The organism is Sinomonas mesophila, assembly GCF_001999765.1.
Classification (GTDB): domain Bacteria; phylum Actinomycetota; class Actinomycetes; order Actinomycetales; family Micrococcaceae; genus Sinomonas; species Sinomonas mesophila.
Genome location: NZ_KV908325.1, coordinates 173,730 through 261,266, shown reverse-complemented (window position 1 = coordinate 261,266; position 87,537 = coordinate 173,730). Strand labels below are relative to the sequence as shown.

General features: G+C 71.3%; 88 protein-coding genes and 3 pseudogenes (1 of these 91 cut by a window edge). 53 read left to right on the top strand and 38 right to left on the bottom strand.

All coding sequences use genetic code 11. The features are described from left to right. From BV907_RS06420 to BV907_RS06375, 10 genes and pseudogenes are all read left to right on the top strand, one after another. Positions 1-360: pseudogene (locus BV907_RS06420) on the top strand (alanine racemase); the annotation flags it as partial. A 61-nt stretch (positions 361-421) separates the two neighbouring features. Beyond that, on the top strand, positions 422-1,156 hold the full coding sequence (locus BV907_RS06415; RefSeq protein WP_077488888.1) for an SDR family NAD(P)-dependent oxidoreductase: 735 nt from the start codon (positions 422-424) through the stop codon (positions 1,154-1,156). Between the two features lie 38 nt (positions 1,157-1,194). Further along, positions 1,195-2,601 (top strand): NAD(P)/FAD-dependent oxidoreductase, encoded by a 1,407-nt coding sequence (locus BV907_RS06410; RefSeq protein ID WP_217697889.1) that lies wholly within the window; start codon positions 1,195-1,197, stop codon positions 2,599-2,601. A 15-nt stretch (positions 2,602-2,616) separates the two neighbouring features. Then, on the top strand, positions 2,617-3,780 hold the full coding sequence (locus BV907_RS06405) for an FAD-dependent oxidoreductase (RefSeq protein WP_077488887.1): 1,164 nt from the start codon (positions 2,617-2,619) through the stop codon (positions 3,778-3,780). A 113-nt stretch (positions 3,781-3,893) separates the two neighbouring features. Next, the gene (locus BV907_RS06400) at positions 3,894-4,448 is read left to right on the top strand and encodes a hypothetical protein (protein WP_077488886.1); all 555 of its coding nucleotides are present in this window, start codon (positions 3,894-3,896) and stop codon (positions 4,446-4,448) included. Further along, a complete protein-coding gene (locus BV907_RS06395; protein WP_077488885.1) occupies positions 4,448-5,011 on the top strand; it encodes a TerD family protein in 564 nt (187 codons plus the stop codon). The genes BV907_RS06400 and BV907_RS06395 overlap by 1 nt, the downstream gene beginning before the upstream one ends. A gap of 32 nt (positions 5,012-5,043) precedes the next feature. Continuing rightward, complete coding sequence (locus BV907_RS06390) at positions 5,044-5,778, top strand: hypothetical protein (RefSeq protein ID WP_077488884.1); 735 nt, start codon at positions 5,044-5,046, stop codon at positions 5,776-5,778. Between the two features lie 78 nt (positions 5,779-5,856). Then, positions 5,857-7,101, top strand: a complete 1,245-nt coding sequence (locus tag BV907_RS06385) for an HpcH/HpaI aldolase/citrate lyase family protein (RefSeq protein WP_077488883.1) — start codon at positions 5,857-5,859, stop codon at positions 7,099-7,101. Further along, positions 7,098-9,992, top strand: coding sequence for a phosphoribosyltransferase domain-containing protein (locus BV907_RS06380; protein WP_245827821.1), 2,895 nt, complete (start codon positions 7,098-7,100; stop codon positions 9,990-9,992). Before BV907_RS06385 ends, BV907_RS06380 begins: the two co-directional genes overlap by 4 nt. Before the next feature lie 22 nt (positions 9,993-10,014). Beyond that, positions 10,015-10,863: an HAD family hydrolase gene (locus BV907_RS06375; protein WP_245827820.1), complete on the top strand. Its 849-nt coding sequence runs from the start codon at positions 10,015-10,017 to the stop codon at positions 10,861-10,863. A 65-nt stretch (positions 10,864-10,928) separates the two neighbouring features. Here BV907_RS06375 and BV907_RS06370 read toward each other — a convergent pair whose 3' ends face one another. After that, positions 10,929-12,008 carry an LLM class flavin-dependent oxidoreductase gene (locus BV907_RS06370; protein ID WP_245827819.1) on the bottom strand — a complete coding sequence of 360 codons (1,080 nt, stop codon included), beginning with the start codon at positions 12,006-12,008 and terminating at the stop codon, positions 10,929-10,931. 186 nt (positions 12,009-12,194) lie between these two features. On the opposite strand from BV907_RS06370, the gene BV907_RS06365 reads away from it, so the two are divergent. The 3 genes from BV907_RS06365 to BV907_RS06355 all read left to right on the top strand — a co-directional run bounded on the left by BV907_RS06365 (position 12,195) and on the right by BV907_RS06355 (position 13,974). Further along, the gene (locus tag BV907_RS06365; RefSeq protein ID WP_077488881.1) at positions 12,195-12,686 is read left to right on the top strand and encodes a hypothetical protein; all 492 of its coding nucleotides are present in this window, start codon (positions 12,195-12,197) and stop codon (positions 12,684-12,686) included. Between the two features lie 127 nt (positions 12,687-12,813). After that, complete coding sequence (locus BV907_RS06360; RefSeq protein WP_077488880.1) at positions 12,814-13,098, top strand: WXG100 family type VII secretion target; 285 nt, start codon at positions 12,814-12,816, stop codon at positions 13,096-13,098. A gap of 408 nt (positions 13,099-13,506) precedes the next feature. Beyond that, on the top strand, positions 13,507-13,974 hold the full coding sequence (locus BV907_RS06355; protein WP_077488879.1) for an Lrp/AsnC family transcriptional regulator: 468 nt from the start codon (positions 13,507-13,509) through the stop codon (positions 13,972-13,974). A 10-nt stretch (positions 13,975-13,984) separates the two neighbouring features. Here BV907_RS06355 and BV907_RS06350 read toward each other — a convergent pair whose 3' ends face one another. The 5 genes from BV907_RS06350 to BV907_RS06330 all read right to left on the bottom strand — a co-directional run bounded on the left by BV907_RS06350 (position 13,985) and on the right by BV907_RS06330 (position 19,299). Beyond that, a complete protein-coding gene (locus BV907_RS06350) occupies positions 13,985-14,917 on the bottom strand; it encodes a hypothetical protein (RefSeq protein ID WP_077488878.1) in 933 nt (310 codons plus the stop codon). Positions 14,918-15,027: 110 nt separating this feature from the next. Beyond that, positions 15,028-15,531: a DUF456 domain-containing protein gene (locus BV907_RS06345; protein WP_077488877.1), complete on the bottom strand. Its 504-nt coding sequence runs from the start codon at positions 15,529-15,531 to the stop codon at positions 15,028-15,030. 99 nt (positions 15,532-15,630) lie between these two features. Continuing rightward, positions 15,631-16,848 carry an NAD(P)-dependent malic enzyme gene (locus BV907_RS06340; protein ID WP_245827825.1) on the bottom strand — a complete coding sequence of 406 codons (1,218 nt, stop codon included), beginning with the start codon at positions 16,846-16,848 and terminating at the stop codon, positions 15,631-15,633. A gap of 376 nt (positions 16,849-17,224) precedes the next feature. Beyond that, positions 17,225-17,845, bottom strand: coding sequence for a TetR family transcriptional regulator (locus BV907_RS06335; protein WP_175637392.1), 621 nt, complete (start codon positions 17,843-17,845; stop codon positions 17,225-17,227). Positions 17,846-18,012: 167 nt separating this feature from the next. Then, a complete protein-coding gene (locus BV907_RS06330; RefSeq protein WP_077488874.1) occupies positions 18,013-19,299 on the bottom strand; it encodes an MFS transporter in 1,287 nt (428 codons plus the stop codon). A gap of 271 nt (positions 19,300-19,570) precedes the next feature. Here BV907_RS06330 and BV907_RS06325 point away from each other — a divergent pair, with 271 nt between their 5' ends. After that, positions 19,571-20,242 carry a GntR family transcriptional regulator gene (locus BV907_RS06325; protein ID WP_175637391.1) on the top strand — a complete coding sequence of 224 codons (672 nt, stop codon included), beginning with the start codon at positions 19,571-19,573 and terminating at the stop codon, positions 20,240-20,242. A gap of 137 nt (positions 20,243-20,379) precedes the next feature. Here BV907_RS06325 and BV907_RS06320 read toward each other — a convergent pair whose 3' ends face one another. The 4 genes from BV907_RS06320 to BV907_RS06305 all read right to left on the bottom strand — a co-directional run bounded on the left by BV907_RS06320 (position 20,380) and on the right by BV907_RS06305 (position 24,545). Beyond that, positions 20,380-21,015, bottom strand: a complete 636-nt coding sequence (locus BV907_RS06320) for a DUF305 domain-containing protein (protein ID WP_077488872.1) — start codon at positions 21,013-21,015, stop codon at positions 20,380-20,382. Between the two features lie 46 nt (positions 21,016-21,061). After that, positions 21,062-21,457 carry a hypothetical protein gene (locus tag BV907_RS06315; RefSeq protein ID WP_139346638.1) on the bottom strand — a complete coding sequence of 132 codons (396 nt, stop codon included), beginning with the start codon at positions 21,455-21,457 and terminating at the stop codon, positions 21,062-21,064. A gap of 127 nt (positions 21,458-21,584) precedes the next feature. Next, positions 21,585-23,819 (bottom strand): heavy metal translocating P-type ATPase, encoded by a 2,235-nt coding sequence (locus tag BV907_RS06310; RefSeq protein WP_245827818.1) that lies wholly within the window; start codon positions 23,817-23,819, stop codon positions 21,585-21,587. Between the two features lie 507 nt (positions 23,820-24,326). Further along, positions 24,327-24,545, bottom strand: a complete 219-nt coding sequence (locus BV907_RS06305) for a hypothetical protein (protein ID WP_077488870.1) — start codon at positions 24,543-24,545, stop codon at positions 24,327-24,329. Between the two features lie 229 nt (positions 24,546-24,774). On the opposite strand from BV907_RS06305, the gene BV907_RS06300 reads away from it, so the two are divergent. Beyond that, the gene (locus BV907_RS06300) at positions 24,775-26,244 is read left to right on the top strand and encodes an amino acid permease (protein WP_077488869.1); all 1,470 of its coding nucleotides are present in this window, start codon (positions 24,775-24,777) and stop codon (positions 26,242-26,244) included. Between the two features lie 333 nt (positions 26,245-26,577). Further along, a complete protein-coding gene (locus BV907_RS06295; protein ID WP_077488868.1) occupies positions 26,578-26,973 on the top strand; it encodes a helix-turn-helix domain-containing protein in 396 nt (131 codons plus the stop codon). A gap of 2 nt (positions 26,974-26,975) precedes the next feature. Here BV907_RS06295 and BV907_RS06290 read toward each other — a convergent pair whose 3' ends face one another. Continuing rightward, on the bottom strand, positions 26,976-28,172 hold the full coding sequence (locus tag BV907_RS06290) for a PucR family transcriptional regulator (RefSeq protein ID WP_077488907.1): 1,197 nt from the start codon (positions 28,170-28,172) through the stop codon (positions 26,976-26,978). A 248-nt stretch (positions 28,173-28,420) separates the two neighbouring features. Between BV907_RS06290 and ald the strand changes: the two genes are divergently transcribed. From ald to BV907_RS06270, 5 genes are all read left to right on the top strand, one after another. After that, positions 28,421-29,539, top strand: coding sequence for an alanine dehydrogenase (ald, locus tag BV907_RS06285; RefSeq protein ID WP_077488867.1), 1,119 nt, complete (start codon positions 28,421-28,423; stop codon positions 29,537-29,539). A 270-nt stretch (positions 29,540-29,809) separates the two neighbouring features. Next, on the top strand, positions 29,810-30,397 hold the full coding sequence (locus tag BV907_RS06280) for an NAD(P)H-dependent oxidoreductase (protein WP_077488866.1): 588 nt from the start codon (positions 29,810-29,812) through the stop codon (positions 30,395-30,397). A 257-nt stretch (positions 30,398-30,654) separates the two neighbouring features. After that, on the top strand, positions 30,655-31,287 hold the full coding sequence (locus BV907_RS19310; RefSeq protein WP_245827817.1) for a hypothetical protein: 633 nt from the start codon (positions 30,655-30,657) through the stop codon (positions 31,285-31,287). Positions 31,288-31,373: 86 nt separating this feature from the next. Further along, entirely contained in the window at positions 31,374-31,505 is a 132-nt protein-coding gene (locus BV907_RS19575; protein ID WP_281250848.1) for a hypothetical protein, read from the top strand. A gap of 129 nt (positions 31,506-31,634) precedes the next feature. Beyond that, positions 31,635-32,249, top strand: coding sequence for an MOSC domain-containing protein (locus BV907_RS06270; protein WP_077488865.1), 615 nt, complete (start codon positions 31,635-31,637; stop codon positions 32,247-32,249). Here BV907_RS06270 and BV907_RS06265 read toward each other — a convergent pair. The 3 genes from BV907_RS06265 to BV907_RS06260 form a co-directional block, all read right to left on the bottom strand. Beyond that, positions 32,246-32,710 carry an SRPBCC family protein gene (locus BV907_RS06265; protein WP_077488864.1) on the bottom strand — a complete coding sequence of 155 codons (465 nt, stop codon included), beginning with the start codon at positions 32,708-32,710 and terminating at the stop codon, positions 32,246-32,248. The genes BV907_RS06270 and BV907_RS06265 overlap by 4 nt on opposite strands. Before the next feature lie 93 nt (positions 32,711-32,803). Further along, positions 32,804-32,965, bottom strand: coding sequence for a DUF2207 domain-containing protein (locus BV907_RS18245; RefSeq protein WP_139346637.1), 162 nt, complete (start codon positions 32,963-32,965; stop codon positions 32,804-32,806). Positions 32,966-33,088: 123 nt separating this feature from the next. Beyond that, on the bottom strand, positions 33,089-33,502 hold the full coding sequence (locus BV907_RS06260) for a CBS domain-containing protein (RefSeq protein ID WP_077488863.1): 414 nt from the start codon (positions 33,500-33,502) through the stop codon (positions 33,089-33,091). A gap of 587 nt (positions 33,503-34,089) precedes the next feature. Between BV907_RS06260 and BV907_RS06255 the strand changes: the two genes are divergently transcribed. Next, positions 34,090-34,827: an HAD family hydrolase gene (locus tag BV907_RS06255; protein WP_077488862.1), complete on the top strand. Its 738-nt coding sequence runs from the start codon at positions 34,090-34,092 to the stop codon at positions 34,825-34,827. A 136-nt stretch (positions 34,828-34,963) separates the two neighbouring features. After that, a complete protein-coding gene (locus BV907_RS06250; protein ID WP_077488861.1) occupies positions 34,964-37,411 on the top strand; it encodes a glycoside hydrolase family 65 protein in 2,448 nt (815 codons plus the stop codon). A gap of 108 nt (positions 37,412-37,519) precedes the next feature. Here the strand turns inward: BV907_RS06250 and BV907_RS06245 are convergent, their stop codons facing one another. The 3 genes from BV907_RS06245 to BV907_RS06240 form a co-directional block, all read right to left on the bottom strand. After that, positions 37,520-38,887: an FAD-binding oxidoreductase gene (locus BV907_RS06245; protein ID WP_077488860.1), complete on the bottom strand. Its 1,368-nt coding sequence runs from the start codon at positions 38,885-38,887 to the stop codon at positions 37,520-37,522. 359 nt (positions 38,888-39,246) lie between these two features. Then, positions 39,247-39,834, bottom strand: coding sequence for a hypothetical protein (locus BV907_RS18240; RefSeq protein WP_139346636.1), 588 nt, complete (start codon positions 39,832-39,834; stop codon positions 39,247-39,249). A gap of 70 nt (positions 39,835-39,904) precedes the next feature. Beyond that, positions 39,905-40,672: a sigma-70 family RNA polymerase sigma factor gene (locus tag BV907_RS06240; protein WP_175637390.1), complete on the bottom strand. Its 768-nt coding sequence runs from the start codon at positions 40,670-40,672 to the stop codon at positions 39,905-39,907. 176 nt (positions 40,673-40,848) lie between these two features. Here BV907_RS06240 and BV907_RS06235 point away from each other — a divergent pair, with 176 nt between their 5' ends. The 5 genes from BV907_RS06235 (at position 40,849) to BV907_RS06215 (ending at position 44,816) form a co-directional block, all read left to right on the top strand. After that, entirely contained in the window at positions 40,849-41,538 is a 690-nt protein-coding gene (locus BV907_RS06235; RefSeq protein WP_077488858.1) for a TetR/AcrR family transcriptional regulator, read from the top strand. A gap of 162 nt (positions 41,539-41,700) precedes the next feature. Further along, entirely contained in the window at positions 41,701-41,886 is a 186-nt protein-coding gene (locus tag BV907_RS06230; RefSeq protein WP_139346635.1) for a CsbD family protein, read from the top strand. A gap of 93 nt (positions 41,887-41,979) precedes the next feature. Beyond that, complete coding sequence (locus BV907_RS06225; RefSeq protein ID WP_077488857.1) at positions 41,980-42,246, top strand: GlsB/YeaQ/YmgE family stress response membrane protein; 267 nt, start codon at positions 41,980-41,982, stop codon at positions 42,244-42,246. Positions 42,247-42,438: 192 nt separating this feature from the next. Next, positions 42,439-43,746 carry an aminotransferase-like domain-containing protein gene (locus tag BV907_RS06220; RefSeq protein ID WP_077488856.1) on the top strand — a complete coding sequence of 436 codons (1,308 nt, stop codon included), beginning with the start codon at positions 42,439-42,441 and terminating at the stop codon, positions 43,744-43,746. A gap of 122 nt (positions 43,747-43,868) precedes the next feature. Beyond that, positions 43,869-44,816: a flavin reductase gene (locus BV907_RS06215; protein ID WP_077488855.1), complete on the top strand. Its 948-nt coding sequence runs from the start codon at positions 43,869-43,871 to the stop codon at positions 44,814-44,816. Between the two features lie 95 nt (positions 44,817-44,911). Here the strand turns inward: BV907_RS06215 and BV907_RS06210 are convergent, their stop codons facing one another. From BV907_RS06210 to BV907_RS06195, 4 genes are all read right to left on the bottom strand, one after another. After that, positions 44,912-46,099: an MFS transporter gene (locus tag BV907_RS06210; RefSeq protein WP_077488854.1), complete on the bottom strand. Its 1,188-nt coding sequence runs from the start codon at positions 46,097-46,099 to the stop codon at positions 44,912-44,914. Between the two features lie 307 nt (positions 46,100-46,406). Beyond that, positions 46,407-47,189, bottom strand: coding sequence for an NUDIX hydrolase (locus BV907_RS06205; RefSeq protein ID WP_077488853.1), 783 nt, complete (start codon positions 47,187-47,189; stop codon positions 46,407-46,409). Positions 47,190-47,226: 37 nt separating this feature from the next. Beyond that, on the bottom strand, positions 47,227-47,724 hold the full coding sequence (locus BV907_RS06200; protein WP_245827816.1) for a DUF3817 domain-containing protein: 498 nt from the start codon (positions 47,722-47,724) through the stop codon (positions 47,227-47,229). A 102-nt stretch (positions 47,725-47,826) separates the two neighbouring features. Then, a complete protein-coding gene (locus BV907_RS06195; protein ID WP_077488852.1) occupies positions 47,827-48,759 on the bottom strand; it encodes an NAD(P)-dependent oxidoreductase in 933 nt (310 codons plus the stop codon). 86 nt (positions 48,760-48,845) lie between these two features. Between BV907_RS06195 and BV907_RS19570 the strand changes: the two genes are divergently transcribed. Then, on the top strand, positions 48,846-48,974 hold the full coding sequence (locus tag BV907_RS19570) for a hypothetical protein (RefSeq protein ID WP_281250847.1): 129 nt from the start codon (positions 48,846-48,848) through the stop codon (positions 48,972-48,974). Position 48,975: 1 nt separating this feature from the next. After that, positions 48,976-49,491 carry a 2'-5' RNA ligase family protein gene (locus BV907_RS06190; protein ID WP_077488851.1) on the top strand — a complete coding sequence of 172 codons (516 nt, stop codon included), beginning with the start codon at positions 48,976-48,978 and terminating at the stop codon, positions 49,489-49,491. Between the two features lie 20 nt (positions 49,492-49,511). Here BV907_RS06190 and BV907_RS06185 read toward each other — a convergent pair whose 3' ends face one another. After that, the gene (locus BV907_RS06185; protein ID WP_245827824.1) at positions 49,512-50,294 is read right to left on the bottom strand and encodes an alpha/beta fold hydrolase; all 783 of its coding nucleotides are present in this window, start codon (positions 50,292-50,294) and stop codon (positions 49,512-49,514) included. Between the two features lie 44 nt (positions 50,295-50,338). Next, positions 50,339-51,358 (bottom strand): annotated as a pseudogene (locus tag BV907_RS06180) (quinone oxidoreductase family protein). A gap of 157 nt (positions 51,359-51,515) precedes the next feature. Here BV907_RS06180 and BV907_RS06175 point away from each other — a divergent pair. The 5 genes from BV907_RS06175 (at position 51,516) to BV907_RS06155 (ending at position 57,084) form a co-directional block, all read left to right on the top strand. Then, the gene (locus BV907_RS06175) at positions 51,516-52,283 is read left to right on the top strand and encodes a FadR/GntR family transcriptional regulator (protein WP_077488849.1); all 768 of its coding nucleotides are present in this window, start codon (positions 51,516-51,518) and stop codon (positions 52,281-52,283) included. A gap of 4 nt (positions 52,284-52,287) precedes the next feature. Next, a complete protein-coding gene (locus tag BV907_RS06170; RefSeq protein ID WP_139346634.1) occupies positions 52,288-53,007 on the top strand; it encodes a cache domain-containing protein in 720 nt (239 codons plus the stop codon). 215 nt (positions 53,008-53,222) lie between these two features. Then, a complete protein-coding gene (locus BV907_RS06165) occupies positions 53,223-54,611 on the top strand; it encodes a protoporphyrinogen/coproporphyrinogen oxidase (protein ID WP_077488847.1) in 1,389 nt (462 codons plus the stop codon). Positions 54,612-54,668: 57 nt separating this feature from the next. Beyond that, complete coding sequence (dapA, locus tag BV907_RS06160) at positions 54,669-55,562, top strand: 4-hydroxy-tetrahydrodipicolinate synthase (RefSeq protein ID WP_077488846.1); 894 nt, start codon at positions 54,669-54,671, stop codon at positions 55,560-55,562. A 13-nt stretch (positions 55,563-55,575) separates the two neighbouring features. Next, on the top strand, positions 55,576-57,084 hold the full coding sequence (locus tag BV907_RS06155; protein WP_175637389.1) for an aminobutyraldehyde dehydrogenase: 1,509 nt from the start codon (positions 55,576-55,578) through the stop codon (positions 57,082-57,084). A gap of 65 nt (positions 57,085-57,149) precedes the next feature. Here the strand turns inward: BV907_RS06155 and BV907_RS06150 are convergent, their stop codons facing one another. After that, positions 57,150-57,533, bottom strand: coding sequence for a PAS domain-containing protein (locus BV907_RS06150; protein WP_077488845.1), 384 nt, complete (start codon positions 57,531-57,533; stop codon positions 57,150-57,152). 155 nt (positions 57,534-57,688) lie between these two features. On the opposite strand from BV907_RS06150, the gene BV907_RS18765 reads away from it, so the two are divergent. From BV907_RS18765 to BV907_RS06130, 6 genes are all read left to right on the top strand, one after another. Next, on the top strand, positions 57,689-57,826 hold the full coding sequence (locus BV907_RS18765) for a hypothetical protein (protein ID WP_175637388.1): 138 nt from the start codon (positions 57,689-57,691) through the stop codon (positions 57,824-57,826). A 723-nt stretch (positions 57,827-58,549) separates the two neighbouring features. After that, on the top strand, positions 58,550-59,932 hold the full coding sequence (locus BV907_RS06145) for an LLM class flavin-dependent oxidoreductase (RefSeq protein ID WP_175637387.1): 1,383 nt from the start codon (positions 58,550-58,552) through the stop codon (positions 59,930-59,932). Positions 59,933-59,943: 11 nt separating this feature from the next. Then, positions 59,944-60,537 carry a flavin reductase family protein gene (locus BV907_RS19095; RefSeq protein WP_217697888.1) on the top strand — a complete coding sequence of 198 codons (594 nt, stop codon included), beginning with the start codon at positions 59,944-59,946 and terminating at the stop codon, positions 60,535-60,537. Next, positions 60,534-60,962 carry an ester cyclase gene (locus BV907_RS19090; protein ID WP_217697887.1) on the top strand — a complete coding sequence of 143 codons (429 nt, stop codon included), beginning with the start codon at positions 60,534-60,536 and terminating at the stop codon, positions 60,960-60,962. The genes BV907_RS19095 and BV907_RS19090 overlap by 4 nt, the downstream gene beginning before the upstream one ends. Before the next feature lie 119 nt (positions 60,963-61,081). Next, positions 61,082-61,423, top strand: a complete 342-nt coding sequence (locus tag BV907_RS06135) for a CBU_0592 family membrane protein (RefSeq protein WP_077488844.1) — start codon at positions 61,082-61,084, stop codon at positions 61,421-61,423. 121 nt (positions 61,424-61,544) lie between these two features. Next, complete coding sequence (locus BV907_RS06130) at positions 61,545-61,907, top strand: cupin domain-containing protein (protein ID WP_077488843.1); 363 nt, start codon at positions 61,545-61,547, stop codon at positions 61,905-61,907. Between the two features lie 186 nt (positions 61,908-62,093). Here BV907_RS06130 and BV907_RS19305 read toward each other — a convergent pair. The 9 genes and pseudogenes from BV907_RS19305 to BV907_RS06085 form a co-directional block, all read right to left on the bottom strand. Next, a pseudogene (locus BV907_RS19305) lies at positions 62,094-62,246 on the bottom strand (hypothetical protein); the annotation flags it as partial. Between the two features lie 224 nt (positions 62,247-62,470). Further along, on the bottom strand, positions 62,471-63,595 hold the full coding sequence (locus BV907_RS06120) for a mandelate racemase/muconate lactonizing enzyme family protein (protein ID WP_077488842.1): 1,125 nt from the start codon (positions 63,593-63,595) through the stop codon (positions 62,471-62,473). Continuing rightward, positions 63,592-64,731 (bottom strand): alcohol dehydrogenase family protein, encoded by a 1,140-nt coding sequence (locus tag BV907_RS06115; protein WP_077488841.1) that lies wholly within the window; start codon positions 64,729-64,731, stop codon positions 63,592-63,594. The genes BV907_RS06120 and BV907_RS06115 overlap by 4 nt, the downstream gene beginning before the upstream one ends. 30 nt (positions 64,732-64,761) lie before the next feature. Further along, complete coding sequence (locus BV907_RS06110; RefSeq protein WP_077488840.1) at positions 64,762-66,069, bottom strand: flavin monoamine oxidase family protein; 1,308 nt, start codon at positions 66,067-66,069, stop codon at positions 64,762-64,764. A gap of 63 nt (positions 66,070-66,132) precedes the next feature. Beyond that, positions 66,133-66,978 (bottom strand): fumarylacetoacetate hydrolase family protein, encoded by an 846-nt coding sequence (locus tag BV907_RS06105; RefSeq protein ID WP_077488839.1) that lies wholly within the window; start codon positions 66,976-66,978, stop codon positions 66,133-66,135. 32 nt (positions 66,979-67,010) lie between these two features. After that, positions 67,011-67,796: a 2-keto-4-pentenoate hydratase gene (locus tag BV907_RS06100; RefSeq protein ID WP_077488838.1), complete on the bottom strand. Its 786-nt coding sequence runs from the start codon at positions 67,794-67,796 to the stop codon at positions 67,011-67,013. 24 nt (positions 67,797-67,820) lie between these two features. Then, positions 67,821-69,404 carry an aldehyde dehydrogenase (NADP(+)) gene (locus BV907_RS06095; protein WP_077488837.1) on the bottom strand — a complete coding sequence of 528 codons (1,584 nt, stop codon included), beginning with the start codon at positions 69,402-69,404 and terminating at the stop codon, positions 67,821-67,823. 92 nt (positions 69,405-69,496) lie between these two features. Continuing rightward, a complete protein-coding gene (locus tag BV907_RS06090; RefSeq protein ID WP_077488836.1) occupies positions 69,497-69,682 on the bottom strand; it encodes a hypothetical protein in 186 nt (61 codons plus the stop codon). Next, positions 69,679-69,807, bottom strand: coding sequence for a riboflavin kinase (locus tag BV907_RS06085; protein WP_077488835.1), 129 nt, complete (start codon positions 69,805-69,807; stop codon positions 69,679-69,681). Before BV907_RS06085 ends, BV907_RS06090 begins: the two co-directional genes overlap by 4 nt. A gap of 217 nt (positions 69,808-70,024) precedes the next feature. Between BV907_RS06085 and BV907_RS18760 the strand changes: the two genes are divergently transcribed. From BV907_RS18760 to BV907_RS06075, 3 genes are all read left to right on the top strand, one after another. Then, positions 70,025-70,183, top strand: a complete 159-nt coding sequence (locus BV907_RS18760; protein ID WP_175637386.1) for a hypothetical protein — start codon at positions 70,025-70,027, stop codon at positions 70,181-70,183. Positions 70,184-70,285: 102 nt separating this feature from the next. Next, a complete protein-coding gene (locus tag BV907_RS06080; protein WP_077488901.1) occupies positions 70,286-71,656 on the top strand; it encodes an MFS transporter in 1,371 nt (456 codons plus the stop codon). A 162-nt stretch (positions 71,657-71,818) separates the two neighbouring features. Beyond that, positions 71,819-72,631, top strand: a complete 813-nt coding sequence (locus tag BV907_RS06075; RefSeq protein ID WP_077488834.1) for an IclR family transcriptional regulator — start codon at positions 71,819-71,821, stop codon at positions 72,629-72,631. Between the two features lie 4 nt (positions 72,632-72,635). Here the strand turns inward: BV907_RS06075 and BV907_RS06070 are convergent, their stop codons facing one another. Continuing rightward, entirely contained in the window at positions 72,636-73,583 is a 948-nt protein-coding gene (locus BV907_RS06070; protein WP_077488833.1) for a helix-turn-helix transcriptional regulator, read from the bottom strand. A gap of 178 nt (positions 73,584-73,761) precedes the next feature. Here BV907_RS06070 and BV907_RS06065 point away from each other — a divergent pair, with 178 nt between their 5' ends. Continuing rightward, a complete protein-coding gene (locus BV907_RS06065) occupies positions 73,762-74,013 on the top strand; it encodes a hypothetical protein (protein ID WP_077488832.1) in 252 nt (83 codons plus the stop codon). A 3-nt stretch (positions 74,014-74,016) separates the two neighbouring features. Here BV907_RS06065 and BV907_RS06060 read toward each other — a convergent pair whose 3' ends face one another. Continuing rightward, the gene (locus tag BV907_RS06060; RefSeq protein ID WP_245827815.1) at positions 74,017-75,267 is read right to left on the bottom strand and encodes a beta-ketoacyl-[acyl-carrier-protein] synthase family protein; all 1,251 of its coding nucleotides are present in this window, start codon (positions 75,265-75,267) and stop codon (positions 74,017-74,019) included. Between the two features lie 112 nt (positions 75,268-75,379). Between BV907_RS06060 and BV907_RS06055 the strand changes: the two genes are divergently transcribed. The 3 genes from BV907_RS06055 (at position 75,380) to BV907_RS06045 (ending at position 77,179) form a co-directional block, all read left to right on the top strand. Continuing rightward, positions 75,380-75,970 carry a TetR/AcrR family transcriptional regulator gene (locus BV907_RS06055; protein WP_077488831.1) on the top strand — a complete coding sequence of 197 codons (591 nt, stop codon included), beginning with the start codon at positions 75,380-75,382 and terminating at the stop codon, positions 75,968-75,970. 69 nt (positions 75,971-76,039) lie between these two features. Continuing rightward, on the top strand, positions 76,040-76,600 hold the full coding sequence (locus BV907_RS06050; RefSeq protein WP_077488830.1) for an IS1096 element passenger TnpR family protein: 561 nt from the start codon (positions 76,040-76,042) through the stop codon (positions 76,598-76,600). Between the two features lie 87 nt (positions 76,601-76,687). Next, positions 76,688-77,179: a hypothetical protein gene (locus BV907_RS06045; protein ID WP_139346633.1), complete on the top strand. Its 492-nt coding sequence runs from the start codon at positions 76,688-76,690 to the stop codon at positions 77,177-77,179. A gap of 93 nt (positions 77,180-77,272) precedes the next feature. Here the strand turns inward: BV907_RS06045 and BV907_RS18755 are convergent, their stop codons facing one another. Then, positions 77,273-77,416, bottom strand: a complete 144-nt coding sequence (locus tag BV907_RS18755; RefSeq protein ID WP_175637384.1) for a hypothetical protein — start codon at positions 77,414-77,416, stop codon at positions 77,273-77,275. A 195-nt stretch (positions 77,417-77,611) separates the two neighbouring features. On the opposite strand from BV907_RS18755, the gene BV907_RS06040 reads away from it, so the two are divergent. The 4 genes from BV907_RS06040 (at position 77,612) to BV907_RS06025 (ending at position 84,894) form a co-directional block, all read left to right on the top strand. Then, a complete protein-coding gene (locus tag BV907_RS06040; RefSeq protein WP_077488828.1) occupies positions 77,612-79,342 on the top strand; it encodes a glycoside hydrolase family 32 protein in 1,731 nt (576 codons plus the stop codon). A 304-nt stretch (positions 79,343-79,646) separates the two neighbouring features. Continuing rightward, on the top strand, positions 79,647-81,248 hold the full coding sequence (locus tag BV907_RS06035) for a glycoside hydrolase family 68 protein (protein WP_077488827.1): 1,602 nt from the start codon (positions 79,647-79,649) through the stop codon (positions 81,246-81,248). Between the two features lie 515 nt (positions 81,249-81,763). Continuing rightward, complete coding sequence (locus BV907_RS06030) at positions 81,764-84,340, top strand: GH32 C-terminal domain-containing protein (RefSeq protein WP_139346632.1); 2,577 nt, start codon at positions 81,764-81,766, stop codon at positions 84,338-84,340. Positions 84,341-84,672: 332 nt separating this feature from the next. Next, positions 84,673-84,894, top strand: coding sequence for a hypothetical protein (locus tag BV907_RS06025; RefSeq protein ID WP_077488825.1), 222 nt, complete (start codon positions 84,673-84,675; stop codon positions 84,892-84,894). 288 nt (positions 84,895-85,182) lie between these two features. Here BV907_RS06025 and BV907_RS06020 read toward each other — a convergent pair whose 3' ends face one another. After that, the gene (locus tag BV907_RS06020) at positions 85,183-85,407 is read right to left on the bottom strand and encodes a hypothetical protein (protein WP_077488824.1); all 225 of its coding nucleotides are present in this window, start codon (positions 85,405-85,407) and stop codon (positions 85,183-85,185) included. Positions 85,408-85,463: 56 nt separating this feature from the next. Then, positions 85,464-86,456, bottom strand: coding sequence for a LacI family DNA-binding transcriptional regulator (locus BV907_RS06015; RefSeq protein ID WP_077488823.1), 993 nt, complete (start codon positions 86,454-86,456; stop codon positions 85,464-85,466). A gap of 161 nt (positions 86,457-86,617) precedes the next feature. Between BV907_RS06015 and BV907_RS06010 the strand changes: the two genes are divergently transcribed. After that, positions 86,618-87,537, top strand: partial view of a substrate-binding domain-containing protein gene (locus tag BV907_RS06010; protein WP_077488822.1) — the 5' portion only. The gene runs 193 nt beyond the window's last position; 920 of the gene's 1,113 nt are visible here — the first part of the coding sequence; its start codon is at positions 86,618-86,620; its stop codon lies off the right edge, out of view.

Here is an 87,537-nt window from a genome sequence, read left to right as displayed (position 1 = left end):
AGGCTCGGCGCCTGCACCCAGGACCAGATCGCGCTGTTCGTCGCCGGCACCGTGGTCAGCGACTGGGTTCCGGACCAGGTCATCCTCGACATCGGCACCAAGGTGCTCGGCCGCGAGGGCAGCCCTGAGCGCGGGTTCGGCGGTATTGCCGGCACCAGCGCCGTGCTGTCCAAGCTCAACGAATACCACGGCTTCCTCCCGCTCCCCGAGGGCTTCCGCCCGGGTGTGGGCACCGTGCTCCCCGTCGTGCCCAACCACGTCTGCCCGGTCGTGGTCAATTTCGAGGAGTACATCGTCACCGACAGCACCGGCACCGCGCTCGAGCGCTGGCCCGTCGACGCCCGCGGATTCCTCAACTGAGAAGGCCGGGGCGGGTTTCCCCCGCCCCGGCCGCCGTTCCACCCCTGAAGAAAGGGTCGTCATGAGACTCGAGAAGGTCACCGCCCTGGTCACGGGCGCCAACAGCGGCATCGGCCAGGCCGTGTGCTCCCACTTCCGCCGCGAAGGCGCACGCCTGCTGCTCACCGGGCGCAAGGAGCAGATCGACAGCGCCCAGCCCGAGGACGTCTACGTCCCCGGAGACCTCAACGACGAGGCCTTCGTCGAGCGCCTGGCCCGCGAGGCCGCCGAGACCTTCGGCACGATCGACACCGTCGTGCTCAACCACGGCCTGCAGGTCAGCAGCCCGCTGACCGAGATGTCCTACGAGGACGCGAAGAACACGCTGCACAGCAACCTGCTCAGCTCGTTCCTCGTGATGAAGCACTTCGCGCCCCTCATGCCCGCCACGGGCGGCTCCTTCGTCCTCGTCAGCTCCCGCCTCGGCATGGTCGGCAAGCCCCATGAGGTCCTGTACTCCGCGGCCAAGGGTGGGCTCATCATGCTCGCCAAGGGCGCGGCGATCGAGTGGGCGCCCCGGAACATCCGCGTCAACGTCGTCGCCCCCGGCCTGACCGCGACCCCGATCATCGAGGCCTCCTTCCAGCGCAAGGCCGACCCCGAGGCCACCCGCCGCGAGCGCGAGGGGCAGATCCCGCTCCAGCGCCTGGCCACCCCGGAGGAGGTCGCCGACGCCGTGCTCTTCCTCGCCTCCTCGGAGTCCTCCTACATCACCGGGGCAACCCTCCCCGTCGACGGCGGCTACACCGCCTTCTAGCTCCCACCCACCACGCCTTAGACAGAGAAAGACACATCATGACAGCCCTCGCGGCAACCCCCCGCAATGGAGAGCTCGGCTTCTGGATGACCGGGCAGGCGGACAAGCGGCCGTCGTTCCCCCGCTTCACCGGCCAGGACTCCGTCGACGTCGCCATCGTCGGCGGCGGCTACACCGGCCTGTGGGCGGCATACTTCGCCAAGAAGCTCGAGCCGTCGCTCTCGGTCGCCGTCTTCGAGGCCGAGCAGGTCGGCTACGGCGCCTCAGGCCGCAACGGTGGCTGGCTCTCGGCCATGCCTGCGGGAAACCGCGCCAGGTTCGCCCGTGCCTCCGAGGGGGGGATCGAAGCAAGCCGGGCACTGCAGCGGGAATTCGTCCACGGCGTCGACGCTGTTCTGGACATCCTCAAGGCCGAGGGCATCGACGCCGACCAGGACAAGGGTGGGGCGCTCGTCGCGGCCCACACTGAGGCAGGGCTGGGCCGGCTTGTCGCGAGGCGTGAGGCTGATCTCAAGTACGGCCTGACCGAGGACGAGAGCCAGCTGATCGGCCGGAACGAGTTCCAGAGCCAGATCAACATCTCCACGGTCCATGGTGGGCTCTTCTACAAGCACTGCGCCCGCATTCACCCCGCGAAGCTCGTGTACGGCCTCGCCGACACCCTGACGTCCATGGGTGTCCAGATCTACGAGGGCAGCCGAGTGGACAGCGTCGAGGGCAAGACCCTGACCCTGGCCAACGGACGCGTCTCCGCGGCCAAGACGTTCATCTGCACCGAGGGCTACTCGGGACCGCTGCTGGGCAAGCGGACCCTGATCCCGATCAACTCATCGATGATCATCACCAAGCCCCTCTCGGACGAGGCCTGGGAGCAGATCGGCTGGAACGGTGCCAAGTGCCTCAACGACTCGGCGCACACGTTCATCTACTCGCAGCGGACGGCGGACGGCCGCATCGCCATGGGGGGCCGCGGTGTCCCCTACCGCTTTGGCTCAGGCACGGGTGGGGACGGCGCAACCGCCCAGTCCACCATCGACCTCATCCTGCACAAGCTCAGCACCTTCTTCCCGGGCATCCCCTTCGAGGCTGAGCACGCCTGGTCGGGCGTCCTGGGCGTCACGCGTGACTGGAACGGCGGCGTGCACTGGGATCCGGCCTCCGGGGTCGGTTCGTCCACCGGCTACGCGGGCCACGGCGTCACGGCCGCCTACGTCGGCGCCAGGACCCTCGTGGAGCTGGCCTTCGAGAAGGAGACCGAGCGGACCAGCCTTCCCTGGGTCGGCTACCGCTCGAAGAAGTGGGAGCCGGAGCCCCTCCGCTTCCTGGGCGTCCACGCCATGTACCGGCTCTTCGGCATCGCGGACCAGTGGGAAGAGCGCCGGGGGTCGAGCCAGACGTCTCTCCTGGCCAAGTTCGGCAGCCGACTCGCCGGCCTTCACGAGTAAAGGGACACTGGCATCATGGACGCGAAACTCGCAGTCATCGGCCTGGGCAGCATCGGAAGCATGGCCCTGTGGCAGGCCTCCAAGCTGACCGACTCCGTCGTCGGCTTCGAAGCCGCCACCCCCGCCCACGGCCGCAGTGCTGTGGGCGGGGACACCCGCCTGTTCCGCATGATCTACACCGGGAACCCCGGCTTCTACCCCATCATGGAGCGCTCGCGGAGCCTCTGGGCGGAGCTCGAGGCGGATACCGGGCAGGAGATCCTCACGCCCACGGGCGGCCTGTCCATCGGGACGGAGAACGGCAGCTACATCACGAGCGTCCTCGAGACGACGCGCGTGACGGGGGCCGACTTCGAGCTCCTCAGCCACGACGACCTGGCGGAACGCTACCCCCAGCACAACCTCCACCCCGACGACGTCGCCGTCTACGATCCCCGGGCGGGCGTCCTGCGCACCGACCGCGCGGTCTGCGCTGCCATTGCGGCGGCCAAGGCCAACGGCGCCACCGTGCATCAGAACACCCCCGTGGACAGCATCACGGAGACGGAGGACGGCGTGGTGGTCACCTCGGGCGACAGGACGTGGACGTTCGAGAAGGTCATCGTCGCCGCGGGCGGCTGGGCTCAGAGGCTCATGCCCGATTACCTCAAGGCTGCGGTGGAGACCAAGCGGCTCATCCTGACCTGGTTCGTCGCCGAGGACGGCGCGCAGTTCTCGCCGGAGAACTTCACCACTTTCAGCCGGGTGTACGACAACCGCTCCATGTACGGCGCACCTGCCGTCGATGGGGTGACGGTCAAGGCAACGCTGGACGGCCGCGGACGGCCGACCCCGAACCCCGACTCCGTGCCCAGAGACCTCACCCCGGAGGAAATCGCGGAGACCACGGAGACCGTCACGGAGTTCCTCCCGGGACTCATCCCTACCATTGTCCGCTCGGACGCCTTCCCTGAGCTCTACACCCAGGACAAGAGTCCGCTCATCGGCTGGATGGAGGAGAACAGCCGGGTCTACTGTGCCGCCGGATTCAACGGGGGCGGCTTCAAAATGGCCACCGGCTACGGCCACATCGCCGCGCACGAGGCGCTCGGCACGCAGACCTTCGAGGGCCTGGATTTCGTGCGTCCGGGACGGTTCACGACCACGCAGCCAACGCCCTCCGCCGCCGCGGCGCAGTAGCCTCGGGACCGCCCTTCGGCTGACGGCCGTTGCGGGACTCTTTCTCGGGTCCGGCAACGGCCGTCTGTCGTCACCCGCATTACGCTGTCGGCGCCAGCCGCTAGGCTGAAGCCATGGTGGCGAAGATCTTCGGTTCACTGTTCGGGGGCGGTGCGGAGCGCGAGCCGCAGCGCATCCTCGACGAGCGACTGCCCGTGACCCAGGAGCAGGAGCTCGAGCAGACGCGCGCCGCCCTCGGCGATCTCCGCAGCGCCATCCGGCGCGCCGGCGCCGTCCTGCCCACCCTCGCCTCATCGCGCCTGCGCCAGACCGACGACCTCCTGAGGGCCCTCATCGACTACATCGCCGAGCACACAGCGTCGACCGAGCAGCGCGTGCTGCTGAACGCGATGATCACCGACTACCTCCCCACGTCTCTCCGGGTCTACCGCGCGCTGCCGCCGTCCGCACACCAGGACGCGAGCCCGGAGACGGACAAGCTGCTCGAGCAGCTCGACATCCTGCACTCGACCGCCCTCGACCTCGACCACCAGGTCCGCTCCGGCGCCATCGCGGAGCTGAGCGTGCACGGCCGGTTCCTCCAGGACAAGTTCGACGTGGGCGGCATCCGCCTCACGCCCGGCGGGGGCGGGCAGCTCCCCGACTCGCATGAAGGAGACACCCGCTGATGGCCACGATGGTCGCAGGCAGCAACGCCCCGCTCACGGCCGAGAACCCCGGGCTCGCGGGCGTCATGGTCGCCATGGGCTGGCAGACCACCCCGAGCAACGGGCCGCAGTCCGAGCTGACGGCCATGGCCATCGTGTGCGGCGCCGACGGGCGCGCCGTCACCCCCGAGCACCTCGTGTTCTTCAACCAGCTCACGACGGCGGGCGGCGGGGTGCGGTTCTCCGAGGCGCCGCAGGCGCGCGCGGATGTCGAGCAGATCGACGTCGAGTTCTCGCGCGTCCCGGCCGAGGTCGCCAAGATCGCGTTCCTGGCCTACGTCGACCCGGAGCTGCGGGGGCCCGGAACGTTCGGGGCGGTGCGCAGCGCCTACATCCGCGTGGCCCGGCCGGACGGGTCCGAGCTCCTGCGCTTCGACGTGCCTCAGGCGCACGGCGAGAGGATCAAGGCCATGATGTTCGGCGAGCTCTACAGGCACCGCGAGGACTGGAAGTTCCGCGCCCTCGGCCAGGGGTACGAGAATGGCCTCGCTGGGGTGGCCCAGGACTTCGGGCTGGCCCTCTGATGCGGGATCGCCGAGGTCTCAGCGGTTCCGATGTGCCGTTCCTGACCCGGCGCGTCCGGGAGCAGCCTGCCGCGGCCCATCCGTCCTCCCCCGCCTCCGCGCACGGCCGGAGCCCTCTCGACCTGTCAGCGCCGGCATCCACCCCCGCGGTCGCGACAGGGCAGAGCCGCAACCCCCTTGACCTCTCCGCTCCCTCTGCCGGGCGCGGCGCCACCGCCGCGGCACAGCGGACCCCGACCCGCCCGGCCTCCCCCGAGGAGCGCCTCTACCCAGCCCCCGCCCTCGGCGAGCTCCGCCAGCTCACGGCGCGGGACGCCGTCGTCCGCCTCAACCCGCGGCAGGCGGGCGTCGGCTCGCTCGTCGTCACGGGCGCCCGTGGCGTCGCCTGGGAAGGTGCCGACCGGACGACCGGAGCGCAGAGCGTGCACCGCGAGGAGATCGGCACGCCGATCCAGACGGCGGGGAACCGCCCGCTGCTGAGCTTCGTGAGCCGGGACGCGGTGCTGGTCCTGAGGCATGCGCGCGAGCTGAGGCGCGCCCTGTTCATCGCCGCGGAGGGGCCGATGACGGCCGTCGCGTTCGCGGGCGCCGGCGTCGCCGTGCACGGCTCGCTCGGCGCAGGGCAGCGGACCGTGCTGACGGCCACGCGGATCGGCTCCGTGCTCGAGCTGCGCGCGGAGTCCGTTCCGGCCGACTGGGACGACGGGCAGATCTGGCGGGAGTTCGCCTTCACCATGACCGTGGGACTGGGGGCCCCGCTGCGCTAGGCCGGCTGAGGCCGGAGATCCGTCGAGACCGGAAGACGTCCGGGTCAAGCATGCACCGACAACATCCTGGGGGACCCCGTGCTGCACTTCTCCTTCCTCAACGACAGCACCCGCGACCGGCTCTTCCACCGGCCGCCGCGGGAGCTGACCCCTGAATCCGACCCGACGACCCTCGCCGTCGGGCTCGGCGCGACCCTCTACACCCCGGGGACCCGCCCCGGCCTGGCCGAGGGCCTGCTCAAGCGCGCGCGCTCGGGCTGCACGAGCACCGTGCTGTGCCTCGAGGACTCCGTCGCCGATTCGGCCGTGGCTGGGGCCGAGGACAACGTCGTGGCCGCGCTCGAGGAGCTTGGCCGCCGCCGCCTCGCCGGGGTGGACGGGATCGCCCCGGCCGAGGGCGGCAACCCCGCCGCCGGGGTGTGGACAAGTAGCGGGAGCCGGCCCGAGCGGCTGCCCCTCCTGTTCGTCCGGCCCCGCACGCCCCAGCAGCTGCTCGCCGTCGGGCGCCGGCTCGGGCCGGCCGCGGAGCTGCTCACGGGCTTCGTTCTGCCCAAGTTCGAAAACGCCTCCGGCCGCGGCGAGCGGTTCCTGTCCGCCCTCGACCGGCTCAACACCGAGCTCGCCCCGAGGGTGCCCCTGCGCGCCATGCCGATCATCGAGCACCCTGTCACGACGCACCGCGAGTCCCGGGTCAAGGCCCTGCTGGCGGTGCGGGAGCTCCTGCGGGCGCACCGCGGGCAGATCCTCTCGATCCGCCTCGGCGCGACCGACATCGCGTCGGCGTACGGCCTGCGCCGCTCGCGCGACCTGACCATCTACCACGTCGGAGTCGTCGCCGACGTGATCTCCGACGTCGTGGGCATCCTCGGGCGGGCGGACGACGGCTGGGTCATCTCGGGAACGGTGTGGGAGCACTACTCCAACACCGAGCGGATCCTCCGGCCCCTCCTGCGCGCGACGCCGTTCGAGGTCGCCAACTCGGCGATGCTCCGGCAGCACCTCCTCGGGGCGAACCTCGACGGGCTCATCCGCGAGATCGAGCTGGATCAGGCGAACGGGCTCACCGGCAAGACGGTCATCCACCCCACGCACGTGCCGGTCGTGCACGCGCTGCACGTCGTGAACCACGACGAGTACCAGGATGCCCTCGACATCATCGGCTCGGAGGGCGGCGGCGCGAGCGCATCCAAGTCCGGCACGCGCATGAACGAATCCAAGCCGCACCGCGCGTGGGCCCGGCGCACGCTCCAGCGCGCCGAGGCCTACGGGGTCGCGCGGCCGCGCGTGAACTTCGTCGACTTCCTGGAAGCGAGCATGAAGTGAGCGGACCCGCCATCGCCGGTGCGTGGACCGGCGCCCTCGTGGGCGAGCGGCTCCGGATCAGGCTCACGACGGCGCCCGGCAGCCTCCTGCCCGTCGACGCCCTCGTGGGACTCGCACTCCGGCGCAACCCGCGGCGGGCGCAGCTGCTCGTCTCGCGGGCGCTCGCAAAGCACGTGCCGACCCCGCCGGGACTCGCGATCGGCGCCGGGCGCCTGCTCGGGGCCGCGGTCGCCGTCCGCCTCGGCCTGCCGTGGGATCCGGGGACGACGGCGTGCGGCACCGCGGGCGCGGCCGGCGCCGAGGGCCTCGCCGCGGGTGCGCGAGCGCTCGAGGGATGGCTGGCCGGGACGCCCGCCGCGTGCCGCGAGGTCGTGCCGCTCCCCGCGCGGCCGCCCGCGGCCGGCGTGGCCCTCGCGACGATCGGGTACGCCGAGACCGCGACGGGCCTCGGGCACCTCGTGGCCGAGTTCCTCGGCTCGTACTACGTGCACTCGACCCGGGCCGCCGTCGCCGTGCGCCCCTACGGCGCCTTCGAGGAGGAGCACTCGCACGCCACGAGCCACCAGCTCACGCCCACGGATCCCGGGCGCCTCGCCGGGGCGGACGCCGTCGTGCTCGTCGACGACGAGCTCAGCACGGGGCAGACGGTGCTGAACACCGTCCGCGAGCTGCACGGGTCCTGGCGGCCGGAGGGCGAGGCGGCTGGTTCCGAGGGCGCCCAGGCGCGGCGGTATGTCGTCGCGACCCTCGTGGACCTGCGCTCCGACGCCGACCGCGCGCGCTTCGACGATCTCGCCGTCGAGCTCGGCTGCGAACTCTCGGTCGTGGCCCTCGCCGAAGGCCGGATCTCCCTGCCGGAGGACCTGCACGAACGGTCCGCGACATGGCTGGCGGAGGTCGACGGGAGACCCGAGCTCGGGGGCACGTCCCCCCATCTCACGGTCACACCCCCCAACGTCGGCGGCACGTCCCCCCATCTCGGCGACCCAGACCCCCATCTCGGCGTGGCCGGGAGGGTGGCCTTCGTGCCGGCTCCGGGGGCCGCCGGAGTGTCCCCTTCCGCGATCCGCAGCGCCCGGTACGGCGTCGACACGGCCCAGCCGGCGACGCCCGCCGGCGCTGACGCCCCCGACGACGCCCCGGCGGCGGGCGAGCCGCCGCTCGACCTCCAAGCGCTCGAGGCCGTGGACCTCCTGCGCGAGCTCCTGTCCGCGGTGCCGCGGTCGGGCCGGATCCTCGTGCTGGGCTCCGAGGAGCACCTCGCGCTGCCCCTCGCCATCGCGGACGGCCTCGCGTTCGGGCGCGACCGGCCCGATTCCGCCACCGTCCTCTTCTCCTCGACGACCCGCTCCCCCGTCCTCGCCCAGGACGACCCTGGGTACGCGATCCGCTCCGCCGTCCGCTTCGCCTCGCACGACCACGCCGTCGACGGCGGCCCCGGCACGGGCCTGCGGTTCGCCTACAACCTGGCCACGCCCGGCGAGGAGTTCGACGTCGTCGTCTACGTCCCGGAGCCGGGCACGCCGCGCGCCGCGCTCGAGACCCCCGGGGTCCCGGGGACGGCCGCAGCGGGCGAGCCGAGCGCCGTCGAGGCCCTCGCGCGCGTGGCGCGCCACGTCGTCGTGCTCCAGTTCCCGGCCGCGGCGCCGTTCCCCGAGCCGCTGCGCGGTCCGGGAACTGGGGTCGCCGCACACGGCCAGGGCACCTTCGGCTCGTACCCGGCGGAGGACGTCGGCTGGCTCCTGACGGACCTCAGCGGCGCGCCGCTCGAAGCGCCGACCCACGTGCGCGAGGCCGCGATCCAGTCGGGCCGGGCCAGCTACGCCGAGTCGCTCCCGCACGAATACGAGCCCAGCCCCGAGTACCGGGCGCTCTTCCGCGAGGCCCTCGCCGAGAGCGCGGGGCGGATCGCGGAGGCGGTCGGGTCGGTCACCGAGCAGGTCCTCGAGCTACGGGCCGGGGAGCCCGTGCTCGTCTCGCTCGCGCGCGCCGGAACGCCCGTCGGAATCCTCATGCGCCGCTGGGCGCGGGAGGTCCGCGGGATCGACGTGCCGCACTACACGATGAGCATCGTGCGCGGGCTCGGGATCGACGCCAACGCCCTGCGCTTCCTGCTCACGCGGCATCGGCCCGAGCAGATCATGTTCGTCGACGGGTGGACGGGCAAGGGCGCGATCGCGCGCGAGCTCGCGGCCGCCGTCGAGGCGTTCGCTCAGTCCGACGGCGTGCGGCTGTCCCCGGAGCTCGCGGTCCTCGCCGACCCCGGCCACTGCGTGCGCGTCTTCGGCACCCGGGACGACTTCCTCATCCCGTCGGCGTGCCTCAACTCGACCGTGTCCGGCCTCGTCTCGCGGACCGTCTACAACCGCGCGCTCATCGGCCCCCACGATTACCACGGCGCCAAGTTCTACCGCGAGCTCGCGGACGGGGACGTCTCGAGCGAGTTCGTCGAGGCGGTCGCGGCGCACTTCCCGGGGGCGCGGGGCGGCCCCGTCTCCCGCGCGGGCGCGAGCCCCGCCGCCAGCAAGCCCCGGCCGGACACCGAGCCGACCTGGGCGGGCTGGGCCGCCGTCGAGCGCATTGCCGAGCAGCACGGCCTGGGCCCTGCCCACCACACGGTCAACCTCGTCAAGCCCGGCGTCGGCGAGACGACCCGCGTGCTCCTGCGCCGCGTGCCCTGGAAGGTCCTGGCCCGCCCCGAGCTGCTGGCGCGCGACGCCGGCGGCCGGCTCGTGCGGGGCGAGCTCGCCCACGTGCTCCTGCTCGCCGAGCAACGGGGGGTCCCGGTTGAGCCGGTCGAGGGCCTGCCCTACAGCTGCGTCGGGCTCATCCATCCGAAGTACACCCCCGGGGCGACCGGGGCCGACGGGAAGACGGTGCTCGATGTCTGACAGGGCGACACTGGGCGGGACGGTGAGCCCCCTCATTCCGCGGGCGCCCCTGCCCGCCCACCTCGCGGGGCTGCCGGTCGTCGCGTGCGACCTGGACAGGACGCTCATCTACTCCGCCAAGGCCCTCTACCTCGAGGGCCCCGACCACGAGGCCCCGCGGCTCGTCGTGAGCGAGGTCCACGAGCAGCTTCCCCTGAGCTACATGACGCGCGAGGCCGAGGACCTCCTCCTCGAGCTCCTCGACCACTCGTTCCTCGTGCCCGTCACGACCCGCACGCGCGCCCAGTTCCGCCGCGTCCAGCTCCCGCGCACGCGGTACGCGATCACGACCAACGGCGGCGTGCTCCTGCACCACGGGCAGCCCGACGGCGACTGGGCCGCCCAGGTGCGCGACGCCGTCGACCGCGGGTCCGCGCCGCTCGCCGAGGTCCTCGCGCACCTGGGCGCGAAGCCGGCGCCCGGTGTGCAGCGGGTCCGCACGGCGGAGGACCTGTTCGCGTACGCCATCGTCGAGCGGGCGGAGCTGCCCGAGGGGTACGTCGCACGGCTCACGGCCTGGTGCGCGGAGCTCGGGTGGGTCGTCTCGCTCCAGGGCCGCAAGCTCTACTGCGTCCCAGCGCCCGTGACGAAGGAGGCCGCGATCGCCGAGGTCATGGACCGGGTCGGGGCCACGACCCTCGTCGCGGCCGGGGACTCGCTCCTGGACCGGGGGATGCTCGAGATGGCCAGCCTCCCCCTGCGGCCCTGCCACGGCGAGCTCGAGGCTGTCGGGTACCTGCGGGACGGGCTCGTCGTGACCTCCACGCCCGGCGTCCGCTCGGGGCAGGAGATCCTCGAGGCCGCCCTCGCCGCGGTGCGGGTCCGGACCTAGCGGGTCCCCCCGCGCCTCCAATTGTTGGGCAGAGCAGGGTGCCGGCGTCCCGCACCCTGCTCAACTCAACAATTCGCGCGGCCTGTGGGAGCCGGATCCTCCTCGACCGCCGGGACCCGGTCCCACTCCTCGGCCATGAGCCGGAAGGAGCGCTCGCGCAGGGACGGGTCGTGGGCGTAGCCGGTGAGGATGAGCTCGTCGATCCCGTAGGAAGCGGCGAACGTCCTGAGGAACTCCGCGCACTCCTCCGGCGTGCCAACCGCGGAGACGCGCAGGGCCGAGGACGCCATCTGCTCCTCGTGCGGGGCCCAGTCGAGCTCTCGCACGGGCGGGCGCAGCGGCCCGCGGGTGCCCCGGCGGATGCCGAGGAACATCTGCTGGTGCGTCGTGAAGAGGTGCTCGGCTTCCTCCCGCGTCGGGGCGGCCATGAGGTTCGCCCCCGCCATGACGTAGGGCTCGGGGATCTGGGCGGTCGGCGCCGCGGGGTTGAACATCTGCCGATAGGTCCAGATGGCCTCGGAGAGCTGGAACGGGGCGAATTGGCTCGCGGCCGCGAAGGGCAGGCCGAGCTGCCCGGCGAGGGCGGCACCCGCCGTCGAGCTCCCGAGGATCCACAGCGGCACGTTCGTCCCCCGGGCCACCCCGGCGTGGACGCCGTGCGAGAGCTGGGTGGACTCGGTACCGCCACCCTGTACTGATTCGTCGACCTGCTCCCCGAAGTACCACGCGAGGAGCCGGATGTTCGCCGCGAAGGCGGCCTCGCCGTCGTCGTGCGAGCCGCGGCGCAGGAGCGCTGCGGTGCGCGGATCCGTGCCGGGCGCGCGGCCGAGGCCAAGGTCGATCCGGTCGCCGTAGAGGTTGGCGAGCGTGCCGAACGCCTCCGCGACCGCGAGCGGAGCGTGGTTCGGCAGCATGATGCCGCCGGAGCCGACGCGCAGCGTGGACGTGTTCGCGGCGGCGTTGGCGATGAGCAGGGCGGTCGCGCTCGACGCCAGGGCGTCCGTGTTGTGGTGCTCGGCGTACCATAGACGCCGGTACCCGGACTCCTCCGCGAGGCGCGCGAGGCGCGTCGCGTCGGCGAGGGCGTCGGCCACGGTGGAGCCCTCCACGACGGGGGCAAGGTCCAGGATGCTCAGGGCGGTCACGTCTGCGGCAACCCCGCCCCGGCGCGGGATGTTCCCGAGACACGGGGTGACGACTTTGTCACGTTCGATAACGGGTCCGTTGCTTTTCTGCAACAGGATGCGCGGAGGCTTGTTAGGGCGAGTCAACCCCGGGAAACATGGGAGGGCACGCATACCTTGTGACGTGACCTGTCGGGAGGAACGGCTGTGGACGACGCCTTGCTCGTGGCCAATCTGGTCTATCTCGGAACCCTCGTCATCGGGGGCGTCCTCTTCCTGTGCTTTTCGATGGCATTCGTCATCGTGCTCTTCCTCGCGGGGGCCGGCCAGGGCGTCGCGTCCCTCCTCGGGATCGTCCTCCGGCCGTTCCAGCGCCTGTTCGCGCGCGGGCAGGCACAGGAGCGGACGACGGCGGCACCCGCGGGCGCGGACTCGGTGCGCGCCGCCGTGGTCGCCAAGGCGGATGCGATCCTCGCCTCACACAGCGCCGCGACCTACGCGTCCGCGGCCCAGTCCCGGGAGGCACAGTCCCCGGCCGGACGGCTCCGGCCCGAGCCCGCGGACGTGCCCGCACCGGCCCCGACGCCCGCCGCCCTCCCCGCCGCGGCGCCACGGCTCGCCATCACGGGGAAGTCCACCGGCGCCGTCGTGCGCCCGCACACGGGCACCCAGCCGATCCTCGTTGTGAAGGCCAGCTGACCCCTCCCCCAGCGGGAGGCTCTGACCGTGGAGTTCTCCCCATCGCGTCCCCACCAGCGGTACCGATAGCGTGGACCCAGAGTTCACGGGGAGGTCCCGGGGGCACGTTCCAGAGAGGGGATACAGGATGGCTATTAGGCAGGGTGCCAACGTCGAGCAGCTGCGCGACGTTGCCAAGCAGTTCAACTCCAAGGCCGAGGAGATCGCGAGCATCAAGAACAACCTCAACGGCCTGATCAGCAACAACATCCCGGAGAACTGGTCCGGCCGGGACGCCGAGCAGTTCAGGAGCAACTGGCACGCCGAGGGCCTGAAGTCCCTGAACAAGCTCATCGACGAGCTGCGCGAGGCGGCCAAGACGATGGACACGAACGCCAGGGTCCAGGAGCAGACCTCCAACTCGCTCAGCTGAGCCCGCTCACCGGGCAGTGCCCGCGGGCCGACATCTCCTGCTCTGGGCCGCTTCTCCTTGCGTGGTCCGGCAAGGAGAAGCGGTCCAGGGCAGCAGAAGCAGCTCAGGCGAGGAGACGAACCTCGGGAGAGGGCTCGCCGTCGTCCTCGGGGGAAGGGTCCTTCCCGGCGACGCCGAGGGCCCCGCAGCAATGCTGCGGGGCCCTCGTTGCATCTCGTGCGGCGGGCTGGCGTGCCCCCTCGGGTCCCGGGCGCTGGGTGTTCCGCCGCGGGCCGCTGCCGCGCCGCGCCGGCCGGTGGACCGGTGCGACTGACTGCCACCATGTGACCATCCAACTATCGGCATCGACAACTGGACCGGAGTAGAGTGGTCAATCTGACCAGCGCGCCCCCCTAAAAGCAGTGGGAAGTGATCAGAACGCAGCAGCTCGACGCCACCGACCGGCGCATCCTCCTCGCGCTCGACGAGGATCCGCGGGCCCCGATCATGGTCCTCGCCCAGCGCCTCGGCCTGGCCCGCGGGACGGTCCAGTCCCGGCTCGAGCGCATGGCGGCGTCCGGCGTGCTCCGCGGGCACTCGACCAGGGTCCAGCCCGAGTCGCTCGGCCGCGGCGTCACCGCTGAGGTCAGCGCCGAGCTCGACCAGAGCCGGATCGACGACGCCGTCGCCGCCCTGCGCGGCATCCCCGAGGTCCTCGAGTGCCTCGCCCCCGCGGGCGACACGGACCTGCTCATCCGCGTCGTCGCCACGAGCCCCGACGACCTCTACCGCGTGTCCGAGGAGATCCGACTCTGCCCGGGCATCCGGCGCACCTCGACCCGCATGATCCTGCGCACCGTCATCCCGTACCGGACGACGGCGCTTCTGGCCGAGTGAGCGCGCCCAGCTATCCCCGGTCGCCCGTAAGCCGCTCGAAGTCCCTCAGCCAGGCCTCGCGCGCTTCGGAGTCGTCGGCGCGCCGCAGCTCGCCCGGCGTGGGGCCGCCCTGCGCCGCCTTCCACGGCCTCACCGTCCGGCGTCCGACGCCGAGCATGAGCAGGGCGCGCTCGGTCGCCGCGGCGTTCTTCACGGCGAAGGACGTCCGACGCCGGCGCAGCGCCTCACGGAGCGCGGTGCCGGCATCGCCGCGGCGGCCCAGGGAGCGCAGCGCCCGGGCGCGCAGGACCAACAGGGCAGCGGCGAGGTCGTCCCGGTTCGTGAGCCCCGCGGTCCACGCGACGACGTCCAGCGGCCGGCCAAGGACCTCGGCGAGGCGGCATGAGGCGAGGGCCGCCGGGAGGGAGGGTGGGAGCGGGGCGAGGGCAGTGAGGGCGTCCTCCGGCCGGCCGATCTCGCGCAGGCTGTGCGCGAGGGCCAGGCAGACCGACTCCTCGCTGAAGCGGACCTCGACCTCGACGCCCTCGGCGACCTCGATCCAGTGGCTCAGCCCGCGGAGGTACTCGGCAGCGAAGGCCGCCGCGGCCGGCTCGCTCGTGCCGTTGAGCCCTCGGGCCAGCAGCTCTGCGGCCTGGGCGTGCTGGTGCGCCCGGTAGGCGTGCAGGCCTGCGAGAACGTAGCAGAGCCCTGACCATCCGGGATAGGCGCGCGCGGCGAGGATGAGCCGCTCGGGCTCGTCGGTGCCGAAGACGGCGGCGTGGACGAGCCGCTCGGGCCTACCCGCGGCGCGCCGCAGCTTCGGAGCCCGGACCCGCCCGGAGACGCGGCGGGCGAGCCGGCGGCCGAATCCGCGCACGGGCGCATAGACCTGCGCGCCGCGGAAGGGCGTGAGGTCGCGGGGGTCGTGGAACGAGGGCTGGCGGCCCAGCTCGCCGGAAGCCATGCCCACCATGCTAACGACTCGCCCCGGGCAGGACCGCAGGGAGAGCGCCCGGCGAAGACCGCGGGCCGGGCGACCGGTGACGCACGACGGCGACCACCCGCCGTCGTCCGTCACCGCACCGCGAAGTGCGTCCACATCCCGACGACCCACACGGTCACGGCGGCGCAGGCGAAGCCGAACTCGACGAGGATGCCCAGGCCCGTGGCCTTGAGCGCGGCCAACGCGGAGGAGGCGGCGCCGCGCAGGTGCCGCGTGCGCCGCCACTCGCTCAGGAGGAGGCCCGCGGCGAAGCCGAGGATGAGGCCCACCACGGGGATGAGGAACATGCCCACGACGGCGAGCACGGCTCCGGCGAGGACCGAGCGGTTGGGGATCTCCCGCTGGCGGAGCCGGCGGCCGGTCAGGATGGCCGAGGCCCCCATGCCCGCGCCGAACAGGACGCCGCCGACGCCGAAGACGAGCCAGCCGCCCCAGCCCGCCCCGCCGAAGAGCGCCCACCCGAGGAGCGCGACGAGGCCGAGGACGCTGCCCGGGAGGACCGGGATGACCGTCCCGGCGACGGAGACGGCGAGGGCGAGGCCGCACAGGACGGCGGCGAGCATGGAGGGGTCCACGCGGCCATCCTAGGGGCCGCTCCCCCGCCAAACGCCGCATCGCAACACGCTGCTATCCCCGCGGGATAACGGCGTGTTGCGATGCGGCGTTGCGGGAGGCTACTCCCCGGGGACGATGGCGGTTGCCGCGGCTCGCATGACAGCCTCAGTGACGGCCGGGCCGACGCGCGGGTCGAGCGGGCTCGGGACGATGTAGTCCGCGGAGAGGCCATCGGCGCTGGACTCGGCGAGCTCGGCGATCGCGCGGGCCGCGGCGAGCTTCATCGCGGGGGTGATGCGGCGGGCGCCGGCGTCGAGCGCGCCGCGGAAGATGCCCGGGAACGCGAGGACGTTGTTGATCTGGTTCGGGAAGTCGCTGCGACCGGTGGCGACGACGGCGGCGTGCCGGCGCGCGACGTCGGGCGCGACCTCGGGGTCCGGGTTGGAGAGGGCGAACACGATCGAGCCCTCGGCCATGCGCGCGATGTCCTCCTCAGGCACGGTCGAGGACGAGACGCCGATGAACACGTCCGCGCCCTCGAGCGCGTGCGCGATCCCGCCGGCCACGGCGCGCGGGTTGGTGCGCTCGGCGAACTCGGCCTTCATGCCCTCGAGGTCCTCGCGCCCGGTGTGCAGGGTGCCCTTGGAGTCGATGAGCACGACGTCGCTCACCCCCGCCGTCAGGAGGATCTCCGCGACGGCGATGCCCGCAGCCCCGGCCCCGGCGATGACGACCTTGAGCGAGGCGAGGTCCTTGCCCACGACCTTCGCGGCGTTCGTCAGCGCGGCGAGGGCCACGACGGCGGTGCCGTGCTGGTCGTCGTGCATGACCGGCATGTCGAGGGCCTCGATGAGGCGCCGCTCGAGCTCGAAGCAGCGCGGGGCCGAGATGTCCTCGAGGTTCACCGCGCCGAAGCTCGGGGCGATCCGGACGAGGGTCTCGACGATCTCGTCCACGTCCGTCGTGTTGAGCACGATCGGGATCGAGTCCAGGTCCGCGAAGGTCTTGAACAGGGCGCTCTTGCCCTCCATCACGGGCAGCGACGCGCTCGGGCCGATGTTGCCCAGGCCGAGGACGGCGGTGCCGTCCGAGACGACCGCGACGAGCCGCGACGCCCACGTGTGCGTGCGGGCCAGGGCCGGGTCCGCGGCGATCGCGCGGGAGACCTGGGCGACCCCGGGCGTGTACGCGATCGAGAGGTCGCGCTTGGTCGCCAGCGGGCGGTCCACGCCGACGGAGAGCTTCCCGCCCTCGTGCGCGGCGAAGATCTCGGCCTCGGTGATCGGGGTCTGGTCGCCCTGCGGCTGGGCGTTCTCAGGCTGCGCGGGCGAATCGATCGTGGAAGAGGACACGGTACTGTCTCCTGGGGTCGTGCCGACGCGCGGGCGCACGACGGCGTGGCGGGCCGTGCGCTGAGTCCTCGCCTGCGCGACGTCGCGCAGGGTTGAACAGGGCACAGCCTGTGGATAGGATCCGGGGCGCCGCCGGGGTGCGGCGCGTCCGGGGCCGTGACGGCGCGGGGATGTGCGCGGCTGCAGGCCTCGGTGGGACGTATGGCCATCTTACTCGGGCGGCACCGGGCTTCCGCAACGTGGAAGTGAGAGACGTCAGCAGGATTCTCGCGGTGTCACCTCCCTGCGACGCGGGGTCAGTTGGCTCTGGAGGCCAGGGAGTTGCGGGTCGCCAGGGCGCGGGTCGCCGGGGCGCGGGCGGCTAGACGCGGGCCGGGGCCGTGCGCACGGCGCCCCGGCGGGCGAGCATCTCGCACGCGGCCTTGAGCTGCCGCTCGGCCTGGAGCGGCATGAGCCGGCCCGTGCGCACCGCGGAGACGAGGCCCGAGACGATGTGCAGGATGCTGCGGCCGCGCTCCTCGTCCCCAGCGAGCATCGCGAGGAGGGACCAGGCGAGCTCGTCGACCTCGCCGACGAGACCCGTGAGCTCGTGGTCGGCCGGGACGACGAGCTCGGCGAGGCACGCATTCACGGCCGGCTGGGCGAGGCGCATGTGGAGGAGTTCGACGGCGGCGCCGGCCAGGTGCCGGATGCGCTGCTGCCGGTCACGGACAGTGTTCGCCCGGTTCTCGACCCGGCGCTTGAGCTCGGCGAGCTGGCGGCGGTGGAGGGCCAGGAGCAGGTGGGCCGAGGACGGGAAGTAGCGGTGGGCCGTGCTCGAGGCGACGCCGGCCTCCTCGGCGACTTCTACGACGTCCACCTCCGCGTACTCGCGCGTGGCGAAGGTGCCGGCCGTGGAGAGAAGCTGCTCGTAGCGCGCGGCAAGGCGCGGGGTCGCAGGGGGAGGGGCTGGGATGACCAGATCCTGCGGCAGTTCGAGCACAGCGCGGCAACCTCTCTCCGGACGCTTCTGCACAGCGACCGCACGCCGGGGGTGGGGCGTGCCGGGGACTGTCCAACTATACGCCAGCCGCCTCCCCGCTCCCGGTGGTCCCGGGGCGCCCCGCATTGTTGGGCCCCGCGGGGGTGACCCGGGGCCGCGGGAGCGGGTCAGGCGACCGAGCGGATCCTGGTGACGAAGACCGCGCCGAGCAGGCCGATCACCGCGGCGGCGACGTACAGCGAGACGTACCCGCCGAGGAACGCCACGAAGGGATAGGCGATGAGCGGGGCGATGACCTGCGGGAGCGAGTTGGCGATGTTGATGACGCCGAGGTCCTTGCCGCGGTCGGCGGCCCGCGGGAGGACCTGGGTGATGAGGGCGAAGTCGACGGCGAGGTAGGCGCCGAAGCCGATCCCGAGCACGAGGGCGCCGACGATCGCGCCCACCCAGGTCGGGAAGAAGGCGAGGATGAGCGAGGCCCCGGCGATCACGGCCGAGGACGCGATGACGAGGGGCTTCCGCTTCCCCATGCGGTCGCTGAGCTTGCCGCCGAGGACACTCGTGACGATGACCATGACCGCGTAGAGGCCCGTGAGGATGAGCACGCCGGTCGCGGAGGGGATGCCCGTCGTCCGCTCGAGGTGGACGGCGTCGGCGAGGAAGAACAGCAGGTACAGCGTGACCATGTGGTTGCCGATGTTCACGAGCAGGCGCGTGAGCCAGGCCCAGCCGAAGTCGGGGTAGGCCCTCGGGCTCACCCAGAACGAGGCGAGGAACGCGCCCAGCGAGAAGGGCACGACCGACGAGCGGGTGAGCGGGGCGTCGTCGGCCCTCACGAGGTAGAGCACGACGCTGGCGATCAGCACCACGGCGCACACGATGTATCCCAGGCCGAAGGAGCCCGCGACCGCCGCGGCGATCACCGCGCCGAGGAGGATACCGACCGTCTGCCCCATCGCCGCGAGCCCCCCTACGGTCCCGCGCTGCAGGACGGGCACGCGGTCCGGGATGGCGGCGGTGATCGCGGCATAGGCGGCGTTGCACCCGGCCTGCACGAGGCACCAGAGGACCGTCATGACGGCGACGCCGGGCGCGCCGGCGAGCGCGACGAGCGCGACGGTGCCGAGCAGCGCCCCGGCCAGGACCCACGGGCGGCGGCGGCCGAAGCGCCCGGCCGTGCGGTCCGAGAAGGCGCCCGAGAGCGGGTTGCCGACCATCGACACCGCTGCCCCGGCGCCCGTCACGAGGGCGAGGATCGCCTCCTTCTGGCCCGGGTCGAAGTGCGCGGCCTGCTGGCCGAGGAGCACCTGGATCGGGCCGAAGAAGGCCGCGTTGATGCCGAGGTTGACGAGGACGACGCCGAAGGTCCACGGGGCGCGGACGGGCACCTCAGGCTCGGCGAACGCGAGCGCTGGGCCAATGTCCCGGGGCGTCTCGGGGGTCTGGTTGGTCATGGTCGGCTCCGCTGCTGACGTCCGCCCCACCCGGAGTGGGTCGGTGGCTCTCAGATTACGTCAGCCGGGGCTCAGTGGCGCCTGATGCGGCGATGTGTCCCGGGAAGGTGACCCTCACGCCCGAGGACATGACCCCTCAACGTGAGGGGTTATGTCCCCTTACTTGCGGGCCAGTGGCCCGCCGCACGACAGCGCCGCCCCGCCGAGGGTGATCCCGGCTGTGGGTGAGCCGGAGGCCCTGCTTGGCCGGCCGACGTCGTACTCTCATACCGTGGAAAATCAGGCAGCAGCGGCGCCCGACGAGGCGATGGCCGGTCAGGTGTACCAGCAGATCCTCGAGGCGATCGTCGAGGGGCGGCTCACCCCGGGCCAGAGGCTGCGCGAGCGCGAGCTCTCGGACCAGTACGGCGTCTCCCGCATCCCGGTGCGCGAGGCGATCCACCGGCTCGAGCAGGACGGCTTCCTCGTCACGGCACCCCGGCGCGGCGCCGTCGTGCGGCGCCTCACCCTGGCCGACGTCGAGGAGCTCTTCGACCTGCGCGTGCTGCTCGAGTCCTTCGCGGCCCGCCGCGCAGCCGAGCGCGTGGCCGCGGGGGCCGACGGCGCGCACCTGACCGAGACGCTCCGACTCGCCCGCGACGCGATGGCCGCAGGCGATGCCGTGCGCACGTCGGACCTCAACAGCGCGTTCCACGACCAGATCGTGGCCCTGGCGAACAACGCCCTCCTCGAGCGCTCGATCCGGCCTCTGCGCGGCCTGACCCGGTGGATCTTCGGCCTCTCGGTGAACCGGCCGCTGGAGATCAACGCCCTCGAGCACGACGAGCTCGCCGACGCGATCCTCACCGGCCAGGCCCAGCTCGCCGAGGCCGTGGCCGCTGCCCACGTCGAGTCCGGCCGGAAGCCCGTCATCGACGGGCTCGCGGGACTCCTCTCGGCCTGACTGCAGAGGGAATCCGGGGTCACCTCGCAAGGATGCGAGGTCACCTCCCAACGATCCGGGGTCACCTCCCAACGATCCAAGGTCAATGTCTCGTCATTGACCCCGCAACGCAGGGAGGTGACCCCTCAACGGAAGGGCTAGCTGGCCAGCAGGGCCTTCATATCCTCGATCTCCTTGGTCTGGGAGGCGATGATCGACTCCGCCATGGACTTGGCGCCCGCGTGCTGGCCCGAGGACTTCTCGGTCTGGGCCATCGACACGGCGCCCTCGTGGTGGGCGATCATCTGGGTCAGGAACAGCTTCGCGGCCTCGGCCGCGCCGGCGGCCCGGAGCTTCTCGAGGTCGTCGGCGCTCATCATGCCGTCCATGCCGTGGCCGGCGCCTCCGGGCATCATGCTCGGCTGGCCCCACTCGCCGAGCCAGCCGCGCAGGGTCGCGATCTCGGGCGCCTGGGCGCCCTTGATCTGCTCGGCGAGCTGCGCGACGCGCGGGTCAAGGCCGGGCTTGGCCAGGACGATGTCGCTCATCTCGACCGCCTGCTCGTGGTGCGGGACCATCATCTGCGCGAACATCACGTCGCCGGCGTTGAAGCCAGCATTCGGCGTGCCCATGGGCATCTCGTGGTTTCCGTGGGCGCCGCCCGTGCTGCTGGGCGCAGCGCTGCTCGTGGGCGCGGTCGAGGGGCCGGGGGCCCCGCATCCGGCGAGGGCGAGAGCGGCGGCGAGGGCCGTGGCGGGCAGCGCGAAGCGCAGGGTGTTGCTCTTGAGGTTCATGGTCTTCTCTCGTGTCAGTCCAATGGTGTGGGTGGGGCGGGCCCCGTCACGTCCGGCTGACCGAGAGGTCCACGAGGTCCGGCGTCGGGGCACGGGCCAGAACGGAACGCGGCGGGGCGGCGGCGGGCGGCGGCGGAAGGGCATCGGAGCGGTCAAGCACGACGACGGCGGGCGGCACCGGGGCCAGCGCACCGGGCGCGGGGACGCAGTGGGCGCCGCTGTGCTCCCCGGGGTCCGAGGGCACGCAGGTGGCGTCTGGGCCAGCGTCGCGGAGGCGCTTGTCGTGCGCCATGAGCCGCGCATCGCCGGAGTGGCCAGCGCCATGGGTGGCGTGCGTGGCGGCGTGCCCTCCGGCGGCATGCCCTCCGGCGGCGTGCCCGACGCCCTGCGTCGCGACCGCGGCCGCCTCATGGGCCGCCTGGCCCGAGCCGAGCGTATGCATGCCCAGGAGTCCTAGGGCCAAGGCCAGGACGGCGACGACGCGCACGAAACTGCACAACTCACGGGCCGACAAGGGCCCGAACGGCCCCATCGGCCTCTGAGTTGTGTCGTTCCGCACGCTCCCCATGCTAGGAGACATGCCTCGGATCCACGTCGAGGCGCCGCAGGAGCTGGGCGTTGAGCGCCACCAGAATCGTTGAGGCGGACATCAGGACGGCGCCCGCGGCCGGGGACAGCGTGATCCCGGCGAAGGCGAGGACGCCTGCGGCGAGCGGCACGGCGACGACGTTGTAGCCCGTGGCCCACGCGAGGTTCTCCCACATCTTGCGGTAGCTCGCCCGGGAGAGCTCGACGACGGACACGACCGAGCGCGGGTCGCTGCCCGCGAGGACGACACCGGCGGACTCGATGGCGACGTCTGTTCCCGCGCCGATCGCGATGCCGACGTCGGCCCGGGCGAGTGCCGGGGCGTCGTTGACGCCATCGCCGACCATCGCGACGGTGAGCCCGCGGCCCTGCAGCTCTGCGACCTTGCGGTCCTTGTCCTGCGGCAGGACCTGGGCGAAGACCTCGTCGATGCCGAGGTCTGCCGCGACGGCATCGGCGACCTCCTGCGCGTCGCCGGTGATCATCGCGACCCGGATCCCCAGGCGCTGGAGCGTCGTGACGGCGACACGCGACTCCTCGCGGATCGAGTCCTCGAGGGCGATCGCGCCGGCCACCCGGCCGTCGCGGACCACATGGAGCACCGAGGCGCCGCGGGACTCCCAGCCGCCGACGGCGTCGCGCAGCTCCGCAGGCGACTCAAGCCCCAGCTCGGCCAGGAGCGCGGGGCCGCCGACGTGGACGGTCTCGCCCCCGATCCGGGCGCGGACCCCCCGGCCCGAGCTGGCCTCGAAGCCCGTCGCGGCCGGCACGTCGAGCCCCCGGTCTTGGGCTGCCCGGACGATGGCCCGGGCCACGGGATGCTCCGAGTCGGATTCGACAGCCGCCGCGAGGGTGAGCAGCCCGCCGTCGCCCGCGTCGCCCGCGTCGCCGTCGTGCAGGTCACCGCCCGCGCCGCCGTCGTGCGCGCCGCCCCGGCCGCCGCCCTCATGCCGGCCCGCGGCGACACCCGCCGCCGCGACGCCGACGACCTCCGGCTCGCCCTTGGTCAGCGTCCCGGTCTTGTCGAAGAGGACGGCGTCGACGGTGCGCATGCGCTCGAGGGCGAGGCGGTCCTTGACGAGGACGCCGCCCCGGGCCGCGTTCTCGGTCGAGATGGCGATGACGAGCGGGATCGCGAGGCCGAGGGCGTGCGGGCACGCGATGACGAGGACGGTGACGCTGCTCGTCACGGCGTCGGGGAGGCTCCCGAGAAGGGTCCACGCGGCGAACGTGATCGCGCCCGCGGCGGTCGCGAAGTAGAAGAGGAAGGCCGCGGCCCGGTCGGCGAGGGCCTGGGCGCGGGACGAGGAGGCCTGCGCGTCGGCGACCATGCGCTGGATGCCTGCGAGCGCCGTCGCTTCCCCCACGGCCTCGACGCGGACGCGCAGGCTCGTGTCCGTCGCGACGGTGCCGGCCACGACGGCGTCGCCCGGGCCACGCGTGACGGTCTTGGATTCGCCGGTGATCATCGACTCGTCGAGCTCGGCGGTGCCCTCCTCGATGCGTCCGTCCGCGGGGAGGCGGCCGCCGGCGCGGACGAGGACGAGGTCGCCGGGGGCGAGGTCGGCCGCGGGAACGGTCTCGGTCCCCGCGGAGGTGATCCGCTCGGCCTCGTCCGGCAGGAGCGCGGCGAGGGCCTCGAGCGCGCCGCGCGAGGCGCCGAGGGCGCGCATCTCGAGCCAGTGCCCCAGGAGCATGACGGTCACGAGGAGCGCGAGCTCCCACCAGAAGTCGAGGGCGAAGCCGCCGATCCCGAGGCTCGTGGCCCACGAGGCGACGAACGCGACCGTGATGGCCATCGAGATGAGGAGCATCATGCCGGGCTGGCGCTCGCGCAGCTCCCGCAGGCCGCCGGTCAGGAAGGGGGCGCCGCCGTAGACGAAGACGGCCGTGCCGAGCACCGGAGGGATCCACTCGCTGCCGGGGAACATGGGCGGCATCGCGCCGAAGAGGTGCCACACCATGGGGCTGAAGAGGACGACGACGGCGGTGAGGCCGAGCGTGAGCCAGAACCTGTCGCGGAACATCGCCACGGAATGGCCCGCGTGCTCGCCGTGGGTGTGGACGGCGTGGGCGTCGGCGCGCGTCTCGTGGAGGTGGGCCGAGAGGTCCGGCGCGGGCCCGGCGTCGTGCTGGTGCCCCGCCTCGGCGTGGTGTTCGGCCACGCGGCTGTGCTGTTCGTGTTCGCTGTGCTGGTGTTCGCTGTGCTCGTTCACGATGACCCCTTCTTTCCCTGGGGATGCGTACGGGCTGTGGTCGATCGGCGGTGAATGGGATGCCCCGGGACCGCCTCCATCGCTGACAGCACGTCCAATATACCCCCAGGGGGTATACCACCGCAAGAGTGGGCGCCGGGGTCGGGGTATGGAACCTCAGCACATCCTCTGGGACGTCGGGGCGAAGGGTGGCCGGGTACGCATCTCGACGGGGAATCCCCGTTTCGGGTGCAGATCTCGACGCACTTTCCGCATTCCGGGTACGCACGATGGCGGGCGTGCGGCGCCCCAGGCGACCGCACGCCGTCGTCCGGCACCGCCAGCATCGCAGTGTTCCCGAGATGCCCGTTGGGCGTCGAGATCCGTACCAGGAACGCTGAATCCCCGTCGAGATGCGTACCCGACAGAGTGCCACCCGACACGGTGCCACCAGACCCCGAGACGGAGCGCGGCACGGAACGCAAGAGGCCCCCGGCTGTAGCCGGGGGCCTCTTGCCTACGTTGGGCTCACGTGCAGCGCTGGTGCGTGACGCCGAACGGGACGCTTTCGTCGAAGGCAACCGTGTACTGCCCGGGCTCCTCACGGGTGACGAGGATGCCGCAGCAGGGGTTGGCGAGGGCGCGCTCTTGGAGGGTGCCGATGGCCGAATCCAGCGCGGAGTCCAGCTCGCGCGCGGAGTCGACGACGACGGTCAGCGCGTCATGGCGGTGTCGGCCGTGGATCATGACTTTCTCCTTGCTACAACTTTCAACCGTCAACCTTACTTGCACAAGAATTTGTCCGACAACTTAATTTATGCGCGCCACGCCGATTCGGTGCGACATCTGTCGCGCAATCGCCGCGACCATCAAGACACTCTGTATGGTCAAGACCACATCCGACGGGCTGTAGCCTAGGTGAGGCCCTGTTAGGGGCATCACATTTTGAAGAAACCACTGTGAAGGTCTGTGCACTATGACTACGCCCAACACCCCCAGGGTCCCGTCTGACGGCTCAGCGTCGAGCCACCTCGACGAGCCCCATCTCTCCCGCGGCCTGTCCAACCGGCACATCCAGCTGTTGGCGATCGGCGGCGCCATCGGCACCGGACTGTTCATGGGCTCCGGCAAGACCATCTCGGTGGCCGGGCCGTCGGTGATCTTCGTCTACATGGTCATCGGCTTCATGCTCTTCTTCGTCATGCGGGCCATGGGCGAGCTGCTTCTGAGCAACCTCAACTACAAGTCCTTCAGCGACTTCGCGGGCGACCTCCTCGGCCCGTGGGCGAGCTTCTTCACCGGCTGGACGTACTGGTTCTGCTGGGTGGTCACGGGCGTCGCGGATGTCATCGCGATCGCTGGCTACGCCAACGAGCTGTGGCCTGGCATCCCCCTGTGGATCCCCGGCGTCGCCACGATCCTCATCCTCCTGGCCCTCAACCTGCCCACTGTCAAGGCGTTCGGCGAGGTCGAGTTCTGGTTCGCGCTCATCAAGATCGTCGCGATCCTGGCCCTCATCGGCACCGGCCTGTACATGATCTTCTCGGGCTTCACGTCGTCGGCGGGCACGGCGTCGTTCTCCAACCTGTGGCAGCACGGTGGCTTCTTCCCCAAGGAGTTCATGGGCTTCGTGGCCGGCTTCCAGATCGCGGTGTTCGCGTTCGTGGGCATCGAGCTCGTGGGCACCGCCGCGGCCGAGACGAAGAACCCCGAGCACAACCTGCCCAAGGCCATCAACGCCATCCCCGTCCGCGTGGGCCTGTTCTACATCGGCGCGCTCATCATCCTCATGTCCGTCACGCCGTGGACCGAGTTCATGGCCGGGCACTCGCCGTTCATCGGCATGTTCTCGCTCGCGGGCCTCGGCGCGGCCGCGACGATCGTCAACCTCGTAGTCCTGACCTCGGCGATGTCGAGCGCGAACTCGGGCATCTACTCGACCTCGCGCATGGTGTTCGGCCTCGCGATGGAGGGCGACGCGCCGTCGGTCTTCGGCAGGCTCTCCTCGCGCAAGGTCCCGCAGAACGCCCTGTTCCTGTCCTGCGTCCTGCTGCTCTCCGGCGTCGTGCTCCTCTATGCGGGCAAGAGCATCGGCGCGGCGTTCGACATGGTCACGACCGTCTCGGCCGTGTGCTTCATGTTCGTGTGGTCGATCATCCTCGCGAGCTACCTCGTCTACCTCAAGCGCCGCCCCGAGCTCCACGCCGCCTCGACGTACAAGATGCCCGGCGGCCGGGCGATGGTCTGGGCCGTGTTCGCGTTCTTCAGCTTCCTCGTCTGGGCCCTGACCACGCAGCCGGACACGCTCACGGCGCTGCTCGTGACGCCGATCTGGTTCGCCGTGCTCTTCGTCGCGTGGCAGATCGTCAAGCGCTCCCCGCTGCATCAGGCGCGCATCGCCAACCACCGCGAGGTTCTCGAGGAGGAGGCCAAGGTCACCGCCTAGCCCCCCACATCCGTTTCGGGTACGCATCTCGACGCGGTTTCCCCGTTTCGGGTGCAGATCTCGCCCCGGATTTGGCATCGCGGGTACGACGGCGCGTGGCCGGCTCTCAGGGCCGGCCGCGCGCCGTCGGCGTTACCTCCGGGGATGACGACGGCGATGGGCGGCGGCCCGCCGTCGGCCATCCGAACCCCAGTGCACCCGGAATGCCGGATCGGCGTCGAGATCCGTACCAGGAACGGCAGGAGGGCGTCGAGATGCGTACCCGAGACCTGAGCGGCGGGGCGACCACGCGCCGTCGTCCGTACCGACCTGACCTGTGGTTACTCTGGGCGCATGAGCAGATTCGCCCCGCGCACGACTCCCGCCCTGGCCCCCGAGGAGGCCGCCGCGCTCGGGCGGGCGCTGACCGCGCAGGACGTCTCGGTGTTCGCCAACGGAACGGCGCACCGCCTCGCCCCAGAGGCGGACGCCGCGGTGAAGGACCTGCTAGCGCGGCTCGCGCGCGGGGAGTCCGTCACGGTGAGCAGCGCCGAGCCGCTCCTGACCGTCGCGCAGGCCGCCGAGCTCGCCGGCGTGAGCCACACCTACGTGCGCAAGCTGACCGACCTCGGCACGTGGCCCGTCGAGTACCGCGGCTCGCACCGGCGGATCCGGCGCGAGGATGTGCTCGCGTGGCTCGCGGGCCAGAAGGGCTCGCGCAAGGGCGGGCCTGCCGTCGGGGAGGACTGAGCTCAGATCCGGGGGCGGCCCGCCCAGCGGCGGGCCTTGAGCGCGAGGTGCAGCTCCTGCCGCACGCGGCCCGAGAGCGGCTCGGCGCGGATCACCTTCCGCACGCGCGCGAGCCGATGGTACACGGTCGAGCGGTGCACGTGCAGCCGGTCCGCGACGGTCTGCACGGCGCCGTCGCTGTCGTAGAGCATCTCGAGCACCGGCAGCAGTTCGCCGTTGCGGTCCTCGGCCTCGAGCAGCGAGAAGTACACGCTCGTCGGCTCGGCAGCGAACGCTCCCATGAGCTGGTAGGCGCCGATGCTGCGCACGTCCACGAGCTCGCCGAGCTCGGGATCCACCGCCGCGGCCTGCGCCGCGAGCCTGGCCTGCGCCGCGGCCTCGGGCAGCCCTTTGAGGGCAGAGAATGGCTCGCTGATCCCCACGAGGATGCGCCCGGCGGGCCGCCCCGACCGCTTCGCGAGCTCCCGCTCGTAGTGCGTCAGGACGGCGGCGTGGCTCGCCCGGGCGCTCGTCGCAGTGAAGAGCACGACGGCGTGCGTCTCGGTCCCAGCGGTGAACAGCGCTGGGTCAATCCCGGCGGTGGCCTGCATCGCGGCGGTGCTCGTCGCGACGGTCGCGGCCTGCGGGTCCTCGGGGGTGACGCCCTCGGGGTCGAGGAGCACGGCGACCTGCCACGGGGCGCGGCCCTGGACCTCGCGCCAGCCCGAGATGGCAGCCTGCGCATTCCGGTCTCCTGCGGCGGCGGCGAGGAACTCCGCCTCGCGCCCGCGCCGGTGCGCCGACTCCGCGGTGTTGGACTCCAGGAGCAGCCCCGCGAGCAGCTCGAGCTCGAGCCGCACGGTCGGCAGGGCCGCGAGGATCGCCGCCGAGCCGTCCTCCTCGGGCCCCTGCAGGATCCAGAGGTAGCCGACCCGGAAGCCGCGCACGAGCAGCGGCACGCACACGCGCCCGTACATCCCGAGGGTCGGGTTCGCCGGGACGGTCACGGGCCGCACGGCGGTCGCGATGCCGTGCGAGAGCTGCCACGCCTGGATGTCCGGCGGGAGCCGCTTCGACAGGAGGAACCGCACGCGCGCCGGGTCCGCCTGGGGCTGGTTGGACGAGTACGCGATGAGCACACCGTCGAGGTCCTCGACGCTCAGCCCCCGCCCCAGCTTGGCCGCCGCCTCTTCCACCAGTTCCTCGACGCCGTGCCGCATGCCGTTCAGCATACGTCCGCGGAGGCCCCCTCGCGTCAACACGAGGCGACATTTGCCGCTGCACGCTCAGACACTTGTCTGACGCACGACGACGGGATCCCCGGATTTCCGGGCCTCGCGCCGTCGGCGGTCGGCTGCGCCCGTATGGCACGCCTCACACCGGATCTACGCTGGAGGCACGGGCTGATGCCCCTCGCGCAGGCCGGCCGGACGACGGCCGTAACCCCACGGAAGCAACGGAGACCGCAGTGATCATTGGAGTCCCCAAAGAGATCAAGAACAACGAGTTCCGCGTAGCCATCACGGCCGCGGGGGTCCACGAGTTCGACGCGCACGGCCACACCGTGCTGGTCGAGCGCGGAGCCGGCCTCGGCTCGGGCATCAGCGACGACGAGTACATGATCGCGGGCGCCGAGCTTGTCGAGGACGCCGCGGACGTGTGGGCCCGGGCGGACATGATCATGAAGGTCAAGGAGCCGATCGCCGCCGAGTACGGCCATTTCCGCAAGGGCCTCATTCTCTTCACGTACCTGCACCTGGCCGCCGAACCGGCGCTCACCCGTGCCCTGCTCAAGTCCGGCGTGACCGCGATCGCCTACGAGACGGTCCAGTCCGGCCGCAGCCTGCCCCTGCTTGCCCCCATGTCCGAGGTCGCCGGCCGACTCTCGGTCCAGGTCGGAGCGCAGGCGCTGACGGCCCCGGCCGGCGGCAAGGGCGTGCTCCTGGGCGGCGTGCCCGGCGTCCGCCCGGCCAAGGTCGTGGTGCTCGGCGCGGGGGTGGCCGGGACCAACGCCGCCGTCGTCGCGATGGGCCTCGGGGCGGACGTGACGATCCTGGACATCAATATCGGACGGCTCCAGGAGCTCGATGCGCTGTACGGCAGCAGGCTCAAGACGGTCGCCTCGAACAAGTACGAGATCGAGAAGTCGGTCGTCGAGGCGGACCTCGTGGTCGGCTCGGTCCTCATCCCGGGGGCCAAGGCGCCCAAGCTGGTGTCCAATGAGCTGGTGGCCCGGATGAAGCCCGGCAGCGTGCTCGTGGACATCGCAGTGGATCAGGGCGGCTGCTTCGAGGACTCGCATCCGACGACGCATCAGGACCCGACATTCCGGGTGCACAACTCGATCTTCTACTGCGTCGCGAACATGCCCGGGGCGGTCCCCAACACGTCGACCTATGCCCTGACGAACGTCACGCTGCGCTACGGCGTCCTGCTTGCGGACCTCGGCGTCGCCGCGGCCTTCGAGAAGGACCCGGCGCTCGCCGCGGGCCTCAACATCGCGGCCGGCCGCGTGACCCATCATTCCGTCTCCGAAGCCCACGGACTCCCGCTCGCTCCGGACTGGCGGGGCCTCGTCTCCGCCTGACCCTCCTATCCGGGGTCACCTCCCAGCGATCCGGGGTCACCTCCCTGCCACCCGGGGTCATTGAGCTGACATTGACCCCGCGTCCCTGAGACGTGACCCCGCATCCTTGGGAGGTGACCCCGGAACGTAGGGAGGTGACCCCGCGTCGGGGGCGGCGGTGTGATCAAGGCCACTCCCCGGCGCGGAATGGCCCGCCCCCTCCAGATGGTTGACACATCACAGAAGCGCCGGGCGGCCCGCCCGGGGCCACTGACCATCGAGGAGAACACCATGGCCGAGACCACGATTCTGACCCTTGTCGGCAGCCTCCGCGCCGAGTCCGTCAACAGCAAGTTCGCCGAGGTCGCGGCAGCAGCCGCCCCCGAGGGCACCGCCGTGACGACGTTCGCCGGCCTCGAGGAGATCCCGTTCTACAACGAGGACCTCGACGTCGAGGGAAAGGTTCCGGCCAAGGCCGCGGAGCTCCGCGCCGCCGTCGCCGCCGCAGACGGCATCCTCCTCATCACGCCCGAGTACAACGGCACGACGCCGGCCGTGCTCAACAACGCGATCGACTGGATCTCCCGCCCGTTCGGCCAGGGCTCGGCGACCGGCACGAAGGCCGCCGTGATCGGCACGTCCGCCGGCCAGTTCGGCGGCGTGTGGGCGCACGATGACGCCCGCAAGTCCCTCAAGATCGCCGGCGCCGAGGTCCTCGAGGACGCCAAGCTCGCCGTGGGCGCGTCGTACTCGCGATTCGCCGAGATCGCCCCTCAGGACGACGCCGAGGTGGTCGAGGGCATCAAGAGCGTCCTCGCCGCTCTCGCCGCCCCCGCCGTGGCCACCGGCGCCGTGGCCGAGGCCGCCGCAGCCAACTGACACGATCGTCAGGACGCCGAACGACCGCGTCACCGATCCATCGAGCGCCGCCGCGCCCGGGGGCTGCCCCTGGGCGCGGCGGCGCTTTGCGCATGAGGGCGGGCGTGTCCGGCCTGTGATGACAGCCGCCGCCCCGGCCCCGCGCCGTTGCCGCGCCGTGTCCCAAGTGCCGCGGAAGCGTGAACCGAACGGCATGCTCGGCGGCTCGCCCCGGCCCTACCGTTGAGAGACGGAGGGTGGCGAGCGAGGGAGCCGACATGGCCAGGCGGACGACGACGGCGCGGACGGCCGCTGCCATCGCCCTTGCGCTCGCCCTCGCCGCGTGCGCGCCCTCCCCCGGACCCGATCAGAGCCTGAGCCCGTCCCCGTCAGCCGCGCCGACCACCGGCGCGCCCGCGCCGACGATGCCGCCAGGCGGCACGCCGTCGTCCGCCGCGCCGCTGCCCCCGACCACTGCCCCCACCGCTGCCCAGCTCCCCGAGCAGGTCGCGCCGCTGACGATCTTCTACATCGCGATGGACGACGACGGCGCATCCGGCCCGCGGATCGGCTGCGGCGACAGCGTGGTCGCCACCTTCACCGCGCCCGAGCGCTTCCGGGACCAGGTCGGCCCCACCCTGCGCCGGCTGTTCGCCGACCACCGGGCGCTCGTCGGCCAGTCCGGCCTGTACAACGCGCTCTACCAGTCGGAGCTGAAGTACGTCGCGGGCTCCTACGACGGCAGCACGATCACGGTCTGGCTCACCGGGACATTCATGCTCGCCGGGACGTGCGACGTCCCCCGGGCCAAGGCCCAGATCGAGTACAGCGCGATGGCGGCCGCGGGCGCCGAGCGCGCCGTGGTCTACGTCAACGGCGTGCCGCTCGACGACGTCCTGAGCCTCGCGTAGGCCCGGCGCGTTCCATGGCCCGACGCCCGGGGCGGGTCTACGCTGGAATCGGGGGAGGAAGCCACTCAACGCACGAGGGGATTGCCATGACAGGGTTCGAGCCCGACACCGAGGACAGGGTCCACAGCGAGGCCCCGGCCGAGGGCGACCAGGAATTGGACGCGACCGAGATCCGGGCGCACTCGGAGGATCCCGCCGAGGGGCCCGACGAGGACTGATCAGCAGGACCCCGCGAGACGCCGCGGACGCGGGAGCCCGAATCGGACGCGGCCACGGTCAGGGCCGTGAGCACGCGCCCTGCTCTGGGACGTGTACTGCCCATCACGACGCGGGCGTAGCGTGGTGGCATGAGCCAGCCTGACCAGGAGTCCCCCGAACCCTCGTTCCGCTACGGCAATGCGTTCCGCTACGACATCGAGATCCTGCACCTCGTCGTCTCGGCCGGCCACGCCTACTTTGGCCGGGCCAAGGACGGCGCCGCGGACGTCCCGACCGAGGACGCAGAGCGCGTCGAGATCGTGGCCGGCAAGGGGATCGTGGGCGACAGGTTCTTCGGCAAGGCCGCGCACATGGATGCCGCGTTGACGCTGTTAGCGGCCGAGGGACTGGAGGCCGTCGCGGCCGAGCTGGGCACGGGACCGCTCGATCCGGCGCTGACCCGGCGCAACGTGATCCTGCGCGGCGCGCAGCTGGGGCCGCTTGTCGGCGTCGAGTTCGTCCTCGAGTCGGACGGCTCGAGCGTCCGGCTGCGCGGCGGGCGGCCCGCGCACCCCTGCGCGTGGATGGACCGCATGCTCGCACCGGGCGCGCACGCGGCGATGCGCGGGCGGGGCGGGCTGCGGTGCCAGCCGCTGACGGACGGGACGCTGCGGCGGGGGCCGGCGGTGCTCGTGAGCCCCGTGCCCCTGGACCCGGCGCGCGCCGGCGAGGCCTCCGCGCTCCGGCCCGGGAGGCTCCCCTAGCGGTTCTGCTCGACGGCCTTCGCGAGGTTCGCGAGACCCTTCTCGAAGTCCTTGCCCACGAGCTTGTCCATGTCCATGACCATGGCGAACAGCTTCGCGAGCCCCTTGTTCTCGCCCCTCATGGCCCAGGTGACCCGGGTCCCGCCGCGCTCCGGCTCGAAGGTGAAGCCCGTGGGATTCACGGCGCGGAACGGCTTCAGGAAGATGAGCCGGATGCGGACGCTGGTGGGCTCATGCGCGTCGAGGATCTGCATGCTCCCCGCACCGGCCTTGCGGTTGCCCGACCACGCGTACGTGGCACCCACCCCGGACTCAGGTCCGGAGTAGGTGCGCTGAAGATCTGGATCGACCCCCTCCCAGGGCGACCATTTCCTCCATTCGCGGAAGCTGTTCACGAGCGGGAACACGGCCTCGGGAGGGGCAGGGATGAAGGCGCTGCGCGTGATCGTGTACCCAGACATGGGCCCATGCTACGCACGCGCGCGCCCGCCACGGGAGGGGGCGGGCGCGCGCAATGCCGGGGCGCTGCAGCACCGAGACAGCGCCCCGTGCCTCTACCTCACGCCGCCGCGGGCACGGCCCATGACCCAGCCGATGAGGGCCAGGACGAGCAGGATGATGCCTACCCAGAGCAGGAAGTTGAGCGCCTGGTTGAACCCGCCCACGAGGAGCAGGATGATCGCGATGACGCCGGCGATGATGAGAAGAGTGTTCATGCCGGTTTCATTGCCCCGGACGCGGCGTTCGAAACAATCTCCCGTGGCTCCCGCCGCGCCACGCGGCCCCAGCCGAAAGGAGGCAGGCGCCGTATGGCGCCTGCCTCGAGGTTGTCGACAGGCCTATTCCGAGATGCCCTCGACCAGCTCGCCAACGCGTTCCTCGGCATAGTGCCGGGCCACGTCGGCCTGGCTGAGGATCCCGACGAGCCGGTGGTCGTGGATCACCGGCAGGCGCCGGACTTGGTGCTCCTTCATGACGGAGATGGCATCCTCGATCGTGGCCTCGGAGTCGACGTAGTACAGCCGGCCTTGGGCGAGGTCGCCCGCGATGACCATGTCGGGGTCGCCGCCCTCGGCGATGCACTTCACGACGATGTCCCTGTCGGTCAGCATGCCGTGGATCTTGCCGTCTTCGCCGCAGATGGGCATCGAGCCGACGTCGAGCGTGCGCAGCCTCTCGGCGGCGCGGCGCAGGGTGTCCTTCTCGCCGATGCACTCGGCGTGGTCGGTCATGAGGTCCTTGACCTTGGGCATGGGCTCCTCCTTCGCGACTGCGGCGCGCCGGCCCGGCCCGGATTGACCGCATCAGCCTTCGCCGTCCAGTCGATTCCATCCTGATACCGGTCCGCGGCGGGGGTCAACAGGCCTGAAGGGCCTCTTTCGGGACTACGCGCCCGCGCGCCACGGTGTTGCGCAGCCGATGTGCAAGCGCTTACAGTTTCTCGTCGGCACCACGCGGAGCACCGTGATTCGCGCCCGGCACCCGCCTGGTTCCCCGTCGAAAGGGTTGAGGCCGTGATCCCATGGCTGACGCCGGATGGCGTGCCGCCCGCGCACGCAATCGAGGCTTGTCCGGCTCCCGCCCCGATGTGGACGCGACGTCATAGCGCGCCCTCGGTTCGCGGTCCCACGCCTGCCCGGCGTACCGTGGAATGATTGCCCGCGGGCGACGCGCGCGCAGGACGCGCCCGCTCCGCGGCTGCCCGGACGCCCCGCTCCGCCGCCGGAACCAGCGGCCCGGGACTTCGCTTCCCATCGCAGCTGCACACACGCCACCGATCCCCCGGGCGCGCCCGCATGCGCGCCCCACGACCCCGGACGCCCCGACCGAGGAGAGGACCATGACGACACAGCAGGACCAGCACACCGACCTGTGGACCGGCACGCAGGCCGTCCTCTTCGACCTCGACGGCGTCCTGACCCCCACCGCGACCGTGCACGAGCTCGCGTGGCGCCGCCTCTTCGAGGGCTACCTCGACGAGGCCGGCACGGGCCCCGCCTACGCGGACTCGGACTACTTCGACCACATCGACGGCAAGCCGCGCTTCGACGGCGTCCGGGACTTCCTGGCCTCCCGCGGCATCGTGCTGCCCGAGGGGCCCGAGGACGACAGCCCCGAGAGCATGACCGTCCACGGCCTCGGCAACCGCAAGAACCGCATCTTCACGCAGATCGTCGAGACTGAGGGGGTCGAGCCCTTCGCCGGCTCTGTCCGCTTCATCGCCGAGGCCCAGGCCCGCGGGCTGCGGCTCGCCGTCGTCTCCTCCTCGCGCAATGCCCCCGCGGTCCTGCGGGCGGCCGGGCTCGCGGGCGAGTTCCCAGTCGTGGTCGACGGCGCGACGGCGGCCGCGGAGGGCCTGCCCGGCAAGCCGCACCCGGCCACGTACGCGCGGGCGGCCGAGCTCCTCGGCACGCCGGCCGCGGCATGCCTCGTGATCGAGGACGCAGTCTCCGGCGTCCAGGCGGGGGCCGCCGGCGGCTTCCGCGCCGTCGTCGGGATCGACCGCGGCGCCGGCCACGAGGCCCTGCTGGGGGCCGGGGCGACACTCGTCGTCCGCGACCTCGACGAACTGCTCTGACCTGTCCCCCTCCCCCTCCCCTCCCCCCTCCCCTCCGTCTGGCCTGACCCCCCACGGACCGGGCCGTACCCCCAGCACTACCCCCGCAACCCCCTCGCTCCGTTCACACACCCTTCTCCCCCTGAAGGACGCACCCATGACGCTCGTCTCCGCTGACCGCCGCCGCTTCCCCGCCGAGCCGTGGTCCCTCGTCGAGGCCGCGCACGTGCCCGGCGACGCCGGCACGCTCGAGACCCTCTTCACGCTCGGCAACGGCCACCTCGGCCTGCGCGGCGCGCACGCCTCCGCCCAGGACGCCCAGCTGCCCGGGACGTTCATCAACGGCTTCCACGAGACCTTCGACATCCGGCACGCCGAGAACGCGTACGGCTTCGCGAAGCAGGGCCAGCGCATCCTCTACGTCCCGGACGGCCAGGAGGCCACCGTGCGGATCAACGGCGAGGAGCTGACCCTCGCCGCGACGCCCGTGCTCGACTACCGCCGGACGCTCGACTTCGCCGCCGGCGTCTACGAGTGCACCGTCGTGTGGCAGACCTCGTCGGGAGCGGTCGTCACGACGCGCGAGCGCCGCGCCGTCGGCGCCGCGTCGCGCGCGAGCCTCACGATCGAGCTGGTCGTGACGGCGGACCGCCGCGTCGTCGCGGACGTCGCCTCCGCCGTCGTCAACCGCCAGGACCAGCCCGCCGAGGACGGCTCCGCGCACGACCCGCGCCGGGCCGGTCGGCACGCCGGCCGCGTCCTGTCCCCGCTGCGCGCCGAGGGCGGCCCCACCGGCTCCCTGCGGCTCGCGTGGGCGACGGCGGAGTCGCGCCAGCGGATCGCCCTCGCCGTCGAGCACGAGACGAACGCGACCGTCCCGCCCTTCTCGACCGAGGCCGACTGCGACCGCAGCACGGTCCGCTACGTCCTGCCGCTCGACCCGGGCGAGGAGTTCCGGCTCGAGAAGCGGCTCGCGTACGCCGTCGAGCCTGCCCCCGAGCCCGAGTGGGAGGAATTCGACTCCTATGCCGGGACGGCGGCGAGCCATGCCGATGCAGGAATCTCCGTCGACGCGCTGCTCGCCTCCGCGGAGGCGTCGCTGCGCGGGATCGAGGACCTCGCCGCCGAAAGCGCGGCCCACTACGCGCGGTACTGGGCGACGGCCGACGTCGAGATCGGCGGCCAGCCCGAGCTCCAGCAGGCCGTGCGCTGGAACCTGTTCCAGCTTGCCCAGGCCACAGCACAGGCCGGCGTCGCGGGCATCCCCGCCAAGGGCGTGAGCGGCTCGGGCTACGAGGGGCACTACTTCTGGGACCAGGAGGTGTACCTCATGCCGTACCTGACGTACACCGCGCCCGATTCCGCGCGGCAGGTCCTCGAGTTCCGGCACCGCATGCTGCCCGCGGCCAAGGCCCGCGCCGCCGAGCTCAACGTGGACGGCGCGCTGTTCCCCTGGCGCACGATCAACGGCCAGGAGGCGAGCGCCTACTACGCCGCCGGGACCGCCCAGTTCCACATCAACGCGGCCATCGCGTTCGCCGCGTCGCGCTACGCGTGGGCCACGGGCGACGAGGCGTTCCGCACGGGAGAGGGCGCCGAGCTGCTCTCCGAGACCGCGCGCATGTGGGCATCGCTCGGATTCTTCGGCAAGGACGGGAAGTTCCACCTGCACGGCGTGACCGGGCCGGACGAGTACACCGCAGTCGTGAACGACAACCTCTACACGAACGTCATGGCGCGGTTCAACCTGCGCGCCGCCGCGTCGCTCGAGCACCACTCCGTCAGCGAGACCGACCGCCTCCTCTGGACCGAGGCTGCCGCGCGCATGGCCCTGCCCTACGACGTGGAGCAGCGCGTCCACGCCCAGGACAACGACTTCATGACGCTCCAGCAGTGGGACTGGGACACGCCCCGGGACAAGTACCCGCTCCTTCTGCACTTCCACCCGCTCGTGATCTACCGCCACCAGGTGCTCAAGCAGGCGGACACCGTGCTCGCGATGTTCCTCCAGTGGGAGGACTTCACGGACGAGGAGAAGCAGCGCGCGTTCGACTTCTACGACCCGATCACGACCGGCGACTCGACGCTGTCCCCGTGCGTCCAGGGGATCATGGCAGCCGAGGTCGGGTACACCGCGACGGCGCTGGCGCACTTCACGACCGCGGCATTCATCGACCTTGACGACCTGCACGGCAACACGGTCGACGGCGTGCACACGGCCTCGGCGGGCGGGGTCTGGGCCGCGCTCGCGAACGGCTTCGCGGGCTTCCGCGACCAGGGCCGGGCGCCGCGCTTCGACCCCCGCCTGCCCGAGGGCTGGGAGAGCCTCGCGTTCCGGCTCCGGCTGCGGGGGCGGACCCTTGCCGTGCGGGTCACGCCGGCGGCGATCACCCTCGGGCTCGAACCCGGCCCGGATTCAGGGGCACTGGGCGGCGTGGCGCTGAACGGCACGGGCCGGCTCGACGTCGAGGTGCGCGGGCGCGTCTACGCCGTCGGCGCGGAGCCCATCTCCATCCCCCTCGAGCCGGTCGCCGAGCCCGAGCCGAGCGTGTTCCCGGACCCGACGCCGACGGCGGGTCTCGCCGCCGTCGCGGCGATGCGCTAGGCCGCCCACCGATCCGGGGTCACGTCCCAACGATGCGGGGTCAGCTCTCAACGATGCGGGGTCACGTCCCAACGATGCGGGGTCACCTCCCAACGATGCGGGGTCAGGTCAGAACGCCTTGCCGGGGTTGAGGATCCCGTCGGGGTCGAAGACGGCCTTGATGCCGGCCTGGAGATCGTGGACGCGCTCGGCCTGCTCGAGCGGGAGCCAGCGGAGCTTGAAGGAGCCGATCCCGTGCTCGCCGGTGATGGTGCCGCCCATCGCGAGGGCCACGTCGATCGATTCGTCGAGGGCGTCGTCGAGGCGCGCGGCGGCCTCGGCGCAGTCGGGGGCGAGCGGGTCGACCCAGAAGGTCGGGTGCAGGTTGCCGTCGCCCGCGTGCGCGACGATCTTGAGGTTCACGCGATGCCTGGCCGCCATCAGCCCGAGCTCGTGGGCGTAGTCGACGAGCCGCGAGCGTGGGACGGCGACGTCCTCGCCCACCCGGAACGCGTCGTCGGCCTCGGCGCCGCGGGAGTTGCGCCGGAGGAAGACGAGGCGCTCGGCCTCCTCCGGGTCCTCGGTCGAGACGGCGGCGCCGGTCTCCGCGAGGACCCGCCGGACGACGTCGGCCTCGGCGGCAGCGCCGAAGCCGTCCGTCTGGATGAGCAGGAGAGCCGCGCCGCGCGAGGCGAGGTCCGAGGCGTGGAGGCGGTCGACGTCGGCGATCGAGCCGGCGTCCATGAGCTCCATGATGGCCGGCTGCACCCGGGCCCGGCCGACGGCGAGGACGCCCGCCGCGGCGGAGGCAAAGTCGGGGTAGAACGCGGCGATCGTCTGGACCTCCGCGGGGAGGTAGCGCAGGCGCACGGTGGCCCCGACGACGATCCCGAGCGTTCCCTCGGAGCCGACGATGAGGCCCGTGAGGTCGTAGCCCGCCACGCCCTTGAAGGTGTTCCTGCCGGTCCGGATGAGCGTGCCGTCGGCGAGCACGACGTCGAGGCCCAGGACGGCCTCGCGCGTCACCCCGTACTTCGCGCACCGCAGGCCGCCTGCGTTCGTGCCGATGTTTCCGCCGATCGTGGCGAACGTGTAGCTCGCGGGGTCCGGGGCATACATGAGCCCGTAGGGTGCGGCGGCGGCGTTGAGGTCCGCGTTGATCACGCCGGGCTCGACGACGGCGACCTCGTCCTCGGCGCGGATCTCGAGGATGCGGTTCATCCGCTCGAGGCTCAGCACGATCGAGTTCTCGAGGGCCGCCGCGCCGCCCGAGAGCCCGGACCCGGCGCCGCGGGGGACGATCCGCACGCCGGCCGCGGCGCACGCACGGACCGTGGCCTGCACGTCCTCGACATCCTCGGCGAAGACGACCGCGATCGCCTGCGTCCCCGACGGGTGCGGCCCCCCGTCGCGCGAGTAGACGGCGAGCGTCTCGGGGGCGGTCGAGACCTTCTGCGCGCCGAGGGCCTCCTCGAGGCGGGGCAGGACGGACGGCATGGGGCTCCTTTCGCACCGGGTGGACTTCCTGCGCACCGGATGCCCTTCGACTCTGCCCCACGGCGAGCCCGTGTTCAATGTGGGCCTGCCCTCGTCGGGGGCGCGTGCGGGGCAATCCCGGCGTGCAGGCTTCCCCAGCTTTGGGCTTCAACCGCCGGCGTGTCGCCTGCTTTCACGGCGTGTCGGGCGCCCCAAGGCCTCAATTCTGGGGAACTCTGCGCGCACGAGCACACACGCGACGAGGACCCCGTGGCCGGTCCTGCCGTGCTCACCGAGGTCCTCGAACGGCTCGCGGCGGGGGAACTCGCCGCGAGGTGACGGGCTTGCCGTCAGGGCGTCAGGCCCTCATCGGCCCCGCCCTATCCCCCGCCGTCGTCCTCCGCCGGCTCCTGTGGTTCCGTCTTGAGCGGATCCTGCGACTCCGGCGGGATGGTCACGGGGGCGTAGGGATCGTCCGGCGGGCCGGGGCGGGGCGCATCGGGATCGCGCCCTGGCCGGTCGGGGCCGGGCTCAGCGGGGAAGGGTTCCCCCGGCTCGGGTTCCCCGGGCACCGGCTCGGCCGGCCCGGGCGGCTCGCGGTCAGGCGCGGGCTCGCGCCCGACGGGCCTGTGTCCCTGTGGGTGGCGCCCCCACGGATCGCGGCCCAAAGGGTTGTGCCCGAAGGGACCGGGCTCGCCCGGTTCCTTGCCCGGCGGCACGGGGCCGTCCGGCGGGATCGGGGGTTCCGGCACCGGGCCGCCCGGCGAGGGCCGCCCCGGCTGCGGGAACGGTTCCGCATCGGGGTCGACGGGCGGGAACGTGCTCGGCCCACGCTCGGGGCCCCCCGGCTCCGGCCCGGGCTCTGGCGGGACATGCGGTGGCTGCGGCTCGGGTGGGATCGTGCCGACGACGACGGCGCTCACGCCCGCCCCCGCTGCCGACATGCCTTCGGTTGTGACGGTGCGCATGGTGGACTCCTCTCTGTCAGGCTCCGGTCACCCGGCTATTTCCCCCTGCCCACGTCCCTACACATGGCCCTCAGGCGGCCACCTTGCGGCGCATGCGCGCAAGCAGCCGACTCAGGAGGCGCGAGACCTGCATCTGGCTCACGCCGAGCTCGGTCGCGATCTCGCTCTGGCTCATCTGCTCCACGAAGCGCATCCGGAGGAGCCGCCTGTCGGCGTCGGACGCTCCCTCGAGCGCTGCGGCCAGGAGCTGGCGCTCCTCGACGCGCTCGTAACCGGCGTCGACGACGCCGATGAGGCGTAAGGAAGAATCCGGCGGCGAGTCTGGGGTTCCGTCGAGGGACTCGAGGGAGACGGGGGACATGGCCGCGCACGCGACCCGCACCTCCGCGACCGCCTCCTCGGAGGCACCGAGCTCCCGGCTCAGCTCCCCGACGGTCGGCTCCCGGCCGAGGTCCTGGGCGAGCCGCGTGCGCGCCGCGTTGACCCGCAGCCGGAGCTCCTGGATGGAACGAGGGGGCCTGACGACCCAGGACTGGTCCCGGATGTAGCGCTTCACTGTCCCCGTGATCGTGGGGACGGCGTAGGGCACGAATCCGTGGCCGCGCCCTTCTCGGTACCGCGCTGCGGCCGTCACCAGCCCCAGCCGCGCGACCTGCCGCAGGTCCTCAATGTCGTGGCCGGGCACCCGCATCCTGCGTGCGAGCGCATCGGCGACGCCGAGGTGGTCTTCCACCAGCGCGGCGGCCCTCTCATCCGCGCACAGGTCGTCCTCCGCTCCGGCGTGGGCCGGTCTCTTGGCGTGGGCCGATGTCTCCTCGAGCCCGCTGACTTCACTCACAGTGGCCTCCTCATCCGCACCGCTGCACCGGTGCGGTCGTGTGGACGGCCGCGCGTCGTCACTGCTCAGACGACGGCGGACCGCTACTGCCCAGTGATGAGACAGACCGGTCTGTCTCACTGCGAGGATTATTGCACACAGACAGACAGGTCTGTCTAGCGGCTATGATGGGAGACATGAATGGTCGAGAAGACGGCCTCTCTCGTGGGGTGACCGCGCGCTCGAGCGCGCGGGAGAGGATCCTGGACACCTCCTATCAGCTCTTCGCGCGGCGCGGGATCCGGGACGTCGGAGTGGACGAACTGATTGCGCGCTCGGGGGTTGCCAAGGCGACGTTCTATCGTCATTTCCCCTCGAAGGAATCGCTCGTCATGGCCTACATGGAGCGCTGGTTCCGGGAGCGCCGGGCTGCGATCGCGAAGGCCTCCGAAGGGCGCAGCACGCCCGAAGAGGCGCTCCTCGCCGCCTTCGAGGTCCTCGACGACTGGTTCCGGCGTGATGTCGCGGAGGTCGGAACATTCCTCCAGGTCATGATCGAGATGGGGCCGAACCATCCCCTCGGCCGGGCAAGCATCGAGTATCTCGGCCGCGTCCGCGCCCAGCTCGCCGACCTCGCCAAGGCCAGCGGCCTTCGCGACCCGGAGGGCTTCGCGTGGTCGTTCCACATCCTGACGAAGGGCGCCATCATCGCCTCGCTCGAGGGGGACGGCCAGGCCGCAACACGGGCGAGAGACATGGCGAGGGCGCTCATCGAGCTGCACCGCCCGCAGGCCGGGCCCGTCAAGGATGGCCGCTCGGATGGAACGCCGCGCTCGAAGCGCGAGCAGAATGGCTCCCGCCGGCGCGACACCGCGCACAGCTCCTAGGTGGTTCCCGCAGGGCCTCATGGCCGGATGTTTCAATCGGCGCCTGCGGGGCACTTATTCCGTGTGCGCCCCCAACGGACCGGCCATGCCGGACGACGGACGGAGCGCACGCCCACAGGGTGGGCACACGGACCCACCCACGACGGGAGGAAGAAGCCGCACATGGGCATGGACGACAAGATCCGGAACAAGGCCGAGGAACTCAGCGGCAAGGCCAAGGAGCGCCTCGGAGAGGCCACGGACGATGAGCGACTCGAGGCCGAAGGCCAGGCCGAGCAGACGAAGGCCGGGCTCAAGCAGGCCGGCGAGCACTTGAAGGACGCCGTCAAGGACGTCACCGACCGCTGACGGCCAACGGGCCGCAGCGACCCAACAAGCGACTCATCACAGCAACCGACACCAACCGGCCCAGATCCGTGGCCGGACGAGAAGGAGTTGACTATGAGCATCCTCGCATTCCTCATCCTCGGACTCATCGCCGGCGCCATCGCCAAGGCCATCCTGCCCGGCCGCCAGGGCGGCGGCTGGATCATCACGATGCTGCTCGGCGTCGTGGGCGCCCTGCTGGGCGGCTGGATCGGCAGCGCCGTCTTCGGCGTGGGCCTGAACGAGTTCTGGAGCCTGCAGACCTGGATCGTCGCGATCCTCGGCTCGCTCGTGACACTGGGCATCTACGGCGCGGTCACGAGCCGCCACCACCACGCCTGAGCTCAGGAACACTGACGTGAGCACGCGCACCGACGCGGGCTCACGCCCTGGGAAATGACGACGGCGGCGCCGCACCCAGCCGGGTGCGGCGCCGCCGTCGTGCGAGCCACGGCGCACGAAGGCGCGGGGGAGAAACAAAAAGTGCATATCCAGCAACTTCCGCGCTAGGATGTGTGAGTGACTTCACAGGACATGACCGCCGGAACGCTGACCGGCACCGAGCTCACCGCCGAGACCCAGACGGCCCTCGAGCGCGCCGAGGCCAGCCACCGCCACGAATCCCTGTTTTCGGCCCGCGCGCACAACATCAAGCAGTCCGCCGTCCGGGACGTCTTCGACATCTCGATCCGCCCGGGGCTCGTCTCCCTCGCCGGCGGCGCGCCGAGCCTGAGTGGGCTGCCGCTCGATACCGTCGCCGAGGCCGCGCGGCGCGTCATCGCCGAGCACGGCATGACGGCGCTGCAGTATGGCAACGGCAAGGGCACCGAGGAGCTGCGGCGGCTCATCTGCGAGATCATGGGCGAGGAGGGGATCGCCGGAGCCTCGCCCGAGGACGTCGTCGTGACCACCGGCTCGCAGTCCGCGCAGGACATCGCGGCGAAGGTCTTCTGCAACCCGGGCGATGTGGTGCTCGTCGAGGACCCGACCTACGTGGGCGCCCTCAACACCTTCGAGGCCTACCAGGTGCAGGTCGAGCCGGTCCGCATGGACGCCGACGGGCTCGTCCCCGAGGAGCTCGAGGCCCGCATCGCCGAGCTCGAGGCCGCCGGGAAGACCATCAAGATCCTCTACACGATCCCGAGCTTCAACAACCCGTCCGGGATCACGCTCACCGCCGAGCGGCGCCAGCGGATCGTGGACATCTGCCGCGAGCACAACATCCTCCTGCTCGAGGACAACCCATATGGCATGCTGCGCTTCGACGGGAAGCCGCTGCCGCCCCTCCGCGCGGACAACCCCGACGACGTCATCTACTGCGGATCGTTCTCGAAGATCTTCTCCCCCGGCGTGCGGCTCGGCTGGGCGCTCGTGCCGCGGCACCTCTACCGGCGCTTCTACCTCGCGGCCGAGGCCGTCGTGCTGTGCCCGTCCACGCTGAACCAGCTCATCGTGACCGAGTTCTTCCGGAGCTTCGACTGGCGCGGCTACCTCGCCGCGGCCCGCGCCGTGTACGCGGAGCGGTGCTCGGCGATGCTCGAGGCCCTCGCCGAGCACTTCCCCGCCGAGGCGGAGTGGACGACGCCGGACGGCGGCTTCTTCGTCTGGGTCACCCTGCCCGAGGGGATCGACACGTACCCGCTCCTGCACGAGGCGATCGACGCCGGCGTCGTGTTCATCCCCGGCGCCGCGTTCACGCCCGCGGACGGGCCGAGCAGCAGGCTGCGGCTCGCGTTCAGCGGCGTCTCCCCCGAGCAGATCCGCGAGGGCGTGCGGCGGCTCGCGCCCGTGGTCCGCGCGGCGGTCGAGAGGCACCGGGCGAAGGCGGCCACGGCGGGCTGACCCGCGCCGCCCGCTGCGGCGCAATTGGTGGGTTGAGCAGGGTCGGAGCGCCTCTGACCCTGCTCAACCCACCATGTCGCGCCTCCTCGCGCACGACGCGCATCGAGTCCTACGGTTGTGGCATGCAACCGACGATCACCGACACTGTGACAGCAGCCTGGAAGGCAGCGTGGGACGAGGGCGACGTCGATGCCCTCGACGCGATCGTCACCGCCGACTACCAGCGCGAGAGCACCGGAACGAAGAAGGTCACGGGCCTTGCCGAGCTCAAGCAGGAGGTCCTCGACGTCCGGGCAGCATTCCCCGATCTCACAACGCGCATCGACAAGGTCATCGCGAGCGGCGACGACGTCGCGATCTTCTGGACGACGACCGGCACGTTCACGCAGCCGCTCCGCGGGGTCCCGCCCACGGGCGGCGTCGTCGAGACCCGGGGCTCGAACGCGCTCACGCTGCGCGATGGCCGCATCGCCTACGAGCGCGTCACGTGGGACTCCGCCGAGCTCCTGGCCGACCTCGGCGTCCCGTCCCTCGGCTCGGCGTTCGAGGAGGCCCCGGACGTCGTCGTGGACAACCTCTCCGGCAATCTCCCCTCCGACGTCATGAAGGGGTTCAACCGGCAGTTCATCACGGGCGTCACCGTCGTGACGACGGTCGACGACGAGGGGCGACCGCGCGGCCTCGCCGCCAACTCCTACGCCTCGATCTCGCTGGACCCGCCGCTCGTGCTCGTCTGCGTCCAGAAGACGTCCTCGACCTACCCGGCGCTGTTCCAGTCCTCGCATCTGGGGATCAACATCCTCAGCAACGACCAACTGGGCACCGTGCGCACCTTCGCGTCCAAGGCCCCGGACAAGTTTGCCGACCTCGAGTGGCACGCCGGCCCCCACGGCACCCCGCTCATCGACGGCTCGGCCGCCTCGCTCGAGGCGGAGATCAAGGAGCGCTTCCAGGCGAAGACCCACACGATCTTCGTCGGCCGCGTCCGCCACGCCGAGGTGGGAGAGGCCCATCCCATGGTCTACAAGGCCGGCCACTTCTTCGACGGCGCCCGCCTCGAGGAGCTCTGACCCGGGTCTCGTCGCAGCGGCACCACGTGAGCGGACGACGGCGGGTTCCCACCCGCCGTCGTCCGCTCACTCGCGTGGTCAGGGCCTGCGCATGATCAGTGCGAGTACCCCGCTGCGGCCTCGGTCAGGGTCTTGCCCTTCGTCTCGGGAGCCAGCCACTGGGACAGGGCGGCACCGACGAGGGCGACTCCGGCGGCGATCAGCATGGTCGGACCGGCCCCGAGGCTCTCCATCGACATCGGCAGGAGGAAGATGCCGATGCCGGCCCCCACGCGGCTGACGGCGGCCGAGAACCCCGTTCCGATCCCTCGGATCTCGGTCGGGAGGACCTCGCCGGGGTAGACGTTCGTCAGCGTGTTGTACCCCGCGTTGAAGAAGGAGAAGACCAGGAAGAGGATGAGCACCACGATGGCCGGCGCCCCGGCCCAGAGGCCGATGATCGCGAGGACGATCGCGCACAGCCACTGCGGCGGGACGGTCAGCGTGCGTCGGCCGATCCTTTCGATCAGCAGGAAGGTGAGGACGACCCCGGCCAGCGCGACGGCAGAGAGCCCCACGCCGCCGGCAAGCCCGCCGGCGAGGCCGTACTGCTGCAGCACGCTGTCGGCGAAGGTGGCGATCGCGAAGTAGGGCGTCACGGCGCAGAACCAGAACCCGGAGATAAAGAGCGTGGCACGCCAGTAGTCCTTGGAGAACAGCATGCCGAAGGTGCCCTTGCGCACGTCCTCGTGCTGGACGTCGTCGAGCGCGTCGTCGGGCATGTACCTGTAGGCGAGGGCGCGGGCCTCGTCCTTGCGGCCCACGCTCCACAGCCAGCGCGGCGACTCCGGCAGGCCAAGCCGGGCGAGGAACAGCGCCACCGCGAGGAAGGTGCTCGTGCCCAGGATGAAGTGCCAGCTCAGGTCGGTGTACTCGCTGAGCAGGTGGCCGATCAGGAACGCGACCATGAAGCCGCCGTACCAGGCGATGCCCATGGCGGCCATGAGCTTCCCGCGCAGATGGGTGGGCGAGAACTCGGCCATGAGGGGCCAGCCCACCGCGTACTCGGTGCCGATCGCGATGCCCATGAGCAGCCGCACGACGATGAGCAGCGCCGGTGAGTCGACGAAGAACTGCATGCCCGAGCCGATGGCGAAGAGGCCGATGTCGAACATGAAGATCGGCTTGCGGCCGAACTTGTCGGCGGCCCAGCCGCCGAGCGGCGAGCCGATCAGGATGCCGATCAGCGCGGCCGCGGCGATGAGGCCCTGCCAGAACGCCGTGAGCTGAAGGTCCTCCGCCATCCTCCCCGACACGGGAAGCGCCGCTTGCTCGCCGTCGAGGCACCTCCCCGACTCGTCGTTGCGTTGTTTAGTGCTGACACTGGATCACTCCTTTGGTCCGAAGGGCGGCCTGATCACGATGGACCGCGCTCGGCACTGCGCGTCCGCTGCCACCCTTCCTTCGCCCCGCTGCTCGAGGCGTGATGTGTGCCACTAAATATATATCATTGTATGATTAAGGCAATACCTTTTTGAGGGCGCACTGAAGCGCCCCTCGTCATGCAGTCCATGACGAGGGGCGCTGTTGGGGATCGGAGGGTCTGCCGGGTCAGGGCGTGCGCTCGTAGCGCCAGGGGAGGGATGCGGTCCAGAGGCGGTGCCGCGCGTGCCCGCCCGCGAAGGGGTCGTCGTATTGGGCGTCGCCCTCCCACATGACCGCGAGCACGCCGTCCTGGCCGCGGAGCGGATGGCTGAAATAGCGCTCGAACCCGGGCACGGCCGCACGCGCCGCGAGCACCGCCCGCACGCCGGCCGCCTCGCGCAGGCCGTGGAGGGTCATCCACGTGGGCGGAGCGAGGACGACGTCGCCGTCCGCGTGCCGCTCCAGCGCTGCGGCGGGCGTGAGCCACTCGAAGCCGACGTGCTCGCCCGGGTTGAGCCGCACCTCACCGCCCGGGTGCTCTGCGAGGAAGAACCACGTGCGCAGCCGCTTGGGCGCCCCGATCGGCGGGATCCAGTGGGACAGGGGGACGAGGGCGGCGGCGTCCAGCGCGAGGCCCGTCTCCTCGAGCGTCTCGCGCACGGCGGCCCGGCCCAGCGCCGCCCCGTGCTCCGGCGGGACGCCCCGCCACGCCGGCCACCCGGCGTCGTGCGCGGGATCCCAGGGAGGCGCATCGCCGCCCGACTCCCCTGCCACCGCCTCACCGGCGACGGCGTCCTCCGGGTCCACACGCCCGCCCGGGAAGACCCACGCGCCGGCAAAGGTGCCCGAGTGGGGCCGCTCGAGGAGGAGCACCTCCACGCCTGCCGCTTCAGGCGCCTCGCGCAGCAGCACGACGGTCGCGGCCTCCCCCACGAGCGGCGAGTCGGCCGTCTCTTCAGCGTGTCCCATGCGCCTCAATCTAGTCCGGCACGGCATGGCCGGAGGATCAGCGGCCCCACTCGGTGGGCGGGCCGAGGAAGAGGAGCGTGGCGACGATCCCGGCCACGGCGACGGCCATCCCCGCGCCGAGCGCGAGTGGGTGCGCAAGCAGCACGCGCAGGACGGCGCTCGCCGCGGTGTGGTCGCGCGGGTCGTCGGTGCGCTCGCGCCGCCAGCCGCCCTCGAGGTGGCCCCCGCGCTCGAGCCAGCGGTCGAACGGGTACGTCGCGTAGGGTACGACGGCGGTCGCGACCGCGGCGGCGATCCGCGCCACGGGCCAGTGCTGGTTCACGCCGACGAACGCGGCCGTCACGGCGAAGGAGACAAAGACGATCCCGTGAGCCATGCCGGCCACCTGCACGGGCCAGTCGCCGACCCGGACCACGTACTTGAGCACCATGCCCACGATGAGCATGGTCCACGTGGCCATCTCGGCCAGCGCGAGCGCGCGGTAGAGGGAGCGGGGGGTCACGGTGCCTGCGGGGCTCGTCTTGAGGATCGTCACCGTCCCATCCTCGCAGGCCCCCCAACGCCGCATCGCAACACGCTGTTATCCCGGAGCCATTCCCGCGTGTTGCGATGCGGCGTTGGGAAGGGAAGGCGGGGGTCAGTACCCCGCGGCGGCGTCCACGAGGCCCTCGAGCTGGCGGCCCTCGGCGAGCCGGCGCAGGTTCTCCGTGACGCGCTCGCCGAGGAGCGGGCGGATCATCTCGATCGTGTCCGCGGTGTGGGGAGTGATGAGGGCCCGCGGCTCGTCCCAGAGCGGGTGCCCGTCGGGCAGCGGCTCGGGGTCGGTCACGTCGAGGGCCGCGCCGGCGATGCGCCCGTCCGCGAGCGCGGCGACGAGCGCGTCCGTGTCGACGAGCCCGCCCCGCGCGATGTTCACCAGCACCGCGGACGGCTTCATGGCCTCGAGCTCCGCCTCTCCGATGAGCCGCGCCGTCCCGGGGGTCAGCGCCGCGGCGACGATGACGACGTCGGCCTCCGGCAAGAGCGCGGGCATGTCCGCCGTCGTCGTTGTGCTCCGGGCGCCGGGGACGGGCGCGGGGGTGCGGCGCACGACGTCGACCTCGACGTCGAACGCCAGGAGCAGCCGGAGCGTCTCGAGCCCCACTCCCCCGGCACCGATGACGACCGCGCGCAGCCCGTGCAGCGACGTGCCGGCGGAGCGGCCCCACGAGCGGGCGGTGGCGCGCTCGGGCAGATGCCGCAGGAGCGCAAGAATCAGGGCGAGGGCGTGCTCGGCGACGGGCTTGGCGTAGGCGCCCTTGGCACTCGTCCAGAGCTTCTCGGGGTGCGCCGCGAGCGCGTCGGCGTACGCCTCGATCCCGGCCGAGGGCAGCTGCACCCAGCGGATCGACGGCGTCGCGTCGAGGATGCCCTTGAGCGCGGACTTGTCGTTGCCGTGGTCCAGGACGAGGGCCTCGGGCTCGTCGTGGAGCCCGACGACGCCGCCTCCTCCCGCCTCGATCGCGCCGGTGAGGTAGGGCAGCAGCTCGCCGTGGACGGCGACGCGGAGGGCGGGGGCGGTGGAGGTCATGGGGTCAGCCTAGTGGGGCGGGTCCGGGTGGGCCGCCCCACGGAGAGGCCGATGAATCACACCTTGTACATGCCTATACTCCCAGCATGACGCCCATCGAGGAGGGGACCGTGACCCACCGGCCGACCCCTCCCGAGGGTGGCCCGAGCGCGAGGCAGGGGCCGCTGCGGCTCGTCGAGCTGCCGATCCGCTTCCTCGCGATCGCGGCCCACTAGGGTGCCGCTGCTGCCTGGCGCGCACGACGGCGGGTGGCGCCGCTTCGCCGTCGTCCTCCCTTTGGTGCCCATGGCGGTCGGCGAGCGCTATGCGGTGCGCGACTGGCCGCTGCACGTCACCATCGCGCCGGTGTTCCGGACGACGGCGGGCACTCCCCTCCTCGCGCACGTCCTCGGCGACGCGGCGCGCGGGCATGCCCCGCTCGCGTGCACCGCGGGGGCGGAGGAGCTCTTCGGCGCCCGGCACGACACGCCCGTGGCCCTCGTCGAGCCGCATCCCGGGCTCGAGTCGCTGCACTCGTGGTTTTCGCGCAGGCTCGCCGCGGAGCTCGCGGGGCGCTTCGCGTACGAGAACCCGCACTTCACCGGGGCGGGGTTCCGCCCGCACGTCACGGCGACGAGCCGCGGGCGCGCGATCCCTGGCCAGCGGCTGGACCTCGCGCAGCTCGCCCTCGTGGACATGGCGCCCGGCCCGGGCCCCGGCCGCCCGGAGGTGGTGGCCGTCGCCGCCCTCTGACGCCGAGTGAGCTGAGACGCCTACGACCGGACGGTTTCGGTCCAGCGCACGAGTTCTGCGGCGAGCTGGACTGGAGCGTCGAGGTGAATGAGGTGGCCCGCCTCTGGAATGAGTTCAAGTGTTGCGTGCGGGATCAGTGCTTGGAGGCGGTGCGCGCGGTCGACAGGAATCCAGGTGTCGTCGGTGCCCCAGATGATGTGCGTCGGCTCATCAATCGTTCCGTACAGAGGCTCGACCTCATCGGTGAAGCGCTCGTCCGCCTGGGCGATCTGCCGGTAGAAGGCAGCTTGCCCTTCCTTCCCTGTCCAGGGATCGACGAGCATCGCGAGGTCGTCATCCCGCAGCCCACGGTGGCTCGCTCCGCGTATATAGGCCTCAACGGAACCGCGATGGATTGCCGATGGGAGCTGCGCGAAGACGCCTGCATGCTGCTTGACGAGGGTGAAGAAGGATGAGCCCCAGGGGGCAAGGGCCACGACGTCGACGAGGCAAAGGGAGGAGTACCGTGCCCCGTGGAGTAGCCGGGCACGTAGAGCGACGGCGCCGCCGACGTCGTGCGCGATGACGTGGGGCCGCTCGAGCTGCCATTCATGGAGAAGGTGCGCGAACAGCTCGCCCTGAGCGCCGAGGTCGACGGCGTGTTCTGGGTCCTTGGACGACGCGCCGTAGCCCGGCATGTCCCAGAGGTAGACGGTGAAGCGGTCGGCGAGGGCGTCAGCGACCGGGCGCCATAGTGCCGATGACCAGGGTGTGCCGTGCAGGAGGACGAGAGCCGGGCCCTGTCCGAAGCGATCCCAGGACACGGTACGGCCCTGCCAGACGAGAGTTCTGGTCAGCTCGTGAGTCTTCACCGGGCCATCTTGCCAGTCGCTGCGTGAGCGTCCGATGATCGAGCCCCAACGGCCGGCAGCAGGATGACCTTGCCCGTCGTGGCCCGCGACTCGAGCGCCGCATGCGCCCCGCCCGCCCGCTCGAGGGGGAAGCGCGCGCCGATGGTGACCTTGAGCCTCCCTCGGCGGCCAGTCCGAAGACCTCGTCGGAGCGCCAGCGCCGCTCCTGCTCGGTGAGCAGGAAGTCGTCGATCTTGGGGCGCGTGACGGTCAGGGACCCGTGGGCGTTGAGCTGCTGGAGGTCGAACGGCGGGACCTGCCCGGACGCGCCGCCGAAGAGCACGAGTGTGCCGCGCACGCGCAGGGAGTCCAGCGACGCCTCGAAGGTGTCCTTGCCGACGCCGTCGTAGACGACGTCGACGCCCCGGCCGCCGGTCAGCTCGCGCACGCGGCGGGGCACCTCCGCGTACTCGAGGACGTGGTCGGCGCCGGCGGCCCGCGCGTGCTCGGCCTTCTCCGGGGTCGACGTCGTCGTGATCACCGCCGCGCCGCGCAGCTTGAGCATCTGGATCAGCAGGAGCCCGACTCCCCCCGCCCCGGCGTAGGTCAGGACGGTATCGCCGGGCTGCACGCGGTAGCTCGAGGTGATGAGGTAGTGCGCGGTGATGCCCTGCGCCGGAAGCGCGCCCCGCGACGTCGTCGGGGACGCGGTCCGGCACGGGGAGCGCCTTGTCGGCGTCGAGCAGCATGTACTCGGCGTAGCTGCCGGTGCCCTCCGTCGTCGCCACCCTGTCGCCCGGGGCGAGGCCGGCGACGCCCGGTCCGAGATCCACGACCGTCCCGGCCGCCTCGACGCCCGGGACGAAGGGATAGTCGACGGCGTAGACGCCCGCGCGCTGGTACGTCTCGATGAAGTTCATCCCGATCGCCGCGACGCGCACGAGCACCTGCCCGGGTCCAGGGACCGGGCGCGGGGCCTCGATCCGCTCGAAGACGTCCGGACCGCCGGCGCGGGGGATCTGCATGGCGTACGGCATGTAAGGCTCCTTCAATGTCACGCGACTTGACGTTCATAAAACGAGCAGGACGTTCAGAACGATTCCCCGGGTCCGCGACGTACCGCCGGCCCTCCTCGCTTGTCCCCCTCTCCGATCAACATTTAGGGTTGTGGGAAATAGCGGAAGGGGTGCCGGAGTGACGATCCCGTCGACGACGCTCGACCTCCTCCTGCTCCTGAGGGGCAGCGAGCCGGAGGGCCTCGGCCGGGCGGACCAGGTGTCCTACCAGATCGAGACCGCCATCCTCATGGGCATCCTCGCCGAGGGTGACCGCCTGCCCACGGAGTCGGCCCTCGCCGCCGAGCTGGGCATCTCCCCGATCACCCTGCGCCAGTCCCTAGCGTCCCTCAGATCGAAGGGCCTCATCGAGACGAGCCGGGGGCGCAGCGGCGGCAGCGTGGTCCGACGGCAGATCGACCTCTCGGACTCGGAGCTGCGGAACAAGCTCCGCGAGACGAGCACCGAGGCCCTGCGCGACCTCGGCGACATGGGCGCCGCCATCGCCTCAATGTCCGCGCGGCTCGCGGCGGACCGCGCGGACGCGCAGAACGTCCAGCACCTCGAGGAGCTCGTCCGGCGCCACCGGGAAGCGGCCGACGAGCGGCTGCGCCGCCGCATCGACAGCCGGTTCCACGTTGCTGTGAGCATCGCCGCCCAGTCGAGCCGGCTGACGGCGGCCCAGCTGCAGCTCCGCGCCGAGCTCATGACGATCTGGTGGGGGCAGCCGGGGCCGGACGACGGCGCGACCGTCGCCGCGGAGCAGCATCAGGCCATTGTGGACGCGATCCGGAAGCGCGACGCCGAGGGGGCGGCTTCCGCAGCCGAGCTCCACAGCAGGGCCGAGACCGAGTATTTGATCGCACAGCACCTGTCCCTGACGATGCTGCCGGGAGAAGGTGCATGACGACGTGGACACTGTGAAGGACGCGCTCGAGCGCACTGCGGCCACCCTCTCCTCGAGCCTCGGCGAGGTCTTCGCCGATCTCGGGAAGACGGCGTCGGCCGTCGTCGACGCCGCCGCGGCCGGGCCTGACCTGCCTCCGCGCTCCGAGTTCGCCTTCCTCAAGGCCGAGTTCGCCGGCCTCATCCGCCGGCACTCGGGCCTCATCATCGGCGCCGGGATCGCGTTCGCGCCGGGCAGCCTGGCCGGGTCGCCGCAGTGGCTCGAGTGGTGGAGGGCCCAGCCGGCCGAGGAGCCGCGCTTCGTCACCCACGACCTCAACCCGGACTCGCTGAACTACTACGACTACTCGACCCGCGAGTGGTTCACCCTGCCGGTCCAGACGGGCCGGCCGATCGCCGTCGGCCCCTACGTCGACTTCGGCGGTATCAACAGCAGCATCATCACCCTCTGCGTCCCCGCGCTCACGAAGCAGGGGACGCACGTGCTCGGCTGCGACCTGCCGCTGTCCAACCTGGAGGGGTCCTTCCTGCGGGCCCTCGGCATCATGGAGCCGACCGTCGTCCTCCTCGGGGCGAACGGCCGCGTCATCGCGTCCAACTCCCCGCGGATCGCGACCGGGACGCTGCTGGCGGACGAGGACCGGGCCGCGATCGGCACGACCCTCGAGGTCACGCCTGAGGGCACCGGCCCGCTCCCCTGGACCCTGGTCGCGCTCGGCGCCTGACGCCGGCGGGTCAGTGACCCCGCAACGTTGGGACGTGACCCCGCAACGTTGGGACGTGACCTCGCATCGTTGAGATGCGACCCCGCAACGGCTTGGACCTGGTCCTTCCGCGCCCTCAAAAAAGGATATTGCATTAATCCTACAATGTTGTATCTTTATGTGAGTGCCGCCACAGCGAGCCGGCCGACCTCCAGCTTGAGAAGGAAACACATGCCATGAAAGATGTAGTCATTGTCGGCGGTGGCCTTGCGGGCCTCTCGGCGGCCTGGCGGCTGCGGCACTGGGACACGGTGCTGCTGGAGTCCGGGGACCGCGTCGGCGGCCGGATCCGCTCGGAGCGACGGGGCTCCTACTGGCTCAACTGGGGAGGCCACGTCTTCGCCGGCGCCGGGTCCTCCACGAACTCCCTCCTGAACGAGGTCGGCGTCACGGCCGTGAACATTCCCGGCTCGCTCCAGGCGCTGTCGATGAACGGGAAGTTCATCAAGAAGGGGCACATCGCGACCTACCCCTTCCGCATCCCGATGTCCCTGTCCGCGCGCATCGACACGCTGCGGGCCGGCCTGAAGGTCGTCAGCGGCGTCGCCAAGTACACGGGCGTCGTGCGGAAGCGGGCCGGGGAGTCCGGCGCCCAGCGGCAGCAGCGCATCTACGACTTCGAGAACGACCGCTCGTTCCTCGACTACATCGGAGACCTCTCGGAGGACGCCGCCGCGCTCTTCAAGACGACCGTCACGCGCTCCGCGGGCGACATGGACCAGATCTCGGCCGGGGCCGGCATCGGCTACTTCAGCCTCGTCCTCGGCTTCGGCCAGGGCCTCAGCCGGGGCGTCGTGGGCGGCCCGTCCACCCTGACCGAGTCCATCGCCGCCTCGCTCGGCGACCGGATCCAGCTCGCGGCCACCGTGCAGGAGGTCGTGCACAAGAAGGACTCGGTCGTCGTCCGCTACCACCAGGGCGGCGCCCACCGCGAGGTGGAGGCCCGCGCCGTCGTCCTCGCGACCACCGCGGACGTCTCGCACCGGATCGGCGTGGACCTCCCGGAGGACCTGCGCGGCGCGCTCGGCCAGATCAAGTACGGCCCCCACGTGAGCACAGCGTTCCTGACCAATGAGACGTCGGCGCGGCCCTGGGACGACATCTACGCCATCGCGGCCCCGAAGCGCTCGTTCGCGATCGCCCTGAACCAGGCGAGCATCGTCCGGGGCACCGAGTCCGTGCGGAAGCCGGGCGGCAGCTTCATGACGTTCTCGCCGGCCAGCCTCGGGCGGGCCCTGCTGGACAAGAGCGACGAGGAGGTCATCCAGACCCACCTCGCCGACCTCGACCAGGTCCTCGGCAACGGCTTCGCGGACAGCGTCGTCGAAGCCCAGACCGACCGGTGGAGGGTCGCCTCGCCGTACTGCTTCCCCGGCCGGGCCAAGATCCAGTCGACCCTCATGCGCGGCACCGACCGCGTCTTCCTCGCGGGCGACTACCTCGGAACCCTCTACACCGAGAGCTCCATCACCACCGGGTTCTCGGCGGCCCAGGAGGCCGCCAGCCTGCTGGCCACCGAGCGGCAGAGCGGCACCCCGCGCCTGCGCCTGGCCTCCGGGTCCTGAACCGGCCCCGCTCCCAAATCCAACGCTTCCCACGCTTCCCAGGGAGAACAACCAAACATGTCCAAGCAGCTCACGGGCGTCCTGACGGCGCTGGCAACCCCCTTCACCTCTGACGAGGCGATCGACGTCGCGACCCTGCGGCGCGTCGTCGACCGCTCGATCGAGGCCGGCGTCGACGGCGTCGTCGCCGCGGGCTCGACCGGCGAGGTCGGGGCCCTGTCCTCGGAGGAGCGCCTGCTCCTCATCGACACGGTCATCGAGCACACGGCCGGACGCGTCCCGGTCATCGCCCAGACCGGCGCCACCTCGACGGCCGAGGCGATCCGCCTCTCGAAGGCGGCCGAGAAGTCGGGCGCGGACGTGCTCATGCTGATCACGCCGTACTACGAGCCGCTCAGCGTCGAGGAGACGGTCGCGTACCTCAAGGACGTCGCCGGTTCCGTCAGCATCCCGGTCATGCTCTACAACATCCCGGCCGTCACGGGCGTGAACCTGGACCCGGCCACGGTCCGCTCGCTCGCCGAGGACGTCGAGAACATCCGCTACATCAAGGACTCGAGCGCGAACTGGGAGCAGGCGCTCCAGCTCATCCACCACCACAGCGACGTGATCGGCACGTTCATCGGCTGGGACGCCTACCTCTACAGCGCCCTCGTCGAGGGCGCGGCCGGGGTCATGGCCGGCACGGCCAACGTCGTCCCGGGCGAGATCGTCGACGTCGCCCGCCGCATCGCGGAGGGCGACCTGACCGGCGCCCGCGAGCGGTGGAACGCCCTCTACCCCGTCATCGACGCGCTCCTGTCCGTGCCGTTCATCCCCTCGGTCAAGGCCGGCCTGGCCCTGCAGGGGCTCCCCGCCGGGGCCCCGCGCCGCCCCACCGCCGTGCTCGGCGCCGCCGACCACGCCCGGGTCAAGGACGCCCTCGCCGCCCTCTACCAGAACGTCCGCTAAGGAAAGGGAAGCCATGTCCATCTCGGTCAGCAACCCCACCCAGGTCCGCCGCTCCCAGGCCCCCGGCCCCCTCGTCACCGAGGCGGAGCTGCCCCCGGGGCAGCACTTCATCGACGGCGCCTTCCGGCCCGGGACCTCGGGCCCCGTCACCCAGGTCATCGACCCGTGCACCGGCGCGCCCATCGCCACGGTCGCCTCCGGCACGGTCGAGGAAGTCGACGCCGCCGTCGCCGCGGCCCTGGCCGCCCAGGGCGAGTGGGGCCGGATGGTGCCCAAGGAGCGCTCGGAGATCCTGCACCGGATCGCCGACCGCCTCGCCGAGAACGCCGACCTCCTGACCCGGCTCGAGTCCGCCAACACGGGCAAGCCGGCCATGGTCGCCGAGGACGAAGTCGCCGGGACCATCGACACGTTCCGCTTCATGGCCGGAGCCCTGCGCGCGACGACGTCGATGGCCGCCGGGGAGTACGCCGAGGGCCACCTGTCCCTGATCCTGCGCGAGCCCCTCGGCGTGGTCGGGGTCGTGACGCCGTGGAACTACCCGCTGCTCATGGGCGCGTGGAAGGTCGCCCCGATCCTCGCCGCGGGGAACTCGATCGTGCTCAAGCCCTCGGAGCAGACCCCGCTCACGACGCTCAAGTTCGCCGAGCTCGTCGCGGACCTCCTGCCCGCCGGCGTGTTCAACGTCGTCACGGGCCGCGGGTCCGTCGTCGGCCAGCGGCTTTCGGAGCACCCGGACGTGGCGATGATCGCCCTCACCGGGTCGGTGGGCAGCGGCCAGGCCGTGGCCCGCGGCGCCGCCGAGTCGCTCAAGCGCGTGCACCTCGAGCTCGGCGGCAAGGCGCCCGTCGTCGTCTTCGCCGACGCCGACCTCGCCGCGGCCGCCGAGTCGCTGCGCGCCGCCGGGTACTGGAACTCGGGGCAGGAGTGCGGGGCCGCCTGCCGCGTCCTCGTGCACGAGTCCGTCGCCGCGGAGTTCACCGAGCTCCTCGTGAAGGAGGTCAGCACCCTCGTGGTGGGCGAGCCCGGCGCCGGGAAGGACGTCGAGATCGGCCCGCTGAACTCCAAGGACCACTACGAGCGGGTCCTGGGCTACCTCGAGCGTGCCAAGGCGGCGGGCATCCGTGCCGCCGTCGGAGGCTCGGCGCTCGAGGGCCCAGGCTACTTCGTCGCGCCGACCGTGCTCGTGGACGTGCCCGACGGCGCCGAGTGCTCCCGCGAGGAGATCTTCGGCCCCGTCGTCACGGTCGAGACGTTCTCGGACGAGGCCGAGGCGATCGCCCGGGCCAACGATGTCCCATTCGGCCTCGCCGCCTCCGTGTGGACCGAGGACGCCCGGCGCAGCCACGATGTCGCCTCCCGGATCGACGCCGGGACCGTGTGGGTGAACTCGCACTTGGTGCTCGCCAACGAGGTCCCGTGGGGCGGGTTCAAGGGCTCCGGCTACGGCCGCGACCTCTCGATCTACGCCCTCGACGACTACTCGCGGACCAAGCACGTCATGCACAGGCAGGGTCACTGACGAGTCACCTTTGCCTCGTGGTGCGTGGGCCCCGGGGGCGGGGCGCCTCCGTCACCGTGGTGTAGCTAGGTGCCGAGCTGGCGGACGAAGTGGTACGCCACGACGTGCCCGGCGTACGTCAGCGGGATCATGTCCGTCTCTGCGTCGAAGGTTGACCCGTCCTTGCGCTTCCCGCGGAAGCGGAACGACACCGGGTACCTCAGTTCGGCGACCTCGTGCTGATAGTGCCAGACGTACAGTGACCGGCTCTCCTCCGCGATGAACGTCGCCGCGAAGTCGTCGACCGCCTGCCACTCGCCGACGTCGTACCCGAACATCGTGGCCAACTGCTCGTTGCAGACCTTGTGCTTCTCATCGAGCCAGAGGTAGACGCCGTCCGGGCTTTGCTCGAACACCGGCTTCAGATGCCTGGCCAGCTCCGCGAGCGCGGTCTCGTGCGACTCCATCATCACAAGGCTCCTTTCACTTGCCCTGACGCTAGGAGGGCGACCCTGCTGGGTCAAGCCCCGGGGATCTGCCCGGATCGGGTTGAACCGCCCGCCGCCGGGCAACAGTTCTCCATAAATTGACCGGCCCCCGCGCCGGACGGAGAGAGGACATCATCGTGAAGCGGCGGACCCTGGTCCACGAGCACATGCTCGAGTGGCTCCAGGAGCAGGCGGAGGATGACGCGAGCCCACGTGAACAGCAGCCGCGGCCCGCAGGTGCGGACCCCCGGAAGGTCGGCGCCGCGCGGAGCTGAGGCTCACTCGTCGAATTGCCGGCCGCTCAGGAACGCGGAACCTGACCGGCGTTGGGACTGGCAAAACGCGGGGTCACCTCCCTGCGACGCGGGGTCACCTCCCTACGATGCGAGGTCACCTCCCTGCGATGGGGGGGCATCACTCGCCCCAATCTGGACGAGCCTCCCCGGCTTAAGGGCCGTCTGGCCGCCGCCGAGGCGGCGCGGCCCAGGAAATCGGCCGGTTGAAGCTTAAAGTTGGGGAGTTCCGGCCGCGAAACCTGGGGAGTTCGGTACGGCGGAGTCCGGATCCGCCGCCGCTGCTGCCGTCCTGGACGGCCCTGTCCGGAGCTCAGGACGAGACCCTGCAGACGGGCGAGCCGGGAGATCGGCGCCCCAGTCGGAAGTGAAGACACTGCTCCTCGACTGTTCGTCCCCGGTCAGGATCGGGAAGCCCGCATCGAGCGTGCCCGCGTCGGATTGAGGTGCCCCCGCGTCCAGTTCAGGTGACCCCGCATCCCAGAGAGATGACCCCGCATCCCGACGCCGTCGCGCTCTTCTCCCTCCCTTTGACCTTCCGTTCCCGGCGCCGCCGCGGGCGCCTTTCGGAGCCCCATCCGCCGTCGCCCTCCCCACTTGACGCTGTGACAGGTGCCACTCTAATCTGTTCATAGAACAAACATCACGTTCGGAATCTGAACGAATCAGAGTCTCCATCCGGACTGAGAGCGGAAAGGAACCGGCATGACCCAGATGAGGATCTTCGCCTTCGACTTCAACGGTCCCGCGCACCTCTCGGCGGGTCTGTGGCGGCACCCCGAGGACAGGGGCACCGAGTACACGTCCCTGAAGTACTGGGTGGAGTACGCCAAGATGCTCGAGGACGCGTGCTTCGACGGCATCTTCTTCGCCGACAACGTCGGCTACCACGACGTCTACAAGGGCAGCGTGGATGCCGCCCTCAAGGACGGCGCGCAGATCCCCGCGAACGACCCGGCCTACCTGATCCCGGCGATGGCCGCGGCGACCAAGCACCTCGGCTTCGGCGTGACGTCGACGACGGCCTACGACCACCCGTACGCGCTCGCCCGGAAGTTCTCCACGCTGGACCACCTCACGAACGGGCGCATCGGCTGGAACGTCGTGACCTCGTACTCGGACAGCGCCGCGAAGAACCTGGGCACCGGCGTCCAGAAGGCGCACGACGACCGCTACGAGCTCGCCGAGGAGTTCATCGAGGTCGCCCTCAAGCTCTGGGAGGCATCGTGGGAGGACGGCTCGGTCCCGGCCGACGCCGCCTCCGGCACCTACACGGACCCGACGCGGGTCCACCCGATCGGGCATCAGGGCAAGCACTTCACGGTTCCCGGCATCCACCTGTGCGAGCCGTCCCCGCAGCGCACCCCGGTCATCTTCCAGGCCGGCGGCTCGAGCAAGGGCGTGGCCCTCGCGGCCGCCACCGCGGAGGCCGTGTTCATGAACGCGACGTCCAAGGCCGGGCTCAAGAAGCAGGTAGACACCCTCCGCGCGAAGGCCGTCGAGGCCGGCCGCGACCCGTCGCACATCGCCGTGCTGCAGATGATCACGGTCATCACGGCGCCGACCGACGCCGAGGCCCAGGCGAAGTACGAGGAGTACAAGAGCTACGTCTCCTACGAGGGCGCCATGGCCCGCTACAGCGGCTGGGCCGGGCTCGACATGTCCGCCTTCGACCCGGACGTGCCCTTCAAGAACGTCAAGACCAACGCCGGCCAGACCATGGTCGACCTGTTCTCGAAGATGGACCCCACCAAGGAGTGGACGCCACGGGACATCGCCGACTACATCGGCATCGGCGGCACGTCCCCCGTCATCGTCGGCGGCCCCCAGACGGTCGCCGACGAGCTCGCCTCCTGGGTCAACGAGACCGGGATCGACGGGTTCAACGTCGCGCACGGCGTGAAGTTCCGCGACATCAAGGACTTCGCCGAGCTCGCGGTCCCCGAGCTCCAGGCCCGGGGCCTCATGCGCACCTCGTACGACGGCCCGACCCTGCGCGAGAACCTCTTCGGCGCCGGTCAGGCCCGCCTCCCCCAGGACCACCCGGGCGCAGCCCTCCGCGACGCCCTGTACGCCAAGATCAAGTGAAGGACAACGCCATGACCACCACAGCAGCCGCCGCGGTCTCTGTCGCCGCCGCAGTCCCCCCCGCCACGGACGCCGCCATCACGGCCGCCGACTACCGGCAGGTCTTCGGGCTCCTCCCCACCGGCGTCACCGCCATCACCGGCCTGACCGACGCCGGCAAGCCCATGGGCTTCGTCGTGGGGACCTTCCAGTCCCTCTCCCTCGAACCGGCCCTCGTGACCTTCTGCGTGGACAAGTCCTCGAGCACGTGGCCCACGCTGCGCAATCTCGGCCGGTTCACCGCGAACATCCTCTCCACCGAGCAGCTGCACGTCTGCAAGGCGCTCTCCCGCAAGGGCCAGGACAAGTTCCAAGGCCTCGACTACGAGCAGAGCGCCATCGGCACGCCGCGGATCCTCAACTCCACCGCGTGGATCGACTGCCACGTGGTGTCCGAGGTCGTCGCCGGCGACCACTACATGATCGTCGGCTCCGTCACCGCGATGGAGCCCGGCACCGGGGAGGCCCTCGTGTTCCGCGGAGGCACGTTCGGCGAGTTCACGCTCTGGCCCACGCCCGCTCCCGCACCCACACCCACACCCACCCAGAAAGCAGAAGACCGATGACCATGCTGCAGACCATCACCGAGGCCTGGAGCCGCGCCTGGGGCGACGGCGACACGAGCGCCTTCGAGCGCATCGTGGCCGAGGGCTACGTCCGCCACTCGAAGGGCGGCGCGGACGTGTCCCTCCCCGACGTCCTCCGCCAGATCGAGGATTCCCACGCCGCGTTCACGGACTTCACGGTCGAGGTCCTGCACGCCGTCGAGGGCGACGACCTCATCGCCATCCACTGGCAGAGCGTCGGCACGCACACCGGGACGTTCATGGGAGTCCCGCCCACGAACCGCACGGTGACCGTCAACGGCGCGTCGTTCCTGCGCCACCGCGACGGGCTCATCACCGAGGAATGGACCGTCTGGGATCCGCGCGAGCTCCTCTCCTCCATGAACATCTGGCACCTCGGGGACCAGTCGGGGGCCAAGCGCTAGCCAGCGCCCAGGGCCGGCAGACACAGCACAACAGAAGACAGCGGACGCGGTCCCGAGGGAGGGGCCGCGTCCGCGTCGACTCGCGATGCCGGCATCGCGACCGTAGTCAGGGGGACCCCATGGGGATGGCATTGTTCGCGGATGTCAGCGGCTGGCTCGGCGCCGCTGCCACGCTGGCCGGCTACGCGGCCTTTTCACTCGGCTGGATCACCAGCGGCCGACTCTTCCAGGGGATCAACCTCCTCGGGTCGATGGCGCTCATCATCAACGGCAGCTACCACGGCGCCTGGCCGTTCGTGGCCCTCAACAGCGCGTGGGGCACGATCTCCATCGTCGCCATGGTCCGCCTGACCCGGATGCGGCGCCACGCCGCCAGGACCTCCCACGCCGAACGCCCCGCCCCGGGAGCCCCGGCGCAACCGGCTGGGAGTCCCTCGCCCGCGACTAACCGACTCACATGACCGCGGGAGAGGCGTCAGAAACTGCACAACTCGGGGCGGAAGCAGGGCACAAACCTGGGCCGGGCCCCATGAGTTGTGCAGTTTCTGACATCCAGTCCGCAATAACAACAGAAGGAGACACATGTCGAACGCCCAAGCAAGGGTCCTCCGCTCGCTGGACACGCTGTCCTTCGCCGAGCTCGCCCTCAAGCCGACCGCCGTTGAGGGCACAGAGCCGAAGGACGCCACGGACAGCGCCTTCACGGCCGCCGCCAGCACCGTCGATCTGGGGTTCTGGGAATGCTCCCCGGGCAGCTTCAGGACCGCCCGTCATGGGGTCAACGAGGTCATCCTCGTCCTGGAGGGCAAGGCGACCCTCGTCTCCGACACCGGCGAGCGCCTGGACCACGAGGCAGGCGACATGGTGCTGATCCCCAACGGCTGGAGCGGCGTCTGGGAGATCCACGAGCACTTCAAGAAGCAGTACATCTCGATCTCCGTCTAGGAGAGCAGGGGGAGGACGGCGAGCGTCCCGCGCCTCACACGCGCGGGAGGCTCGCCGTCCTCGTCTCAGCCTGCAGGAAGCGGAAGTCGCAGCCCTCCTCGGCCTGGGTGACCTCGTCGACGAAGAGCTTGGCACGGTCTTGTCGCAGCCCCCGATGAGGACGACGGCGTCGACCGGCGCCGCGCGGATCATCTCCTCGGTGTCCATCGACGTGAGGTTGCGCAGGAACATGCTCGTGAGGTGCGAGAAGCTCTCGTGCAGGGAGATCGTCGGGAAGGGGACGGGGAAGCCGCCGGCCATCATGACGCCGCGCTCGACCGCCTGGACGAGCTGCGGCATGTTGCCGTGGCACGGGTTGAACCCGCTCCCCGTGTCGGTGATCCCGATGACGGGCCGGTCCAGCACGTCGTCGGTGTACCCCACGCCCTTGATGAAGGCCTTGCGCAGGAAGAGGGCGAACTCGGCGTCGCCGTAGTTGACGAGGTTGGACCGGAGACCGGTACGGAGACAGGCACTGGGGCCGGCCTCCGGTGTGCTCACGGTGGGCACGCGCGCTCTTCCGCCTACGCCGCCCAGATCGCGACGGGGTCGCCGAGCACGTCCTCGTTGACATCGATGCCCAGGCCCGGGAGCTCGGGGGGCAGGATACGGCCGCCGTCCCGGACGACGTCGAACGTCGCCGTCTGCAGCGTAACCATGTCCTCGCAGTTCAGGACGCAGCGGAGCAGCCGCTCCGGGACCGTCGCCCCGAGGTGGGCAATGGCGGCGAAGGCGATCGTGGATCCGACCGTGTCCTGGACACTGACCGTGAGCCCGTTCGCGCGGCAGATGTCGCGCTGGCGCCGGCCCTTGGTGAGCCCGCCGGCCTTGGAGATCTTCAGCCCGATGCCGTCGGCCACGTCCTGCGCCGCGAGCCAGGCGAGGTCGTCCTCCTGCTGGGCGAGCTCGTCCATGATGATCGGGTAGTCGCAGCGCTGGCGCAGCGACATGGTCTCGCGCCACGTCGAGCACGGCGCCTCGATGACGAAGTCGAGGCCGGGCGGGAGCATGCGCAGCATGCGCAGCGCCGTCTCGGGCAGCATCCCGCCGTTGGCGTCGACGAGGAAGAACTCCCCCGGCTTCTTGTCGGCCAGGGAGGCGGCGATGCGCTCGGCGTCGAGCGCGGGCCCGCCCTCGCTGTCCAGGGCGCCGATCTTGATGGAGTGGCCGAGGTAGCCGCGGGCGCGGTGCTCGGCGACGCGCTGGCGCATGTCCTCCGGGTCGCCGGCGTAGATCGAGGAGATCATCGGCATCGGCGTCCCGGTGGAGCCGCCGAGCAGCTCGGCGACCGGCAGACCGACGGACTTGCCGAAGACGTCCCAGCAGGCGACGTCGAGGGGTGTCTTCGCGTGGTTGTGGCCCACGAGCGTGGCGTCCATGAGGTCGTTGATGCGGTCGACCTGCCGCGGGTCGCGGCCGAGGAGCGCGGGGGCGAGCTCGGCGATGCCGGCCCGGGTGCCGAGGGCGTGGGCCGCGATGTAGGTGGAGCCGAAGGGGGTGCTCTCGCCCCAGCCCTGCGTGCCGTCGTCGCACGTGATCCTCACGATCGAGGCGTCGAAGGACTCGTAGGTCCGGCCCCCGGAGAGCTGGTAGGTGCCGCCCGCGTACGGGAGGTCCACTTGGTAGAGGTCGATCTGGGTGATCTTCACTGTGCTGCCTCCATGTCGTGGCGGTGGGTGGGGCCGGCTGGCGGGACCGGCGGCGGGACCAGGACGAGCTTGCCCGTGTGCTTCTTGGCGAGGAAGTCCTCCTGCGCCCTCGCGATGTCGGCGAGGGCGTAGGTGGCGGAGACGACGGGGTGGATCTCGTTGCGCTCGATGTACGTCACGAGGTTCTCGAAGACCTCGTCGTCCTGGAACGTGCAGCCGAGGATCCGCAGGTCGTTCAGGTACACGGTGCGCAGGTCGATCTCGGCGATCGGGCCGTCGATCGCGCCGGCGATCGCCAGCGCCCCGCCGGGGCGCAGCAGCTCGAGCAGTCGGCTCGCCTGCTGGCCGCCGACGACGTCGAGCACCGCATCGAGCGAGCGCGCACCGACGTCCTGAACCAGGTCCGCGCCGCGGTCGACCGTCTCGTCGGCGCCCTGGGCGCGCACCTGCTCGGCCTTGGCGGGCGAGCAGACGGCGATCACCGTGGCGCCTCGCCGCTTGGCCAGCTGCACGGCCGCGAGGCCCACCCCGCCCGAGGCGCCGGTCACGAGGACGCGGTCGCCGGCGCCCACGCCGGCGCGGTGGAGCATGTTCTCCGCGGTCGAGTACGCGCACGGGACCGCGGCGAGCTCTTCGTCGCTCCAGTCGCAGTCCACCGCGTGGGTCTCCCGCGACGGTGCCACCGCGAACTGCGCGAAGCCGCCGTCGCACTCGCTGCCGAGCGTCCAGCACTCGTACGGGCGGTAGTCGACGTAGGTGCGCAGCATGTTGCGGACCAGGACGCGCTCGCCGATCCTGCTCTCCGGCACGCCGTCGCCGACGGCGACGATGCGCCCGCAGACGTCGGCGCCCTGGATGCGCGGGAACGTGAGCTCCTGGCCGGACCACGTGGCGTCGTCGGCCGTGATGGTCTCGAACCCGGCGGCGCCGCCCGCGTTCGTGCCGGTGGAGACGGCCTTGGAGTACCAGCCGATGCGCGTGTTGACGTCCGTGTTGTTCACGCCGGCCGCGGCCACCTCGATGAGCACCTCCCCCGCCGTGGGCTGGGGGACGGGGACGTCGGTCCGGTACTCGAGCTTGTCCAGGCCGCCGTGGCCTGTCAGGACCGCCGCTTCCATCGTCTGGGGCATTGCCATGGTCATGTTCCTCTCGTCAGAAGGGGGGATTCAGCCGGCGAGCTCCGCGTGGACCTCGCGGGAGGCGCGTAGGCCGCTTTCGATGGCGCCATCGAAGAAGCCGGCCCAGATGTTGGCGATGTCGCTGCTGGCGAAGTGGAGCGCGCCTTCGCTGGCCTGCTGCGCGGCGTGGTACTTGGTGAGCTGGCCCGGGCGCTGGATCTGCCAGGTCTCCTCGGCATACGGGTCCTCGCCCCACTTGTGGCCGGTGACCTCAATGACCTCCAGATCGTCGCGCCAGACCCTGACGGCCTCCTGGACCTGCTCGATGTCGGTCACGTCGATGCGGTTCGCGTCGGCACCGAAGCCGACCAGCACGGCGTCGTCCTCTCCGATGAACTCGGTGCGGATCACGGACAGCGGCTTGTCCTGCGCGGAATAGGCGAAGAACGGCTTGATCGGGCCCCCTCCTCGACGGCCGACCCGCATCCAGGCCTTGACGCCCTGGGAGGCGGTCCTCTCCCGGCTGGGGACGAGCTTGCCCTCGGACAGGGCGGGCTGGACCTCGAGCTTGTGCAGGATGTTCTGGGGCAGGGTGATGACGACCTTTGTCGCCCGGATCTCCCGGCCGTCGCCGTAGGAGACCGTCGCGCCCTCGGCGTCGTGGCGGACGGCGGTCACGGGGGCATTCAGGCGGATGTCGGCGTCGGAGTCTTCGGCGATCGCCTTCACGAGGGTGTCGTTGCCGTGCTTGAGGCGGAAGATCGCCGAGGCCTCGTGCATGAGGTGCCAGTGGCCCGAGGCGCCGGCGGTCCAGCGCAGGGCGTTGACGTAGGCGCACTGGTCCAGCGGGGCGTTGAAGTGGCCCACCCAGGCGGCCTCGTTCGCGTTCTTCTCGTCCTCGGAGAGGTCCAGCTTGTCCAGCATCTCCTGCAGGTTGAACTGGTCCACCTCGGCCAGGTTCTCCACCGTCAGCGGCGCGTCCGGGCGCGGCAGCCACGTCATGGTGTCCTCGAGCAGTCGGGTCATGCCCGGGTCGATGAGCTTCATGAAGTCGTCGAGGTTGCCGCGGCGCACCTCGTCCCCGGCCAGCCAGTAGGTCTCCTCCGAACGGGGGCCGCGGGAGACCTCGAGACCGTAGCGGGTCACCTCGGCCCACACATGCGGCTGGGTCCAGTGCAGCCAGTTGCCGCCGAGCTCCAGGTGCTGGCCCAGACGGGATTCGGTGTAGACGCGGCCCCCCAGACGGTCCCGCGCCTCCAGCACGACCACCCTGTGGCCCCGATTGCCCAGCTCGCGGGCAGTGATGAGACCGGCGAGGCCGGCCCCGATGACGACGACGTCAGTCTGTTCGGTCATGGTGATCTCCAATGCAGTGCGTGTGGTGGACGTGGTGGAAAGGACACGGACGACGGCGCGCGGTCAGCTCAGGCGGTGGCGCATCTCGCCGATCCCCTCGATCGCCGTGACGAGCTCGTCCCCGGGGGCGAGGAAGCGCTGCGGGCTGCGGCCGACGCCGACGCCGGGCGGTGTGCCGGTGAAGATGACGTCCCCCGGCAGGAGCGTCGCGACGCGGGACAGGCGCGCGATGATCTCGGGCACCGGGAAGACCATGGACGCCGTCGTGCCCTTCTGGACCTGCTCCCCGTTGACCGAGCACGAGAGCTCGATGATGTCCGGGTCCTCGAACTCGTCCGGGGTCACGAGGAAGGGGCCGATCGGGCCGAATCCGGGGAAGGACTTCGCGAGGCTGTACTGCGGCGCCGGCCCCGCCGACTGCATCGTCCGCTCCGACAGGTCCTGCCCCACCGACAGGCCCGCGACGTGGTCCCAGGCCGTCTCCGCGGGGATGTTCCGTCCGCCCCTGCCGAGGACGACGACGAGCTCGACCTCCCAGTCGACGGTCCCCGGGGGCAGCGCGATCGTCCCGTAGGGCCCGGTCAGCGAGCTCGCGAACTTCGTGAACACGGTCAGGTCCTCGGGCACCGCCAGGCCGGCCTCCGCGGCGTGGTCCGCGTAGTTCAGGCCGATCGCGAAGACCTGCCGCGGCTGCGGGGCCGGATTCCCGACCTCGTGGGGCCGCACCTCCGTCAGCGGCCTGCCCTGCGCTCGATGCAGGTCCGGCGCGGCCGCGAGGAGCTCGTCCCAGCGCTCGTAGCAGTCCTGGATCCGAGGGCTGAAGCGCCCGCCGGAGGCCCTCGAGACGTCGACGGCCTGGTCGTCGGGGGTGATGAGGGCGAACCTGTCGACGATGTTGGCCAGGCGCATGGGGGCTCCTCTCGGTCTCTCTGAGTTATGTGTCAGGCGGAGACGTCGAACTCGACGGTGCCCCAGCCCTCGAAGGTGCCGGACCAGCGGCCGGCCTCGTTCATGGGCACGGCCTGGAGGCAGCTGCCGGGGAGGATGACCTGCCCGGGTTCGAACACGACGTTGTACGCGGCGAGGCGGTTGACGAGCCACGCGACGGCGGCGAAGGGGTTGCCGAGGATGTTGCGGGTGTTTCCGGCGATGACCTCGCGGTGGTTGAAGGTCAGCACGCCCGGGGTGTCGCGCAGGGTCAGGTCGGTGACCTTGCGGGGGGTGCCGCCGAGGATGACGGCGCCAGTGGAGCCGTTGTCGGCGAGCGTGTCGGAGAGGCCGATCTGCCAGTCCTTGACGCGGGAGTCGATGATCTCGATCGCCGGGACGGCGAACTCGATGGCGTCGATGACATCGGCGACGGTCGTGGTGGGCCCGGCGAGCTGCTTGCGCAGGACGAAGGCGGGCTCGAGCTCGACGAAGGGCTCGATGAATGCGCCCCGGTCGAGGGTGGTGCCCTCGTAGGCGAAGACGCTCGCGAGCAGGTGCCCGTAGTCGGGCTGGTCGAGGCCGAAGGCGTCCTGCATGACCTTGGCGATGTTGCCGAGCTTGTAGCCGACGAGGCGGTCCCCCTGCGCGACGGCGTGGGCGACGTTGATCTTCTGCACCTCGAATGCCGCGTCGGGGTCGAGGCCAGGCCAGGTCTCGCTCGGCGGTGCGATGGGCTGGGTGCGCTCGCGCGCCCCGCGCAGGGTCGAGGCGACGTCGTCGAGCGTGAGGGTTGGCATGGGGGTCCTTTCGGCGGGGAAGGGCTAGCCGTTCTCGGCGGCGCCGTCGACGAGGCGGTTCACATGCCAGGGGTTGGCGTCCTGCAGGGGCGCCGGGAGCAGCTCCTGGGGGACGTTCTGGTACGAGACGGGACGCAGGAAGCGGTTGATCGCGAGGGTTCCGACCGACGTCGTGCGGGAGTCCGACGTGGCCGGGAACGGGCCGCCGTGCACCATCGCATGGCCGACCTCGACGCCGGTGGGCCAGCCGTTGACGATGATCCGGCCGACCTTGCCCTCGAGCACGGGCAGGAGGGCCGCGGCCGTGGCGAGGTCGCCGTCGTCGGCAAGCCAGACCGAGGCCGTGAGCTGGCCCTCGAGCGTGCGCGCGGCGGCGGCGAGGTCCTCGGCGCCCTTGTAGCGGACGATCACGCTGGCCGCGCCGAAGACCTCCTCGTGCAGGACCGGGTTCGCGGTGAAGGTCTCCACATCGGCACCGAAGACGGCCGGGGCGGGGGCGTTCTCGGTGGGACCGGCCTGGCCGCGGGCGAGGAGCTCGACGTCGGCGACGGCCTCGAGAGCGCTGAAGCCCTCCTGCCAAGACGAGGCGATCCCCGGGGTGAGCATGGTCTGCCCGGGCTGCCCGGGCAGGGCCGCGGCCACGGCCTCGGCGAGCCGGTCGCCGTCGTCCCCGGCGGGGACGAACAGAAGCCCCGGGGAGGTGCACAGCTGCCCCGAGCTGCCCGTGACCGAGGCGAGGTACTGGCGGGCGAGCGTCTCGACGTCGCCGCCGAGGGCGCCGGGGAGCACGAAGACGGGGTTGATCGAGGACATCTCGGCGTAGACCGGGATGGGCTCGCGGCGGGCGGCGGCGGTGCGCATGAGCGCGACGCCGCCGGCCCGGGAGCCGGTGAAGCCGACGGCCTTGATCGCGGGGTCCGCGACGAGGGCCTGGCCGATGGATGTGCCCGCGCCGTAGACGAGGGAGAAGACGCCCGGGTGGAGGTCGTTCTCGCGCACGGCCCGGACGACGGCCTGGCCGACGAGCTCCGAGGTGCCCGGGTGGGCGTTGTGCGCCTTGACGACGACGGGGCAGCCCGCGGCCAGGGCCGAGGCCGTGTCGCCGCCGGCGACGGAGAAGGCGAGGGGGAAGTTGCTCGCGCCGAACACCGCCACCGGCCCGAGCGGAACCTGCCGCAGGCGGATGTCGGCGCGGGGCAGCGGCGTGTGCTCGGGCTGCGCAGGGTCGATGCGGACGCCGCGGAAGTCGCCCCGGCGCACGACGGCGGCGAAGAGCCTCAGCTGGTTCACGGTCCGGGCGCGCTCGCCCCGCAGCCGCTCGGCCCCGAGCCCCGTCTCGGCCGAGGCGCGCTCGACGAGCTCCTCGCCGAGTGCCTCGACGTTGGCGGCGATGGACTCGAGGAACCGGGCGTGCCGCTCGGGCTCGAGCGTGCTGAAGGACTCGAAGGCCGCCGCGGCCGCCTCGGTGGCGACCTTGAGCTGGTCCTCGCTGACCAGCGTGTACTCAGGTTCGAGTTTGGCGTTCGTGGAGGGGTCGATCCCGAAGGACGTGCCGCTGGTTCCGGCGATGGCCTCGCCTGCGATGAGTGAGTGTCCGTTGAGGGTCATGGTCTGGGCCTCCTAAGGGCGGGCGGGTGGGCAGCTTCGCGGATGGGTGGGCAGCTTCGCGGATGGGTGAGCAGCTGCGACGGGGTGTGTGGTCAGCGGGCCGGGCCGGACTCCGTGCGGAGCTGGTAGAGGCAGCGGCGGGCAAGGCTCTTGCTCAGGCCCGTACGCCGCGCGACCTCGACGGCGTCCGCCGACGCCCCACCCTCGCGCTGCCCGGAGGCGAGGACCGCGGCGACGCGCTGGACAGCCCAGGCCGGCAGCGAGCGCTCGGCCGTCATGCCAGCCCGACGCCGTCGTGCGCCTCCTGGGCCTCGTGGCTGAGGAGCGGGATATTCGCGGTGGGGAAGCCGACGGTGCGGCCGCGCTGGTCGCCTGGCTTGACGACGCCTTCGATGACGTGCATGCCTGCCTCCTCAGCGAGAGTCGGGAACTGGTCTCGTTCATTATTTGGACGTCTTGTTCAAGTTACTGTGTTGGCCGGCTCACTGTCAATGACGGGATCACCTCGCGACGTGATGGGGGTTGCGCAATGCGGTGAGAGGCATCACAATGGAATTCGTCCACATGCTGAACGTGATGTTCACTCTGGACGCGCCACCGCAGTCATCAAGGAGCAGGCCATGAACCTCATCACTCGATTCCTCACCACCATGGCCGTCGAGCACCGTGAGGTCCCCCGACCGCCGCAGGCCGCGGCGTCGTTGCCCAGCCCCTATGGCCATCACGGCCGGCTCGTGTGCGTCCCCTGGGAGGGCCTCTACCTCGAGGAAAGCGGCTGAGCCAGGCTCAACCCTGCCCCGAAGATGACAACCCTGGCGCACCGCTGATGCGGTCCAGGCCATGAACAGCAGTCCCCTGAAGACAAGGAAGTCACCGTGTCCATGACCACGACGAGCTCTGCCGCCCCGGGCAGGCCTTCAGTTCTGACCGAGAAGCAACGGCGCTTCATCACCAAGCTCACCGTCCTCATCTCGGGCGGCATGTTCATCGACGGCTTCATCCTCGGGAGCATCGGCATCGTCATGCCGGCGATCACTGCGGACCTCGGCCTCGACCTCGTGTGGCAGGGCCTCATCGGGGCCTCTGCCCTCATCGGCATCTTCATCGGCGGCCCGCTCGGCGGCTACCTTGCGGACAAGGTCGGGCGCAAGCCGATGTTCACGATCGACCTGGCGATCTTCCTCGTTGGCTCCGTCGCCCAGTTCTTCGTCGCCGAGGCCTGGCAGCTGTTCCTCGTCCGCCTGCTCATGGGCGTGGCGATCGGCGCCGACTACTCGATCGGCTGGCCGATGCTCGCCGAGTTCTCGCCTGCACGCATGCGCGGCAAGCTCCTCGCCGTGCAGGAAGTGGCCTGGTACGTGGGCTACCTGATCTCCTACGCCCTCGGCTACATCCTCACCGTCTCCGCTACCGCCGACTGGAACATCATCCTTGGCCTGAGCACGATCCCGTGCGTCATCGTCTTCCTCATGCGCCTCGGGACCCCCGAGTCGCCCCGCTGGCTCATGACCAAGGGCCGCACCGCGGAGGCGCTGGCCCTCGCGGAGGAATACATGGAGGAGGCGGACCGGAAGGACCTCCAGGCCCAGACCACCACCCGCAAGCTGGGTGTCCGGGCACTGTTCTCCCCCGCCTACATCAAGAGCACGGTCTTCGTCTCCGTCTTCTGGATCTGCAACGTCACGCCGTACTTCGCCATCGGCACCTTCGCCCCGATCATCCTCGAGCAGTTCGGCCTCGAGGACGGCCTCACCGGGGCCCTCGCCCTCAACGGGCTTGTCGTTGCCGGTTCGCTGGTCTCGGTCGTGCTCATCGAGCGCGTCGGCCGCCGCAAGCTGGCCATCCCGCCGTTCTGGATCTCCACCATCGCGCTGGTCGTCGTCGGCCTCTTCTCCCAGCAGTCGCCGGTCATCATCATGGTCTGCTTCCTCGTCTTCTCCTTCGTCAACGCCATCTCCACGGCCCTGACCGGCGTCTACCCCGGCGAGGTGTTCCCGACCGAGATCTGCGGCTCGGGCACTGGCTTCGCCACGGCGGCCTCCCGCGTCGGCGCCGCGGCCGGCACGTTCCTCCTGCCGGTGGCGATGACGACGCTCGGCATCGGAACGACGATGATCATCGCCGCCGGCATCAGCTTGGTAGGCGGCATCGTCTCCCAGATGCTCGCCCCGGAGACGAAGGGCAAGCAGCTCAGCGAGACCAACGCCCCCACGGGCCGCCGCCCCGAGGCCGTTGTCCACAGCGCCTCCTGACCTCTGAGTTTCCGGCGCCTCGCAGGCTCCCCCGCTTCCGCGCGGGGATGCCTGTGAGGCGTCGTCGTGCCCGGCGCGGTCTAGGGTGGTATCAGCAACGTTCCCGAACGCGCGCTCCACGCGATGCAGGGATCCATGAGACGAGGAAGGCCGTGATGCCCAGTGTCTGAGGACGCCACCACCGACGAAGCACTGGAGACCTCTGACCTCACCAACAAGTCGGTCATCAAGGCGACGGTGATCCTGAGCGAGCTCGGGCGGCATCCCCGGGGGATCACGGTGACTCAGCTGGCCCAGCGGGTCGGCATGACCCGGCCCACGGCCTTCCGCCTCCTGGTCAGCCTCGAGCAGACGGGCTTCGTCGAGCGGGTCGACACCAAGTACCTGCTCGGATGGGAGATGGCCCGCCTTGGCAGGCTGGCCGACCCGCACCGGGGAATCGTCGCCCGCGTGCAGCCCGTCCTCGACGTCCTCGCGGACGAGCTCAACGAGACGATCGGCTATGCGGTGGCCAACGGGGAGGGCCGCTTCGAGCTCGTCGCGGAGGCCTTCGGCTCGCGGCTCCTGACCCTCTCCCAGGGGTGGATCGGACGGGACTTCCCCCTCCACGCGAGCGGTACCGGGAAGATCGTCCTCGCGGACCTCTCGGACGAGAAGGTCGAGGCGTTGCTGCCCTCGACGCTTCCGGCGCTCACCCGCTTCACCATCACGGACCGATCGGAGTTCATCGAGGCCCTCCACGAGGTCCAGCGGCAGGGCTACGCGACGATGGACAACGAGCTGGAGGAGGGGCTCTTCGCCGTCTCGGTGCCCGTGCGCGACGACGACGGCCAGCTCATCGGCGTCCTCAGCGCCACCGGTCCCGACCAGCGCATGAAGTCGGGCCGACTGCCGGCGATCGTCGAGCAGCTGCGGCAGTCGGCCAAGGAGATTGCGCGAAGCCTGTCCTCGGGCGCACCCGTGGCGGCGAAATAGGGGCCTACGTCCCCGCCGCAGTCAGGCGCTCCCCCAGCGCGCGCATGGCCTCGCGCAGCTCGGGCGGATCGAGCACCGTGACCGGCCAGCCGAGCCGGACCACGTGGTACGCGACGTAGTCGAGGTCGTCCGCGCCCGCGGTGAGGATCGCGCCGTCGTCGCCGTCGGGCTCGACGACGGCCATCGTCGAGGGGACGCGCTCGGCCACCTCGTGCGCGGGCGCGTGGATGCGCACCTTCGCGACGAACTGGTAGGGCGCCTGCGTGATCGAGGCCTGGACATAGGCGACGGCGTCCGGCGCATCGCGCGGACGGAACCGCCAGCCGGTCCCGCGGGCCGCCGCCATGCGGTCGAGCCGGAACGTCCGCCAGTCCTCGCGGTCCAAGTCGTACGCCATGAGGTACCAGCGGCGCGCCGCGGCCACGAGTCGGTAGGGCTCGACGCGCCGCTCGGAGCGCTCTCCCCCAGACTTCGTGTAGTCGAAGGTCGCACGCTCGGGCGTGCGGATCGCGCGGGCGAGGGCCACGAGGACGTCGGCGTCGACGGCCGTGACCGGGCTGTCGAGGCTCACGGTTGCGTCGATGACGCCCTTGACCTCGGCCCGCAGCCGCGACGGGAGCACCTGGTCGAGCTTCGCGAGCGATCGCACGGCGGCCTCGCCGAGCCCCGCGACCGTCCCGCCCGCGGCGAGCCGGAGGCTCACGGCGACGGCGACGGCCTCCTCGTCGTCGAGCAGGAGCGGCGGGAGTGCCATGCCCGCCCCGAGCTGGTAGCCGCCGCCGGTGCCGTGCTCGGCGCGGACAGGGTAGCCGAGCTCTCGCAGGCGCTCGACGTCGCGGCGGATGCTCCGGGTCGTGACCCCGAGCCGCTCCGCGAGCTCGGCCCCCGTCCATACGGGCCGTGACTGGAGGAGGCTGAGCAGGCTCAGGACCCGCTGCGTCGTGTCTGGCATGCCTCCATCATGGCCCGGGCAGCGGACCGGACCTGTCCTCTTCTGGCGGCATCCTGAAGGCGTGAGCATCTGCCGGGTTATCCACAGGGGCGCGCACGCGATGAGCGGGACGCCCGTCCGGCTCACTAGGGTCGAGGACCGCAGGGCACATCACTGGTCGAGGGGAACGGGAGCGGGCATGCACACGGTCATCACGGGGGACGTCTGGATCAGGCCCGAGCGCACGGTGGAACCCGAGCGCACGGTGGAACCCGAGCGCACGACGGCGCGGGGACGGGCCGCGGCCGCGCGCGGACCGTGGGCGGCCGCCGCCGTCGTCCGCGGGTGGCTCACGCCCACGGAAGGCCACCGGGAGACGGACGGCCGCCTCGAGGAGCGCCGCGACGCGGTGCGCCGCGAGCTGCTCCTGCGGCACGCGCGCCTCTGGTAGCCGTCAGGCGCGCGTGAGCAGGAGGCTCACGTTGTGGCCTCCGAAGCCGAACGAGTTGGAGATCGCCGCCTCGATCCGGGCCTCGCGCGGGGCGCCGGCGACGACGTCGAGCCCGACGGCCGGGTCCAGCTCCTCGAGGTTGCGGGTGGCCGGGATGACGCCGGCCTCGAGCGTGCAGGCGGTGAGGATCGCCTCGACGGCGCCGGCCGCGCCGACGAGGTGGCCGAGGGCGCCCTTGGGCGCGGTCACGGCGACGTGGCCGCCGAGGGCTTCGCGGACCGCGAGCGCCTCGCTCACGTCCCCGACCTGCGTGCCGGTCGCGTGGGCGTTGACGTGCTGGACGTCCCGCGCGCCGAGCCCGGCCTTGGCGAGCGCCTTGCGGATCGCCTTGACTTGGCCCGTGCCCTCGGGGTCCGTGCCGGTGATGTGGAACGCGTCCGCCGTGACGCCCCAGCCGGCCAGGGCCGCGCGGGCCCTCGCGCGGCGGGCGCGGGCGTGCTCGGCGCGCTCGAGCACCACGACGCCCGCGCCCTCGCCGAGCACGAAGCCGGTGCGGTTCAGGTCGAAGGGCCGGGACGCGGCCTCCGGGTCGCCGGCGTCCTTGGAGAGGGCGCCGATCTGGGCGAAGCCCGCGATAGTCAGGGGCGTGATGGCAGCCTCCGCGCCGCCGGCGATGACGATGTCCGCCTCGTCGCACTCGATGAGCCGTGCCGCCTGGACGATGGCCTCGGCGCCCGAGGCGCACGCCGACGCGGGGGCGGACGCGGACGCGCGGGCCCCGTACTCGATGCTCAGCTGGGCCGCGGCGGCGTTGGCCATGAGCATCGGCACGGTCCGCGGCGAGACGCGCCGCGCGCCCGAGCGCTCGAGCACGTCGTCCTGCGCGAGGAGGGTCTGCACCCCGCCGATGCCCGTGCCGATCACGACGGCGAGCCGGTCGCCGTCGACCTCGGGGGCGCCGGCGTCCTTCCACGCCTCGCGCGCGGCGACGACGGCGGCCTGCTGGCTGCGGTCGAGGCGGCGGGCGCTGGCGGGGGTCATCGCGGTCTCGGGCTCGACGGCGAGCATCCCCGCGATGCGCACGGGCAGGGTGTCGTCGAAGCCGGGAATGCCGGCCCCCACGAGGCTGCGGATGCCGGAGCGCAGGGCGAGCGTGGCGTCCCAGAGCTCGGGGACGGTGCCGCCGAGCGGCGTCGTCGCGCCCATGCCCGTGATGACGATCCCGCTGTGCCCGTCAAACCCTGTGTGCCGCACGTGTCCTCCAACGCCAGTAGCGGGACATGTCCGGTTCGGGCCGTCCCTTGTACGCGATACAAGAAGCTGTACTTGTACAGCATACAACTCACCGCCCCATACACTTACTTTCATGTCCAGGGCACACACGTCCCGCTCGCGGGGAGCGGGCACGCGCGAGCGCATCGTCCACGCGGCGGCGGCGCTCTTCGCCGCACGACCGGCCGATTCGGTCACGGTCGGCGAGATCGCCGGCGCGGCCGGCGTGTTCCCGAACCAGATCACGTACCACTTCGGCTCGAAGGACTCGCTCTTCGTGCACGCGGCCTTCCTGCTCCTGCTCCGCGACGCTGGGCGCATCGAGGGCGCGGGCTCGCGCATGTCCAATGCGCCGGCCTTCCGCCGGGCCATCGCCCGCACGGTGCTCGTGACGCCGTCGCTGCCCGTGGTCATCAGCGCCCTCGCGCTGGCCCGCGCGAAGCCGCAGCTCGGGACCGTGGTCAAGGGGCACCTGAGTCTGCTGTTCCGCATGTCCGAGCGCTATCTCGAGCGCGTGCTTCAGACGCGCGGCTGGGGGATCGAGAGGACGGCACGCCAGGAGGTCAGGACGTTCTGGGCCGCGGCGTTCGGCGCGATCCTCATCGCCGAGTCCGGCTACCCCGGCACGCAGGCGGACCTCGATCTGGCCGGCACGCTCACGCTCCGGGAATCCACGGCCGGCTAGCCCCTGCCGCTACGCTCGTCGGGTGGCAGCCACGCGTGAAGACCGACCAGCACCTCTGAGACCAACAGGATCCTGCGTGTCAGGGTGACCGTCGTCGGGAGCGAGCCGCCGATCTGGCGGATGCTCGACGTCGATGGCTCCCTGACGCTCGGCGAGCTCCACGACGTACTCCAGCGTGCCGTCGGGTGGCGCGACTGGCACCTGCACTCCTTCACCGATGCGGACCCGACCCTTCCGCGCCGCGGCGCCGACCGCCCCGGCCCCGCACCCCGCGTGTGGAGCTCCGGGGAGCCGCTCCTCGACGACCTCGGGATGCTCGACGAGGCCACGGTTCGGCTGGGCGAGTGGGTCACCGCCACCGTCGGCCCATGGCAGGACTTCGACCCTGCCCGCTTCGACGCCGAGGCGGCGAACCGCGAGCTCGCCCTGCTTTTCCCGCCATCGCCCGACGGCGGGGATGCCGGCGCAGCCGAGGCGCGCGATGTCGACACACTCGGCCGCAGCCTCCCCCCGGGCCTGCAGCCGGAGTTCCGGTCCTTCGTGGCCGCGACGAGGGTCGACCGTCCGGCCGAGATCGACCAGCTGGAGATCGACGACGAGGCCGCGGCCCGCCTCGTCGCCCCCTACTGATGGCTCATCCACCGCATCGACCCGGACGGTCTCGCCCTGACCTCCGCCGGCTGGCTCCCGCCCGCCGTGGTCCGCGAGGCGGCAGAGGTGCTCGACCTGGGAGGGAGATGGCTCGGCCCCGCCAACCGGGAGAGCCAGACCGCCCCCGTGTTCTGGTTCCGCGCTTCGGCCACGCGCCTGGGCCTCGTGCGCAAGGTCAAGGGCAGGCTCCTCGTGCCGAAGGCTGTGCAGAAGGTCTCCAACGATCCGCGCGGGCTCCTGCTCTTCATCGCGCGGGCGATGCTCCTGAGGCATCGCGATGAGGCCGCACACGACGCCGCTCTCCTGGCTCTGCTCGAACTCGCCGCCGCACAGCGCTCCGACTGGGACGAGAGCCTCCACGCCATCGCCTTCGGCCTCGGAGCCCTCGGCTGGCGCATGGAGCCGCACGGGGAGATGACGGACGGCGATGCCAGCGAACTGCTGATCGACACGACAGCGGTGTTCCGCACCATGGGCATCCTGCGGAGGGGCTTTGGCAAGGAGTTCGCGCAGTCGCCCGAGGCCCAGGCTTTCGCGCGGGCGGCGCTGCAGACCTGACCGGGGCCCCTGTGACGGGAGGTTCGATGCGGCGAGAGGCGCCGCCGGGATCCCGGCGGCGCCTCTCGGCTATTCAGGGGTTGCGTGGCTCCGTCATCGGCCGACGATGATCTCCTCGCCGTCGAAGAGGCCATCCTCTTCGTCCCACGCTCTGTCCTCTGGGCCGAAGTGGAAATCCTGAGACAGGTCTTCTCTGCTCGGGCGGTGGGTGACTTTGCTGCGGTCGCCGTTGACCATGGCACTCCTTCGCTGTGGCGAATCGGAACACGGCCGCAGAGTGCGGGCCGTGCCGTTCAGGACAGCACGGTCCCGCGCGGAGGTCAAGGGAGCCAGCTCGGGGAGCGGTCACAACCCGTCCAGCCTCCTCTCGGGAATTGCCCAGCTGGCGGGCGTAGGATCGATACCCTGCCCTGTCCCCTACCACCGCAGGTCATGGCCCAGAGTCCCCCCGCCCCCCGCCGCCGCAGCTTCCTCGCATCCCTGACGCCCCGCGCGCGCCGCCTGCTCCTCGCGGCGGCGGGCGGCGCCGTCGTCCTCGCCGCCGTCCTGGCGCTCGTCCTGGCGACGCTCGCGCCGCAGCCCTCCCCCGCCCCCACCGCGCCGGAGTCGGCGCAGGCACAGCCCGAGCCCGCCGACCCGTACCGCCCCGTCTTCCACAACACCCCGCCCGAGGCCTGGATGAACGATCCCCAGCGCCCCCTCCTCGTCGACGGCGTGTGGCAGGCCTACTACCTGTACAACGCGGACCACCCACACGGGAACGGCACCTCGTGGCGGCGCATGTCGAGCACGGACCTCGTCCACTGGAAGGACGAGGGCGTCGCGATCGAGAAGTTCCAGAACGGGCTCGGGGACATCGAGACCGGGACCGCGTTCGTCGACGAGGAGGGCACGGCTGGCTTCGGCCGGGGCGCCGTCGTCGCGATCCTGACCCAGCAGCACGACGGCGTGCAGCGGCAGTCGCTCTTCGGCTCGGCCGACGGCGGGCGCACCTTCCGCAGCGACACCGCCAACCCGATCATGGAGAACCCCGGCCAGCACGACTGGCGCGACCCGCGCGTCGTCCGCGACGAGGCCCGCGGGCAGTGGGTCATGGCCCTCGCGGAGGGCCCCAAGATCGGCTTCTACGCGTCCACGGACCTGCGCTCGTGGACCTACACGTCCGGCTTCGAGTCGCCGGGCCTCGGCACCCTCGAGTGCCCGGACCTCTTCGAGCTGACCCTCGACGGCGACCCGCAGCGCCCCCGCTGGGTCCTCATGGCCGGGGCGAACGGCGCCGCCGAGAGCCGCACGACCGGGACCGCGTACTGGGTCGGACAGTGGGACGGCAAGCAGTTCGTCCCGGACCAGGCCCAGCCCTCGCACCGGTGGGCCGACGACGGGCCCGACTTCTACGCCGCCCTCGCCTGGGCGGACCCGCGCGTGGCAGACCAACGCGCCTCGCGCTACCTCATGGGCTGGATGAACAACTGGGCCTACGCGCGCAACGTGCCCACCGGGGCGTGGATGGGCGCGGACTCCGCCGTGCGCACGGTGCGGCTCGTCACGGACGACGGCGGGGCGCGCCTCGCGTCCGAGCCCGTCCCCGCGCTCGGGGACGCTGAGGGCGCGGAGACGACGGCCGAGGCGCAGACCCTCTCTCCGGGCTCCCCCGGGTCACCCGGGCCTCCCGGGCCGGCGTTCGAGGCCGACCAGCCCGGTGGCGGGGCGTTCGTCCTCGACACCGAGCTCACGCGCGGCCCCGGCGAGGACCGGATCGAGGCCCGCATCCAGCTGCTCGCGGGCGGCGAGCCGTACGCGACCGTCGGCTACGACTTCGCGCGCGGCCAGGCGTTCGTGGTCCGCGACGACGCCTTCGCGCGCGGCGACTCGGGAGTCTGGGACAACGCTGCCGAGGCGGCCGGGGCGGCCGCCGCCAGGACCCCCAAGGAAGCCTCGCTCGAGGCGTACCGGGCCCTGCGGACCTCTCCCGGGGAGCCCGGGGCCGAGACGGTGCGGCTCCGCCTGTACGTGGACCGCTCCTCGGTCGAGGTATTCGTGGACGGGGGCCGCAGCACGCTCACGGCGCTGACGTTCCCGCCGGCGGGCGAGCGCTCGCTGCGGGTCGAGGCCGTCGGCGGAGCCGTGAGGATGGGCACATTCCGCATGGCCGCAGTGAAGTGACTGCGTCGTAAAGCGGTCACGCGCGCGTCATATTTGTTTACTTGACACATTCAGTCTGGCTTGGCATCGCGCGCGTGGACCAGATTGTGCAAGCGCTTACACAAATGCGTGTGGGGCGGTTGAGAGGACCTTCCCAGCTTTCCTAGTGTTAGAGGCGCGGCCCACCCTCGGGCCGCTTCAACCGCCCGCGCACCGACCGGCGCGAGGGCGACTGGGCACGACGTCGTCCTGAGGATGCGTGCGTCCCCAGGGCAGCGGTGTGCCCGCACATGGTCCCCTGACAGAACCACTGAAAGAGCACACCATGCTGAATCTCCAGCAGCCTGCGCGGCCCACGGGCCGCCGACGGCGGCGCGCAGCTGCCGCGACGGCCCTCGTCACGGCCGCGGTCCTGACCGCCGCCCCCGCCGCGCTCGCGAACATCCCGGCCGACCCGCCGTCGTCCGAGATGCCCGCCCCCACCCCGGGCTTCGCCCTGCCGACCGAGCACTCGCAGCAGGCGTTCGACCCTGCTGCGGACTTCACGTCCAAGTGGACCCGCGCCGACGCCCGCCAGATCATGGCGCAGAGCGACCCGAACGTCGCGCCCGGCGAGAACTCCATGAGCCCGGACGTCTCCATGCCGGAGATCCCCGAGGACTTCCCGACGATGAACGAGGACGTCTGGGTCTGGGACACCTGGTCCCTCACGGACGAGCACGCGAACCAGATCAGCTACAAGGGCTTCGACGTCATCTTCTCGCTCGTGGCCGACCGCCACGCGGGCTACGGCTTCGACCAGCGCCACTGGAACGCGCGCATCGGCTTCTTCTACCGCAAGACGAACGCCGATCCGGCCAAGGACAAGTGGAACTACGGCGGGCACCTGTTCGTCGACGGCTCCTCGGTCGGCAACACCGAGTGGTCCGGGTCGACCCGCCTCATGCAGGGCAACCACGTGAACGTCTTCTACACCGCGACGACGTTCTACGACGTGGCCGAGCGCAACGCCGGCGGCGGCGGGATCGCCCCGGACGCCGCGATCGCCAAGGCCCTCGGCAACATCCACGCCGACCAGGACCGGGTGTGGTTCGACGGCTTCGAGCACACCAAGCTGCTCGAGCCGGACGGCGAGATGTACCAGACCAGGGCCCAGAACCCGGGCTTCGCCTTCCGCGACCCGTACACGTTCGAGGACCCGGCGCACCCGGGCAAGACCTTCATGGTCTTCGAGGGCAACACCGGGGGCACCCGCGGCGAATACCGCTGCACCGAGGAGGACCTGGGCTACCGCCCGGGCGACCCCCAGGCCGAGACCGCCGAGCAGGTCAACTCGACGACGGGCGCCTACTACCAGACGGCCAACGTCGGCCTCGCGGTCGCGGACACCAAGGACCTGACCAAGTGGTCCTTCCTGCCGCCGATCCTCTCGGCCAACTGCGTCAACGACCAGACTGAGCGTCCCCAGATCTTCATCCAGAACGAGGACGGCAAGAACAAGTACTACCTGTACACGATCTCGCACCAGTTCACGTACGCGGACGGCATGCGCGGCCCGGACGGCGTCTACGGCTTCGTGGGCGACGGCATCCGCTCCGACTTCCAGCCGGTGAACAACTCGGGCCTCGCGCTCGGCTCGCCGACGGACCTGAACCTGCCGGCCAACAACCCGAGCGGGACCATCTCGAGCGAGCAGAACGGCCGCCAGTTCCAGGCCTACTCGCACTACGTGCAGCCCAACGGCCTCGTGCAGTCGTTCATCGACAACGTCAACGGGATCCGCGGCGGCTCCCTGTCCCCGACCGTGAAGATCAACTTCAAGGGCGGCGTGACGCAGGTGGACCGCAGCTTCGGCCAGAACGGCCTCGGCCCGTACGGCTACCTGCCGACCAACCTCGCCGTCGGCGGCGAGGGCCTGTACAAGTAGCAGCCCCACCCAGACCGTCCGCCCCACCGCGGCGGACCACACCACAGAGGCCCGGACGGCGACCCCGTCCGGGCCTCTGGCCGTCCGCGGGTTGAGAGGTCACATCCCGACGTTGAGTGGCAAAGTCTCTGTGGGGCGTGGACCCCGCGTCAATTGTTGAGGTGAGCAGGGTCGCGGGCCGCGGCACCCTGCTCAAGCCAACAATTGCGCGAAGGCGCGACGGCGCGAAGGCGCGACGGCGCGAAGGCGCGAAGGCGCGGAGGTCGGAGGTAGGCCGCCGCGCGCCGTCGTCCGCCAAAACCTTGTGGCACCGCCTCCAACGCTTGACTTGTCCGGTGGACACTTCCTAGCGTGCGACCCGGTGACAACGTTGTCACCGCGTCGCGCAGAGAAGGGCGGAACCTATGGCAGGGCGAGGGAGCCGAGCACGTCAGGAGTCAGCAGGCGAGGGAACAGAGCGGGCACGATCACGGCGGATACGACGCCGGATCACGAGCCTCGGCGCTGCGGCGGCGATGCTCGCCGCGGCCCTCGCGGGGGCACCGCCGACGACGGCGGGCGAGCTCGGCACCGAGCCCCACCGCCCGGCCTACCACTACTCGCTCCAGCAGAACTGGATGAACGACCCCAACGGCCTCGTCTACCACCAGGGCACGTACCACCTCTTCTACCAGCACAACCCGCTGGGGAACACGTGGGGCAACATGTCCTGGGGCCACGCGACCTCGGCGGACCTCATGCACTGGACGGAGCAGCCGCTCGCGCTGAGCTTCGACGCCCAGGAGGACGTCTTCTCCGGCTCGGTCGTCGTGGACGAGGCCAACGCCTCGGGACTTGGCACCGCAGAGAACCCGCCGCTCGTCGCCGTCTACACGAGCGCGTACAAGCCCGGCTCCCCGCTCGCGGGGCGGCAGGCGCAGTCGCTCGCCTACAGCACCGACGGCGGCACGACCTGGACCAAGTACGCCGGCAACCCCGTCCTCGACCGGGGCTCGGCCAACTTCCGCGACCCCAAGGTGGTCCGCTACGAGGGGCCGGCCGGGAGCTACTGGGTCATGGCCGCCGTCGAGGCCCAGGAGCACAAGGTCCTCTTCTACCGCTCGGACAACCTCATCGACTGGGCGCCGCTGAGCGAGTTCGGCCCTGCGAATGCCGCGGGCGGGCAGTGGGAGTGCCCGGACCTGTTCCCGCTCGCGGTCGACGGCGACCCGGCGAACGTCAAGTGGGTGCTCGTGGTCAACGTCAACCCCGGCGCGGTCGCCGGCGGCTCGGGCGGGCAGTACTTCGTGGGCAGCTTCGACGGCGTCACGTTCACCTCGGAGTCGACGCGGCCCGCGGACGCGCTGCCCGAGGGACAGCGGCTCTACGGGTTCGACGGCGGGACCTACGAGGGCTGGACCGTCGCCAACGAGCCGGGCAACTGGAAGGACGGGCCCTTCGCCTCGGCACCGGCGACCGGAACACTGCCGGGGCAGAACGCCGTCTCGGGTTTCGTCGGCGCGGGCCTGGTCAACTCCTTCAACGACGTTGACTGGCCGATCGGCCGCATGGAGTCGCCCCAGTTCACCGTGGACCAGCCGTACCTGAACTTCCTGGTCGGGGGCGGGCAGCACCCGCGTGTCTCGGACAAGCTCGACAACACCCAGCCCGCGGGCCAGCTGCTCTTCGACGGCTTCGAGGCCGGCACGCTCGCGGCCGGCGGCTGGGCCGGCACCGGGGACCTCGCCGCCGCCGAGCAGCCCGTCGACCGCGGCGGGGACTACTACCTCGGCTCGTGGCGCGTGAACACCTTCGAGGCGCCCGCCGACGCCGGGGACCACCGGCAGGGAACCCTCACCTCGCCGTCGTTCGCGATCACGCGCCGGAACCTCGCGATGCTGATCGGCGGCGGGCGCCGCGACGCCGCGAGCGGGCAGGTGCTCGAGGTCCAGCTCCTCGTGGACGGGCAGGTGGTCCGCCGCGCGGCGGGCGAGGAGGCGGGAGCCCTGAACTGGGAGGGCTGGGACGTCGCCGAGTTCGCGGGCCGGCAGGCCCAGCTGCGCGTCGTCGACCAGGCGACGGGCGGCTGGGGGCACCTCACGCTCGATCACGTTGTGCTCACGGACGAGGGCGTCGTGCCGCGCTCGGATGAGACGACGGTGAACCTCGTCGTCGACGGCCAGGTGGTCCGGACGGCGACCGGCGCGAACAGCGAGGCGCTCGACTGGGCCAGCTGGGACGTGCGCGAGTTCGCCGGGCGGCAGGCGAGCCTGCGGATCGTGGACAACAACCGCTTCGGCTGGGGGCACGTCCTCGCCGACGAGTTCCGGCTCGGCCCCGCCCCCGCCACGCCGCGGCTGCAGCAGTACGACTGGCTCGACTGGGGCCGCGACTACTACGCCGCCGTCTCGTTCAACCACGCCCCCGACGGCCGCAGGATCATGCTCGGCTGGATGAACAACTGGGACTACGCGAACCAGATCCCGACGCACCCGTGGCGCAGCGCGATGGCCCTGCCGCGCGAGGTCGCGCTCACGAGCACGCCTGTGGGACCGAAGCTCGTGCAGCGGCCGGTCGCCGAGGCTACCGCGCTCGGCGCGAGCCCGAGCTACAAACTCGCCCGCACCGACGTGGCCGGCACGCGCGAGCTGCCCGCCGCCGCGCACGGGCAGGTGCAGCGGCTCGACGTCGTGCTCAAGCCCGGGAGCGCCCAGCGCACCGGTGTGACCGTGCATTCCGACGGCGCGACCGGCACCGTCGTGGGCTACGACCGCGGGACCGGACGCGTATTCGTCGACCGGCGGCAGTCGGGCGACGTCGGGTTCTCGCCGCTGTTCCCCTCGTTCGAGTCGGTGCCGGTCCAGCTCGCCGCGGACGGGACGCTCGAGCTGAGCATCTACCTCGACCGGTCCTCGGTGGAGGTCTTCGCCCAGGGCGGCCGGGCCACGGTCACGGACCAGGTCTTCCCGGCGGCGGGCGCGAACCGCGTCTCGCTCTTCGCCGAGGGCGGCACGGCGCAGTTCGTCTCGTTCAAGGCGACGCCGCTGGCCTCGTCGATGTTCGTCTCGGGTGGGACGTCGCGCTACGAGGGGCGGCCCGCCGTCGAACGCTGAGCAACGCCGACGGCGACGCGGACGGCGACGGTGACGCGGACGACGGCGGTGCGCGGCCGCCGTCGTCCGCTCGACGGTGCTAGCGGGATGGGCGCGAACGGCTGCGGCGGTGGAGTGTTGCTGTCGACAGCCACGCCACCGCTGGCATCTGTTCCTGGGCGTCGAGTCCCACGGCGAAGCGAACTGTGCTGCCTGTTTCTTCCTCGTCGAGTTCTTCGTCATGAGGGCGGCCTCTCCCGGCTGAACAGGACGACCGACCGTAGTCCGCGCGCGCGTCCAGACGTACCATGGGAGTCGCGTCTGCATAGTCGCAAACGTTCGAAGGAGGAGCAATGCGCGGATTCCATTGTGTAGATCCCTCGCACGACAGGATCGAGTTCACCGGCGCGGATGACGAAGACCTGTTCCAAAGGATCAAAGCGCACACCGCCGAGGCCCATCCTCAGCTCACTGACAGCCAGATCAGGGAGATGATGGCCGGCGCGGCGTGGTGGAAGGAAGCGGCAACATCTGGGACCAACGCTGGGTCGTCGCCGTCCGCCTACGACAAGTAACGCCACCGGACTCTAAGACTCCCAGCCCGCCAGGGCCGGCCGCATCCCGCGCCCTGGAGCCCTTGGTACGCCAACATTGACCGGGACCCGGACACTCGCGAAGGCGCGCGCCGATTTCGAAAGGCATGACCCTCACCAAGGAGATCATCGCAAACAACCCGCCACCCTGGCGCGCCGAATAGCCACAGCGGGAATGCGCACAAAATAGAATGCAGTTGGCATCGATCCTGATTGCGTAATCGCCGTTGACGAAGTTATCTCAATGCCTGGCCGTGTGGGGAGGAACCCTCAGGCCACGGGGACGGCCGGGAGCGGCTCGAGCCAGGACAGCTGGGAACCGTCCTCCTCGATGAGGTCGACCAGCTCGCGGTTGAACTCCCGGCCATAGTCCGCCGCGATGTGCTCCTGGAACGCGGCCTCGTCCCGGTAGACCGTGAGCCCGCGCATCATCTGCGCGACGCGCTCCTCCGCGCCGGGCTTCACCGTGAACTCGGCGTACAGGGTCTTGGTCATGCGGGATCTCCTTCTCTGGGTTCGGGGACTGGGCTGGGTATCGGGGACCGCGTGGATCAGGCCGGCGGGATTTCGCCGGAGCCGCGCGGGATAAGGGTCGAGGGCACGACGAACCGCTCAGGGCGGGACCGCTGGCCGTCGAGGCGGGCGAGGAGGCGCTCGGCCGCGAGCCGGCCGATCTGCTCGGGGTGCTGGGCCACGACGGTCACGCCTGGGTCGAGCAGGTCGGCGAGCTCGAAGTCGTCGAAGCCCACGAGGGCCACGCGGTGCTGGAGGCCGAGCTCCTTGAGGGCCCGCAGCACCCCGAGCGTCACGAGGATCTGCGCGGCGAAGATGGCCGTGGGCGGCTCGGAGCCCGTGAGCAGCCGGGTCGCGGCCTCCTGCGCGGCCCGCGAGTCATGGAGCTCCTCGACCGTGAAGGTCTGCCCGGTGATGCCTGCGCGCGCGGCCTCCTCGGCGAAGCCCCGGCGCCGCTCCCGCGCGGTCTGGATCGTGCTGAGATCGCCGAGGTAGGCGATGCGCCGGTGACCGTGCCCGATCAGGTGGGCCGCTGCGGCCGCGGCGCCCTCGCGGTTGTCCGAGGTGACGCAGTCCGCCGCCAGGCCCACGGGCTCGCGGTCGACGAAGACGACCGGCAGCTCATGCTCGAGCTCCGAGACGAGGTAGGACTGGTCCGGGGCCGCGGGGGTCACGATGAGCCCGTCGACGCGCCGCTGCAGGAGCGCGGCCACGACCGGCTGCTCGCGCTCGGGATCGTCGTCGACGCTCGAGGCGAAGACCGCGATGCCGCGCGGCGCCATGGCGTCCTCGACCGCGCGGTGGATCTCGCCGCTGAACTGGTTCGCCACCGAGGGCAGCACGAGCCCGAGCGTCCGCGTGCGCCGGTCGGAGCGGCGCAGGTTCCCCGCGTTCACGTCGAGCTGGTACTTGAGCTGCTCCGCCGCACGCAGCACCTGGGCGCGCGTCGCCTCGGCCACGCCGGGCTCGTTGTTCATCACCCGCGAGACCGTCTTGATGCCCACCCCCGCCAGCGCGGCCACGTGCTTCATCGTGGGCCGCCCGGGTTTCGAGCCGGTGTAACGATTAGACATCGTTGTCACATTTGTTCCTTCTCGCCGTCGAGATTCCTTGACCCGCCTACGTGATCTGCACTACAACACTAACTTGACAACGTTGTCAGGCCAACGGCCCTCGTTCACCAGGAGATCCAATGCAGCATTTCCCGAGCTCCACCCGACCCCACCAGCGCTGGCTCGCAGCGGCAGCGCTGTCCGTCTCGGCGGTGATGGCCCTCAGCGCCTGCGGCGGGTCCTCCGGCTCCTCCTCGGGCGGTGGAGGGTCCGAGGACATCGGCGTCTCGCTCATCGTGAAGACGACGACCAACCCGTTCTTCGTCTCGATGCAGGAGGGCGCGCAGAAGGCCGCCCAGGCCGGCGGCATCGACCTCACGCTCGCCGCGGGCAAGGCCGACGGCGACGAGGACACCCAGATCCAGGCCATCGAGAACGCCATCTCGAAGGGCGACAAGGGCATCCTCATCACGCCCAACGGGCCCGCCGTCGTCGACGCCCTGCAGAAGGCCCGGGACGCCGGCCTCTTCACGATCGCCCTCGACACCCCGCCCGAGCCGGCCGACGCCGTCGACATCACCTTCGCGACGGACAACTTCGCCGCGGGCCGGGCGATCGGCGAGTGGACGGCCGCGCAGCTCGACGGCAAGAAGGCCGTCATCGCGCTCGTCGACCTCTTCGACGACAAGGTCGTCTCGGTCGACTACAACCGCGACCAGGGCTTCCTCACGGGCCTCGGCATCGACGTCGCGGACAGGACCAAGAACGGGGACGAGGCGACGTCCGGCACGTACTCGGGTGGCAAGGGCGGCGAGTACACGATCGTCGGCAACGAGGCCTCGGAGGGCGCCGAGGACGGCGGCCGCACGGCCATGGAGACGCTCCTGTCGCAGAACCCGGACATCAACGTCGTCTACACGATCAACGAGCCCGCCGCGGCCGGCGCGTACGAGGCGCTCAAGGCGGCAGGCAAGGAGACGGGCGTGCTCGTCGTCTCGGTCGACGGCGGATGCGCCGGCGTCGGGAACGTCAAGTCCGGCGTCATCGGCGCGACGGCCCA

Bases quoted from the DNA above. Each gene is read 5' to 3' on its own strand.
- BV907_RS06115 (WP_077488841.1), bottom strand. From the start codon at position 64,731: ATGGCAATGCCCCAGACGATGGAAGCGGCGGTCCTGACAGGCCACGGC.
- BV907_RS18245 (WP_139346637.1), bottom strand. From the start codon at position 32,965: ATGAACACTCTTCTCATCATCGCCGGCGTCATCGCGATCATCCTGCTC.
- BV907_RS06015 (WP_077488823.1), bottom strand. From the start codon at position 86,456: ATGAAGCACGTGGCCGCGCTGGCGGGGGTGGGCATCAAGACGGTCTCG.
- BV907_RS06055 (WP_077488831.1), top strand. From the start codon at position 75,380: ATGTCCAGGGCACACACGTCCCGCTCGCGGGGAGCGGGCACGCGCGAG.
- BV907_RS18760 (WP_175637386.1), top strand. From the start codon at position 70,025: ATGAACCTCATCACTCGATTCCTCACCACCATGGCCGTCGAGCACCGT.
- BV907_RS19090 (WP_217697887.1), top strand. From the start codon at position 60,534: ATGACCATGCTGCAGACCATCACCGAGGCCTGGAGCCGCGCCTGGGGC.
- BV907_RS06250 (WP_077488861.1), top strand. From the start codon at position 34,964: ATGACGCTCGTCTCCGCTGACCGCCGCCGCTTCCCCGCCGAGCCGTGG.
- BV907_RS06405 (WP_077488887.1), top strand. From the start codon at position 2,617: ATGGACGCGAAACTCGCAGTCATCGGCCTGGGCAGCATCGGAAGCATG.
- BV907_RS06035 (WP_077488827.1), top strand. From the start codon at position 79,647: ATGCTGAATCTCCAGCAGCCTGCGCGGCCCACGGGCCGCCGACGGCGG.
- BV907_RS06145 (WP_175637387.1), top strand. From the start codon at position 58,550: ATGACCCAGATGAGGATCTTCGCCTTCGACTTCAACGGTCCCGCGCAC.
- BV907_RS06095 (WP_077488837.1), bottom strand. From the start codon at position 69,404: ATGACCCTCAACGGACACTCACTCATCGCAGGCGAGGCCATCGCCGGA.
- BV907_RS06020 (WP_077488824.1), bottom strand. From the start codon at position 85,407: ATGACCAAGACCCTGTACGCCGAGTTCACGGTGAAGCCCGGCGCGGAG.
- BV907_RS06330 (WP_077488874.1), bottom strand. From the start codon at position 19,299: ATGACCAACCAGACCCCCGAGACGCCCCGGGACATTGGCCCAGCGCTC.
- BV907_RS06400 (WP_077488886.1), top strand. From the start codon at position 3,894: ATGGTGGCGAAGATCTTCGGTTCACTGTTCGGGGGCGGTGCGGAGCGC.
- BV907_RS06100 (WP_077488838.1), bottom strand. From the start codon at position 67,796: ATGCCAACCCTCACGCTCGACGACGTCGCCTCGACCCTGCGCGGGGCG.
- BV907_RS18755 (WP_175637384.1), bottom strand. From the start codon at position 77,416: ATGGTCAACGGCGACCGCAGCAAAGTCACCCACCGCCCGAGCAGAGAA.
- BV907_RS06265 (WP_077488864.1), bottom strand. From the start codon at position 32,710: ATGTCTGGGTACACGATCACGCGCAGCGCCTTCATCCCTGCCCCTCCC.
- BV907_RS06155 (WP_175637389.1), top strand. From the start codon at position 55,576: ATGTCCATCTCGGTCAGCAACCCCACCCAGGTCCGCCGCTCCCAGGCC.
- BV907_RS06070 (WP_077488833.1), bottom strand. From the start codon at position 73,583: ATGCCAGACACGACGCAGCGGGTCCTGAGCCTGCTCAGCCTCCTCCAG.
- BV907_RS06040 (WP_077488828.1), top strand. From the start codon at position 77,612: ATGGCCCAGAGTCCCCCCGCCCCCCGCCGCCGCAGCTTCCTCGCATCC.
- BV907_RS06295 (WP_077488868.1), top strand. From the start codon at position 26,578: ATGAGCAGATTCGCCCCGCGCACGACTCCCGCCCTGGCCCCCGAGGAG.
- BV907_RS06225 (WP_077488857.1), top strand. From the start codon at position 41,980: ATGAGCATCCTCGCATTCCTCATCCTCGGACTCATCGCCGGCGCCATC.
- BV907_RS06280 (WP_077488866.1), top strand. From the start codon at position 29,810: ATGGCCGAGACCACGATTCTGACCCTTGTCGGCAGCCTCCGCGCCGAG.
- BV907_RS18240 (WP_139346636.1), bottom strand. From the start codon at position 39,834: ATGCGCACCGTCACAACCGAAGGCATGTCGGCAGCGGGGGCGGGCGTG.
- BV907_RS19095 (WP_217697888.1), top strand. From the start codon at position 59,944: ATGACCACCACAGCAGCCGCCGCGGTCTCTGTCGCCGCCGCAGTCCCC.
- BV907_RS06245 (WP_077488860.1), bottom strand. From the start codon at position 38,887: ATGCCGTCCGTCCTGCCCCGCCTCGAGGAGGCCCTCGGCGCGCAGAAG.
- BV907_RS06215 (WP_077488855.1), top strand. From the start codon at position 43,869: ATGCAACCGACGATCACCGACACTGTGACAGCAGCCTGGAAGGCAGCG.
- BV907_RS06395 (WP_077488885.1), top strand. From the start codon at position 4,448: ATGGCCACGATGGTCGCAGGCAGCAACGCCCCGCTCACGGCCGAGAAC.
- BV907_RS06235 (WP_077488858.1), top strand. From the start codon at position 40,849: ATGAATGGTCGAGAAGACGGCCTCTCTCGTGGGGTGACCGCGCGCTCG.
- BV907_RS06065 (WP_077488832.1), top strand. From the start codon at position 73,762: ATGCACACGGTCATCACGGGGGACGTCTGGATCAGGCCCGAGCGCACG.
- BV907_RS19575 (WP_281250848.1), top strand. From the start codon at position 31,374: ATGACAGGGTTCGAGCCCGACACCGAGGACAGGGTCCACAGCGAGGCC.
- BV907_RS06135 (WP_077488844.1), top strand. From the start codon at position 61,082: ATGGGGATGGCATTGTTCGCGGATGTCAGCGGCTGGCTCGGCGCCGCT.
- BV907_RS06080 (WP_077488901.1), top strand. From the start codon at position 70,286: ATGACCACGACGAGCTCTGCCGCCCCGGGCAGGCCTTCAGTTCTGACC.
- BV907_RS06410 (WP_217697889.1), top strand. From the start codon at position 1,195: ATGACAGCCCTCGCGGCAACCCCCCGCAATGGAGAGCTCGGCTTCTGG.
- BV907_RS06260 (WP_077488863.1), bottom strand. From the start codon at position 33,502: ATGCCCAAGGTCAAGGACCTCATGACCGACCACGCCGAGTGCATCGGC.
- BV907_RS06350 (WP_077488878.1), bottom strand. From the start codon at position 14,917: ATGGCTTCCGGCGAGCTGGGCCGCCAGCCCTCGTTCCACGACCCCCGC.
- BV907_RS06195 (WP_077488852.1), bottom strand. From the start codon at position 48,759: ATGACCTCCACCGCCCCCGCCCTCCGCGTCGCCGTCCACGGCGAGCTG.
- BV907_RS19310 (WP_245827817.1), top strand. From the start codon at position 30,655: ATGGCCAGGCGGACGACGACGGCGCGGACGGCCGCTGCCATCGCCCTT.
- BV907_RS06110 (WP_077488840.1), bottom strand. From the start codon at position 66,069: ATGACCGAACAGACTGACGTCGTCGTCATCGGGGCCGGCCTCGCCGGT.
- BV907_RS06315 (WP_139346638.1), bottom strand. From the start codon at position 21,457: ATGCATACGCTCGGCTCGGGCCAGGCGGCCCATGAGGCGGCCGCGGTC.
- BV907_RS06210 (WP_077488854.1), bottom strand. From the start codon at position 46,099: ATGGCGGAGGACCTTCAGCTCACGGCGTTCTGGCAGGGCCTCATCGCC.
- BV907_RS06105 (WP_077488839.1), bottom strand. From the start codon at position 66,978: ATGCGCCTGGCCAACATCGTCGACAGGTTCGCCCTCATCACCCCCGAC.
- BV907_RS06230 (WP_139346635.1), top strand. From the start codon at position 41,701: ATGGGCATGGACGACAAGATCCGGAACAAGGCCGAGGAACTCAGCGGC.
- BV907_RS06220 (WP_077488856.1), top strand. From the start codon at position 42,439: ATGACCGCCGGAACGCTGACCGGCACCGAGCTCACCGCCGAGACCCAG.
- BV907_RS19570 (WP_281250847.1), top strand. From the start codon at position 48,846: ATGACGCCCATCGAGGAGGGGACCGTGACCCACCGGCCGACCCCTCCC.
- BV907_RS06165 (WP_077488847.1), top strand. From the start codon at position 53,223: ATGAAAGATGTAGTCATTGTCGGCGGTGGCCTTGCGGGCCTCTCGGCG.
- BV907_RS06300 (WP_077488869.1), top strand. From the start codon at position 24,775: ATGACTACGCCCAACACCCCCAGGGTCCCGTCTGACGGCTCAGCGTCG.
- BV907_RS06090 (WP_077488836.1), bottom strand. From the start codon at position 69,682: ATGACGGCCGAGCGCTCGCTGCCGGCCTGGGCTGTCCAGCGCGTCGCC.
- BV907_RS06255 (WP_077488862.1), top strand. From the start codon at position 34,090: ATGACGACACAGCAGGACCAGCACACCGACCTGTGGACCGGCACGCAG.
- BV907_RS06270 (WP_077488865.1), top strand. From the start codon at position 31,635: ATGAGCCAGCCTGACCAGGAGTCCCCCGAACCCTCGTTCCGCTACGGC.
- BV907_RS06415 (WP_077488888.1), top strand. From the start codon at position 422: ATGAGACTCGAGAAGGTCACCGCCCTGGTCACGGGCGCCAACAGCGGC.
- BV907_RS06030 (WP_139346632.1), top strand. From the start codon at position 81,764: ATGCTCGCCGCGGCCCTCGCGGGGGCACCGCCGACGACGGCGGGCGAG.
- dapA (WP_077488846.1), top strand. From the start codon at position 54,669: ATGTCCAAGCAGCTCACGGGCGTCCTGACGGCGCTGGCAACCCCCTTC.
- BV907_RS06085 (WP_077488835.1), bottom strand. From the start codon at position 69,807: ATGCACGTCATCGAAGGCGTCGTCAAGCCAGGCGACCAGCGCGGCCGC.
- BV907_RS06360 (WP_077488880.1), top strand. From the start codon at position 12,814: ATGGCTATTAGGCAGGGTGCCAACGTCGAGCAGCTGCGCGACGTTGCC.
- BV907_RS06025 (WP_077488825.1), top strand. From the start codon at position 84,673: ATGCGCGGATTCCATTGTGTAGATCCCTCGCACGACAGGATCGAGTTC.
- BV907_RS06150 (WP_077488845.1), bottom strand. From the start codon at position 57,533: ATGATGGAGTCGCACGAGACCGCGCTCGCGGAGCTGGCCAGGCATCTG.
- BV907_RS06290 (WP_077488907.1), bottom strand. From the start codon at position 28,172: ATGCGGCACGGCGTCGAGGAACTGGTGGAAGAGGCGGCGGCCAAGCTG.
- BV907_RS06320 (WP_077488872.1), bottom strand. From the start codon at position 21,015: ATGAACCTCAAGAGCAACACCCTGCGCTTCGCGCTGCCCGCCACGGCC.
- BV907_RS06305 (WP_077488870.1), bottom strand. From the start codon at position 24,545: ATGATCCACGGCCGACACCGCCATGACGCGCTGACCGTCGTCGTCGAC.
- BV907_RS06130 (WP_077488843.1), top strand. From the start codon at position 61,545: ATGTCGAACGCCCAAGCAAGGGTCCTCCGCTCGCTGGACACGCTGTCC.
- BV907_RS06205 (WP_077488853.1), bottom strand. From the start codon at position 47,189: ATGGGACACGCTGAAGAGACGGCCGACTCGCCGCTCGTGGGGGAGGCC.